Origin of the sequence: Paraburkholderia phosphatilytica (assembly GCF_003443895.1) — a bacterium.
Classification (GTDB): domain Bacteria; phylum Pseudomonadota; class Gammaproteobacteria; order Burkholderiales; family Burkholderiaceae; genus Paraburkholderia; species Paraburkholderia phosphatilytica.
In genome coordinates this window covers 1-114198 of record NZ_QQOA01000009.1, presented here as the reverse complement: position 1 = coordinate 114198, position 114198 = coordinate 1, and the positions used below count along the sequence as shown (strand labels likewise).

The window sequence follows — 114198 nt, the reverse complement described above, 5'->3', positions numbered from 1 at the left end:
GCTCGCGCGGCGGCGTATAGGGCGCGCTCGCGGCGCTCGCCGCGTCGAGCACGAGGCCGCGGCACGGCATGCGGTTCTCGCGCAGCGCGTCGAGCTGCGGCATGCCGAGCTGCAGCGCGTGATAGCCGAACACGTCCGACACGACGCGGTCGAGCTGCGCCTGCTCCCACTGGAGGATGTAGCGCCCCGGTGGCGAATCGCTCCAGGCGGGCCAGTCTATAATCGATCGTTCGGACATAGTGACAATGCGTCGCCCATGAATGCGCCAACTAATGATCCAGCTGAAGAGCGTGATCTCGAATACGTGCCTGTTCCGGCCTTCGATGACAACTACATCTGGGTGGTGTCGGACGGCCGCGACGCGGTCGTCGTCGATCCGGGCGAAGCCGCGCCGGTCCAGCGCTATCTCGCGAAACGCGGCTGGCGACTGAGCGCTATTTTACTCACGCACCATCATGCCGACCACGTCGGCGGCGTCGCCGATCTGCTGAAAGGCCAGCTTGTGCCGGTCTACGGTCCCGCCGGCGAAGCGATTGCGCAGGTTACACAACCGCTGCGGGACGGCGATCGGGTGCACCTCGACTCGCCCGCGCTCGATTTCACGGTACTCGACGTGCCGGGTCACACGAGCGGACACATCGCGTACTACCAATCGGCCGACCCCTCGGGCGCCGCGCCGCGCACCCCGCACGTGTTCTGCGGCGACACGCTGTTCGCGTGCGGCTGTGGGCGTCTGTTCGAAGGCACGCCGGCGCAGATGCTGAAGTCGCTCGATGCGCTGGCCGCGCTGCCCGGCGCAACCGAGGTGCACTGCGCGCACGAGTACACACTGTCCAACATCCGCTTCGCGCTCGCGTGCGAGCCCGGCAACGCCGAACTGCAGGCCTGGCGCGACCGCGCGCAGGCGCTGCGCGAGCGCCGGGAGCCCACGCTGCCCACCACAATCGCCCACGAACGGGCGGTGAATCCGTTCCTGCGTGCCGACAGCGCGGCGATCCACGCCACCCTCGAAAGCGAGCTGCACGAAACGGTGACGGATCGGCTTGCCGCGTTCACGTTGATGCGGGAGTGGAAGAACCGCTTCCGCTAAGGGTTCCCCCGACCCGACCGCCAGCGGGGGCAAGTTCACGGAAATACTAAGAAGCTGATCCAAACCCGCGATTTGGCTAGCTTTTTCTTACCTATTTCCGATTGACGCGAAAGGTTCGCTTACGTACTATCGGCTGCAAATTCCAGCCCTCGTGGCAACCGGGTACGTACATGCGATTTCTATTCAGTGCGCTACTGGTTCTGCTACTTGCCGCCTGTGCGAGCCAGCAGCCAGCAGCGAATCTTCCTAATGCTTCATCGCCTGCCACCCAGCAGGCCGTTGCCGACACCATCCGCAAGACCGCCTCCTCCAACGAAACCATCAACGTTGACAAGGGCTCAGTCGAGCAGCTGACCACCCCGGACACCGATCTGTGGGGGCGAATCCGTCGCGGCTTCCAGATTCCCGATCTCCAGAGCGACCTCGTCGACATGCAGGTCAACTGGTACGTTCAGCGTCCGGACTACGTCCAGCGCATGACCGAGCGGTCGCAGAAGTACCTGTATCACATCGTCGAAGAGCTCGAGGCGCGTCACATGCCGACCGAGCTCGCGCTGCTGCCGTTCGTCGAATCCGCGTACAACCCGCAGGCGCTGTCGGTTGCGAAGGCGGCGGGCATGTGGCAGTTCGTGCCCGATACCGGCCGTACGTACAACCTGAAGCAGAACATGTGGCAGGACGAGCGCCGCGACGTGCTCGCGTCCACCAGCGCCGCGCTGGATTACCTTTCGCGCCTGCACGACATGTTCGGCGACTGGTATCTCGCGCTCGCCGCGTACAACTGGGGCGAGGGCAACGTGCAGCGCGCGATCGCGCGCAACCAGGCGGCCGGTCTGCCGACCGACTACCAGAGCCTGCGCATGCCGATGGAGACGCGCAATTACGTGCCGAAGCTCCAGGCGGTCAAGAACATCATCATGAACCCGCAGCAGTACGGGCTCACGCTGCCGGCAATCCCGAACCACCCGTATTTCGTCACCGTCACCACGTCGCACGACATCGACGTCGACATCGCCGCGAAGCTCGCGAACATGACGACGGACGAATTCCGCTCGCTGAACCCGTCGTTCAAGAAGCCGGTGATTCTCGGTGCGACCGATCCGCAGATCCTGTTGCCGTTCGACAACGCCAGCGCGTTCGAGCGCAACCTGAAGTCGTATCAGGGGCAGCTGTCGTCGTGGACCACCTATACGACGACCGAGCGCGCGGCGCCGGCGGCGATCGCGCAGAAGATCGGCGTCGACGAAGAGACGCTGATGAGCGTCAACAAGATTCCGGCCGGCATGCGCCTGAAGGCGGGCTCGACGCTCGTCGTGCCGCGTACCGACAATGACGACGACGAAGACATCAGCGCCGACGTCGCCGAAAGCGCGGTACTCGCGATGGAGCCGGACGTCCCGGATACGCGCAAGATGCTGATCCGCGTGCGCCGCAAGCAGTCGATGGAAGCGATCGCGAGCCGCTATGGCGTATCCGTCGGCCAGCTGAAGGGCTGGAACCGTACGCACCGTGATCTCGTGACGCCGGGCCAGGTGATCGTGCTGCACGTGCCGGTCGGCAAGACGATGCCGAGCGAGCCGGGCCCCGAGCGGCTCGCCACCGATACGCGCGGCGCGCGGGCCGAGCGCATCGGCACCCGCGTCGCAGACACGAAGGGCGATTCGCGCTACGATAAAAGTCGAGGTCGCGGCCACATCGAGAAGGTGGCCGACAGCACGGGCAGCAACGCTTCGTCGAAAGGCAGCGCTCCGTCGAAGGGCAAGACTTCTTCGAAGGCCGCGAACACGTCAACGTCCAGTTCGAAATCGGCCAGCTCGTCCGGCAAGACCAGCAAGGCGTCAAAGGCCGCGGCAGTCAGCCGCCCGAAGACCGTGGCTCACACGCAGAAGCAGAAGTAGCAGAACAAGCGGCTTTGCGGGAGTGACACATGCGTTGCGGGGGCAACGCATGAAACGCGCTCCGATCACTCCGCGTTTTTCGACGCCGTCACCTGTGGTGACGGCGTTTTTCATTGCGGGCCGCACAAGCTACGTACGGCGGGGTGGCGTACGAGGGCGGCGATTGACCGCACCGGCCTGCGGGTTTCGGTGCATCGGCGCTCCGATTCCTTTATCGTCTGCAGGTTGCCTGAAAGGCTGTGCCGTTCGTTGCCATGTCCCTGATCCGCTTGCGCGTCTTCGCGCTGTTTTCCCTCGGCTACTTCGTGTCGTACGTGTTCCGCGGCGTCAATCTGGGCTTCGCGCCGTTCATCACGCGCGATCTGGGCCTGAGCGCCGCCGACCTCGGTCTGCTGACGAGCCTCTATTTCCTCGGCTTCGCGGGCGCGCAGGTGCCGGCGGGCGTGCTGCTCGACCACTTCGGCGCGCGCCGCGTGACGGCGGCGATGCTGCTGTTCGCGGCGGCCGGCGCGTGGGTGTTCGGCGCGGCGCACGGCATCGGCGCGATGATGCTGGGGCGGCTCCTGGTCGGCATCGGCGTGTCGGTGTGTCTCGGCGGCGCGTTCAAGGCGCTCGCGCAGCATTTCCCGACGGCCCGCCTGCCGTTCGTCAACGGCCTTGTGATGGCAGTGGGCGGTTTCGGCGGCGTGATGGTCGGTTCGCCGCTCACGTGGGTGCTTGGCTTTTCGGGCTGGCGGACCGTGTGCGTCTGGCTCGGCGTGCTGACGGTGGCGGTGTCCGCCGCGCTCTGGGTATTCGGACCGAAGGGCGCGGAGCAGCGCGGCCACGCGACGGTGACAAGCCAGTTCAAGGGTACGTGGCACATCCTGAGCAGCGCGGCGTTCTGGAAGATCGCGTCGTTCTCGGTCGTCACGCAGGGCGTGTTCTACGCGATGCAGTCGCTGTGGGTCGGCGCATGGCTGCGCGATGTGATGCACCTGGCGCCGCGGCCGGCCGCGACGCTCGTGTCCGTGCTGGGCTTCGCGATGATGGCGGGCTCCGTCGGTTTCGGCGCCGCGGCGCGCTCGCTCGAGCAGCGCGGCGTGTCGCTCTACGCGTTCTGCGGGATCGGCATGGCGCTGTACGTGGTCACGCAACTGCTGATCATGTTCCATGCGCCGCTGCCGGCGGCCCTGCTGTGGGCGTCGTACGGCTTTTTCGGCGGCACCGGCATCCTGAGCTACGCGATCGCCGCGCGCCACTTCCCGCCGCAGATGACGGGCCGCGTGAACACCACGCTCACGCTCGTGATCTTCCTGCTGATCTTCGGGTTCCAGCTGGGTGTGGGCGCGATCGTCTCGCACTGGAGCCCCGACGCGGACGGCCACTATCCGCAGGCGGCGCACCTGACCGCGTGGGGCATCCTCGTCGCGCTGCAGATCGCGAGCGCGATCTGGTACGTATTGCCGGGCCGCGCGCTCGAGCGGCCGGAGGCGCTGCGGGCGAATCCGCAGGTTTGATCCGCGAGGCTGCGGCGCTCATCTCGAAATTGCCGCCCGTTGCCGGCACGCGCCAGCGACGCGTCGCGCAAACCCTCGCCGGTGCTCGATCCGCGCGATTTTCGTGCGATCGTGCGGCAGCGCGCCCCGTTCCCGTCTGTCCCGGAATTTGAAGGGAGGGGTGTTTTCGAGCTATAATTTCAAGGTTTGAGCTTACCAACCCACACCCTAGCGCCTACCGCTCCTAACCGTCTATCCCCGCGTTCATCCGCCGCGCTTGATCCGGTTGTCCCCGCAAATCCGCGAATCCGCCGCCCACACAATGGGCCGATGTCCGCGAGCAGGACGCCTACCGCAAAGCAAGCGCGCGCGAGTCCGCGCACGCATCCGGGCAGTTCACGATGCCGTTCGCCGCGGGCCCGCACGGTCGGATAGACAGGTCGGCACAGGGTGTTCCGCCAAGGAGTCTCCCGTGTTGCCGTCTTTTTCTCCCGCTCTGCTCGCACTTGCCGACGGCACGGTCTTTCGTGGGTACTCGATCGGCGCGCCCGGCCACACGATCGGCGAGGTCGTCTTCAATACGGCGATCACCGGCTACCAGGAAATCCTGACGGACCCGAGCTACGCGCGCCAGATCGTCACGCTGACGTATCCGCACATCGGCAACGTCGGCGTGAACGCCGAAGACGTCGAAGCCACGAAAGTCCATGCCGCCGGTCTGATCATCCGCGACCTGCCGGTCCTCGCATCGAACTTCCGCATGCAGCGCACGCTGTCCGATTATCTGAAGGACGAAGGCGTCGTCGCGATCGCCGGCCTCGACACGCGCAAGCTCACGCGAGTGCTGCGCGACAAGGGCGCGCAGAACGGCGCGATTCTCGCAGGCTCGGATGACGAAGCGAAGGCACTCGAGTTCGCGCGCTCGTTCCCGGGTCTCTCGGGCATGGACCTCGCGAAGGTCGTGTCGGCCGAAGCGCCGTACGAGTGGGCCGAGACCGAATGGCGTCTCGGCGAAGGCTACGGCGAGCAGAAGGCGCCGAAGTACCGCGTCGTCGCGTTCGACTACGGCGTGAAGCGCAACATCCTGCGCATGCTCGCGGAACGCGGCTGCCACGTCACGGTGCTGCCGGCCCAGGCAAGCGCGGCCGATGCGCTCGCGCTCAATCCGGACGGCGTGTTCCTGTCGAACGGCCCCGGCGATCCGGAACCGTGCGACTACGCGATCAACGCCACGCGCGAGTTCATCGAGCGCGGCATTCCGACCTTCGGTATCTGCCTCGGCCATCAGATCATGGGCCTCGCGGTCGGGGCGAAGACGATGAAGATGAAGACCGGCCACCACGGCGCGAACCATCCGGTGAAGGACCTCGGCGACGGCCGCGTGGTGATCACGTCGCAGAACCACGGTTTCGCGGTGGATGCCGACACGCTGCCCGCGAACGCGAAGGTCACGCACGTCTCGCTGTTCGACGGCACGCTGCAGGGTTTCGAGCTGACGGACAAGCCCGCGTTCTGCTTCCAGGGTCACCCGGAAGCGTCGCCTGGCCCGCACGACATCGGCTATCTGTTCGACCGCTTCACGGGGCTGATGGCCGCGCGCAAGGGCGAACGCAGCGCCGCGGCTTAAGCGGTCAGCGCTTGAGCATGAGCGCCGCGGCGCACGCAGGCGACGCAGCCTGACGCCGCGCGAAAGCGGGCGCAAGCGGGCGCAAGCAGCAAAGAATTCAGGAATACATTACCGAGAGCGTTATGCCCAAGCGGACAGACATCAAGAGCATCCTCATCATCGGCGCGGGTCCGATCATCATCGGCCAGGCGTGCGAGTTCGACTATTCGGGCGCGCAGGCGTGCAAGGCGCTGCGGGAGGAGGGCTACAAGGTCATTCTCGTCAACAGCAATCCGGCGACGATCATGACCGACCCGAACACGGCCGACGTGACCTACATCGAGCCGATCACGTGGGAAGTGGTGGAGCGCATCATCGCGAAGGAGCGCCCCGACGCGATCCTGCCGACGATGGGTGGCCAGACCGCGCTCAACTGCGCGCTGGATCTCCATCACCACGGCGTGCTCGCGAAGTACAGCGTGGAGCTGATCGGCGCGTCGCCGGAAGCGATCGACAAGGCCGAGGACCGTCAGAAGTTCAAGGACGCGATGACGAAGATCGGCCTCGGTTCGGCCAAGTCGGGCACCGCGCATTCGATGGACGAAGCGCTGAAGGTGCAGAACGAGATCGCGGCGGCGATCGGCACGAGCGGCTACCCGATCGTGATTCGCCCGTCGTTCACGCTCGGCGGTTCGGGCGGCGGCATCGCGTACAACCGTGAGGAATTCGAAGAGATCTGCAAGCGTGGTCTGGATCTGTCGCCTACGCGCGAACTGCTGATCGAAGAGTCGCTGCTCGGCTGGAAAGAGTACGAGATGGAAGTGGTCCGCGACAGGGCGGACAACTGCATCATCGTGTGCTCGATCGAGAACCTCGACCCGATGGGCATCCACACCGGCGACTCGATCACCGTCGCGCCCGCGCAGACGCTCACCGACAAGGAATACCAGATCCTGCGCAACGCGTCGCTCGCGGTGCTGCGCGAGATCGGCGTGGATACGGGCGGCTCGAACGTGCAGTTCTCGATCAACCCGGTCGACGGCCGCATGATCGTGATCGAGATGAACCCGCGCGTGTCGCGTTCGTCCGCGCTCGCATCGAAGGCCACGGGCTTCCCGATCGCGAAGGTCGCGGCGAAGCTGGCGGTCGGCTACACGCTCGATGAACTCAAGAACGAAATCACCGGCGGCCAGACCCCGGCGTCGTTCGAGCCGACGATCGACTACGTCGTCACGAAGATCCCGCGCTTCGCGTTCGAGAAGTTCCGCGAAGCCGATCCGCGCCTGACCACGCAGATGAAGTCGGTCGGCGAAGTGATGGCCATCGGTCGCACGTTCCAGGAGTCGTTCCAGAAGGCGCTGCGCGGCCTCGAAGTCGGCGTCGACGGTCTCGATGAAAAGACCACGAGCCGCGACGAGATCATCCGCGAGATCGGCGAGGCCGGTCCGGATCGCATCTGGTATGTCGGCGACGCGTTCCGCGCGGGCATGACGCAGCAGGAAATCTTCCAGGAAACCTCGATCGATCCGTGGTTCCTCGCGCAGATCGAACAGATCGTGCTGAAGGAAAAGGCGCTGGCTGGCCGCACGCTCGCGAGCCTGACGAAGGACGAGTTGCGCTACCTGAAGCAGAGCGGCTTCTCGGACCGGCGTCTCGCGAAGCTCGTCGGCGCGACGCAGACGGATGTGCGCAAGCGCCGCATCGAGCTGAACGTGCGTCCGGTGTACAAGCGCGTCGACACCTGCGCGGCGGAGTTCGCGACGAAAACCGCGTACATGTACTCGACCTACGAGGACGAGTGCGAAGCGAATCCGACCAGCAACAGGAAGATCATGGTGCTGGGCGGCGGCCCGAACCGGATCGGCCAGGGTATCGAGTTCGACTACTGCTGCGTGCATGCCGCGCTCGCGATGCGCGAGGACGGCTATGAGACGATCATGGTCAACTGCAACCCGGAAACGGTCTCGACCGACTACGACACGTCGGATCGTCTGTACTTCGAACCGCTGACGCTCGAAGACGTGCTCGAGATCGTCGACAAGGAAAAGCCGCTCGGCGTGATCGTGCAGTACGGCGGCCAGACGCCGCTGAAGCTCGCGCTCGATCTCGAAGCGAACGGCGTGCCGATCGTCGGTACGTCGCCGGACATGATCGATGCCGCCGAAGACCGCGAGCGCTTCCAGAAGCTGCTGCAGGACCTGAATCTGCGTCAGCCGCCCAACCGCACCGCGCGCGCCGAAGACGAAGCGCTGAAGCTTGCCGACGAAATCGGCTATCCGCTCGTCGTGCGTCCGTCGTATGTGCTGGGCGGCCGCGCGATGGAAATCGTGCACGAGCCGCGCGATCTCGAACGCTATATGCGCGAGGCCGTGAAGGTGTCGAACGATTCGCCGGTGCTGCTCGACCGCTTCCTGAACGACGCGATCGAATGCGACGTGGACTGCATCTCGGATGGCGACGCGGTGTTCATCGGCGGCGTGATGGAGCACATCGAGCAGGCGGGTGTGCACTCGGGCGATTCGGCGTGCTCGTTGCCGCCGTATTCGCTGTCGAAGGAAACTGTCGCGGAACTCAAGCGTCAGACCGGTGCGATGGCGAAGGCGCTGAACGTGGTCGGCCTGATGAACGTGCAGTTCGCGATTCAGCAGGTACCGCAGGATGACGGCTCGAAGAAGGACGTCATCTACGTGCTCGAAGTGAATCCGCGCGCATCGCGCACGGTGCCGTACGTTTCGAAGGCCACGAGCCTGCCGCTCGCGAAAATCGCGGCGCGCGCAATGGTGGGTCAGAAGCTTGAAGCACAGGGCGTGACGAAGGAAGTCGAACCGCCGTACTTCAGCGTGAAGGAAGCGGTGTTCCCGTTCGTCAAATTCCCGACCGTCGACCCGGTCCTTGGACCGGAAATGCGTTCTACGGGTGAAGTGATGGGCGTCGGCCAGACGTTCGGCGAGGCGCTCTTCAAGTCGCAGCTCGCGGCGGGTTCGCGTCTGCCGGAGTCCGGCACCGTGCTGCTCACGGTGATGGATGCGGACAAGCCGAAGGCCGTGGAAGTCGCGCGCATGCTGCACGAACTCGGCTATCCGATCGTGGCGACGCGCGGCACGGCCGCCGCGATCGAAGCGGCCGGCGTGCCGGTGAAGGTCGTGAACAAGGTGAAGGACGGCCGTCCGCACATCGTCGACATGATCAAGAACGGCGAGATCGCGCTCGTGTTCACGACGGTCGACGAAACCCGCGCGGCCATCGCCGATTCGCGCTCCATCCGCATGAGCGCGCAGGCGAACAAGGTCACGTACTACACGACCATGTCCGGCGCGCGTGCCGCGGTTGAAGGGCTACGCTATCTGCGGAACCTGGAAGTCTATGATTTACAAGGCCTCCATGCTCGCCTAAACTAAGGTTCAGACATCACGTCCGAATCAGTACATGCCGCGGTTAGGCGGCGTCCCACGGAGCAAAGGCCCAACCAGCCCCACGCTTCAGCGGGATGCACTTAACCGCGGTGATTTTTTTTATGGCTGTTTTTTGCCACCAGAGTTGTTTATGAGCACTATTCCATTGACGAAGCGCGGCGCGGATCAGCTCCGCGACGAGCTGCAACGCCTGAAGTCCGTCGAACGCCCCTCCGTGATCAATTCGATCGCGGAAGCCCGCGCGCAAGGCGATCTCTCGGAAAACGCGGAGTACGACGCCGCGAAGGAAAAGCAGGGCTTCATCGAAGGCCGTATTGCCGAAATCGAATCGAAGCTGGCCGCGGCGCAGGTCATCGACCCGGCCGCGCTGGATGCGGATGGCCGCGTCGTGTTTGCCGCCACGGTCGAACTCGAAGACCTCGATTCGGGTGACACGGTCACCTATCAGATTGTCGGCGATGACGAAGCCGATCTCGAACACGGGCTGATCTCGGTCAGCTCGCCGATCTCGCGCGCGCTGATCGGCAAGTCGGAAGGCGACGTCGCCGCGGTGCAGGCACCGGGCGGTGTGCGCGAGTACGAAATCATCTCGGTCCGCTACGTTTAACGCGGAGCGCCTGACGTGTCGCCCATGCCGCATCGTGTGTTCCGGCTGTTGACCGTGGTCTGGGTCGGCAGTCTGCTCACCATCGGGTATATCGTTGCGCCGGTGCTGTTCGCGTCGCTCGACCGCATTTCGGCGGGGGCCACGGCTGCGCAACTGTTCCGTATCGAAGCGATCACGGGCGTGGTGTGCGGCGTGCTGCTGCTCGCGCTCGGCAACGTGCTGGTCCGCCGTGGCGACGACGGTTACAAGCGGCTGCGCTGGCTGATTGCCGGCATGCTGCTGTGCGTGCTGGTCGGCTACTTCGCGCTGGAGCCGTTCATGAACGCGCTGCGGCTCGCCGCGCTGAACGAGGGCACCGACGTCGGCCACTCTGCCTACGCGATGCGCTTCGGCGTGCTGCATGGCGTGTCGAGCCTGTTCTATCTGATCGAGAGTCTGCTGGGCGTGATGCTGGTGTGGAAGCTGCCCACCGGCGTGCGTCAAGTCCTGAGCGCGACAGGCGTTGCCTGAGAGAGTTGCCCGCGAAGACATCCGCTAACGCTGCCTGAAAAGCAGAAGGGCGCCGATGGCGCCCTTCGCGAAAACAGCATGCGGCTGCCCCGAAGCTTACTTCGACGACTGATGCTGGCGCTTCGCGCTGGTTTGACGCTTCTTCGCGCGCTTGACGTTGCCGCCGGCGGTGACGCGTTCGTTGCCGCGTACCACCACTTTTTGCGGCTTCGGACGGCGCATCGGATTCTCGCTCGGCTTGACGACCTTCACGACGCGCGGAGCGGCGCCTTTCTTCGGTGCTTCGGCAGCGGCTTCGCGAACGCTCGGGATCGCCGTGCGCGATTTCGCGCCACGTGCCGACGGTTTGCGCACTTCCTCCACTTCGGGCTTCCAGATCACGAGCAGCTTGCCGATATGCTGGATCGGCGCGGCGTCCAGCCGGTCGCAGATTTCGTCGTAGACGGCGATGCGCTCGTCGCGCTCGTCGCCGAACACGCGGATCTTGATGAGCTGGTGCGCGCTCAGGTGCACTTCGATTTCCTTCAGCACCGCGTCGGTGAGCCCCTCGGCGCCGACGATCACGACGGGTTTGAGCGCATGGGCATCGGCGCGCAGCGCGGCACGTTGGTCGGACTTGATCTGGAGGGCGGGCATGGGGACGGAAAGACTCGACTAAAATAGCGGCGCTGCTTCACGGCCTCACGGCCCGGCCTTGCGGATGCAACAGGCGGACGGCGCGACCGGCGGTGCGCCGGAACAACAGGAATCGCGGCTCGCCTATGGCGTGGCCGCGCGGATCAAACGCGTATTATCCGCTAAAAGAGCGGTATCACGCAGCAAGAGTTCAACGTTTCATGGCAAAAAACCGCTTCAACCAGTCGTGGCTGCACGACCACATCAACGACCCGTACGTCAAGATGGCGCAGCGGGAGGGCTATCGCGCCCGCGCTGCTTACAAGCTGAAGGAAATCGACGAGCAGGACAGGCTGATCCGGCCCGGTCAGGTGATCGTCGATCTCGGCGCCGCGCCCGGCAGCTGGAGCCAGTACGTGCGCAACAAGCTCGCGCAGGGCACGCGCCGCGACGACCAGCGGCAGGGGGGCATCGACGGCACCGTCATCGCGCTCGACCTGCTGCCGATGGAGCCGATCGCCGACGTCCACTTCATCCAGGGCGACTTCCGCGAAGACAGCGTGCTCGCGCAGCTCGAAGAAGTTGTCGGCGAGCGCGAGGTGGACCTTGTAATTTCGGATATGGCGCCCAACCTGTCGGGAGTGGCAGTCGCGGACGCCGCGCGGATCGAACACGTGTGCGATCTCGCGCTGGAATTCTCGCAGAACCACCTGAAGCCGGATGGCGCCCTTCTGGTGAAGTGTTTTCACGGCAGCGGCTACAGCCAGATCGTCGAGAAGTTCAAACAGCAGTTCAAAACGGTTGCGGCCCGCAAACCGAAAGCATCGCGGGACAAATCGTCCGAGACGTTTATTCTGGGGAAAGTCCTCAAACGTCCGAAGTGAAGGAAAGGATTATTGGCGCGCCGTATCTCGCCGTGGACATATGCCCCGCTGGCCGCCTGAAGTGCCCGCTGTTGCGTGATCCGGGGGCTATTCAGCCGGTAGCGAATGATTATGGCAGGGGTCTTCGGACTGGATTAGAATGCTTTAGTGGTGCCGCAAGGTAAATGTAGGCGCCCGTCTATGAGGAAGGAGTGGTGCTTTGAACAACAATATGTTTTCGAAGGCAGCAGTGTGGCTGGTTATCGCACTGGTGCTGTTTACGGTGTTCAAGCAGTTCGACAAGCCCCATGTCCAGGAAGGCGTTTCGTATTCGCAGTTCATGGACGACGCGAAGGCTGGCAAGGTCAAGAGCGTCATCGTTCAGGGGCGGAACCTCACGGTCACTCCAGCGGACGGCCAGAAATACCAGATCGTGTCGCCGGGCGACATCTGGATGGTCGGCGATCTGATGAAGTATGGCGTGCAGGTCAGCGGCAAGGCCGATGAAGAACCGAACGCCCTCGTGTCCGCACTGTACTACCTCGGGCCCACCATCCTGATCATCGTGTTCTGGTTCTACATGATGAGGCAGATGCAGGGGGGCGGCAAAGGCGGGGCATTCTCGTTCGGGAAGTCGCGCGCGCGGCTGATCGACGAAAACAACAACGCAATCAATTTCTCCGACGTCGCGGGCTGCGACGAAGCCAAGGAAGAAGTCTCCGAACTCGTCGACTTCCTGCGCGATCCTCAAAAATTCCAGAAGCTCGGCGGGCGCATTCCGCGTGGCGTGCTGCTCGTCGGCCCTCCGGGTACCGGTAAGACGCTGCTCGCGCGCGCTATCGCCGGTGAAGCGAAAGTGCCGTTCTTCAGCATCTCGGGCTCGGACTTCGTCGAAATGTTCGTCGGCGTCGGCGCGGCCCGTGTGCGCGACATGTTCGAACAGGCGAAGAAGCACGCGCCCTGCATCGTGTTCATCGACGAAATCGACGCGGTCGGGCGCCATCGTGGCGCCGGCATGGGCGGCGGCAACGACGAGCGCGAGCAGACGCTGAACCAGATGCTCGTCGAGATGGACGGCTTCGAAGCGAACTCGGGCGTCATCGTGATCGCGGCCACCAACCGTTCGGATGTGCTCGACAAGGCGCTGCTGCGCCCGGGCCGTTTCGACCGTCAGGTGTACGTCGGTCTGCCGGACATCCGCGGCCGCGAGCACATCATGAAGGTGCACCTGCGCAAGGTGCCGATCGCGAACGACGTCGACGCGGGAGTCATCGCACGCGGCACGCCGGGCTTCTCGGGCGCTGATCTCGCGAACCTCGTGAACGAGGCGGCGCTGTTCGCCGCGCGTCGCGGCAAGCGCATCGTCGAAATGCAGGACTTCGAAGACGCGAAGGACAAGATCTTCATGGGTCCGGAGCGCAAGTCCGCCGTGATCCGCGAAGACGCGAAGCGCGCCACGGCGTATCACGAGTCGGGCCACGCGGTGATCGCGAAGCTGCTGCCGAAGGCCGATCCGGTGCACAAGGTCACGATCATCCCGCGCGGTCGCGCGCTGGGCGTCACGTGGCAGTTGCCGGAGCATGACAACGAGACCTACTCGAAAGATTACCTGCTCGACCGTCTCGCGATCCTGTTCGGCGGCCGTGTCGCGGAAGAACTGTTCCTGAGCCTGATCAGCACTGGCGCTTCGGACGACTTCAACAAGGCCACGTCCACCGCCCGCGCAATGGTCGCGCGCTTCGGCATGACCGACGCGTTGGGACCGATGGTCTATGTCGACGACGAGAACGATCAGTCGCCGTTCGGCCGCGGCTTCACGCGCTCGATTTCGGAAGCGACGCAGCAGAAGGTCGACGCGGAAATCCGCCGCGTGCTGGACGAGCAATACCAGCTCGCTCGCCGTCTGCTGGACGAAAATCGCGACAAGGTCGAAGCGATGACCGCCGCGCTGATGGAGTGGGAAACGATCGACGCCGATCAGATCAACGACATCATGGCGGGCCGTCCGCCGCGCTCGCCGAAGAGTGCGCCGCCGCCGGCCGGCGATGCGCCTTCGGGCGGCAGCAGTGCCGGCAACGAAGTGAAGCCGGGTGCGACGCAACCGGCGTAATCGGATGACGCGTTAAACTACGGGCCGGTGTGGATTCGCACCGGCCCGTTTGTCATTCAGCGCGTCGCTTCAGTGCTTTCCAATACACGCCAGACCGGCGCACACCGCGGCACGCGAACCCGAGCGTACGCCCCAGCATCCAATCACTCCGTGAACATCAACTCCCCTTCGATTTCAACGCCGTTGCAGTGCGGCCGCTTCCTGCTGACGTTCGAGCGTCCATTGGTGATGGGTATCCTGAACGTCACGCCCGATTCGTTCTCGGACGGCGGCAGCTACATCGATCGCGGCGAAGCGTTGCGGCAGGCCGAGCGGATGATGGTCGACGGCGCGGATCTGATCGACATCGGTGGCGAGTCGACGCGTCCTGGTGCGCCGCCCGTTCCGCTCGACGAAGAGCTGGAGCGCGTGTTGCCGCTGATCGAAGCGCTGCGCGGCGCCAATGTGCCGCTGTCGGTCGACACGTACAAACCCGCGGTGATGCGTCGTGCGCTCGACGCCGGCGCGGACATGATCAACGACATCTGGGGCTTCCGCATGCCCGGAGCGATCGACGCCGTACGAGACAGCGCATGCGGCCTGTGCGCGATGCACATGCTCGGCGAGCCGCAGACGATGCAGGTGGGCGAGCCACGCTATGACGACGTCGTCGCGGAAGTGCGCGCGTTTCTCGACGAGCGCGTGAGCGCGCTGACGCAGGCCGGCATCGTGCGCAACCGCATCAGCGTCGATCCGGGCTTTGGCTTCGGCAAGAGCGTCGTCGAACACAACTACACTTTGCTCGCGCATCTGCCGGACACCGCGCCGCGCGTCGACGGCGAACCGCTGCCGGTTCTCGCGGGCATGTCGCGCAAATCGATGCTGGGCGCCGTCACTGGCCGCGCCGCGTCGGAACGCGTCGCCGCAAGCGTTGCCGCAGCCGTGTGTGCGGCGGAGCGCGGGGCTGCTATCGTGAGAGTGCACGACGTCGCGCAAACGGTCGATGCACTGAAGGTCTGGTCGGCGATGCGCGACGCATCGCGCGGCCGCTGACACCGCAACGAACACTCACAGCCGGCATTCAAGTTCTTCATGGAGATCGTCAACGATGGGGCGTCGCTATTTCGGTACCGATGGGGTTCGCGGCAAGGTGGGCGAGAGCCCGATCACGCCGGATTTCGTGCTGCGGCTCGGCTATGCCGCGGGCAAGGTGCTGGCCGGCACCGATGGCTGGGCGTCGAGCAACGCGCGGCCGACCGTGCTGATCGGCAAGGACACGCGCGTGTCGGGCTACATGCTCGAAGCCGCGCTGGAGTCGGGCTTTTCGGCGGCGGGCGTCGACGTGATGCTCGCCGGCCCGATGCCGACACCCGGCGTCGCGTATCTGACGCGCGCGCTGCGGCTCGCCGCGGGCGTCGTGATCAGCGCGTCGCACAACCCGTACTACGACAACGGCATCAAGTTCTTCTCGGCCGACGGCAACAAGCTGCCCGATGAAGTCGAGATGAAAATCGAGGCGCATCTGGAGCGTCCGCTCGACTGCGCGCCGTCCGAGCAGCTCGGCAAGGCGAAGCGCCTCGATGACGCAGCGGGCCGCTACATCGAGTTCTGCAAGAGCACGTTCCCGCAGGCGTTCGATCTGCGCGGCATGAAGCTCGTCGTCGACTGCGCGCATGGCGCCGCGTACGACGTCGCGCCGCACGTGTTCCACGAGCTGGGCGCCGATGTGATCACGATCGGCGTCGCGCCGAACGGCTTCAACATCAACGATGGTGTCGGCGCGACCGCGCCCGACGCGCTGGTGCGCGCGGTGCGGGCCAATCACGCGCACCTCGGCATCGCGCTGGATGGCGACGCGGACCGCCTGCAGGTGGTCGACGCCGCCGGGCGCCTCTACAACGGCGACGAACTGCTGTACGTGCTGGTGCAGGACCGCATCCTGACCGACGGCAAGGTGGAAGGCGCGGTCGGCACGTTGATGACGAACATGGCGGTCGAAGTCGCGCTGCAGCGGCTCGGCGTCAAGTTCGTGCGCGCGGCAGTCGGCGACCGCTACGTGCTCGAGCAGTTGCGCGAACATAACTGGCAGCTCGGCGCGGAAGGTTCGGGCCACATCCTGTCGCTCGACCGGCACTCCACAGGCGACGGCATCGTGTCCGCGCTGCTCGTGCTCGCCGCGATGAAGCGCAGCGGCAAGGCGCTTGCGCAGTTGCTGGACGGCGTGACGCTGTTCCCGCAGAAGCTGATCAACGTCCGCATGAAGCCGGACGCCGACTGGAAAAGCAGCGACGCGATCCGCACCGCGATCCGCCACGCCGAGGAGACGCTCGGCAACACCGGCCGGGTGCTGATCCGCGCATCGGGCACGGAGCCCGTGCTGCGCGTGATGGTCGAGGCTGCGCGCGAGCAGGATGCGCTGCAGCACGCCGAGACGATCGCCGAGACGGTCCGGCAGGCGACTGCCTGACGAGCAACAGGGAGCACCGGCAGGGCCAGCCGCGCCGCGTGGCTGCGCCCTGCCGCCGGCCGGACTATCCTTCAACCGATCGTCCGGCATCGCCACGTTCACCACCCGCTGCGGCACCAGAGACAAATCGTCGCACCCCAACGACGCCCGGTGACCCCGTTCCGCTGACAAACGAGGGCGCCGCAAACGTTGCCGATACCCCGCGTCACGATCTACGCATTTCGCATTCTTCAGCTTTTTCGCCGATCGCCGCTGCAACTGCGCCGAAACCGGTGCCAAAGCGGCCTTGCGGCAACGCTGCACCGGCTTTCATCGCGTAATGCAATTGACACATGACGTTCATCGTAAGTCACATTACTGTCACATGGAGACCCTAAGCTTCGCGGTGTTCGCTTCATCCGCTCACACCACTGGAGGTCCCATGAAATTGATGCAAACCGTGTTCGCTGGCGTGGCTGGCGCGCTCTTCGCGATCGCCGCACAAGCCGCTGACGTCACCGGCGCGGGCAGCACCTTCGCAGCTCCGATCTACACGAAGTGGGCCGACGCCTACCAGAAGACGGGCGGTGGCAAGATCAACTATCAAGGCATCGGTTCGTCGGGCGGCATCAAGCAGATCGTCGCGAAGACGGTCGATTTCGCCGGTTCGGACGCTCCGCTGAAGGACGACGAGCTCGCGAAGGACGGCCTGTTCCAGTTCCCGACGGTGGTGGGCGGCGTGGTGCCGGCGATCAACGTGCCGGGCGTGCAGGCTGGCCAGCTGGTGCTGTCGGGTCAAGTGCTCGGCGACATCTACCTGGGCAAGATCAAGAAGTGGAACGACCCGGCGATCGTCGCGCTGAACCCGAAGATCAAGCTGCCGGATCTGGACATCGCCGTGGTGCGCCGTGCTGACGGTTCGGGCACCAGCTTCATCTGGACCGACTACCTGTCGAAGGTCAACGCCGACTGGAAGGCGAAGGTTGGCGAAGGCACGACGGTTGCATGGCCGACGGGCACGGGCGGCAAGGGTAACGACGGCGTCGCGGCATTCGTGCAGCGCCTGCCGGGTTCGATCGGCTACGTCGAGTGGGCGTACGCGAAGCAGAACCACATGGTCTACACGTCGATGAAGAATGCGTCGGGCGCGGTCGTCGAGCCGAAGACGGAAACCTTCAAGGCCGCCGCTGCGGGCGCAGACTGGAGCAAGACGTTCTACCAGATCCTGACGAACGAGCCGGGCAAGGATGCATGGCCGGTCGTCGGCGCGACGTTCGTGCTCGTGCACACGACGCAGGACAAGCCGGCGCAGGGCGAAGAAACGCTGAAGTTCTTCGACTGGGCGTTCAAGAACGGCGGCCAGGCTGCCAGCGACCTCGACTACATCTCGCTGCCGGATTCGGTCGTGTCGGAAATCAAGACGCAATGGAAGTCGAAGGTGAAGGACGCGTCGGGCAAGCCGCTCGCCGAGTAAGCTTCTCGCGACACCCGTAGTCGAAAGAGCCGCCCGGTCTCGCCAAGAGGCCGGGCGGTTTGCGGCATCCGGCGGCATGACATGTGTCATGCGCCAACTGGAACAGATCACCATGTCCGACATTTCAGTCGTGTCGAACCCGTCCGGCAGCGCGGCGCAGCAGAAAGCGCCCAGTCGCGCCGGCGACATCATTTTCGGCGGTCTCACGCGCTTCTCGGCGGTCATCACGCTGCTGCTGCTCGGCGGCATCATCGTGTCGCTGGTCGTCGCGTCGATGCCGTCCATCAAGCAGTTCGGATTCGCCTTCCTGTGGACCGCGGACTGGGATCCACCGTCGAAGCAGTTCGGCGCGCTGGTGCCGATCTACGGCACGATCGCGACGTCGCTCATCGCGCTCATCATCGCGGTGCCGGTCAGCTTCGGCATCGCACTCTTCCTCACCGAACTCTCGCCTGCCTGGCTGCGCCGGCCGCTCGGCATCGCGATCGAGCTGCTCGCCGCGATCCCTTCGATCGTGTACGGCATGTGGGGCCTGCTCGTGTTCGCGCCGATCTTCGCGCAGTGGTTCGAGAAGCCGCTCGGCGCGGTGCTCGGCGGCATTCCGTTCGTGGGCGCGCTGTTCCAGGGCGCGCCGATCGGCATCGGCATCCTGTGCGCGGGCGTGATTCTCGCGATCATGATCATCCCGTACATCGCTTCGGTGATGCGCGACGTGTTCGAAGTCACGCCGGTGCTGCTGAAGGAATCGGCGTACGGCATCGGCTGCACGACGTGGGAAGTGATGTGGCGCATCGTGCTGCCCTTCACGAAGACCGGCGTGATCGGCGGCATCATGCTGGGTCTCGGCCGCGCGCTCGGCGAAACGATGGCGGTGACTTTCGTGATCGGCAACACGAACCTGCTCGACAACGTGTCGCTGTTCTCGCCGGGTAACAGCATCACGTCGGCGCTGGCGAACGAATTCGCCGAGGCCGATCCGGGGCTGCACGTGTCCGCGCTGATGGAGCTCGGCCTGATTCTCTTCGTGATTACCTTCATCGTGCTCGCGATCTCCAAGATCATGCTGCTGCGTCTCGAGAAAGGGGAGGGCGCGAAATGAGCACGCCTCGCCTGAACATTCCCGGCGGCGTCACGGGCGCCGCATTCGAATCGACCCGCGACAAGCTGCAAAGCCGCCGCCGCGTAACCAACGCGATCGCGCTGACGATGTCGCTGCTCGCGATGGCCTTCGGCCTGCTGTGGCTGGTCTGGATCCTGTACACGACGCTGCGTCTCGGCGTGGGTGGTCTGTCGGTCGAGCTCTTCACGCAGTCGACCCCGCCGCCGAACACCGACGGCGGCGGTCTCGCGAACGCGATCGTCGGCAGCCTGCTGATGGTCGTGGTGGCGACGCTGATCGGCACACCGATCGGCATTCTCGCGGGCGTGTATCTCGCCGAGTACGGCCAGAAGCGCTGGCTCGCGAGCATCACGCGCTTCATCAACGACATCCTGCTGTCCGCGCCGTCGATCGTCGTCGGTCTGTTCGTGTATGCGATCGTCGTCGCGAACACGGGGCACTTCAGCGGCTGGTCCGGTGTCGTGTCGCTCGCGCTGCTGCAGATCCCGATCGTCATCCGCACGACCGAGAACATGCTGAAGCTCGTGCCGAACGCGCTGCGCGAAGCGGCATTCGCGCTCGGCACGCCGAAGTGGAAGATGGTGCTGTCGATCACGCTGAAGGCATCGATCCCGGGCATCACCACGGGCGTGCTGCTCGCGGTCGCGCGGATCGCCGGCGAAACGGCGCCGCTGCTCTTCACGGCGCTGTCGAACCAGTTCTTCTCGCTCAACATGAACCAGCCGCTCGCGAACCTGCCCGTCACGATCTACAAGTTCGCGATGAGCCCGTTTGCGCAATGGCAGTCGCTGGCGTGGGCCGGCGTGTTCCTGATCACGCTCGGCGTGCTGGGATTGAACATCCTCGCGCGTTCGATCTTTTCGAAAAAGTAAGGGCGGAGTGTCCCGATGAATATGGCAGAAAGTCACCTCAGCACCGCCAGCCGCGCTCCGGCGCCGGCAGGCTCCGGTCCCGCCCAGGGCAACAACGGCGGGCCCGCCGCGCAGCCGAAGATCCACGTGAAGGATCTGAACTTCTTCTACGGCAAGTACCACGCGCTGAAGAACATCAACCTGCAGATTCCCGAAGGCAAGGTGACCGCGTTCATCGGCCCGTCGGGCTGCGGCAAGTCCACGCTGCTGCGCACCTTCAACAAGATGTACGCGCTGTATCCGGAGCAGCGCGCCGAAGGCGAGATCGTGATGGACGGCGAGAACCTGCTCACGTCGAAGCGCGACATCTCGCTGCTGCGCGCGCGCATCGGCATGGTGTTCCAGAAGCCGACCCCGTTCCCGATGTCGATCTACGACAACATCGCGTTCGGCGTGAAGATGTTCGAGTCGCTGTCGCGCTCGGAGATGGACGACCGCGTCGAGTGGGCGCTCACGAAGGCCGCGTTGTGGAACGAAGTGAAGGACAAGCTGGCGCAGAGCGGCTATGGTCTGTCCGGCGGCCAGCAGCAGCGTCTGTGTATCGCGCGCGGCATCGCGATCCGTCCGGAAGTGCTGCTCCTCGACGAACCGTGCTCGGCGCTCGATCCGATTTCGACGGGCCGCATCGAAGAGCTGATCGCCGAGCTGAAGAGCGATTACACGGTGGTGATCGTCACGCACAACATGCAACAGGCCGCGCGTTGCTCGGACTACACTGCGTACATGTATCTCGGCGAACTGATCGAGTTCGGCGATACGGAAAAGATCTTCATCAAGCCGGTCCGCAAGGAAACGGAAGACTACATCACCGGCCGCTTCGGCTGAGCGCCAGTCCGGCACGCCGTGTTCGCGACGCTTTGATTGCGCGACGCGGCGCCCGGAAGATTCCAGGGAGTACGACATGTCCGACAAACACCTCTCCAGCCAGTTCGATGCCGATCTGAATCTGGTTTCGTCGAAAGTGCTCGAAATGGGCGGCCTCGTCGAATCGCAGATCGTGAACGCGATGCAGGCGCTGAACGAGTTCGACGGCGCGATCGCCGACCAGGTGATCGCCACCGAAGACCGTCTGAACTCGATGGAAGTCGAGATCGACGAAGAGTGCAGCAACATCATCGCGCGCCGCCAGCCGGCCGCGCGCGATCTGCGCCTGCTGATCGCGATCTCGAAGACGATCACGAACCTGGAGCGCGCCGGCGACGAAGCCGAGAAGATCGCGAAGCGCACGAAGCGCCTGATGGAAGAAGGCTCGTCGCGCACCATCAACATCGCCGAGATCAAGCTGTCCGGCGAGATGGCGGTGTCGATCCTGCGCCGCGCGCTCGACGCATTCGCGCGTCTCGATACGGTGGCGGCCGCGCAGATCGTGCGCGACGACAAGGCGATCGACGAGGAATTCCGCGCGTTCGTGCGCAAGCTCGTGTCGTACATGACGGAAGATCCGCGCTCGATCTCCGCGGGCCTCGACTTCCTGTTCATCGCGAAGGCGATCGAGCGGATCGGCGACCACGCGAAGAACATCGCGGAGTTCATCATCTACATCGTGAAGGGCACCGACGTGCGGCACAAGTCGCGCGACGCGCTCGAACGCGAAGCACTCAGCTAACCTGTCGACTCAAGAGGCGCCGATGCCCAGTAGCATTCTCGTCATCGAAGACGAACCCGCCATCTCCGAGCTGATCTCGGTCAACCTGCAGCACGCCGGTCACTGCCCGATCCGCGCGTACAACGCGGAGCAGGCGCAGAACCTGATCAGCGACGTGCTGCCTGACCTCGTACTGCTCGACTGGATGCTGCCGGGCAAGTCGGGTATCGCATTCGCGCGGGATCTGCGCAACAACGAGCGCACCAAGCACATCCCGATCATCATGCTCACCGCCCGTGGCGACGAGCAGGACAAGGTGCTCGGCCTCGAGATCGGCGCGGACGACTACGTGACGAAGCCGTTCTCACCGAAGGAGCTGATGGCGCGTATCAAGGCCGTGCTGCGCCGCCGCGCGCCGCAGCTGACCGAAGACGTGGTCGCGATCAACGGCCTCAAGCTCGACCCGGCCACGCACCGGGTCGCGGCCCACGCGGAAGGCAGCGAGATCAAGCTCGATCTCGGTCCGACCGAATTCCGCCTGCTGCACTTCTTCATGACCCATCCGGAGCGCGTGCACAGCCGCACGCAACTGCTCGACCAGGTGTGGGGCGACCACGTGTTCGTCGAAGAACGCACGGTCGACGTGCACATCAAGCGTCTGCGCGCCGCGCTCAAACCCGCCGGATGCGATGCTATGATCGAAACGGTCCGCGGCAGCGGCTATCGGCTCGCGAAGAGCGCCTGACGTCAGCGAACATGCGGCATGCCTGTCGTCAGGCTGCCGTCATCCGATCGCGCCTGCGCGATCCGCTTTGCCGCCCGGTGTGCGCGATGCGCCGTTGGCCCGACGTTCGGCCTTCGGTGTGGTGCATGGTGCGTAATTCACTTCTTCATCCTGGAACATGAACGTCATCTGGGCGCGCGCGATCGTATCGATTGTGCTGCTCGCCATCCTGTGCGCGGCGGTAGGCGCTTTCCTCGGGCTGAAGGTCGCGCTGGGGCTTGCCGTCGTGCTGCTGATCGTGCAGAGCTTCTTCGGCACGTTTCACAAGCAGCGGCTGTGGCGCCTGCTCGATGCGCCCGTCTACGGCGAAGTGCCGAGCGCGCCCGGCATCTGGGGCGAAATCTATTACCGCCTGCACAAGCTCGCGAAGCGCTGGCACGCACAGGTGCGCCAGGTCGAGCAGCAGCATTCGCGGTTCATCCAGGCGATCCAGGCGTCGCCGAACGGCGTCGCGATGCTCGACGATCACGACCAGATCGAATGGTGCAACGCGATCTCGGAAGTGCACTTCGGGCTCGACGCGAAGCGCGACCTGCGCCAGCACATCACCCATCTCGTCCGTCAGCCGGATTTCGTCCGCTACCTGAACTCGCACAACTACGAGCAGATGCTGATCATGCGCGGGATGGGCGTGAAGCGGCAGAACGTGCTGTCCGTGCAGGTGTTTCCGTACGGCGAGAACCGCAAGCTCGTGCTGTCGCAGGACATCACCGAACTCGAACGCACCGATGCGATGCGGCGGGACTTCGTCGCGAACGTGTCGCATGAACTGAAGACACCGCTCACCGTGCTGTCGGGATTTCTCGAGACGATGCGCGAGCTGCCGCTCGACGAGAGCGAGCGGCACCGCTACCTCGAGCTGATGTCGCAGCAGGCGACGCGGATGCAGCACATCGTGAGCGATCTGCTGGTGCTCGCGACGCTCGAAGGCGATAACCGGCCGCCGAGCGATCGTCTGATCGACATGCGCTCGGTGCTCGCCCATCTGCAGGAGGACGCGGACAACCTGTCGAGCGGCCGCCACACGATCACCTTCGACTCCGACGAACGTGTGACCGTGACGGGCGCCGAAACCGAGATCCTGAGCGCGCTCGGCAATCTCGTCACCAACGCGATCCGCTACACGCCGGACGGTGGCAGCATTCACGTGAGCTGGCACGACGTGAACGGACAGGCCACGTTCTCGGTCAAGGACAGCGGACTCGGCATTCCGGCCGCGGACATTCCCCGTCTGACCGAGCGCTTCTACCGGGTGGACCGCAGCCGTTCGCGTGACACCGGCGGCACGGGCCTCGGCCTCGCGATCGTCAAGCACGTGCTGCAACGGCACGATGCGCAGCTCGACGTGAAGAGCGAAGAAGGGCGCGGCAGCACGTTCACCGTGCGTTTTTCCGCGGCGCGCACTGCGCGGCGGCAGGCGGCGCCGGCCTGAGGCGGTCCGTTGCCTGTCTGCGGCCGCCGCCGTTTCTCTCGATGCGCGACCTCAGCGACCGTAGCGGTCGTTGAATCCCTCGCCGTTCCGGTCCACCATTCGCGCCATGACATGTGGTGCAGAACGATGTGCTTCGTGCCTGGAAGCAACTGTCCCGCCCATTGCTTCGATGCCGCGTAGCCGCTCTGAATCCGCATACTCGCCGGATCAGCCACATTCCCTTTGGTCATCACGCAAAACAGAGATCCGTGAGTGATGAACGTGGTGGTGTGCGTGAGCTCGTTGAAAGTCTGGTTGAACGCTCCGAAATTCATGTTTCGACACCGTGTCTGTCAATGCCGGGGAGTTGCCGCACGAATCAACGTCGGCAGGCGAGTGCACGCAATATAGCGACGCGCTGGTTGCCTGCACAGGCATGACGCAGGGCGGCCGGTCTGTCTTTCCGTGGCTGTTTTCTCAATCTTTGATCATCGGCTACGCACGATTGCGCCGTTTCCGCATGTGCTCTCGGAGCGATGGGGGCTCGATTTGAGCCGCGGATGCGGTGGGTGCGGATGAGCTTGCCGCTCCCGAGCGGCAAGCTTATCGCCTCAAGAACAGAACTTCGCCAGCAGACTCATCTGCGCATTGCGCGACGCCTTGCCGGGCCGCCGCCGCCGGTAGTGGCCGTCGCTTTGCATCAGCCACGCGTTCTGGTTGTCGCCGAGGAATGCCGACAGCCCCTCGGCGATCACCCGCCGCTTCAAACGCCGGTTCAGGATCGGGAACGCAACTTCGACTCGGCGGAAGAAGTTGCGGTCCATCCAGTCCGCGCTGGAGAGGAACACGTTCTCGTAGCCGTCCGCGTAGAAGTAGTAGATGCGATGGTGTTCGAGAAAGCGCCCGACGATCGAGCGCACGGTGATGTTCTCGGAGAGGCCCGGCACGCCCGGTTGCAGCGAACACACGCCACGGATGATCAGATCGATCTTCACGCCCGCCTGCGACGCTTCGTACAGCTCAGCGATCACCGTTGGTTCGAGCAGCGCATTCATCTTTGCGACGATGCGCGCTTTTTTGCCCGCGCGCGCGTTGTCCGCTTCGGCGCGAATCGCGTCGACGAGACGCGGGTGCAGCGTGAACGGCGACTGCCACAGGTCGTTCAATGCGATCTCGCCGCCGATGCCCGTCAACTGCTGGAACACGTGGTGCACGTCTTCGCAGATCTTCGGCTCGGACGTCATCAGGCCGAAGTCGGTGTAAAGGCGCGCGGTGCGCGGGTGATAGTTGCCGGTGCCAAGGTGCACGTAGCGCTTCAGCATCGCACGGCCGTCCTGCAGCACACGCCGCACGATCAGCATCATCTTCGCGTGGCACTTGTGGCCGACCACGCCGTACACCACGTGCGCACCTACGGCTTCGAGCTGCGATGCCCAGTTGATGTTGGTTTCCTCGTCGAAGCGCGCGAGCAGTTCGACGACGACCGTCACTTCCTTGCCGTTGCGCGCGGCCTGCATCAGCGCGTCCATCAGTGGCGAATCGGTGCCGGTGCGGTAGATGGTCTGCTTGATCGCGACCACGCTCGGATCTTTCGCGGCCTGCAGCAGCAGTTCCAGCACTGGCTGGAAGCTCTCGTACGGATGATGCAACAGCACGTCGCCCTGATCGATCGCATCGAAAAGGCTCGATGCGTTGGCGATCTGTGGCGGAATGGACGGAATATGTGGCACGAACTTCAGGTCCGGCCTGTCCACCATTTCCGGCAACTGCATCAGCCGCACCAGGTTCACGGGACCATCGACGTAATAGCAGTCCTTCTCCGACAGCCCGCTTTCGTCGAGCAGACGCTTGACGACATGCGCCGGCGTATCGGCATACGCCTCGAGGCGCACCGCGTTGCCGAGATGGCGCGCGGGCAGTTCGCCCTGCAGCGCGACACGCAGGTTCGTGATTTCGTCTTCGTCGACGAACAGTTCGCTGTTGCGGGTGATGCGGAACTGGTTGCAGCTGCGCACCACGAGGTTCGGGAACAGCTCGTACACGAAGTGCTCGAGCAGCGAGCTCAGCAGCACGAAGCCATGCTGATAGCCCGACAGCTCCTGCGGCATCCGCACGAGCCGCGGCAACGCGCGCGGCGCCTGCACGATGCCCATCAGCGCCTGGCGTCCGAACGCGTCCTTGCCTTCCAGTTCGACGACGAAGTTCAGGCTCTTGTTCAGCACGCGCGGGAACGGGTGCGCGGGGTCGAGACCGATCGGCGTCAGAACCGGCAGCAGTTCGTCGAAGAAGTACTGACGCGCCCACTCGGTCTGCGCGTCGTTCCACGTATCGGTGCCGTGGAAATAGATGCCTTCCTGTTCCAGCGCGGGGAAGACCGTCTCGTGCAGCATGCGGTACTGGCGGTTCACGAGCTTCTGCGCGCGCTCGACGACGAGGTCGTACACGTGCTGCAGCGACATGCCGTCCGGTGACAGTGCGCCGGGATTGTCGCGCATCTGCTCCTGCAGGCCCGCCATGCGGACCTCGAAGAATTCGTCGAGATTGCTGCTGGTGATGCAGATGAAGCGCAGGCGTTCGAGCAGCGGCACAGCGGGATCGGCGGCTTGCGCGAGCACGCGCTCGTTGAAACCCAGGATGCCCAGTTCGCGGTTCAGCAGGGGATGGCGGATGGACATCGGCAGCGAGAATGACAGGTCGGAGGAAGACTCGAAAGGACGCTCGGAAATTCTCACAGTATGATTGCGAATATATGACACACGAATTGTCATAAATTCTACGCTGGATTCGGATCGTGTCGTTAATTCGACGCACATGGATGTCATGATGTTGTGCCCGCTCATGCATGCTTCATGCTAGAGGTCAGTCACATCGTGAAATCCACTCCGCTTAGAATGGCGACTTTGAACCGCGACGCCGCCACCACGCGCGGCGCCGTGCTTGCCCGCATGGAGTCAGTACAACCGATGAGCGATACGCCCCACCTTCTTGCCGCCGTTGATCTCGGGTCGAACAGCTTTCGTCTGATCGTGGGCCGCGTCGAAGAGACCGATGCCGGCAGCCAGATCTACCAGGTGGACGCGCTGCGCGAGCCGGTACGACTGGCGGCGGGCCTGTCGAGCGACAAGCGGCTCGACCGCGCGTCGCAGATCCGCGGCTGGGACGCGTTGAAGCGCTTCGGCGAACGCCTGCGCGATTTTCATCCGGACCATGTGCGCGCCGTCGCCACCAACACGCTGCGCATCGCGAAGAACGCCGGCGAATTCCTCGGCGAGGCACAGGTTGCGCTCGGCTTCCCGATCGAGGTGATCGCGGGCCGAGAGGAAGCGCGGCTGATCTATGCGGGCGCCGCACATTCGGTGCCGGCGAGCGCCGGTAAACGGCTCGTCGTCGACATCGGCGGCGGCTCGACCGAATTCATCATCGGCTCGCACTACACGCCGATCAAGATGGAAAGCCTGTACATCGGCTGCGTGAGTCACAGCCGCACGTTCTTCCCGGCGGGCAACGTCGACGAATACACGATGCGCCAGGCGCAGCTCGCCGCCACGCGCGAAATCCAGATCATCTCAAGCGAATATCGCAAGACCGGCTGGGACCAGGCTGTCGGTTCGTCGGGCACGGCCCGCGCGCTTGCCGAACTGGTGGAAGCGAACGACTTCAACGACCCGGGCGTCACGCACGGTATCTCGCGCGGTGGCCTCGAGCGGCTGAAGCGCGCGCTCATCAAGGCGGAGAACGTCAACCGCCTGAAGCTCATCGCGCTGAAGCCGGACCGCATTCCGGTGCTCGCGGGCGGACTGTCGATCATGATCGCGGTGTTCGACGAGCTCGGCATCGATTACGTCGACACGACCGATGGCGCGCTGCGCCTCGGCGTGCTCTACGACCTGCTCGGCCGTTCGCAGCACGAAGACATGCGCACGGTGACGGTCGAAGGCTTCATGCGGCGCTATGGCGTCGATCGCGCGCAGGCGGCGCGAATCGGCGATCTGTCGGTGAACTTCTACACCCAGCTCGACGAGCCCGACGACGAAGCGCGCGCGGAGAACAGCGTGTTCCTCGGCTGGGCGGCGTCGCTGCACGAAATCGGTCTGTCGATCTCGCACAGCGCCTATCACAAGCACTCGGCCTATATCGCGAGCAACGCCGACATGCCTGGCTTCTCGCGCACCGATCAGGCGCGGCTCGCGGCGCTCGTCGTCGGTCATGCGGGCAAGCTCGGCAAGCTGTCGCAGACCCGCGACATCGAATGGCCGCTGCTGTTTTGCCTGCGTCTCGCGTCGTTGCTGTGCCGTCGCCGTGCGGACATCGGATTGCCCGAGATCAAGGTCGCGCAGGCGAACGGCGGGTACGAGGTGCGGCTGCCGAACGACTGGGTCGCGAACAACCCGCTCACCGACTACAGCTTGAGCCAGGAAGCGGCGGAATGGGAAAAGATCGGGATTCCTTATCGCGTCGTCTACACGGAAGATTGAGCTTGCTGCGGCGATGCTGAACAGCGTGTAGCATTCGCGCCGCTGGGCATGCTGCCCCTGATTCAAAACGAAACAGCCTGACCGACATTGCGTCGGTCAGGCTGTTTGCATTGATGCGGCAGTATTCGCACGCGAGACGCCGTTTGACGTCTCGCGTTCGTGCGTTGCCTCAGCGCGGCAGTGCGTCGCCGAGGAAGTGGCGTGCGTAGCGCGCGTTGATGTCCGACAGACGGAACAGCGTCAGGAAGTCGGCCGTATTGAAGTCCGGATCCCAGGCCGGCGCGCCGCAGATCTTCGCGCCGAGACGCAGATAACCCTTGACGAGCGGCGGCGGTGCGACGCGCGTGCCAGTCGCGAGTTCGTCGATCGGCAGCGGCGTGTGCGGGAACGCGCGGTATTCGGCCGGCGTCAGCGATTCGTCGCGCAGCGAGCAGTAGAGGTTCGCCGCGTAGTGGCCGCCGTCGGCCATCGCAACGCTCGCGCAGCCGAGCATCGTTTCGTAGCCGTTCTGCTGCATGTACGCGCCGAGACCGCCCCACAGCGACATGATGACCGAGCCGCTGCGATAGTCGGCGTGCACGCACGAGCGGCCCACTTCGACCATCTTCGTGCGCAGATGCGTGAGGCGCGACACGTCGAACTCGCTCTCCGCATACAGGCGGCCGATGCGCGCGGCCTGGTGCGGCGGCAGCACGCGGTACGTGCCGACCACCTTCAGCGTGTCGAGGTCGCGCACGATCAGGTGATCGCAGTACGCATCGAACGCATCCACATCGAGACCGACCGGCCCGTGCAGACGCGCGCCCATTTCTTCCGCGAAGACCTGGTAGCGCAGACGCTGCGCTTCGCGAAGCTCTTCGTCGGTGCGAGCCCACGCAACCTGCAGACGGTGCGTCGCGGTGACCGCTTCTTCGGTGCGGGGCAGGCGGCGGCGCGATTCGAACGGAAGGATCGAAGCGAATGGCAGGGTAGGCGTCGGCAGTTCTCGCATTGGCGCTCCTGTTCGAAAAATGGGAAAACTAAATTTTTGCCAATGTAGTAACGCCTGGTGACGCTCACGTGGCACGACGGTGACGGTTCAATGACTATTCGTAAGCTTGTCTTCGAAACGCCGCGCCAAGCCTCGCTTTCGCGCGTGTTGGGGTGTCGGTGTGGGTAAGGATCGATCTCGGGCTAGACGCGTCGGCTGTTGTAATCAGCCGACGGTGAGCCAGGTCGTGTCATGCGAGTTCGGGACTCAGCGCGGCGAGCAGTACCGCCTGGTCGTTGCCGCCACGTTCGTGGCTCGCGAGCCACCAGACGGCGCCTTTCTTGATCGAGATGCTGGCCTCGTTCGCGCCGAGCAGTCTCGCGACGACTTCGCCGAGCGTGGGCTGATGGCCGACCACCACCACGGTCGGTGCGATGCCCTGCGGCCAGCCTGCGGCTGCGAGGATGTCGTCGGCGCTCGCGCCCGGCGCAATCTCGCGGACGATGCGGTACTGGTCCGTCAGCGCCTCGACCGTTTGCACCGTGCGCGCGGCGGGGCTGACGAGCAGCACGGCGTTGTCTTCGAGCCGCCCGCGCAGCCATTTCGCGATGTTCTGCGCCTGCTTGCGTCCGCGTGGCGTGAGTTGCCGCGCGAGGTCGCTCGACGCCGTGTCTTCGGCTTCCGCGTGGCGCCAGAGGATCAGGTTCATGGTGTGTCTCCTGTGTGCAGTCATGAGCGGCTGTGCAATGGCCGTACCTTGCCGGACGGTTGTGTCGGCACGGTGTGTCGCGAGTTCGAATGGCGTGAGGGCGTCGGGCCGGATTGACGCTTGCGATCGTATGTTGCGCTACGATTGACGCGGGTGTGCACCAGCAAGTAGAATCGCAGATTCGTCGGAGCGTAGCGCAGCCTGGTAGCGCATCTGATTTGGGATCAGAGGGTCGAAGGTTCGAATCCTTTCGCTCCGACCAAAAGAATCAAAGGGTTACGCGATTTTCGCGTAACCCTTTTTTCTTTCGGGTATCGCGCAACCTCGGCACAAGCCGGCCTTGGCGCACCCTCAATCCGCTTCGTCCATCGTCACGCTGCTGCGCCTCATATACACGGCAAACCCGGCGATGATCACGGCGGCTGCGAGGTCGACAGCCAGCAGAACCGGCAGCGGGTTCTCCCATTTGTCCATGTTGACGGTCCGGCTATAGTACGGCGGTCCATCGCCATAGGCCTCGCTCAGATCAACCCAGTTGAAGGCGACAACCAGCAGCAGCATGACGACCAGTGCGAGACCGGTCAGAACGCGGGTGGTTTGGTTCATGGCTCGATATGCATCAGCCCGGTTTCAACAACCGCCGCAGTTTAACCGCATTCATCTGACTAAAGTTCATCGGATAATCGCTTCACGCAATATGCATGAACGAGTAATCGCCGATCGAATATCTCGCGCGAGGTTTTTGAAAACCGCGCAATTGAAAAATGAAAGCACCCTTACCGGATATATTCGGCGCGTCCGCCATCTGCGCCGGTATCCGGGTGTGACGCATCGAATGCCCATTTACCAGCGAATCGGTCGGATAATCGAAAATCCGGTTGCGCCGTCGTGCCTGCAATATCGACCCTCATTCTCCGTGGCACACAGGATGCGGCGCTAACGGAAACGTTTCGGGAGTTTCTTCATGCAGACACTCCGGGATGGGCTGAAAAAGCTCGAAGCGGCAGATCGGAGGATCGAACAGGCAACACGTGAGGTGGAGCGGCAGGCCCGCGAAGTCGCGGAAGTGCAGCGCCGCGGCGAGAACACGGCGAGCGCGTTGCACCTGCTTTCCGTGATGCAGGGCACGCTCGCGACGTGGTGTGCGCACCGGGTGCTGATCACGCAGGAGCTTGAACGGCTCGCCGGCGACGCGTTCGAACACAAGGCCGGGCCATCGCGGCCGGAACCCGGGCGACGCGACACGACTCGGCGCAACTCGCGGCCGTGAGCGCGATGACCGGCGCCACGCTTCATGCGCGCGGGCCCGCGGTTTGCTATCACAGCAGGCCCTTTCGCCCGTGCGCCGCCATGAACGCCTACCTGTCCGATCTGTTCCAGCAACTCAGCGCTGCCAATACGCAGATCCTGGCGATGACACTCGACGTTCAGTCGAAACGCGTCTACATCGAGCTGATGCGCCGGCTGGATACGGACGTCACGGTGGAGGTGAGCGCGCTGCTGCTGATGGTCGAGCAGCTGCTGCGCTGGCACGCGCTCCGCAGCCGTATCAAGCGCTCGATTGCGCGCGAAACGGGCAGAAACGGGCAGGGCGTGACGTAAAACGGACCAGAAAGGGACGGTAATACGCGTTGTGTGCGCCACCGCACGTATGGCGATGGACGATCACATTTTGCGTTGGAATACTGGGTTCCCGCGCTCGTCGTTAGTGTGCGTGTGGAGACCACAAGACCAGGACCGGGCACGGCGGTACGTTCCAGAGAGAACGGCCGCCGTTGCTTTTTTGGGGTCACCGGGCGGACGGCGTCAGGATTGATGGGCGCCCGGTAGTGCCGCGGGCCAGCGCTTCAGGCGCCGCAGAATGCCGCGGTCGCCGCCCAGCCGGTACACGGCGAGCAACAGCCCTTCGACGTTTTTCAGCACGACATAGACACTGCCTTCCAGCGTTTCCACCTGCGAGCGCAGCATGCACGGCGCACTCGCCACCCCTATTCTGCTGCGCTCGAATGCAGCCGCAGCGAGTTCCAGCAAACCCGATTTCACATGCACTTCCATGCATCAACCCTATAGTCGTTTGTTTTGGGCAAGTGTATCGCGAAAGGGTGAATGAATTTAGTAATGTTTCTTTCGATGCATGTCAGGATTTACGCTAACTGTGCGATTCGCAAAACAGGAAATCTATCGTCGTGAGAGGCGATTCGAAGCGGCGATTCCGCACGGCCGATAATCCGGAAAATCGCCCGCGCCGAATCGCTGCTTAATCCCCCGTGGAAAATCGCGCCTCTCAGCGATGCACATCGATCAGCATGACGAATCAATCGCTAGATTCGCCCGGTCAACAGCAGCACGATCACGATGATCAGCACGATGCCGAGCAGACCGGTCGGCTGGTAACCCCACGAGCGGCTGTGCGGCCACGCGGGAAACGCGCCGATCAGCAGCAGGATCAGTACGACGAGCAGGATGGTTCCAAGCATTCGATCTCTCCCTGATGTTCATGTTCGCGGGAGGAACGCACACGCCCGCGCATCGTCTGGACGGGTCCGCATCGAAGCCGCGGACCCTGTGCCGATGGCAGCAATCGATATGCCCAACGCGCGTTTCAAGCGGGTTCAAGCGGGGTTCAGGCGACCGGCGCCGTCGCTGCTTCATCGTCTCGCGCGTCATCGCAGCCGCAGTCCTGCATGGCGCGGATCGAGCGCGGCACGGACCGTTCGAGCCACACCGAGTCGCCGAATTCGTGCGTGCGGTAATCGTGCCGTTCAAGCGCGGCCGTGATGCGCGCAAGCGTCGCGCGGTCCGTGAACGCATGCAGCAGCTCGTAGTGGCTCGTGTCCGGTTCGTGCGTGCCGGACAGCAGCACGTCGACGACGCGCAGCGTCGTGCGCGGACCGATCCGCTGCGTCGCGATGCCGTGGCCGGCCCGCACGTGGCCATCGTTGCCATCGCGGCTCGCCGCGTGTTCGAGCGCGCGCACGACCGTCGTACCGACCGCAATCACTCGGCCGCGTCGCGCGTGCGTCGCTTCGATCAGCGCGGCGGTCGCGGCGGGAATCCGGTACGGTTCGTCGAGCGGCAGCAGGCGGTCGAGCGCCGCATCGCCCGTCGACGACAGGCCGGCTGCGTGCGTCAGCGTCGCGAACGCCACACCGCGTGCGCGCCACGCGTCGAGCATGCGCCAGTCGAGCGCGAAGCCCGCGGACGGCGGCTCGAACGCGACCGGCTGGGCCGCGAACGGCGTCCAGGTGTCCCACAGCGCGAGCGCGTCGGGCACGTGCTCGTACTGCACGGGTCTGCCGTGCGCGGCGATCGCCTGCCAGATGCGCGCGCTGTCGCCGTCGAAGCGCAGCTCGACGAAACGCGCATGGCCGTGCATGCGCACGACGGTTGCGCGCAGCGCCGTGCCGAACGCGAGCCGGTCGCCCATACGCAGCGCGGGCGGGGCCGCGCGCGCTTCGGTCGGCGTATGGAAATCGCCGGCGCCGAACACGAACGCGCTGAAGCACGACACGGCGTGCCCGTCGAGTGACGCGCGGCCGGCGAGCCGCACCTCGATCGGCGCATCGCTGCGCAGATGCACGCCGGCGAGGCTCGCCGGCAAAGTCGCGGCATCGTTGGCGATCACGCAATCGCCGCGGCGCGGCAGCATATCGAGCGTCGCGCGCGAACGATCGTCGATGCGGCCGCAACGATCGACGACCAGCAGGCGCGCATCGCGCGGACGCTCGGCAGGTGACGTGGCGGCGCGCATCAGCGGTCTCCATGCGTGGCGGCGGCGAGCGCCGTGGACTCAGCGATGGTTTCAGCAGCGAAGCCATCGCGCAGCATCAGCAGTTCGTCGGCGATCAGATCGACGCATTCGCGCGCCGCGTCGGCTGGCTGCCGCAGCGTCGAACGATCGGCGTCGGGGATGGCGAGCGCGTGCAGCGGCGTGTCCATGTCGCCGGGATCGAACGAACGCAGACGGATGCGTTCGCGCGCGAGCTCCGCGTCCCAGATGCGCGTCAGGTGCCGCAGCGCCGCCTTGCTCGCGCCATACGCGCCCCAGTCCGGATACGGTTCGACCGCGGCATCGCTCGTCACATTGACGACGAGCGCGCCGCCGCGTTCGCGCGCGCTCGACGCGAGCGAGCCGAGCAGCGCCTTCGTCAGCCGGAACGGCCCGACGAGGTTGGTCGCCAGCGTGGCCTCGAGATCTTCGGAGGCGGTGTCGGCGAGCGGCGCGAGCGGCACCGGCCCGAGCGACGATGCGTTGTTGATCAGCACGTCGAGGCCGCCCAGCAGCCCCGCGATCTGCAATGCGAGCGGATAGATCGCGTCCTTGTCCGCGATGTCGCCGACGATTCCGGCGACGTCCGCGCGCGTCGCGCTGACCTGCGCGACGCGCGCCGCGGTACGCGCGATGAACGCTACTTTCGCGCCGCGCTCGCGCAGCGCATCGACGAGCGCCAGTCCGAGTCCCGACGTGCCGCCGGTGATCGCGACGCGCACGCCGGACAGATCGCGCGCGCCGGGTGAGGGTGAATGCGTTGATGTGTGAGCCATCGAAAGTCTCCGTAGAGACCGCGTCGCGCCAAGGCTATGCGATGCGCCGCGGTCGATGGCCCGATAATAGGGATCGCCCCGCCGTCGCCTAAGCGCGATGTCCAACCTCTTGTCATAAGGTCGATACGATGGACGAGTCCGAGCAGGCCGCGCAGCATCTCGCCCGCAACCTGGTGTCGCTGCGGCATACGCGGTCGCTGACGCAGGAGGCGCTGGCCAAAGCGGCGGGCGTGCCGCGCTCGACGATCGCGAATCTGGAGTCGGGCGAGGGCAATCCGTCGCTGACGGTGCTGATGAAGGTGGCGGGCGCGCTCGGCGCTCCACTCGATGAACTGCTCGCGTCGCCGCGCGCGAAAGTGCGGCGCTGGACCGCCGAAGACGTACCCGCGCAGAGCCGCGGCAATGGCCTCACGATTCGTCCGCTGGTGCCGGAGCCGATGCCGGACGGCATTCTCGACACGATGCGTTTCGCGCCCGGCGGCTATATGCGCGGCACGCCGCATCTGCCTGGCACGCGCGAGTACTTCACCTGTCTGTCAGGCTCGGTGGCGGTGTTCGTCGCGGGCGAGCGGCATGGCCTGAGCGCGGGCGAAGTGCTTGCGTTTCCAGGGCACGTGCCGCATTCATATCGCAACGAAGACGCCGGCCGCGAAGCGTTCGGGGTATCGATCGTCGTGCTGGCGAAGTCGGGGGTTTGAGTGGGCACTGAGCGGGCACGCGCTCGCCGCCCGCCTGGCGCGAACAGGCGCGCACGCAGACGTTACCTGCGTTCCGCGCAGGCATCGTCGCGGCGCAGAGTCGTCCGCTAGTCGTTCGCTGGGTCAGTCGTGATGACGGAACCGGCGATCGAACACATGATGCGCAGCAAGCCAGTGATGGACCATGCCTTCACCGTCGTGCTCGCGTTTGTACAGCCGGGATTCGAATATCGTCAGGCCGATCAGCACCAGCAAGCCGACCGACAGTCCAATCAGTCCGGCGATAGTTTCAGCATCCATGGCAGCCTCCTTCGTCGATCGCAGCCACTGGTTACATAGTAGGCCAGGAATCGCGGCGGCGGAAAGCGCGGCTCGGGAGTCCGATACGCCGTAAGCGCCGGAAAGGGTGGGTTGTGTTGCGCTGCGGCGGTCGCGATTGCATTTCGCGCTTTACGGGTAGACTTTCGCGGCGGCGTGATGGTCACGCCGCCCGTTCCGAGAGCCTATGAAGTCCAAGAACCTGCTGCTTGCCCTGTCGTTCGCGCTTGGCGCGATCGCGCTGACCGGTTGCGCCGACGACCCGACGTATCACCCGCATCATCCGCCTCAGGATCCGCCCGATTATCACGGCGTGCCGACCGACACCCGCCCGCCGTCGATGCTCGACGATGCGCCGCCGGCTGCGGCACCGCAGCAGCCGCAGTGACCTGCGGGGGGATGCGGCCGCGGCGCCTAGCCGCCTAGCCGCGCTGCTGCACGCAGACCCAGGGCGACACGACGACCGCCCAGAGTTCGGGATCGCCCGCCGCCCAGCCGGCGGCGGTGTCCGCCTGCAGGCGTTCGACGAGACCCGCCGACAGCCATTGCGCGACCTGATTCTTTTCGTCGCTGGCGACTGCTTCGGCGACGCTCACGAGATCGAGGTCCCCAGCCACCCGCAGCAGCATGCCGCGCGCGAAAAAGCGTTCCAGCTCGGACCAGGCGATCTTCGCGGTTTCGCCGAGCAGTTTCTGGTAAAGCGCGCTGTGGGACGGGGTGTCGCTGGAACTCATCGCGTGGACTTCGGGCCGATGGCCGGCCCGGTGAATACATGAATCGGGTTGGGGCCGTTACTATAAACCATCGCGGCCGCGCACCCGTCCGCATGCGGCCACAGGCCGATGCGGTCCACGGTCCCGCCGCTGCCCACACCAGAACGAAGTCGATCATGCACAAGCCTTCCAACCCTCACCCCGCCCGCACGCTCGCAGCACAGACGGCCCTTCGCGACCAACCCCTCGATGTGATCAGCGATGCGGCGCTCGGACGCGACGACGTCGAGCGCCTGCTGGCAGGCGCGTCAGGCGGTGCGCTGCGTTTCGAACAATGCGACTTCGAGTTCACGGACCTGTCCCGGCTCGATCTGCGTGGCTGCGAGTTCTATCGCTGCGCGCTCGCGGAGACGTCGCTGTTCGGCGCGTCGCTTGCCGGAACGCGCTGGGTGAGGTGCCGCGCTCGGCAGGCCGACTTCGCGTCCGCAGATCTCGTCGACGCGGCGTTCGAAGCGTGCGATCTGAACAGCACGAACTGGCGCCGCGCGAAGCTCGCCTCGGCCGTGTACACCGGCTGCAAGCTGACCGGCGCGAACTTCGAGGAGAGCGCGACGCTCGGCTTGAGCTTCGTCGAAACGCTGCTGGTGGGTGCGCACCTGCGCGGCCTGTCGTTTCGCAACGCGACGCTGCGTCAACTCGATTTCTCCGACGCCGATCTCGAAGGCGCGGATTTCCGCGACGCGGTGTTCGATGGCGGCAGCCTGAAAGATGCGCATCTGAAACGCGCGCGCTTCGACGGCGCCGATCTGCGTTCGGTCGATCTGAGCGGTGTCCGGTTGAGCGACGCAACGCTATTTCGCGGCGCGACGATTTCGTACGAGCAGGCCGCGATGCTCGTCGCGGAGCTGGGGCTGAAGGTGATGTGAAGTCGTCCTGAGCGAATCACCACTGCCAAAATCGTCCGGGTTAATACCGGGATTTCTACGCATGCTATTTGCGCGAAATTGGTGTTTCTATATCTGCAATGCGCGCGGCCGTTTTTGTCTGGGTTAATGTCATTTTTGCGGTTGGCTGGAGGCGACCTGCGTGCTATGGTGCGTTGGCGCACGCTCGATTAAAAGAAAACTAAAGTCCGCAAAATGCGCTTTAAACGGTCGTAATGCCGTGCTGAAATGAAGATCCGGAATCGTTTGCGCGTGGTCGCGCTGCGCAGCGCAAGACGCGAACAGGCCGCATAAAGCCTTGTTCTCAAGGCAGAAAACCAGCGCCGGCGGCGCTCGCCACGCCGAATCCATCGCGCCGCATCAAGTCACTTGTTTCGGGTTGCTTAATGGCTGGATTCCGTTCACGGAATGCGGACTCCGTGCGCAATGTCACATTTGCGCTTCAATTAATCGATTGCAGTGCTTAGGGACGGTTGATAGATTTCGTCTCGGCGCATGGTGAACCGGTCCTTTGCCGATATGCGCCGAACCCCCGTTCGCCCGGCCACGAGCCGGGCATTTTTTTTATCCGCTTCGCGAATATCGCCGGGTGTCCGGATCCCATGCGCGGGTCGCACGCGCGGACGGCTTCGCTGCCATCTTGCCGTCAGGAACGTTTCCGTATGACAAGCAACGCGCTCAAAGCCGGCGTCATTGCTTGCACTGAACGACCATCGAGCGGTTCTTCACGTTCGCGCCGAAAATGCCGCCGAGCGTGCCGCCCGATGTCGCGCCCTTGTCGACGTCCTTCGAAATCACGTCGTAGCCGTAGTTGCCGCAGACCTCGCCCGCGCGCTTGTAGCACTCGGCCCAGCTTTCGCTCGCGTCGCTGCCGCTGCAGTTGATCGCGAAGCCGGTCTGTCCGTTCGGCAGGTAGGTCATCGTCGTCGTGCTGGAGCAGCCGGCCAGGCTGCCGGCCGCGAGCGCGGTGGCGAGGAGGGCGCCGCGGACAAGCGCGGAGGCGAAAACGGGTTTCATCGATGGTGTCCTGTGATTGAAGCCGCGAGCGAGGCTCGCGGCGGATGACAGATGGAGCCCGGCGGATGGCGCCAGGTTCCCGGTGAGGGGCCGTTCGCCGTCCCGCGGGATTACCGCGGCGGCAGCGCGCGCGCCGGATCGATCGACTTGCCCGCGTAACGCAGCTCGAAGTGCAGCATCACGCGGTCGCTGTCCGTGTCGCCGACTTCCGCGATCTTCTGCCCCTGCGCGACGCTCTGGCCTTCCTTCACGAGCAGCGCGCTGTTGTGCGCGTAGGCGGTCAGGTAGTCGGCGTTGTGCTTGATGATCAGCAGATTGCCGTAACCGCGCAGCCCGTTGCCAGCATAAACGACCGTGCCCGCTGCTGCCGCGACGACAGGCGCGCCTGCGTTGCCTGCGATGTCGATGCCTTTCGAACTGGTGCCGTTGAAGCCGCGGATCACCGGGCCGCCGGTCGGCCAGATCAGGGTGATCGGTGCGGCCGGCGCCGCCGGCGTGTCCGCCGTGCCGCGCGACGCCTCCGGCGCGGGCGCGGCGCGCGGTGCGGCACTGTCGCCTCGACTCCCGGTCACGGTGCCCGCCGGCGGCGTCACGCGCAGCACCTGGCCGACTTCGATCGCATCCGCGTTCGACAGACTGTTCCAGCGCACGATGCTCTGCACCGACGTGCGGTTCGAGCGCGCGATCTTCGACAGCGTGTCGCCCCGCTCGACCCGGTAGAAGCCCGGCCCGACCGGCGCCGAGCCGCACGCGGCAAGCGCGGCGACGAGCGACAGCGCGACGAGCCGCGTCATTGTTGTTCCGAACATTGGACCTCGCAAAACCCCGCCGCGCACCGATCCCCGCCGATGCAGGCCGCGCGTCAGGTCAAACCCCGGATTCTAGCGGTTTTGCGAAGCGCATCCCGAAACCGGATCAGGCCAGGTCGCCCACGTGGATACGCAGCGTGGCCGTCTCGGTGGCCCCGGCGGCGAGCCAGCGCAGGCCGAGACCGTTGTGGATCGCGTCCGGCAGGCCGAGCCACGGCTCGATGCAGTAGAAGTCGGATTCGGGCGCTTCGGTCCACGTCGTGACGCAATACCAGGGCACCGAGTCGGGCCGCTGCAGGTCGATCGTGATCGCCCGGTTCAGTCCGGGCGCGACGAGTCGCACCGGCCGCTCGGGCGCGCCGTCCAGGCAGTGGAAGCGGTCGAGAATCCGGTCTTCGTCGAGCGTATAGGACGGCGAACCGGGCTCGGCCGGCGCGATCGCGCCGTCGGGCTGCTGGAAGCGCCGCTGCGTGCGCGGCAGCTCGAGCACCGTTTCCGCGCGCTGCGTGTGCGGCAGTGTGAAGTAGAAGTGGTGGCCAGCGTAGTAGGGTAATGCGGCGTCGCCGGTGTTGGCGGTGGTCAGCGTGACGTCCAGCGTCGCGTCGTCCGCGAGCCGGTAGTGCGCCTCGAAGCGGAAGCCGAACGGGTAGCCGGCGCGGGTGGTGTCGCTGTCGGCGAGCGTCATCCGCAGGCCCTGCTGGTCGGCGTCGATCGCGGTGGCGAACGGCAGATCCCGCGCGAAGCCGTGCATTGGCAGATCGCGCACCGTACCGTTCGCGTCGCGCCAGCGGCCGATTTCACCGTCCACCCGATGGCGGCCGAGGAACGGGAACAGCAGCGGATTGCCGCCGCGGATTCGGGCGGGATGGCTCCAGTCGGCGTGATCGGGCCAGTGGATCACCGATTGTCCGTCACGGTGCCAGGAGAGCAGTCGGCCGCCGGCTTGCGGCGCGAAGCGGAGCAGCGAGGCGCCGTGCGTGATCTCGATGACAGGCTGTTGCTGGAATTGCGGCATGGTGGGCGACAGGTTGGTCGAAGAACCGCCAGTTTAAACGCCGCCGTGCCACGGCCAGGCGAAATCCGCGCGGGCGCGGCGACCATCCTAAGGGGAAACCCTTTGGGGAAATTGCGGGTGTTACCGCACGGACAGGCGCAACGATAATCGACACTCGGTCCGGCCATCCCGCCGCCGGACGCAACGCATCCCGGAGGCGAAATGGATATCGCAATGGCTATGGGCGTATCGCTGTTCGGAATGTTCACCGTTAGCACGGTATATTTCTTTTACAAAGTCGCGCGCTGAGCTGATCGGCTGAGTCTGGCCGCCGGGTTCGATCGAGGTTTGGTTGGTCAACCGGCTGCGGCCGGCGTTCAGCATCGACCCGCGCATCGCTCTACGCCTTGTCACGGCGGCCCTGAGGGCGTCCGCACGCAGGGCGGTACAAGCGTATCGCCGGTTCCACACGGGCCGGCACAGGCGTCGCGGCGCCTGCTTCCCTCTCGCGCAACGTGGCCGCGGTCTGTTCGGCCGCGCATTGCGGCCTGCCCCTTTCGGTGATCTAATCCCCGCTGCCTTCATCATGATGCGGCGCGGCAAACCCTGCCCGCTCGTACGACTGCCGGTTCGTGGCGCGGCACGCGCGTCCCCGGCATAATCGTGCGCGATCCGCGCCGGCCGCTCGCATCCGGCGCATCCATCCATTCATCGAGAGGACCGACGCGTGAGCCTGTGGTTTCTGATCTTTCTGAGCGTCTTGCAAGGCGTCACTGAACTCTTCCCCGTGAGCAGCCTCGGGCACACGCTGCTCGTGCCCGGCGTGATGGGTATGCATATCGACAAGCACGCGCCGCAGCTGCTGCCGTTCCTCGTCGCGCTGCATCTCGGCACCGCGCTCGCGCTGCTCTGGTACTTCCGCGACCGCTGGGTCGCGCTGTTCCGTGGCTTCTTCGCGTCGCTCGGCGGTCGCCGCAACGACGATGGTCACATGATGTGGGCGCTGATCATCGGCACGATTCCGGCCGGCATCGTGGGTCTCGTGCTGGAGAAGCCGCTCGAGCGCCTCTTTCACGACCTGCGGATCGTCGCGATCGCGCTGATCGTGAACGGCGTGCTGCTGTGGTTCGGCGACCGGTTGCAGCGCTCGCGCGCGCATCGTCCTCCGGAGAAGCTGACGTTCGGGCAGGCGTTTCTGGTGGGAATCGCGCAGGTCGGCGCGCTGATCCCGGGCTTCTCGCGCAGCGGGCTGACGATGATCGCCGGGAATGCGGTGGGCCTGACGGCGGAACGTGCCGCGGAATTCGCGTTTCTGCTCGGTACGCCGATCATCTTCGCGGCGGGTCTGCTGGAACTGCCGAAGCTGCTGCATGCGCCGGGGCAACTGGGCGACGCGGTGCTGGGCGGCGTGCTGACCGCGATCGCGGCGTACCTGAGCGTGCGCTTCCTGATGCGCTATTTCGAAGGGCGCGGCCGTCTCGCGTCGTTCGGTGTCTACTGCGTGATCGCCGGGCTCGCGTTCCTCGGCTGGTTCGTGCTGCATCCGCAACCCGTATAGCCGGTGCGAGCGACGGCCGGCGCGCACCGGCCTTGCAAAGCACACGAAAGCGATCGGTTATAATCCGGGCCCGGCTTCGCTGGCGGGCCGCCTCCCCGTGCGATAGTCTGCGGTGGAGGCCCGGTGTAGCATCTTTTTCTCTTCGAATGCGGCAGTAGCTCAGCTGGATAGAGCATCGGCCTTCTAAGCCGAGGGTCGGGGGTTCGAGTCCCTCCTGCCGTGCCAATGTGGCAACACGCGTGGCAAGACGCTGGCAAGCCCGGCGCAGGATGCCGCGCCGTTACCGCCGGATCCCGAAATCCGCCGGCGTCAGCACGATCCTGTCGACGTGACGTTCGCCGCCCGAGGTCAGCAGCTTGCGCTCCGCGACGGCCGTGATCCGGCGTCGGCCGTCTTCGAAAATCTTCAGCACGCGGTTCTCCGCCGCGCCGCGTTGCAGCCAGAAATGTTCTTCGAGCGCCTTGCGGGTCACGGCACATTCGAATTCGCGTCCGCGCGCGGATACGGCGAATACCACCTCCTGTCCATCCGCCGACATGCTGGGCCTGACCTCGATCATTTCCATAGTGCACCTCGTTAAGGCTCAGAAAGCATCTTAATGACTATCGGTCCCTTCCATTGTGACCGGTAAGTGAAACGCTGGGCGATCGATTCGTTTATGCGCAATGCGGGTCGTCATGTGCGGAAGCGATCGATGCGGGCTGCACGACCGTCGCCGGAGGCGCAAGCGCTGCGGCGGACGCGGTTCCTCGCGGATGCCAGTGTCGGGGAAGGAGACGAGCGTGACCGGCACGTCCGCTACAAGACGCGTGGACACTGGTGATTTTGCAGAGAGCATAGCGTCGGATTGGTGCGCTGCGATTCGGTCGTCATTGGAGGATTTCATGCATCGCGCATTGTTTGTGTCTTGCACGATCGACGTCCGGCGAACTTCTGCAAATGCTGTGCCCGTTTCCCGCATACCCGATCAACACGGCGCTGCCGGCATCGTGACCCTTGAAGAAGCGCATGCCGCCTCGTTCTTCGCGGAGCGGACAGTCGATCCGCCGAAGCGTCGGCAGCGTACGACGAATGACGCTTTGCAAAAACTGCCGCGCGTCGTAGCAATCCGAGGGCCATTTCTGCAATCACGCGGGATCGCGGGTCGTCATACGGCCGTTTTTGTCTGACGATTTTTTACCGATTTGCGGATGCGAATTGGCGGTAAAAGCTGCCATTGTTCGAAGCATTGCCTTGACGGGCGGGGCGTAGACTTCGATCTGTCTCCACGTTCTCCGTGATTCCGGTTCATCGCAGCCGGATCGTCGGGACGTTCCACGCGCCGCGGGCAACTGTCCGCGGCGTTTTTCTAGAGAAACGACGGGAGACAGGGTTCGCGGCCGCCACGGCCACTGGAACGTTCGAATGCGTTCCGGTCGGGCTGGCGGACGCGCTGACCAGAACGACAAGCATATTGGCCATGAGATCGATACAGGACCTTGGTACTGACGACGCGGCCCAGGAGGCGCTGCTGTGCGCACTCGACGGCAAGCACACACTGGTCGCGATCTACGACTCGAGCGACCGGCTGGTCTTCGCGAATAGCGCGTTCCGGCATGCGTTCCAGCTGCGACGCGACGACAGCGAGATCACCTTCGTCGACCTGGTGATGCACGCCGCGCTGCATCGCTGCGGGACCCGCATCGAAGGGGAGGACGCGCTCGCGTTCATCGCCCGCGCGCAGGACCGTCGCCGCGCGAATCCGGGGCAGCGCAGCTTCGCCGCGGAACTCTTCGACGGCCGCTGGTTCTGGATGACGGAAACGCTGCTGGACAACGGCTGGCTCGCCGTCGTCGGCTCCGACGTGTCACAGCTCCGGTCCACCGACGAAGCGTGGATCGCGGCGCATGATCGCGTGATCCAGGAAGCGCGTCTCGACGTGCTGACGGGGCTCGCGAACCGGCGCCACACGATGGCGTCGCTCGGGCTCGCGATCACCGCCGCGCAAGGCGCCGAAACACCGCTGACGGTGGCGCTCGTCGACCTCGATCACTTCAAGCGTATCAACGACGTGCACGGCCACGCCGCCGGCGACGCGGTGCTGCGCGATTTCGGCGAGGTCTGCAAGCGCGCGACGCGGCAGTCGGACATCGCGGGCCGCATCGGCGGCGAAGAATTTCTCGTGGTGTTTCCGGGGACGTCGGTGGAGCACGGCGCGTCCGCGGTCGAGCGGATGCGCGTGCAGGTGCAGAACCGCCGCGTGTCGATTGCCGAAGACCACGTGATCAGCTATTCGTTTTCCGCGGGCGTGTGCCGCCTGGAGCAGGGCGAGGATCTGAACGCGACGCTCGCGCGCGCGGACCGGGCGCTGTATTCGGCGAAGCGGGGAGGACGGAACCGGACGGTGACCTGGAGCGCGCGGCTCGCGTGAGCGCGCGGCAGTACCGCCGCACGTCGACGGTGTTCAGGCCGTGAGCACGAGCTCGCAGACCGCCATCAGCACGACGAACGACAGCAGCAGGCAGACGACGCCCGCGCGTGTGAGCGCGGCGTGCCAGCGCGGCCGCGGCAGCACGCCGGCCGGCAGCGGCGACGGCGCGGCGATCGACGCATCGCGACGCGCGACGAGCGGGATCAGCGCGATGCTGATCAGCGTCAGCATCAGGGCGAAACAGCGAAGGGCGAACGAGTAGTCCATGGATGGCTGCGAGGGACGGGCGACGTGGGCAGGGGCCGCCGTTGACGGCCAATCCGTCGATCGTCGCCGGTTGCTTTCCCGCCGACCATCGGAGCGTTCCGAATCCGGAAACGAGATCGTCGATTCACACCCAACGATCCGTCCCTCATCGACGTGACGGTCACATCCCGCGTGCTATGCTTTTCGGAAGACCTGCCGCGGCAAGCTGTGCCGCGCCGCTAGCGGGCAATCGTCATCTTCCGAGAGATTCTTCATGCCGACGCTCATCCAACGTCCGTCGCCCACTCACGCGGGCGCCTTCGCCGCCGTCCTGCTGGTGCCTGCCGGCTCCGCGGCCTGGCAGCTGCGGAAGCGCTGATGGGTGAGCGCGTCATCTCGTGCGGGGTCGTGCTGCTCGACCCCGACGGTCGCGTGCTGCTCGCGCACGCCACCGAGACCTCCCATTGGGATATCCCGAAAGGGCACGGCGAACCCGACGAGCCACGCATCGTCACCGCGTTGCGCGAACTGGTCGAGGAAACCGGCATCATGCTCGACGAAGCGCGCCTCGTCGATCTCGGCCGCTTCGTCTACCGGCGCGACAAGGACCTGCATCTGTTCGCGGCGCGCGCGCAAGGCGACGAACTCGATCTGTCGAAGTGCGTGTGCGTGTCGATGTTCCCGCGCTACAGCGACGGCCAGATGATTCCCGAGATGGACGCGTGGCGCTGGGTCGCGCCGGCGGAAGTCGACCGTTTTGCGAGCCGCAGTCTCGCGAGGCTGTTCGGCACCACGCTGTCGCTGGCCGACGTGCACGCCCGCCTCACGCAGTGACGTAGGCGCGCCGCTCAATCCAGCGCGCGGTCGTTCGGGTGCGCGAACATATCGCGCATCTGCGGGGAGAGCGGGTAGTTGAGATTGGTGCCGTGCGGTGGAATCGGCTGCGTGAACCACGTGTCGTACAGCCGCGCGGCTTCGCCGGACGTCTCCATTGTGCCGACCACGTCGTTCACCAGCTTGCGGAACGGCGCGTCGCCCTTGCGGAACATGCATGCATACGCTTCCGTCGCGAGCGGCGAGCCGGTGACCTCGAACTCGTCGGGGTGCGGATCCGCGGCCCGTGTGCCGTACAGGATCGGTTCGTCCATCACGAACGCGACCGCGCGCCCGGACTTCACCATCGCGAACGCTTCCGGATGATCCTTCACCGCCGCGATCCGCATGTTCAGCTGCTTCGCGCTGTTGAGTTCGCGCAGCAGGCGCTCGTCGGACGTGCCGGCGGTCGTGACGACCGGTTTACCCGCGAGGTCCTGGAAGTCCTTGATATGCGAACTTTTTCGCACGAGCATCCGCACCGAGTACATGAAGAAGCTGTACGAAAACGCCGCCTGGTTCTCGCGGTCGCGGGTATGCGTGGTCGAGCCGCACTCGAGATCGATCTGGTTGTTCACGAGCAGCGACACCCGGTTCGACGAATTGACCGGCACCTCGCGCACCTTCAGGTCGGGAAGGTTCAACGTCTTGCGGATTTCGTCGATGATCCGTTGCGCGATCGCGTAGGAATAGCCGACCGTGTGCTGCCCGTTGGAGTACGCGAACGGAATCGACGCTTCGCGCACGCCGAGCAGCACGACGCGATCGTCATGGATCTTCTTGAGCGTGCCGGTGAGATCCTGTGCATGCGCCGCGAACGGCGCGCACAGCACGGCGGCGGCGAGCAGTGTCAGGCCGGCGAGCGGACGGCGGACAGCCAGGTGCATCGTTCCTCCCGGATCGTCGCGGGACGCGACGTCGCGCCCCTCAGCCACGGATACGGTCAATACGACATCGGTTTGTTCTGTACGGCTTCCATCCACGGCTGCGGCGGCTTTCTGGCGAAGCCGCGCTGGACGCACGGCACGCATGCACGCGTCCGGATCAGGCCGGCTTGCCCCAGGTATCGCGCAGACCCACGATCCGGTTGAAAACCGGCTTGCCCGGTTTTGAATCATAGCGGTCCGCGACGAAATAGCCATGTCGCTCGAACTGGAAACGCTGTTCGGGTTCGGCGTTTTCCGCGCCGGGTTCGAGATACGCGTTCATCACGCGCTTCGAATCCGGGTTGAGCGCCTCGAGGAAGTCGCGCCCGCCTGCATCGGGTTGCGGCTCGCGGAACAGCCGGTCGTACACGCGGACTTCGGCCGGCTTCGCGTGCGCGACGCTCAGCCAGTGAATGTTTCCCTTCACCTTGTAGTTGTTCGCGCCTTCCGTGCCCGAGCGGCTGTCCGGGAAGTAGTTGCAGTGGACCGCGATCACGTTGCCGTGCTCGTCCTTCTCCGCGCCGGTGCATTCGATCACGTAGCCGTAGCGCAGCCGCACCTTGTTGCCCGGGAACAGCCGGAAATAACCCTTCGGCGGCGTTTCCGTGAAGTCGTCGCGCTCGATCCACAGCTCGCGGGTCAGCGGGAACGTGCGATTGCCGCGCTCCGGATGATGCGGATGCACGGGCGCGCTGCACTCGTCGCTCTGGCCTTCCGGGTAGTTGTCGATGATCAGCTTGAGCGGGTCGAGCACGGCCGCCGTGCGCGGCGCCTTGTCGTCGAGGTCGTCGCGCAGCGCGCCTTCGAACACGCTCATGTCGATCCACGAATCGACCTTGGTGATGCCGATGCGCTCGCAGAAGAGCTTGATGCCTTCGGGTGTAAAACCGCGGCGACGCACGCCGACGATGGTCGGCATGCGCGGATCGTCCCAGCCGTCGACGTGGCCTTCGGTGACGAGCTGCAGCAGCTTGCGCTTGCTCGTGATCGCATAGGTCAGGTTCAGGCGCGAGAATTCGATCTGCTGCGGCAGCGGACGCGTGAAGATGCCGGCGCTCGCGAGTTCGTCGAGAATCCAGTCGTAGAGCGGCCGGTGATCTTCGAACTCCAGCGTGCACAGCGAATGCGTGATGTTCTCGAGCGCATCCGAAATGCAGTGCGTGTAGTCGTACATCGGGTACACGCACCACGTGTCGCCGGTGCGGTAGTGATGCGCGAAACGGATCCGGTAGATTACCGGGTCGCGCATGTTGAAGTTCGGCGACGCCATGTCGATCTTCGCGCGCAGCACGTGCTCGCCTTCCTTGAACTCGCCCGCCTTCATGCGGCGGAACAGGTCGAGGTTCTCGTCGACGCTGCGCTCGCGATAGCGCGACGGCGTGCCGGCTTCCGTGGCCGAGCCGCGGTTCGCGCGGATTTCTTCGGCCGTCTGGCTGTCCACGTAGGCCTTGCCGCGCGTGATCAGCAGTTCGGCGAATTCGTAGAGCTTGTCGTAGTAGTCGCTCGCGAAGTACAGGTGCTCTTCGTTTTCCTTCGTCCATTCGAAGCCGAGCCACTTCACGGCGTCGACGATCGATTCGACGTACTCGAAGCTTTCCTTTTCCGGATTCGTGTCGTCGAAGCGCAGATGGCACACGCCGCCATAGCTCTGCGCGATGCCGAAGTTCAGGCAGATGCTCTTCGCGTGGCCGATGTGCAGATAGCCGTTCGGCTCCGGCGGGAAACGCGTTTCGACGCGCGAGCCCCATTTGCCCGAGCGATTGTCGTCGTCGATGATGTTGCGGATGAAGTTGGAGGCCGTCGGCGCGTCGTTGCGGTCTGCGTCTTTGGTTTCGATATTCATGCGTGAAGGAGTAGGTCGTTCCGGAGCTTCGCGCTCCGCTGATCCGTCAATTCTACCTGAGCCACCCCATTGCAGCAGCCGTGCGGCATCGAGGTGAGCCCGGGCGTGTGGACGATGCGCTGTGCGGCCGGCCGTATTGCGCGAAATCCGCGGGTTGTGCAAGATGCGCGCTGGTTTAGAGGAGTCCCGTCGATGGCCGATCCGATGCACGACGCGCCGCGCGCGTCCATCACCGGGCGTGCGCTGCACGTCTTTGCTTTCCCCTCGCTGCTCATCGCCGCGTGCCTGACCGGCTTCCTGCCCGCCGCGCCCGCGTTCGCGAAGAAGCCCCCGCCGCCGGTACTGACGGCCGCGGCCGCCGCGGTGCCGGACAGCTACAGCGCAGCCGCCGCGAAGGAAATCTTCGCCGAAGGCGGCAATGCCGTCGATGCCGCGGTCGCGATCGCGTTCACGCTCGCCGTCACATATCCGGATGCCGGCAACATCGGCGGCGGCGGGTTCATGACGCTCTACGTGGACAACAAGCCGTATTTCCTCGACTACCGCGAGGTCGCGCCGCAAGGGGCGACGAAGGAGATGTACCTCGACGACAAAGGCAACGTCGAGCCCGACGCGAGCCTCGTCGGCTATCGCGCGGTGGGCGTGCCCGGCACCGTCGACGGGATGTGGGAAGCGCAGAAGCGCTTCGGCAAGCTCAAGTGGAAACAGGTGCTCGCGCCCGCGATCAAATACGCGTCCGACGGCTTCGTCGTGCAGCCCTGGCTGCAGAAGCGGCACGACTACGCCGCGCGCAGCTTCGCCGGCAAGACCAATTTCGACGTCTATTTTTCAGGCCTGAAAGCGGGCGCGACATTCCGTCAGCCGGAGCTTGCCGAAACGCTGAAGCGGATCGCGAGCGATGGCGGCCGCGAGTTCTACGAGGGCCGTACGGCCGATCTGATCTCGACCGCGATGTACGGCCACGGTCTCGTGTCGAAACAGGACCTGCAGCGCTATCACGCGGTGTGGCGCGATCCGCTGACGGCCGACTGGAACGGCTACCAGATCGTCACCGCGCCGCCGCCCAGTTCCGGCGGCGTGGGCCTGATCCAGCTGCTGAAGATGAAGGCGGACCTGAAGCCCGCATTCGACGGCGTGCAGCTCAATTCGGTGCCGTACATCCATCTGGTTTCGCAGATGGAAGACCGCGTGTTCGCGGATCGCCAGCAGTACCTGGGCGACCCCGATTCGTACAAGATTCCGGTCGCGAAACTGCTCGACGACAGCTACCTCGCGTCGCGCGCCGCCGAAGTGAAAGCGGACGCCGCGCCCGGTGCGACGGGCGTGAAGCCGGGCCTCGGCGACACGATGCCGGAGCGCGCGCAGACCACGCACTTCTCGGTCGTCGACCAGTGGGGCAACGCGGTGTCGAACACCTACACGCTGAACGGTCCGTTCGGCGCGGGCGTGGTGGTGGACGGCGCGGGCTTCCTGCTCAACGACGAGATGGACGACTTCGTGACGAAGCCGGGCACGACGAACCAGTTCGGCGTGACGGGCGACGAGGTCAACACGATCGCGCCGGGGCGCCGGCCGCTGTCGTCGATGGCGCCGACCATCCTGCTGAAAGACGGCAATGTCGCGCTCGTGATCGGCACGCCCGGCGGCTCGCGGATCTTCACGACGATCTTCCAGGTGATGACCGACCTGTTCGACTTCGGCATGGCGCCGCAGGACGCGCTCGCCGCGATGCGCTTCCACCACCAGCTGATTCCGCCGACCACGATCTTCTACGAGCCGTACGCGCCGATCACCGGCGACCTCGCGGACGCGCTGAAGGCGAAGGGCTACAAGCTGGAGGGCCAGCCCTTCAACGGCGACGTGCAAATGGTGCGGGTGAACGGCACGACGCCCGAAGCCGACTCGGATCCGCGCGGCGCGGGCGTCGGCGCGGTGTTTCCGCTGAGCCCTTCGAAGTGACCACGCCCGCGCAATCGCTGAATTCACCTACGTCACTTACGACACGAACCGCCATGAAGCAGCCCTCCGCCGCAAGCGACTACGACGTGCTGATCCTGCCGGGCTGGCAGAATTCCGGCCCGGGACACTGGCAATCGCGCTGGGAAGCGCGGCACGCGAGCTTCACGCGCGTGCCGATGACCGACTGGAACCAGGCTGACCGCGACGCGTGGTGCCGCACGCTCGATGCAACCGTGGCCGCAAAAGCCGCGGCGGGACGCGCGGTGCGCTTCGCCGCGCACAGCCTGGGCTGCCTGACGGTCGCGTTCTGGGCCGCGCGGTACGCGACGCCGGAGGTGCTGCGTCACGTGCAGGGCGCGCTGCTCGTGGCGGTGCCGGACCCTGCCGCGCCGGCGTTTCCGCATGAAGGTTCGAGCGGCTTTGCGTCGGCGCCGCTCGAGCTGTTGCCGTTTCCGAGCATCGTCGTGTCGAGCAGCGACGATCCGTTCGGCGGCGAGCGCTATTCGCTCGCGTGCGCCGATGCGTGGGGCAGCCGCTGGATCGGCATCGGTCCGCGCGGCCATATCAACGCCGACAGCGGCCTCGGCGACTGGGCCGAGGGGCTCGGCTGGCTAGGTGAGCTGCAGGAGCCGCAGGCGCCCTAGATCACCACTTTCGCGCGCAGCGCGGCGATCTGCGCGTCGTCGTAGCCGAGCACGTCGCGCAGGATCTCCGCGGTGTGCTCGCCGAGCGTCGGCGGATGGCGGAGCGCTTCGGGCGGCGTCGCGCTCATGTTGATCGGGTTGCGCACCAGCTTCACCGTGCCGCCCGACGGATGCGGCAGATTCACCTGCAGGCCGCGCGCGATCACCTGCTCGTTGTCGAACACTTCGGCGAGGTCGTTGATCGGCCCGCAGGGCACGCCGGACGCCTCGAGCGCCGCGATCCATTCGGCCTTGCTGCGCTTCCTGACCATCTCGGCCAGCAACGGCACCAGCGCCTCGCGGTTGCGCACGCGCGCCGGATTGGTGGCGAAGCGTTCGTCGTCGGCGAATTCGGGGCGCCCGCCCGCTTCGACGAACTTGCGGTACTGCCCGTCGTTGCCCACCGCGACGATGATCCAGCTGTCGCTCGTCTGGAACGTCTGGTAGGGCACGATGTTCTGGTGCGCGTTGCCCTGGCGCACCGGCGCCTTGCCGCTCGCCAGGTAGTTCGTGTTCATGTTCGCGAGCATCGCGACCTGCACGTCGAGCAACGCCATGTCGATGTACTGGCCTTCGCCCGTGCGATCCCGATGCGCGAGCGCCGACAGGATCGCGACCGTCGAGTACATGCCCGTCATCAGGTCCGCGATCGCGACGCCCGCCTTCTGCGGGCCGCCGCCCGGCAGCGCGTCGCGCTCGCCGGTGATGCTCATGAAGCCGCCGATGCCCTGGATGATGAAGTCGTAGCCCGCGCGCTGCGCGTACGGTCCGGTCTGCCCGAAACCCGTCACCGAGCAGTAGACGAGGTCCGGCTTCACCGCTTTCAGCGATGCGTAGTCGAGCCCGTATTTCTTCAGCTGCCCGACCTTGTAGTTCTCCATCACGACGTCGCTCTGCGCGGCCAGCTCGCGGACGATCCGCTGGCCCTCTGGCGTGGCGATATCCACCGTCACCGAGCGCTTGTTGCGGTTCGCCGAGAGGTAATACGCGGCTTCCGCGGTGTCTTCTCCCGCCGGCGTCTGCAGGTACGGCGGCCCCCAGTGACGCGTGTCGTCGCCGGCGCCGGGGCGCTCCACCTTGATCACGTCGGCGCCGAAATCGGCGAGGGTCTGCGCGCACCACGGCCCGGCGAGCACGCGGGTGAGATCGAGTACGCGGATGTGACTGAGAGCGCCCATGAGCTGTTCGTGTCTCCTGTAGATCGAGGCCGCGCGGTGCCACGGCCGATGTGACGCATCTTAAGCGATTCCTTCGTTCGAGCCACCCCGGCCGAACGGCCAACGTGCCGTCCGGCCAAGCCGTGGCGCCCGCCGGAGGCGTCCGATCCCGTATAATCGATCGTTCCGGTATCAACCGACTCACGAATCGCTGGCGTCTTCGTCGATGCCGCCAGACCCCACGAAAGACGCCATGAAAGCCGCCGAAATCCGCGAGAAATTCCTCAGGTTCTTCGAATCGAAGGGCCATACGATCGTCCGCTCGTCGAGCCTCGTGCCCGGCAACGACCCGACGCTGCTCTTCACCAATTCGGGAATGGTGCAGTTCAAGGACGTGTTCCTCGGCGCCGAGTCGCGCCCGTATGCGCGGGCCACGACCGCGCAGCGCAGCGTGCGCGCGGGCGGCAAGCACAACGACCTCGAAAACGTCGGCTACACCGCGCGCCACCACACGTTCTTCGAGATGCTCGGCAACTTCTCGTTCGGCGACTACTTCAAGCGCGATGCAATCCACTTCTGCTGGGAACTGCTGACGAAGGTCTACTCGCTGCCGGCCGAAAAACTCACGGTCACGGTCTACCAGGAAGACGACGAAGCCTTCGACATCTGGGCGAAGGAAATCGGCGTGCCGGTCGAGCGCATCATCCGCATCGGCGACAACAAGGGCGCGCGCTACGCGTCGGACAACTTCTGGCAGATGGCCGACACCGGCCCGTGCGGCCCGTGCTCGGAAGTGTTCTACGATCACGGCCCGGAAATCTGGGGCGGCCCGCCGGGATCGCCTGAGGAAGACGGCGACCGCTTCATCGAGATCTGGAATCTCGTGTTCATGCAGTTCAACCGCGACGCGCAGGGCAACATGACGCCGCTGCCCAAGCAGTGCGTCGATACCGGCATGGGCCTGGAACGTCTCGCCGCGGTGCTGCAGCACGTGCACAGCAACTACGAGATCGATCTGTTCCAGAATCTCATCAAGGCCGCCGCGCGTGAAACGAACACGCCCGACCTCACGAACAACTCGCTGAAGGTCATTGCCGACCATATCCGCGCGTGCTCGTTCCTGATCGTCGACGGCGTGATCCCGGGCAACGAAGGCCGCGGCTACGTGCTGCGTCGCATCGTGCGCCGCGCGATCCGTCATGGCTACAAGCTCGGCCGCAAGGGCGCGTTCTTCCACAAGCTGGTGGCCGATCTGGTCGCCGAAATGGGCGCTGCGTACCCGGAACTGAAGGATGCCGAACAGCGCGTGACCGACGTGCTGCGCCAGGAAGAGGAGCGCTTCTTCGAGACCATCGAGCACGGCATGTCGATCCTCGATGGCGCGCTGGCCGATCTGCAGCAGAAGGGCGGCAAGACGCTCGACGGCGAACTCGCGTTCAAGCTGCACGACACCTACGGCTTCCCGCTGGACCTCACAGCGGACGTGTGCCGCGAGCGCGGCGTGACGGTGGACGAACCCGCGTTCGACGAAGCGATGGCGCGCCAGCGCGAACAGGCGCGCGCGGCCGGCAAGTTCAGGATGGCGCAGGGCCTTGAATACTCGGGCGCGAAAACTACGTTCCACGGCTACGAAGAGATCGTCTTCGACGACGCGAAGGTGATCGCGCTGTACGTAGATGGCGCGTCGGTGAACGAAGCGCAGAAGGGCCAGCAGGCGGTGGTCGTGCTCGACCACACGCCGTTCTACGCGGAATCCGGCGGTCAGGTCGGCGACCAGGGCGTGCTCGGCAATGCCAGCGTGCGTTTCGCGGTGACGGATACGCAGAAGGTCCAGGCGGATGTAGTCGGTCATCACGGCACGCTGGAACAGGGCACGCTGAAGGTCGGCGACGTGGTGAAGGCGGAGATCGACGCGATCCGCCGCGCCCGCACCGCGCGCAACCACTCGGCCACGCACCTGATGCACAAGGCGCTGCGCGAAGTGCTCGGCTCGCACGTGCAGCAGAAGGGCTCGCTCGTCGACGCGGACAAGACCCGTTTCGACTTCGCGCACAACGCGCCGATGACGGACGACGAAATCCGCCGCGTCGAAGCGATCGTGAACCAGGAAGTGCTCGCGAACGCGCCGGGCATCGTCCGCGTGATGCCGTTCGACGAAGCGGTGAAGGGTGGCGCGATGGCGCTGTTCGGCGAGAAGTACGGCGACGAAGTGCGGGTGCTCGATCTCGGCTTCTCGCGCGAGCTGTGCGGCGGCACGCACGTGCATCGCACGGGCGACATCGGCTTCTTCAAGATCGTGATGGAAGGCGGCGTGGCAGCGGGTATCCGCCGCGTCGAAGCGATTACCGGCGACAACGCGGTGCGCTTCGTGCAGGAACTCGATGCGCGCATCAACGCGGCAGCCGCTGCGCTGAAGTCGCAGCCGTCGGAACTCACGCAGCGGATCGCGCAGGTGCAGGACCAGGTGAAGGCGCTGGAAAAGGAACTGGGCGCGCTGAAGTCGAAGGTCGCGTCGAGCCAGGGCGACGAACTGGCCGGTCAGGCAATCGAGGTTTCCGGCGTGCAGGTGCTCGCCGCGACGCTCGAAGGCGCGGACGTGAAGACGCTGCGCGAAACGGTCGACAAGCTCAAGGACAAGCTGAAGAGCGCGGCGATCGTGCTTGCGTCGGTGGAGGGCGGCAAGGTCAGCCTGATCGCCGGTGTGACGGCCGAAGCCAGCAAGAAGGTGAAGGCGGGCGAACTCGTGAACTTCGTCGCGCAGCAGATCGGCGGCAAGGGCGGCGGCCGTCCGGACATGGCGCAGGCCGGCGGCACCGAGCCCGCCAATCTGCCGGCAGCACTCGCCGGCGTGAAGGGCTGGGTCGAAGCGCAGCTGTAAGCGGCGGCGCGGAGGGCTCGGCAACCTTAGCCAGGTGACGGTGGTCGGTTGCCGGGTTCGCTAGTCAGGCCAGCCAACGCAGTCAAACGAATAAGGCCGCGAGTCCTCAGGGCTCGCGGCCTTTTTCTTGCAGGAAGCCTGTCCGGCTACGCTGGGGCATCGCGTCCGCGCCAGTCGTCAGCAGAATGACTACGCCGCCGTATCCAGCACCGCCTGCCGGTCTCGACGCCCAGCAGCCTCCGCCGACCGCCCGCGAGCCGACGTCGCCACCTTCGCCACCTTCGCTTCAACATCCGACTCGTCCGCCAGATTGCTGCCCGTCGCCAGCATCTCGCGCAGCGCGCCCAGTGCCGACGAATAGTGGCCACGCCGCCAGACCAGCAACGTATCGATCGAGCCGAGCGCGCCGATCGAATGCACGTCGATGTTGCTGGTATCCGGCTGCGCGTCGAACACCGAACGCGGCGCCACCGCGACCCCCGCGCCGGCCGCGACGCACGCAAACATCGCGTGATACGAGCCGAGTTCCAGCACGCGCGCCGGCCGCAGATTCTGCTCCATGTACCACTTCTCGACATACGCGCGATACGCGCAGCCGCGTTCGAACGCGACGAGCGTCGACAGCGCGATGTCGCGCGCGTCCCGCACCGGGCGATGGCCGCGCGGCGTCAACAGCAGCAGTTCCTCGCGAAACATCGGCACGCTGTCGCAGATGTCGTCGGGCAGCTTGCCGTCGACGGGCCTCGCGATCAGCGCCGCGTCGACCTCGAAGTCACGCACGCGCTGGATCAGGTGGTCCGTCGTGGCTGTCTGCAGTTCGAGCTCGACCTCCGGCCAGCGCTGGTGGTACTGCGCAAGCAGCCGCGGCAGCCGGCTCGCGACGGTGCTTTCCATCGTACCCAGCCGCAGCCTGCCGGTCGGCCGGCTCTGCTTCAGCGCATGACGGGCTTCGTCCGCGAGCGCGAGCAGCTTTTCCGCGTAGGGCAGGAGCGTTTCGCCGGCAGGCGTCAGCACGAGCCGCCGGCCTTCGCGCGTGAAGAGCTCGACGCCGAGCTGTTCTTCGAGCTGCTTGATGCGCGTCGTCACGTTGGACTGCACGCGATTAAGCTTGAGCGCGGCCCGTGTGACGCCGTTCTCCCGCACGACGGCACGAAAAATCGTCAACGCAGCCAGGTCCATGATTCTCTCCATGGGATGGATCAAATCATGATAATTCATTTTTCATGATTGACAACGGCGGTTACGATCGTAAGTGGGTTGTTGGGTCAGCCCGTTGCTTCACCGCACAGGATCCTTTCCATCTTCTTTCTGGATGATTCGATGAGTCAGACCGCGTCTTCGAAGAGCAGGCATCGCAGCCGGCCGGTGGAGCCCGGCGCGGCAGCGCACCGGGGCGCCGCGCGCGCCGCGCTCGGCTGTCTGGTGGTGCTGGCGGTCGCGCTCGGCGCGGGGCGCTTCGCGTTCACGCCGCTGCTGCCGCTGATGCTGCATGCGGGCGTCGTCGACCTTCGCGAAGGCGGCTGGCTCGCATCGGCGAACTACGCGGGCTACTTCGTCGGCGCGGTCAGTTGCGCGGCGCTGCGGGTCGATCCCGCGCGGATGATCCGCGTCGGCCTCGCGGCCACCGCGCTGCTGCTGCTCGCGATGGGCGCCACCAGTTCGTTCGCGCTGTGGATGGCGATCCGCTTCGCCGCGGGCGTCGTCAGCGCATGGACGTTCGTGTTCGCTTCGCAATGGGGACTGCGGCGGCTCGCGTCGCTCGACGCGCACGGCTGGAGCGGCGTCATCTACGCGGGGCCGGGCGTCGGGATCGTCGTGACCGGCGTGCTCGTCAGCGTGGCAGGCGGCTATGGCGCGCGCGTGGGCTGGCTCGGCTTCGGCGTCGTGTCGCTGCTGCTGGCCGTGTGCGTGTGGAAAGTTTTCGATGCCGCGCCGCATGCGTTTTCTGCCGGACCCTCGGCGCCTTCGAAGCAGCCAGCGCAAGCCGAACACCACAACCATCCGCACATTCGCCGCGACGCCATCCGGCTCATCCTCCTCTATGGCATTCCCGGTTTCGGCTACATCATCACCGCGACCTTCCTGCCGGTGATCGCGCGCGCCGCATTGCCGGGCTCGCACTGGCCGGACCTGTTCTGGCCGATGTTCGGCGTCGCGCAGATCGTCGGCGCGATCTGCGCGGCGCGGCTGCCCGTGCGCTGGGACAACCGGCTGCTGCTCGCGGGCAGCTACGTGCTGCAGGCCGTCGGGATCGCGATCGGCATCGTCGCGCCGACTGCCGCGGGCTTCTCCTGCGGCAGCGTGCTGATCGGCCTGCCGTTCACCGCGATCACGTTGTTCGCGATGCGCGAGGCGCGCCGTCTGCACGGCGAGCGCGCGGCCGGGCTGATGGGCTACGCGACCGCCGCGTATGGCATCGGGCAGATCGCCGGGCCGCTGATCGCCGCGCCCGTTGCTGCTCATACGGGCTCGTTCTCGCCAGCGCTGTGGCTGGCCGCAGTGGCGCTTACGACGGGCGCCGTCGCGCTCGTGCTGGTTACGCGCGGCGGCCGTGGCGCATCGCCTCGCGAGCACACCGCGTAGCGTTCCCGCAAGCGAGCGGCGCGCCGCCGCACTAGAATGTCCGCTTCCCGGTCAGCGGATCTGCGCACGTGTCCACACCCCTCCCCACCCAAAGCGATTACCAGTTCTGCCCACGCTGCTCGACGCCGCTCGTCGACCGTGCCGATGCGGCACACGAAGGCGGCCGGCTGCGCCGTGCGTGCCCCGACGAGACCTGCGGGTATGTGCACTGGAACAACCCGTTGCCGGTGGTCGCGGCGATCGTCGAGTACGAAGGCCGCATCCTGCTCGCGCGCAATGCCGCGTGGCCCGAGGGCATGTTCGCGCTGATCACCGGCTTCCTCGAAAACGGCGAGACGCCGGAGCAGGGCGTCGCGCGCGAGGTGCTCGAGGAGACCTCGCTGCACGCGGAGTCGGTCGAGCTGATCGGCGTGTACGAATTCATCCGCAAGAACGAGCTGATCATCGCGTACCACGTGCGCGCGCACGGCACGATCGCGCTGTCGCCCGAACTGCTCGAATACCGGCTCGTCGAACCCGCGAAGCTGCGGCCGTGGAAAGCCGGCACGGGCCAGGCGCTCGGCGAATGGATGCGCAGGCGCGGGTTGCCGTTCGAGTTTGTCGAACGGCCGGGGCAATGAAAATAGCGAGAGCGCAGCCAATCGAAGAGCAAAAACGCAACCGCGCGAACCGGCAACGCATGCACACGGAGACGGAGCATCGACATGGCCTATATCTACTACCTGACGCACACCCACCTCGGCTTCGACGCGCTCGCGCAATTGCCGTCGGAATGCGCGCGCGTCGGCATGCGCCGGCCACTCGTGATCACGGACAAGGGTGTCGTGGCCGCCGGACTCGCCGCGCGTGCTGTCGAGGCACTGAAGCTCGGCGACGTGCCGGTGTTCGACGACACGCCGTCGAATCCCACCGAGGCGATGGTGCTGGCCGCGGTCGAACGGTATCGACATGAAGGCTGCGATGGACTCGTCGCGGTGGGCGGCGGCTCGTCGATCGATCTCGCGAAAGGCGTCGCGATCGCGGCTACCCACCCAGGCGCGCTGACCCAGTACGCGACCATCGAAGGCGGCAGCGGCAAGATCACCGATGCGTGCGCGCCGCTGATCGCCGTGCCGACCACGTCCGGCACCGGCAGCGAAGTGGCGCGCGGCGCGATCGTGATCCTCAACGACGGTCGCAAGCTCGGCTTTCACTCGTGGCATCTGCTGCCGAAGTCGGCGATCTGCGACCCGGGCCTGACGCTCGGCCTGCCGCCGCAGCTCACCGCGGCTACCGGCATGGACGCGATCGCGCACTGCATCGAAACGTTTCTCGCGCCGGCCTTCAATCCGCCCGCGGACGGCATCGCGCTGGATGGCCTCGAACGCGCGTGGGCGAACATCGAACGCGCGACGCAGGACGGCAGCGACCGCGACGCGCGGCTCAACATGATGAGCGCATCGATGCAGGGCGCGATGGCGTTCCAGAAGGGCCTGGGCTGCGTGCATTCGCTGTCGCATCCGCTGGGTGGCGTGCCGGTGAATGGACGCACGTCGCTGCATCACGGCACGCTGAATGCCGTCGTGCTGCCCGCGGTACTGCGCTTCAACGCGAGCGCCGAAGCGGTGGTCGCGAACCGCCGCTATGCGCGGATGCGCCGCGTGATGAATCTGTCGGACAACGCGGACCTGCCGCAGGCGCTTTTCGACATGGCCGCGCGCCTTGGGTTGCCGACCGGCCTCAGGCAGATGGGCGTCGACGAAAGCGTGTTCGACAAGGTGATTCAGGGCGCGCTCGCCGATCACTGCCACAAGACGAACCCGCGCGAAGCCTCAGCCGACGACTACCGGCGCATGCTGACCGAATCGCTCTAAACAACCACCGAGCAACAACCGAAGCCCCGACGCCACCCACGCCCGCACGATGAACAAGCCGAACCTGATACCGCGCATGGCCTATCGCCACTTCCTGTCGATCACCACGCGCTGGATGGACAACGACGTCTACGGTCACGTGAACAACGTCGTGTACTACAGCTACTTCGATACGGTGGTGAACGAGTATCTGATCCGCTCGGGCGTGCTCGATTTCGAGCGCAGCGACACGATCGGGCTCGTGGTCGAGACGCAGTGCAACTACTTCGCGCCGCTGGTGTTTCCACAGGTCGTCGACGCGGGGCTGCGGGTCGCGAAGCTCGGCACGTCGAGCGTGCGCTACGAGATCGGTCTCTTCAGCGAAGGCGAAGCGGAGCCCGCGGCGCAGGGCCATTTCGTGCACGTGTACGTAGACCGCGCGACGCGCCGGCCGGTGCCGCTGCCCGAGCCGCTGCGCGCGGCGCTTGCGCCGATCGCCGTCGCCGGATGACGCGCGTCGCGGTCTAGCGGGGCGCCTTCACGATGCAGTCGTTCGTCATCAATCTGCTGAACGGCGTGAGCTACGGACTCCTGCTCTTCATGCTGTCCGCGGGGCTCACGCTGATCTTCAGCATGCTCGGCGTGCTCAACTTCGCGCATGCGAGCTTCTACATGCTCGGCGCGTACGTCGGCTATGCGGTCGCCGCGCGCGGCGGCTTCTGGGCGGCGCTCGTGATTGCACCTGTGCTGGTCGGGTTGCTGGGCGCTGCGCTCGAACGCGGGCTGTTGCGTCGCGTGCGTCCGCATGGCCATCTCGCGGAGCTGTTGCTGACCTTCGGCGCCGCGTACCTGATCGGCGAGGCGGTCAAGCTCGTGTGGGGCTTGAGTTCGCTCGGCGCCGCGATTCCGCCGCTGCTCGATGGCCCGCTCTTTACGGTCTACGGCGCGGCGTTTTCGCGCTATCGCGCGTTCGTGATGCTGGTGGCCGTCGCGATGCTCGCGCTGCTGTATCTCGTGCTGCGCACGTCGCGGACGGGCCTCATCGTGCGCGCGGCGCTCACGCATCCGGCGGCCGTCGAAGCGCTCGGGCATGACGTGCCGCGTGTGTTCACGCTGGTGTTCGCGATCGGCACAGGTCTCGCCGCGCTCGCCGGCGTGATCGGCGCGCCGCTCTTCGTGATCGAGCCCGCGATGGCGGAATCGGTCGGTCCGATCGTGTTCGTCGTGGTGGTGGTGGGTGGACTCGGCTCGCTCGGTGGCGCGCTCGCGGCTTCGCTGCTGGTGGGCTGCCTGCAGACCTTCGCGGTGGCGAGCGACGTATCGCTCGGCTCGTTTGCCGCGGCGCTCGGCGCCGATCTGCCCGACCGCTGGGCCGCGCTGACGCTCGCGCAACTGGCGCCGCTCGTGCCGTACGTGCTGCTGGTCGCGATGCTCGCGGCGCGGCCGCGCGGTCTCTTCGGTCACAGCGCGGATGGTGCGAATCGCGCGACGCCGATGCGCGAGCCGGGCGTGACCTTCGATGCAAACGCGCCTTCGCGCGCCCGGCTGCTGCTGCCGTGGCTCGCGCTCGTCGCGTTCCTGTTCGTGCCCGCTGTCGTATCGACGCACGGGTGGCTCCTCGCGTATCTCGCGCAGACCGCGTCGATGATCGTGTTCGCGCTGTCGTACAACCTGCTGCTCGGCGAAGCAGGGCTGCTGTCGTTCGGTCATGCCGCGCATGCGGGGCTCGGCGCGCTGATCGCGGCGCAGGTGTTCGCTCGCATCGGTTTGCCGCTGCCGTTGCTGCCGGTCATCGGCGGCGTGGGCGGGGCGCTGTCGGGCGCGTTGCTCGGCGCGATCGCAACCCGTCGCGCGGGCACTGCGTTCGCGATGATCACGCTCGGCATCGGCGAACTCGTTTCCGCGGCGGCGTGGTCGTTGCCGGACTGGTTCGGCGGCACGGCAGGCGTGCCGATCGACCGCACGTCCGGCGTCGCGATGAACGCGCTGTTCGGTTCGCCGCGCGCCGCGTACGGGCTGATCGCGGTGTGGTGCGTCGTGTCGACCGTAGCGCTGTACGCGTTGTCGCGCACGCCGTTCATCCGGCTCGCGAATGCCGTGCGCGACAACCCGGTGCGCGCGGCCGCGCTCGGCTGGCATCCGCGCCGCGTGCGGTATGCGGTGCTGGTGTGGGCGTCGGGTTTCGCGGGTGTGGCGGGCACGCTCGCGCTGATCAACGTCGAGCTCGTGTCGACCGATAGCGTCGGCATCGCGCGCTCGGGCGCCGTGCTGTTCGCGACGGTGATCGGCGGCACCGCGTCGTTCTTCGGACCGATTGCGGGCGCAATCGCATTCACGTTCTGCAGCGTCGCGGCGGCGAGTGTGACGACCGCATGGCCGTGCTATCTGGGGCTGCTGTTCATCGTCATCGTAGTGGGGGCACCGGATGGCATCGCGGGCTTCATGCGTCGCCATACACGTCGTATCGCGACGTATGGCGTGCGCGCGTGTAGTGGCCCGGTGCTGTGCGGCATGCTCGCGCTCGCGGCGTGGCTGCTCGCGACGGTGCTGGCCGTCGAGTGGCTCTATGCAATCCGCCTTGCGAGTGCGCAGGGCGTTGCGTCTCCGTTCAGCGAGTGGTTGCCGGTACTCGCCGCACCCGCGCTAACGGCCTGCGCGCCGCCTTTCGTTGCGGCGATGTTCGCAGCGGCGGGCTGGTACTCAGCGAAAGCGAGCGGCCGCGGCTGGGCGCGCATCGAAGTCGCTGCGGCGAGCCGCGCCGACGTGGACGTGAGCGCCCACGGAGCCGCACGATGACCGCCGCGATCGCACTGCGTGGCGTGCGCAAACACTTCGGCGCAACCGACGTGCTGCGCGGCGTCGATCTCGTCGTCGAGCCGGGCGAGCGGCATGCGCTGATCGGGCCGAACGGCGCGGGCAAGTCGACGCTCTTCAACCTGATCGCCGGCACGCTGCGCGCGAGCGCGGGCCGCATCGAAACCTATGGCGTCGACATCACGCGCGCTACGCCAACGGCGGTTGCGCGCCGCGGCATCGCGCGCAGCTTCCAGACGACCAGCGTGTTCACGCAACTGTCCGTGTTCGACAATCTGCGCTGCGCGGCGCTTGCAGGCCTCAGGCGCGATCTGCGCTGGTGGTGGCGCTGGCTCGGTTCGGATGCGGTCGATGCCCGCGCGCTCGACGTGCTCGATGCGATTGGTCTGTCCACAGAGCGCGATACGCGCGCGGACTCGCTGAGCTACGCGGGGCAACGCGCGCTCGACCTCGGCCTGGCGCTCGCGGGCGGTGCACATACGTTGCTGCTCGACGAGCCGACGGCCGGCATGAACCGCGCGGAAGCCGCGCGCGCAATCGAACTGATCCGCGAGGCGACGGCGGGCCGCACGCTGCTGATGGTCGAGCACGACATGGACGTGGTGTTCGCGCTCGCGGACCGCATCTCGGTGCTGGTGCGCGGCGAACTGATCGCGACCGGCACGCCCGCTGCGATCCGCGCGGACGCGCGGGTTCGCGAGGCGTACCTCGGCGAGGCGTTCGCATCATGACGCCGCCGCCGCTGCTCGAATTGCATGACCTGTGCGCGTGGTACGGCGCGAGCCAGGCGCTGCACGGCGTGAATCTCGCCATCCACGCGGGCGAAATCGTCGCGCTCGCGGGCCGCAACGGCTCGGGCCGCTCGACGCTCGCGAAAGCGGTGATGCGGCTGGTGCGCACCGAAGGCACGCTGCGTTTTGCGGGCCAGCCGATCGATGGAATGCGTACGTTCGAAGTGGCACGGCGCGGAATCGGTTACGTCGCGGAACATCGCGACGTGTTTCCAGCGCTGACGGTCCGGCAGAACCTGCAGCTCGGCGCAACCACGGCACGCGAGCACACGCCGCCGCGCGCATCCTTCACGTTCGACGACGCGTTCGCGTTGTTCCCCGCGCTGCGCGAGCGGCGCAACACACGCGCCGATGTGCTGTCAGGCGGCGAGCAGCAGATGCTCGCGCTCGCCCGCGCGCTGCTCGGCCAGCCCGATCTGCTGATCGTCGACGAACCCGCGGAAGGACTCGCGGGGCAGGTGATCGCCCAGCTCGCGCAGTCGCTGCGGACGCTGCGCGAACGCGGCGTCGCGGTGCTGCTGATCGAACAGCGCTTCGCGCTCGCGCAGGATCTCGCGGATCGCGTCGCGGTGATGGGACACGGCAGCATCGTGTTCGACGGCAGCTTCGCCGCGTTGCGGCAGCGCGGCGACATCGTCACGGAATGGCTGGGCGTCGGCTGACGCGCCGCGTTTTCACGAATTCCGCCGGGCCATCTCACGACCCCCGAAATTGTGCTGTTTGAAAAGCATCGCTCCGATGCCGCTCCACACAGGCGCATCGCGGCTCCGCACAGCAAGCGCGTGTTTCATTCAAACGCTTGCCTGTTTGGTAGGCGTCCTCCAGAAATGTTGTCGGCATCGCGGCCGCGAATGATGACAATCAGACTTGCCGCAACGGGTTTCAGGGAGGCGTTGCCGGCATGCGCGACGAACGGTTGGCCATCCTGTGCGCAAAGACGCGACGACATCAGGAGGAGACATGATGCACGACGAGCACCACGAGTGCGTTTCTCGCGATTCCGCGTGGGCGTCCGCTTCCGTTCCGGCGGAAGCGGACGCAGTGCGGATACGCGGCCGCCGTTCACGCGTGCGGGCGAACCGCGCAATCGCGCTGGTCGCCTCCGCGCTGCTGCTGTGCGGCTGCGTGAACGCGAGCTCCAGCAGCAACACCGACGCTGCTGCGCATCCGGATGCAGCCACGCCTGCGAGCGCGACGCCGCTCGCATCGGCTTCCGCGACAACAGCGCTGCCCGCGAGCGACGTCGGCGCACGCCCGAAAATAGAAGCCGACAAGGCGCAGCAACTCGCGGCCGAACAGCAGATCGCCGCGCGCATTCCGCAGTCGAGCGGCATGACGTTGCAGCGTACCCGCCCACTGACGTTGCGCGACTCGGGCTTGAACGGCTCGATGATGTTCGCGCGCGACGTCGATTTCCGCGTGACCGGCGACATCGGTTTCTATATTCACCGGATGGCGGCGACGCTCGTGCCGGTGAAGCCAGGCGACCCGGCGGTCTTCGACGATCCGACGAGCGTGACGATCGATGTGCATCGCGGCGAAGTGACGCTCGACGCCGCGAAGCTCACCGCGATCTTCAACCGCTATCTGTTCCAGTATGAAGGCTCGCCGCTGCGCAACATGCGCGTGACGCCGGGCGATGGCGTGGTGCGGATGACGGGCGAGATGCATCGCGGCACGTGGGTGCCGATCGTGCTGACCGGCACGCTCGCGATGCGCAATGCCGACGAACTCGTGTTCCATCCGACCCATACCGAAGTGGCGGGCGTCGACGCGGACAAGCTGATGCAGGCCGCGCACGTGAAAATGTCGGACCTGCTGAAGGTGGATACGCCGATCGCGAAGCTCGATGGCGACGACGTGGTGATGCAGGTCGCGAAGCTCACACCGCCGCCGGCGCTCAAGATGAGCATTACGCGCATCGACGTGACGCCGCAGGGCGTGAATTTCACGCTCGACGATCACACGCTCCCCGCGATTCATTGGCCGGTGACGATGCCCGAGCGCGGCATGCTGCTGCTGGGCGGCGACGTGAAATTCATGCGCTCGATTCCGATGAATGTCGATCTCGCGATCACGCCGCTCGATAGCGACAAGCCGGATGCGAGCAAAGCGAACACGCCGTTCGTGCTCGATCTGTATCACTACCGCGAGCAGATGGCCGCCGGCTACTTCACGTTCGACGAAGCGGGCGCGCTCGACGTGCATCTGCCGTCGTATGTGGCGCTTGCGGGTGACGGTGCCAACAGTGCCGCCACCGCACAGCGCATCGGCAGCGCATCAGCGCACTACAACGACAGCTTCCTGCGCGCGCAGCAGAGCGAACTCGCAGAGGCGCGCGACACGTGGCGGCACATTCCCGCGTCGTTGCACACCGCGAGCTTCGATCCGCGCGCGAGCGGCCTCGCCGCAATCGACGACGAGCGCCATTCATCGGGCCCCGCGCCGCTGATCCACGTGCAGAACGTCGACTTCTATGTGTCGGGCAACATCGGCTTTCACGTGCGTTCGCTCGATGCGCAGATGGTGCCGAAGCATCCCGGTCAACCGGTCGATCTCGACAACCCCGATGGCTACGACATCCGCATCCTGGGCGGCGAAGTGGTCGAACCATGGTCCGCGATGGCCGCGCTCTTCAACGACTATCTGCTCGACTACCAGCCGCGCTCGCTGAACGATCTGCATCTGAAGCCGGGAGACCGCGGCCTCACGGTGACAGGCGGCATCAAGCTGTGGAATCACTTCCCCGGCGTCTGGCTGCCGACGACGATGCACGGCACGCTCGGCGTGCGCGACGATCGCCACCTCGTCTACACGCCGACTTCGGTGAAGGTGCTCGGTGTGCCGCAGGCGGGACTGCTGCGCGCGCTCGACATTCCGCTGTCGTCGCTGACGCCGTTCGTGCGCAAAGGCGTCGCGCTCGAAGGCAACGATCTCGTGTTCGATCAGTACACGGTGTTTCCGCCGCCGGTGCTTCAAGGGCACCTGGCCAGCGCGAAAGTGACGGACGAGGGCCTCGTGCTGACGTTCAGGCGCCTGCCCGGCGCGAGCGTCGCGCATGCGCCGTCTAATGCGGGCAGCAGCTACGTGTGGATCGAGTCCGGCGACGTGAAGATGTTCAACGCGCTCGTCGTGAATGCGCGCACGCTGATCCGCAACAGCCGCGAACCGCAGTCGATGCATTTCGATCTGTACGGCTACCGGCGCGATGTGTCGAAGGGCAAGGTGATGATGGGCGAGGACGGCGTGCTGAATGTGGATCTGGCCACGCGTTGAGCCGCATCGACTGCGCATGGAAGCGCATGGAAATAAAAAGCGCGTTGCGCCGGGCACTCTACCGGCGTAACGCGCAAAGGAGATGCGAGGAGACCTGCAACAACAACCGCTCAGACCACAGAATTCGCTTCACTCGTCCTTGTTGATGATCCATTCGTGCTTCGGATCGTTCTTGAAGTGCCACACGCGCGTCGGTCCGGCCATCACGTTCAGATAGTACGAGTCGTAGCCATACGGCACGACGACCGGGTGATAGCCGCGCGGCACCATCACAACGTCGTGATCCTCGACCGCCATCGATTCGTCGATGTCGCGTTCGTCCGTGTAGACGCGCTGGAACGCGAAACCCTGCGACGGGCTCAGCCGGTGGTAATACGTCTCTTCGAGCGAGCTTTCGATCGGCAGGTTGTTCGTGTCGTGCTTGTGCGGCGGATAGCTCGATGCATGGCCCGACGGTGTCTTCACTTCGACCACGAGCAGCGATTCGGCCGCTTCCGTCTGCGGAAGAATGTCGCAGACGTAGCGCGTATTGAGGCCGCGGCCGCGTGCCGAACGCTTCATCTGCGCAGGCTCGATCAGGCGCGCGGGGAATTCGCCCTTCGCGGGCGCGCTCGCCACGCCGACTTCCGACGCGCGCTTGCCGCGCACGATCGCCGTGGTGCCCGGCGGCAGATACACCGCGTACGGCGAGGTCTCTTCGAACACGCTGTCGCGCGAGCCGATGTCGGCCCACGTGTGCTGCGGCGTGTCGATGTCCACCTTGCCCGACAGCACGACGATGCACACTTCGCGCGCCGGCTCGTTGATGTGCACGACTTCGTTCGTATCGAGCCGGTACGCGGCGAAGCCGACGTAACGCCACGCGGCCGTTTCCGGCGTGACACGCGCGATGGTCTGGCCTTCGCGCGATGCTTTTACCAAGAGACTCATGCCGCCTCCTTCGCTTGGTTCAGTAGCACCTCGACGGGCGTATCGACAAGCCGCCGCAGCGTCTGATAACCCTTCTGCGCATATTCATACGATTGCGCGATCACCGGGTCCTGCTCCGCTTCGACGACGAGCCAGCCCTGATACCCATGCTGCTTCAGCCGGCCGATGATGCCCGCGAAGTCGATCGCGCCGTCGCCCGGCACCGTGAACGCGCCTGCGATCACCGCGTCGAGGAAGCTCCAGTTGCGGTTGCGCGCGAGCTTCATCACCGTCGGGCGCACGTCCTTGCAGTGCACGTGGCACACGCGGCCGATATGACGCTCGAGCACCTCGATCGCATTGCCGCCCGCGAACGTGATATGCCCCGCATCGAACAGCAGCCCGACCGCATCGCTCGTGCGCGCCATCAGGTTGTCGACGTCCGCGGGCGTTTCGACGTATGCGCCCATATGGTGATGATAGGCGACGCGCACGCCGCGCGTGAGGGTATAGCGCGCGAATTCGTCGAGCTTCTTCGCGTACGCGTCCCACTGCTCGTTCGTGAAGAAGCGCGGGCGCTGATAGAGCGGCCGCGGCGAGCCCTGGATCGTGCCCGCCACTTCGCCGTACACCATCGCTTTCGCGCCGTTGTACGCGAGCAGTTCGAGGTGTTTATCCACCGCGGCGATTTCCTCTTCGACGCTGCGATGCGCGAGCTGGCCCGAGTACCAGCCCGACACCAGCGACAGCCCGTACTCCTTGAAGAGCGCTTCGAGCGCTTTCGGTTCGCGCGGAAATTTGTTGCCGAGTTCGAAGCCTTCGTAGCCGATCTCGCGGCCCTCGGTGAGCGCGGTCGCAAGCGGCGTTTCGCCGCCGAGCGAGGGCAGGTCGTCGTTCATCCACGACAGCGGGTTGATGCCGATCCGTACTTCGAAGTTGCTCATGCGGATGTCCTCTGCGATTGCTGCTCTAAGGTCATGCGTTGTCGATGTCGCCAGCGGATTCGTCGCGCGCGGCGAGATGGGCTTCGTAGTTCGCGCGCGCGTCGCGCACCGCCGCGCGGGCCGACACTTCCGGCACCGCGACTTCCCACCACCAGCCGCCTTCGTCGGTGGTGCGGGCCGGGTCGGTGTCGATGCTCACCACGTAAGTGCGGTCGGCGGAGCGCGCGCGCTGCATCGCGGCTTCGAGCTCGCCGACGTTCGCGACGTGCTCGGCCAGTGCGCCCAGCGAGCGCGCATGCGCGGCGAAATCGACATACGGCGCGCCGAGCGGGCCCTGCGCGCAGTCGTCGAACAGGTTGTTGAACGGCGCGCCGCCGCACGCCTGCTGCAGCCGGTTGATGCAACCATAGCCGCGGTTGTCGAGCACCACGATGACGAGCTTCGCGCCGAGCATCACGGAGGTCGCGATCTCGCTGTTCAGCATCAGGTAGCTGCCGTCGCCGACCATCACGATCACTTCGCGGTCCGGATGCGCGAGCTTCGCGCCGAGGCCGCCCGCGATCTCGTAGCCCATGCACGAGTAGCCGTATTCGACGTGATACGCGCCGGGCTGCCCCGCGCGCCACAGCTTGTGCAACTCGGCAGGCAGCGTGCCCGCCGCGCAGACGACGATGTCTTCGGTCGTCGACGTATCGCTCGAACGCTGCACGACGCCGATCACATCCGCGTCGTACGGCAGCACGCCTTCGCGCGGCTCGGCCTGGGTGATTTTGAGCACCGCGTCGCGCCACTGCTTCGACAGCGCTTCGCCGCGCGCGGTCCACGTTGCGTCCGCGCGCCAGCCTTCCAGCCGTTCGGTCAGCGCATCGAGCGCGAGCTTCGCGTCGGACTGCACGATCGTCGCGCGATGCTTGAGGCCATCGAACGCATTCGCGTTGATGCCGATCACGTCCGCCTGCGTGAAGAGTGTGTTCGAACCCGTCGTGAAGTCCTGCAGACGCGTGCCGACCGCGAGCACGCAGTCGGCGTCGTGCGCGAGCGCGTTCGCGGCGGGCGAACCCGTGACGCCGAGCGCGCCCGCGTTCAGCGGGTCGTCCCACGCGAGCGAGCCCTTGCCGGCCTGCGTCTCCGCAACCGGAATGCCGTGCGTGTGCGCGAAGCGCTTCAACGCATCCGTCGCGAGACCGTAGAGCACGCCGCCGCCCGCAACGATCATCGGCTTCTTCGCGCGTTTCAGATGGGCGAGGGCGGCTTGCAACTCGTCGATCACGGGCGCGGGCGAGTGGAAGTTCACCACGCGCGGCTCGAAGAATTCGATCGGGTAGTCGTACGCCATCGCCTGCACGTCCTGCGGCAGCGCGAGCGTGACGGGGCCGCACAGCGCGGCGTCGGTCAGCACGCGCATCGCGCGCGGCAGCGCGGTCAGCAGTTGCGCGGGGTGCACGATGCGGTCGAAGTAGCGCGACACCGGCTTGAACGCGTCGTTCGCGGAGATGCCGCCGTCGTGGAAGTCTTCGACCTGCTGCAGCACCGGGTCCGGCGCGCGCGACACGAAGATGTCGCCCGGCAGCAGCAGCACCGGCAGACGGTTCACGTGCGCGAGCGCGGCGGCGGTGACGAGGTTGGTCGCGCCCGGCCCGATCGACGTCGTGACGGCCATCATGCGGCGACGGAAATGCGCCTTCGCGTAAGCGATCGCGCTGTGCGCCATCGCCTGCTCGTTGTGTGCGCGCAGCGTCGGCAGTTCATGACGATGCTGGTACAGCGCCTCGCCGATACCCGCGACGTTGCCATGCCCGAAGATCGCGAACACGCCGCCGAAGAGCGGCTCGGTCTTGCCGCTGCCGTCTTCCACGAGCACGCGCTGCGCGGCGAGATAGCGGACGAGCGCCTGGGCGGCGGTCAGCCGCAGCGTGCCGCCGGGTTGCAGCGGGACATCCGTTTCGGCTGCTGGCGCTGACTCGTGTTGCAGAACGCTATGGTTCATGCTGCCTCCTGGCGGCGCGCTGCGGACGCTGCCGGCGCCGCACTCCCACGTGCCGTGCGCCATGCGCCGATCAGCGTTTCGAACGTGCGACGCACCCGCGCGATCAGCTCGTCGTCGCCGATCTGACCCGCGAGCCATGCATGGCTCGGCTCATGGAAGATGGTACGCCCGACCGTGAAGCCCTTGCACGCCTTCGACTCGGCCGCCGCGCGGAAGCCTTCCGACAGCTGCTCGACGCCTGCGGAAAGCCCCAGCAGCACGACGCCGCGGCAGTACGGATCGCGCTCCGCGATCAGCGCGTCGATCGCCTGCCATTGCGAGGCTTCCATCGGCTCGAGTTTCCACCATTCGGGAAACAGACCGATGTTGTAGAGACGCTTCAACGCGCGGTACACCGTGTCCGGCTTCGAAGGCAGCCCGGCGTTGCGCGGCGGAATCACTTCGAGCAGCAGCTCGTGGCCGCTCGCCTGCGTGGCGTCGTAGAGTGCGCGCAGTTGCGCTTCCTGTTCGAGCCGCTGTTCGATCGGCTCGTCGGGATGAAACTGCACGAGGCATTTGACGACATGTTCGCGCGGCCATGCGGTGAGCGCCGTGCCGATCGAGCGGCCATGATCGAACACGAGCGGCACCGAACCCGGCAGCTCGACCGGCCGGCCGATCCACCAGCCGCGGCCGGTCGCGGCGTTCAGCGCGTCCTGCCCATAGCGGTCGTCGCACAGCATGCCGATCCGGCCTTGCAGCCCGAGCGATTGCTCGGTCTGCGCAACCGCTTCCACGAACAGCTGCTTCAACTGCGAAACCTTCGCTTCGCTCGCGCCGGTCTGCTGCACGAGCTCGAAGAACTGGTTGCGGTGATCGAACGCGAAGCCGAGCACTTCGTCGCGCTTCGTGCGCGCGGGCGTCACGCGGTGCAGCCGCGCGAGCTTCGCGTCGAGATCGGGGCGGCGCATCCGCTGCGGGTCCGCGGCGGCTTCGGCCAGGAAATACTCGAGTTCGGTGGGCGTCGGCATCGCGGGTGCGCAGCCGTGCCGCGATACGACGAGCGCGCCGCACGCGTTCGCCGCGCGCGCGCACGCGTCGAGCGGCTGATCGCGCAGCCAGCCGGACAGGAAGCCGGATGCGAACGCATCGCCCGCACCGAGCACGTTCAGCACTTCGACGGTCACACCGCCCTGGATCGGCACGTCGTCGAGCGACGCGGGCACGTTGCCGTCGATAATCTGGCAGCCGAGCGGACCGCGCTTCACGACGAGCGTGGCCGGCGTCACCGCACGCACCATCGCGAGCGCGTCGATCAGCTCGTGCTTGCCGCCGGCAATGCGAAATTCCTCTTCGGTGCCGATTACGAGATCGAAGAGCGGCAGCATCCGCTGCAGGTGCGCGCTGACGTTTTCGCTTGCAACGAAGCGGGTCTCGCCGTCGGCTTTGCCCGTCAGGCCCCACAGCACCGGACGGTAGTCGATGTCGAGCACCGTGCGCACCTGATGGCGGCGCGCGAAGTCGAGCGCCTTGCGGCTCGCGCGGTTCACGCGCTCGGTGGACAGGTGCGTGCCGGTGATCAGCAGCGCCTTCGACGACGCGATAAATGCCTCGTTCACGTCGCTTTCGTCGAACGCCATGTCCGCGCAGTTCTCGCGATAGAAGATCAGCGGGAACGTGTCGCGATCCTTGAGGCCAAGCAGCACGAGCGCGGTGAGGCGCTCGCGGTCGATCGTCACGTTGCTGATGTCGCAGCCTTCGGCGGCAAGCGTCTCGGTGAGAAAGCGGCCCATGTGGTCGTCGCCGACGCGCGTCAGCATCGCCGAGCTCAAGCCGAGCCGCGCGCAGCCGAACGCGATGTTCGCGGAAGATCCGCCGAGGTACTTCGCGAAGCTCGTCACGTCCTCGAGGCGCGCGCCGACCTGCTGCGCGTAGAGGTCCGTCGCGAGCCGGCCGATGCAGATGATGTCGCGGCTGCGGCCCGCCGCGAAGCGGCTCGTCGCGCCCGTGGAGTTACTGGTGATCGCCATGTGTATTCCTGGATGTCTGGAGAAGGGCCGGGCGTTGCGCGCCGTCAGATCGTCGCGCCGTCGAGTTCGGCGATCATCTTCTGCATTTCCGCGCCGCCTGCCATCATGTCGAGCACTTCGTCCTTGCTGATCGTGTCCTTCGTATAGGTTCCGAGCGAGCGGCCACGATTGAGCAGCGTGAACGAGTCGCCGATCGGATACGCGTGGTGCACGTTGTGGGTGATGAAGATCACCGAGATGCCCTTTTCGCGCGCCTTGTGAATCAGCTTCAGCACGTTGAAGCTCTGCTTCACGCCGAGCGCGGCGGTCGGTTCGTCGAGAATCAGCACGCGCGCGCCGAAGTGGATTGCGCGGGCGATCGCGAGACACTGCCGCTCGCCGCCCGACATCGTGCCGATCGCCTGATGCGGGTCACGCACGTGAATGCCCATTTCGGCGAGCTTTTCGCGCGCGGTCACGGCGGCCGTCTCGAGATCCATCACGTTGACGAGGCCGAACAGCTTCTTCTGCGGCTCGCGACCCATGAAGAAGTTTCGCGCTACAGACAGTAGCGGTACCAGTGCGAGATCCTGATACACGGTCGCGATGCCGAGGTCGAGCGCGTCTTTCGGCGACTCGAACTGGACGGGCTTGCCATCCACCAGATATTCGCCGGAGGAGGGCTGATGCACGCCCGCGAGCGTCTTGATCAGCGTCGACTTGCCGGCGCCGTTGTCGCCGAGCAGGCAGTGCACTTCGCCGCGTTTGAGCCTCAGCGTGACGCCTGAAAGCGCGATCACCTTGCCGAAGAACTTGCTGACGTTTTCGAGCGCGAGAATCGTCTCGCCGCTCGTATCGGGCGCGACGACGGGCGTGCTTGCTTCGTCGGGGCCATTGAGAGTCGTGTCGGACATGGTCGTCTCCTCGGTCGATTACGATTGCGCGACGCGGCGGCGCACGTAGTGGTTGAACAGCACGGCGAACAGCAGCATTACGCCGAGGAACACGCGGAACCAGTCGGAACTGATGTTGGTATAGGTGATGCCGATCTGCACGACGCCGAAGATCAGCGCGCCGAACGATGCGCCGACGACCGAACCGTAGCCGCCCGTCAGCAGCGTGCCGCCGATCACCGCGGCAATGATCGCTTCGAATTCCTTCTGCAGACCGCGGTCGGCAGCGGCCGAACCGATGTCGCACACCTGCAGCACGGCGAACAGGCACGAGCAGAACGCGGTCAGCACGAACAGCCAGATCTTCACGCGGCGCACCGGCACACCGACATTCTTCGCGGCATTCGCATCGCCGCCTACCGCAAGAATCCAGTTGCCGTAGCGCGTTTTCGCGAGCACGAACGCGCCCACCGCGGCCATCGCGAACCACCACAGCAGCACTTTCGGAATGCCCGGCACGAGCGGGTGGCCGTTGTCGAGCATCTTGCCGATGCCCACATGCGCGAGCCAGCGGAACAGGTCGTGGAACGCGACGCCCTGGAACAGGAACTTCGACAGCGGGTCGGCCGCGGCGACGTCGCCGACGCCGGAGATGATCGTGCGGTCGGCGACCATGATCGACAGTGCGAGCGTGAGGCCGCGCAGGATGAACATGAACGCGAGCGTCACGATGAACGAGGGCAGTCTCGTGCGCATCACGAGATAGCCGTTGAGCGCGCCGATCAGCATCGATCCGATGAATGCGAACAGGATCGAAACCGAGATCGGCCAGTGGAAATACATCGTCGGGATCGCGACCATCATGCCGGCGAAACCGATCATCGAACCGATGGAGAGATCGAACTCGCCCGCGATCATCAGCAGGCACGCGCCGATCGCGAGAATGCCGAGATACGCGGACACCTGCGACCAGTTCATCACGCCATCGAGATTGAACATCCCGGAGTCGCCGGCGCCGATCGCGAACACGATGAACACCAGCACGGTGCCGGAAATCGCGGCGAATTCCGGGCGGCCCAGCAGATGCCCAAACCTGGATTCCTTGCGAACGCGTTCGTCGGAAGGCTGTGCGCCCGGTGCCGCGGCTTTGGCCGCGTCCGACGATTCGTTTGCGTGCGAGGGGAAGTGTTTACCGGCTACGCCCATGATGTCTCCTTGATTCCCGACGGCGGCGCGCGGCCGCACTCCGGCGCATGGCCGGCGTCGAGATTGATGCGCGGGTGAGGCGGGCGACGACGGACGGCTGCTGACGCGCCGCCGGTGTCGCCCGGTTGCCGATACCGCGAGTGACTGGCTGCTGCTGTCGAAACGGGATCAGCCGTTTGCGATCAGCGGTACTGACCTGCGTACTTCAGGACCTTGTCGATGTTGTCCTTCGTGATGAAGCCCGGGCCCGAGCGGATGTTCCGGCCTTCGTACAGCGGCTGCAGTGCATAGGTCTGCAGGCGTGCCTGGAACTTCGGGTTGGCCTTCAGGATCTGCTGGATCTTCATCGGATCGGTGGTGTGCTGCTGCTTCGCGATCGCGAGCACGGCGATCGGGATGTAGCCCTGCAGGTACGGCTGCTGGTCGATCGCGAACTGGATCGTGCCGGCCTGGATCGCCTTCGCGATGTCATCCGAGAAGTCGAACGTGCAGAAATAGATCTTGCCCGCGAGGCCCATCTGCTGCACCGCCTTCAGCGTGGCCGCCGCCGGCACCGGGCCGAGCGTCAGGATCGCGCCGGTGTCCGGATGGTTGCGCAGATACGCGCTGACCTTCGACTGGATTTCGGTCGGGTCCGTGCCGGAGTCGATCGTCGACGACTTGTAGTCGACGCCGAGCGCATCGGCGAAGCCCTTGCAGCGTTCGAACGACGCGGCGTTGGTCGCGTAGTGGTTCACGCACAGGAACGTCTTCACGCCCGCGGCTTTCGCCTTCAGTCCGGCGCCCTTACCGGCAACGTATTCAGGCTGGCCGACGTGCATGATCGCGCCCAGCTGCGCGCTCTGGTCTTCCGTGCCGGAATTGAGCGTGACGAGCGGGATCTTCTTCGCGGTGACCTTGCCGATGGAGCTCTTCAGCACGTCGAAGTCGGCGATCGTCACGGCCACGCCGTCGTAGTTGCGCGCGGCGGCCTGTTCGATCAGACGCGACATGTCGGCGATGTCGCCGTTCGGCGGGTTGCGATAGTCGGTCTGCACGCCGAAGTCTTCGTCGGCCTGCTTGATCGCGTTCTTGATGGTGTTCCACCACGAGTCGGAATCCGGCGCGTGGCTGATCAGCACGAAGTGCGGCTCGTCTGCCTGAGCCACGCTTGCGGCCCCGAAGCCGGTTGCGAGTGCGATCGCGGCAACCAGCATTCTGAGCGAAGCCTTGCCATTGCAAAGTCTCATGTCTCCACCTTTCTCGGTCTGTCGTTATTGAAGATGAACGTGACGCCGGGGTGCCTCGCTCGACACTTGCGCCGCGCTCACGACAAAGATTAGGCGATCTTTTCCAGCGTTGCAACGGAAATTTCAAACAAAATAAAAATGGAAAATACATTCCATTTGTCATGGCGGCTGCCTATAATCGGCAACGTCGGTGCATGCCGTGAGCGCCTTGTGGGGCGCGGTTTTGCGCTGCATCAATGCGGTATCGACGCGGTTTTTTACGCGTGCGGACAACAGGATGGTTGAAGGGAGGGGATGGCCATGGCGGATGAGGGCACAGAGGCGTTGCCGAGCGTCGAGGAATTGATGCAGCGCATCGCGGAAAACTACGACTCGCTGCCGCGTCAGCTGAAGAACGTCGCGACCTATATCGAGCAGAACCGCGGCAGCGTGATGGTGGACCGCACGAGCGATATCGCGACGAACTGCGGCGTGCATCCGTCGGCGGTGGTGCGCTTCGCGCAGCGGTTCGGCTTCTCCGGTTTCTCGGATCTGCAGGCCGTGTTCCGGCAGGCGTACACGGGTCAGGGCGCGTCGTCGCCGAGCTACCAGCAGCGCATCCGCAAGCTGATCGACGAGAAGCCGGGGCGGCTGTCGGGCGGGTCGGTGGCGCGCGAATTCGTGGCTGCGTGCCGCGGCGGTCTGGACGAACTGGAGGCGGGGCTCGACGACGCGCAGTTCGATTCCGCGGTGAAGATGCTGCAGCAGGCGGAGAACATCTACGTGATCGGCGTGCGCCGCTCGTTTCCGGTGGCGAGCTACATCGTCTACGCGCTGCAGCACACGCCGAAGCGCGTGCACCTCGTGTCCGGCTTCGGCGGCATGTACCGCGAGCAGATGCGCAGCGTGAAGAAGGGTGACGTGGTGATCGGCATCAGCTTCGCGCCGTACGGCAAGGAAACGCAGTACTGCCTGCGCATCGCGCACCATCATCAGGCGAAGACCATCGTCATTACCGACAGCCAGCTTTCGCCGCTCGCGCGCTACGCGAGCGCGCAGCTTTATGTGAAGGAGGGGAGCGCGTTCGCGTTCCGCTCGCTGACCAGCACGATCTGCCTGTGCCAGGCGCTCTTCATCGCGCTCGCGTACAAGCTCGAACTCAACGTTGAAGAAGTCAAGGACACTGGAGGATACGATGACTGAAGCAGCAAACGCGGCGCGCGCGCCGATCGACGTCGCGGTTTTCGGCGCGGGCCGCATCGGCCGCATTCATGCGGCGAACCTTGCGCGCCAGCCCGGCGTGCGTCTGAAGTACGTGGTCGACGTGAACCGCGACGCGGCGGCGTCGCTCGCGGCGCAGCACGGCGCCCAGGTGGCCGACATCGACGGCGCGATGGGCGATGCGTTGGTCGGCGCGACGGTGATCTGCTCCAGCACGGATACGCACGCGGACCTGATCCTGAAGTCGGCCGCGCAGAAGAAGCACGTGTTCTGCGAAAAGCCCGTCGACCTGACGATCGAGCGCGCGCGGGCCTGTGCCGATGCGGTCGCGGCGGCGGGCGTGGTGTGCATGATCGGCTTCCAGCGGCGCTTCGATCCGACCTTCTCGGCGGTGAAGGCGCGCATCGAGGCGGGCGAAATCGGCACGCCGGAAATGCTCGTCGTGACGAGTCGCGATCCGGGCGCGCCGCCGGTGGACTACATCAAGCACTCGGGCGGCATCTTCAAGGACATGTTGATCCACGACTTCGACATCTTCCGCTGGATTCTCGACGACGAAGCCGACACGCTGCACGCAACCGGCAGCTGCCTGTCCGATCCGGCCATCGCGGAAGCAGGCGACATCGATTCGACCGCGGTCACGATCCGCACGAAGCGCGGCCGGCTGTGCCAGATCAACACCGCGCGGCGCGCCGCGTACGGTTACGACCAGCGCTTCGAGGTGCTCGGCAGCGACGGCATGCTGCAGGCCGGCAATGTGCGCCCGACCGAAGTGACCGCGTATTCGAAGACGGCGGTGTCGAGCGACGTGCCGGAAGCGTTTTTCCTGGAACGCTATCGCGCGGCGTACGCGCTGGAGATCGCGCATTTCTTCGACGCCGTGACGCAGGGCAAGCCGGTGCGCACGACCGTCGCCGACGGGCTGAAGGCGCTCGAACTCGCCGAGGCCGCGACGCGTTCGTGGCGCGAGGGCCGCGCGATCAAGCTCGGCAACGCCGGAGAACACGCATGAGCGGGGCGCCGGTCAGGGTCGGCGTTGTCGGACTCGGACGCCTTGGGCGGCGGCATGCGCAGAACCTCGCGTACCGCGTACCGGGCGCGGTGCTCGCCGCCGCGTGCAGCCCGGTCGACGAAGAGCGCGCGTGGGCGCGCGACAGCTTTCCGGCCACGCGCCTCTATGCCGACTATGCCGAGCTGCTCGCGGACGCCGAGGTGGACGCCGTTTGGCTCGTCACGCCTTCCGCGCTGCACGCGCAGCAGATTATCGATGCGCTGCGCGCGGGCAAGCACGTGTTCTGCGAGAAGCCGCTGTCGCTCGACGTCGCGGAATGCGAGCGCGTCGTGGCGGAAGCGGCACGCCGTCCGCATCTGCAGGCGACGATCGGCTTCATGCGCCGCTTCGATCCGAGCTACCGCGACGCGTTCGAACGCGTGCAGCGCGGCGCGATCGGCCGGCCGTTCATGGTGCGCTCGCAGACCACCGACAAGAACGACCCGGACGGCTTTTTCGTGCGTTTCGCGCCGACCTCGGGCGGGATCTTCCTCGACTGCACGGTGCACGATATCGACGTCGCGCGCTGGCTGCTCGGCTTTCCGCGCGCGAAACGCGTGTATGCGGCCGGTACCATCGCGCTGCATCAAGGCCTGCGGGAGTCGGGCGATGTCGATAACGGCGTCGCGATCTGCGAATTCGAGGGTGGCTCGCTCGCGATGTTCTACGCGTCGCGGACCATGGCGCACGGCAACGACAGCGGCAGCGAAGTGATCGGCACGGCCGGCGCGATGACGATCGGCCGCACGCCGGCGCTGAACCGCGTCGAGATCTTCGACCAGCACGGCGCGCGCAGCGAGTGCACGCCGACCTTCTTCGACCGCTTCGAGGAGGCGTTCCTGCACGAGGCGCTGGCCTTCGTCGCGGCGGTGCAGGGCGGCGGCGAGAGCGGCGGCGCGACGCTTGCCGATGCGCTCGAGGCGACGCGGATCGGCAGCGCGCTCAGGGCTTCGCTCGAGAGCGGCTTGCCGGTGGTGCTGTGAGGGTTGTCGGGCGGGCGGGAGGCTGCTGCGGTAAAATCTGACCTCCCGTAAGTGCAGTATGGCGCCGTCGCGGCAGCACGCGAGCGGCGCCTCCCGCAAGGTCATCACCGATGCAGATCCAGATTCACAAGGAAGTGGACGCGCGCGGACTCAACTGTCCGCTGCCCATCCTGCGCGCGAAAAAGGCGCTCGCCGACATGACGAGCGGCCAGATCCTCAAGGTGCTCGCCACCGACCCCGGCTCGCAACGCGACTTCGCCGCGTTCGCGAAGCAGACGGGCAATGAGATCGTCGAGAGTTCGATGCAGGAGAAGGTGTTCGTGTTCCTGATGCGGCGGCGCTGACGGGCGAATGCACATGCGATAGCGCGTGTTCGCCATGTGCGTTGCCGGGTTGTCTGCCGGAAGCGACGGATCGATTACGAACCCCACGTTCGAAAGGACGTGGGGTTCGTGTTTTCTGGGGAGCGGATCTGTCTACGATCTGACTGGACGATCCTGCGTGCGGGCCGCTTCGTGCAATCGTATTCGGACAGGTTCGAGATAATGTTATAAATATATAACATTATCGTCTATATTCGACTTAATGTATCATAGGCATAACATTACGATATCTTCAATGTCTCGTATATGGTACATTAACACCATATTTCGCTTTAACGTTATGTATACGGAACATGAACCTTGCGCAACTCGGCGAGACGTTCAGGCGTGCTCGTCTCGCTGTCAATCTCACCCAGGATCAGGTCGCTGAGCTCAGCGGCGTGGCGAGGCCGCGCGTGAGTCAATTCGAAAACGGTTCCCTGCCGGAACTCGGCGCTGTGAAGCTGCTGAGCCTGTTCGATGCGGTGGGGCTCGAACTGTATGCGCGTCCGGCAGGTCACCAGCGCACGCTGGACGATGCTGCCGCTGAAACCGCGCACGTTGGGCCGCAACCGGCCGCGGACACGGACCGTCGCCGTGTGCGATCGAGCGCGGTTCAGCCGGGCTCGTCGAAAACTCCGCGGCGGCGCGAATGAGCAGCGACGCGTTCGATGTCTACGTCGACGAGCGGCTTGTCGGCACGCTCGTCGAGCAGGCCGGCGGCTGCGTGTTTACGTATCTGCCGGACGTGCCGGCAGACTGCTTCGTGTCGCTGCTGATGCCGGTCCGCGCGGAGTCCTACGTCTGGAAAACGCTGCATCCGTTCTTCCAGCAGAATCTGCCCGAAGGCTACAGAAAGGATCGGATCCGCGACCGGCTGGGGCCGCACGCAGACGTGTCCGACATCGGCCTGCTTGCGCTGACGGGCGCCAATGGCGTGGGCCGCGTGAGAGTCGTGCCGCGCGGGCAGTCTCCGTACGTCGTGCGCAATCGCGCCGACATGGCCGCGCTGCTGGCGTCCACCGATTCCCGCGAGAATCTGCTGCGTCTGCTCGAAGAGGGCATCGGCGAAGGGATTTCCGGCGTGATGCCGAAGACGCTTCTCCGTCCGCTCGATCGAGCTACCGCGATCACCGACGAATTCGTGCTGAAGACCGGCTTCGACGATTTGCCCTGGATCGCGGTCAACGAGTATCTGTGTCTCGAAGTCGCTCGTTATGCGGGCCTCGATGTGCCGGAGGCGATCCTTTCCGAAGACGGTCAGGTGCTGGCGTTGCGGCGCTTCGATCGCACGGAGGAGGGCGGCCGTCTCGCGGTGGAAGATTACTGCGCGCTGATGCCGCTCGATCCGGTCAACAAGTACAAGGGTACGCTCGAGGACCTGGCGAAACTGGGCGGAGCGTATATCGGCGGGCAACGTCGCAAGGAAGACGCGCGGCGACTCTACACGCTCCATCTGTTGAACTTCGCGCTACGCAACGCGGACGCTCACCTGAAAAACTTTGCCGTGATCTACACGAATGCGGCGGATGTGCGGCTTGCGCCGGTCTACGACGTGGTGACGGTCACCGCCTACGCGCGCTTCCAGCACGACCTGCCGGCTTTGCCGCTTGCCGGCAAGCGGGTATGGGCATCGGGCGCGCTGCTCGGCACGTACGGCGGTGCTCGGCTGAACCTGAGCAAGGCCGAGATGAATGAAAGCGTCGAACTGGTGACGAGTGCGGTGCAGGCCGTGGCGCCCCAGGTGAGCGCCTACGCGGACCGGTTCCCGGGCTTTCGCGAAATCGCGAAGCGGATGCTCGACGCGTGGGCGCAGGGAATCGAAGACATACGGCCCAACGCCGCGCCGGGCAGGCATGCGCCGAAGGCGCTTCGCGAGGACGTTGGACTCTCCGCCAGCCGGGGCAGGCGCGTGAAGGAGAAGAATCCGTACCTGAACCACGACGGCCCGTTCAATCACAAGTCGCGCTGACAGCACAAAAAAAGCGGGCCTGCCGAAGCAGACCCGCTTTTGCTTTCCTCGCTTTTTCCTTCTTTCTCCGCACCGCGTATCAACCGCGGCCGCGGAACCGCCCGCTCATCCCTCCAGCACCGGCGAACGCGTGCGCAGATACTCCTCGAACTCGGCCTTCACTTCCGGGTGGCGCAGCGCGAACTCCACCGTCGCCTTTAGATAACCCAGCTTGCTGCCGCAGTCGAAACGCGTGCCGTGATAGCGGTACGCGAGCACCTGTTCGTCGGCGAGCAGCGACTGGATCGCGTCCGTCAGTTGCAGTTCGCCGCCAGCGCCCGGCTTCAGCGCGCGGATATGGTCGAAGATGCGCGGCTTCAGCACGTAGCGGCCCACCACGCCGAGGTTCGACGGCGCCACGTCCGGCGCCGGCTTCTCGACGATGCCCGACATCTTGATGATCGCTTCTTCCCATTCCTTACCGTCGACGATACCGTACGACTTCGTCTCCGACGGCGGGATCTCTTCGACGCCGATCACCGAGCTGTGATAGTGGTCGAACACCTCGATCATCTGCTGCATCACGGGCGGCTTGCCGTACAGCAGGTCGTCCGCGAGGATCACGGCGAACGGGTTGTCGCCCACCAGCTTTTCCGCGCACAGCACCGCGTGCCCGAGGCCCAGCGCTTCCGGCTGGCGCACGTAGAAGCAGTCGACGTGCGACGGCTTGATGCCGCGTACCAGTTCGAGCAGCTTTTCCTTGCCGCGTGCTTCGAGCTCCGCTTCGATCTCATACGACTTGTCGAAGTGATCTTCGATCGCGCGCTTGCTGCGGCCCGTCACGAAGATCATTTCCGTGATGCCCGCGGCCATCGCTTCTTCGACCGCGTACTGGATCAGCGGCTTGTCGACGACCGGCAGCATCTCCTTCGGGCTCGCCTTGGTCGCGGGGAGGAACCGGGTGCCGAGACCTGCGACCGGAAAAACAGCTTTTGTAACTTTTAGCATGTGATTACCCTGGATTCCTCTGGTTACGGGCCAGCTTGCCGCTCGTGACGGAAAGCCGGCGGACGGTACGTGACCTCAGTTACGTGACTTCAGCTATGTAGCCCAGTTGCGTAACTCAGGCAGGCAGCCGCTCGAGCTGGGCGGACAGCTTGCCGATCGTAGCCTGATATTCTGCCAGCCTCTTCTGCTCCTGCTCAACCACCGCCGCGGGAGCCTTGGCGACGAAGCTTTCGTTCTGAAGTTTCGCGTTGCATTTTGCGACTTCGCCGGTCAGGCGGGCGATCTCCTTCGACAGACGTTCGCGTTCCGCGGCGACGTCGATCTCCACCTTCAGCACCAGCTTGTCGTTTCCAACGATAGCAATTGGCGCGCCATGCGCCTGTGCGTCGAGCGTCGCTTCGTCGGCAATGATCTGCACTTCCGACAGCCGCGCGAGCGCCTGCGCGTACGGCGCGTAGGTCTTCAGGCGTTCCGCGTCGCCGGTGGCGAGCAACGGCACCTTCGTGGCCGGCGACAGGTTCATCTCGCCGCGCAGGTTCCGGCATGCGTCGATCACTGCTTTCAGACCCGCTGCCCAGTGCTCGCTCGCCTCGTCGATTTTCGACGCATCCGCGAGCGGGTAGGGCTGCACCATGATCGACGCCGCACCCGGCGCCGCGTCTTTCGGATACTTGTCCGCGAGCGGCGCGACCTGCTGCCACAGCGCTTCGGTGATGAACGGAATCACCGGATGCGCGAGGCGCAGCACCACTTCCAGCACCCGCAGCAGCGTGCGGCGCGTGGCGCGCTGCTGCTCCGGCGTGCCGGTCTGCAACTGCACCTTCGCGAGCTCGAGGTACCAGTCACAGTATTCGTCCCAGACGAACTTGTACAGCGCGTTCGCGACGTTGTCGAAGCGGTAGTCGGCGAAGCCCTTCGCGACCTCGGCTTCGAGCCGCTGCAGGAGCGACACGATCCAGTAGTCGGCCTGCGAGAAGTGCGTGTAGCCGCCCGGGCCGCAGTCGCCCGGCTTGCACGCGCCGGGGTTGCTGAAGCCGCAATCGTGGCCTTCGCAGTTCATCAGCACGAAACGCGTGGCGTTCCACAGCTTGTTGCAGAAGTTGCGGTAGCCTTCGCAGCGCGCGAGATCAAAGTTGACGTTGCGGCCGAGCGTGGCCATCGACGCCATCGTGAAGCGCAGCGCGTCGGTGCCGAACGCGGGGATGCCGGCCGGAAACTCCTTGCGCGTCTTCTTCTCGATGCTGGCGGCCTGCTTCGGATTCATCAGCCCGCTCGTGCGCTTCGCGACGAGCGATTCGAGATCGATGCCGTCGACGATATCGATCGGGTCGAGCGTGTTGCCCTTGCTCTTCGACATCTTCTGGCCTTCCGCGTCGCGCACGAGGCCGTGCACGTAGACCGTGTCGAACGGCACCTTGCCGGTGAAGTGGGTGGTCATCATGACCATCCGCGCGACCCAGAAGAAGATGATGTCGAAGCCCGTCACGAGCACCGACGACGGCAGGAATGCCGCAAGCTCGGGCGTCTCCGCGGGCCAGCCGAGCGAAGAGAACGGCACGAGCGCCGACGAGAACCACGTGTCGAGCACGTCCTCGTCGCGCTTGAGCGCACCGGTGTAGCCCTGCGCCGCGGCCTGCGCACGCGCTTCGTCTTCGCTCTTCGCGACGAACAGCTCGCCGTTCTCGCCGTACCACGCGGGAATCTGGTGACCCCACCAGAGCTGGCGCGAGATGCACCAGTCCTGGATGTTTTCGAGCCACTGGTAGTACGTGGTGGTCCAGTTCTCCGGCACGAACCTGATCTGGCCGTTGCGCACCACGTCGAGCGCGGTTTCGGCGATCGACTTGCCGGGGTTGAACGTGCCTTCCGGCGCCGGCTTGCTCATCGCGACGAACCACTGGTCCGTCAGCATCGGCTCGAGCACGACGTTCGTGCGGTCGCCGCGCGGCACCATCAGCTTGTGATCCTTGACGGACTCCATCAGGCCGAGCACTTCGAGATCGGCCACCACCTGCCTGCGTGCCTCGAAGCGGTCGAGGCCGCGATATTTTTCCGGCGCGTTCGCGTTGATCTTCGCGTCGAGCGTGAGGATCTCGATCTGCGGCAGCTTGTGGCGCTGGCCCACCTGGTAGTCGTTGAAGTCGTGCGCGGGCGTGACCTTCACGACGCCGGTGCCGAACTCGCGGTCTACATAATCATCGGCGATGACGGGGATCTCGCGATCGGTGAGCGGCAGCTTCACGGTCTGGCCGATCAGCTTCGCGTAGCGCTCGTCTTCCGGATGCACCATCACGGCGACGTCGCCGAGCATGGTTTCAGGACGCGTGGTGGCCACCGTCAGATGACCCGAGCCATCGGACAGCGGATACTGGATGTGCCACAGCTTGCCGGCTTCTTCTTCGCTGGCCACTTCGAGATCGGACACCGCGGTCATCAGCACCGGGTCCCAGTTCACGAGCCGCTTGCCGCGATAGATGAGGCCCTGCTCGTAGAGACGCACGAACACGTCGCGCACGGCGGCGGACATCTTGTCGTCCATCGTGAAGTATTCGCGCGACCAGTCGATCGATGCGCCCAGGCGCCTCACCTGGCTCGTGATCGTCGAGCCGGACTGCTGCTTCCATTCCCACACGCGTTCGACGAACTGCTCGCGCCCGAGGTCGTGGCGCGACACCTTCTGCGCATCGAGCTGACGCTCGACGACGATCTGCGTGGCGATGCCGGCGTGATCGGTGCCGGGCACCCACAGCGTGTTCTCGCCGAGCATGCGGTGATAGCGCGTGAGACCGTCCATGATGGTCTGGTTGAACGCGTGGCCCATGTGCAGCGTGCCCGTGACGTTCGGCGGCGGCAGCTGGATCGAGAAGTTCTTCGCGCCTTCCACGAAGGCCGGTGCGGCGTAGCCGCGCTTTTCCCACTCGGGTCCCCAGTGGGACTCGATGTTCTGTGGCTCGAAACTCTTGGCTAGCGTGGATTGAGTATCGCTCGGGGTCTCGTTCATGTGTCGATCGGCGGGTAAATGCAGTGAACGTTCGATTATACGCGGCGCGGCGGCTATGCGATTCGTATAGCTATGCACCGCATCGACGCCTGCCCGCCGTGCTGCAATGGTCCGGCAGCGCGTGGCGTGTCCTTGTTCGCGCGCTATCCCGATCCACACGGAGCGCACGCTTATGACGACCTCAACGAGCAATTCGACGTCTCTGGCCGGGCAGGATGCCGGTTTCCCGGACGACGACGCGACCCAGCGGCCCGACGAAGCAGCGCCTCGCGAGGGCGCCATGTCTTTCAGCGGGAAGGCGGGACGAACCGTCGCCGTTCGCCCTGCTGCGATCGGCCGGCTGGCCGACAACCGCGCCACGACGGCAGCATCGCCGGAGCGCGCCGACGGCGCATCCGTGGACGTACTGCCTGGCGCCACGGTTGCGGAATTCACCGCGCTGAACAAGGACTTCGACACGCGTGACGGTTACGTCCATGAAAGCGGCTCCGGTAACGCCGAGATCGCACGGCGGATGGAAAACGCGCTGCCTCGGGAAATGACGGGCTATCCCCCTGAAGTGATCCGCTTCGAACAGGCGCAGCTTGGTGTGCAGGGCATGCTGGCCGAACTGCCGCTGAGCGAACGCGAGTTCTACGGCAGCACGCTCGCTACCTTGAGCGCGGCCTGGCAACTCGAAACGGACGCGGGCAGGCGCTTCGCGATACAGCAGAAATTCGACGGACTGGAACACGCCGTCCGCACCGAACACAACCGCGCGATCAACGACCCTGTCGATCGGGTGCTGGGCGTGTTCAGTCCACCGATGGGCGAGGGTTATCTGGGCAAGGGAGATCGGGAGCGCCTCGACGATCTCGAGCAGTTGCGCGAGGATTTTTTCGATGCCGGCGATTCGACCGAACGCCAGGCGATCTTTGCGGAGGCCTCGGAGCTCAAGGCGCTGATGCAGGAGAAAGTCAATCTCGCGCTGACCCAGCACGAGCGCGAGCAACAAACGGAATGGCACGAGGCCAACGGGGAAGTCGATCGCATTCTGAAGGAAGCGGAAGCGCAGACCGATCCGGCGAAGCGCTACGAACTGCCGGGCCGCCAGCTGTTTCAGCTCGACCCGGGGCACGACCGTCTGAAAGACAAGGTCGTGCTGGCCTTCACGCAACGCATGCGCGATTCGGAGGCGTTGCGGAACAAGCTCGACGCCTGGCATGGTCAGGTGAGCGGTCCATTGAACGCTCACTCTGTCGGCGGTCCGCTGAAGTACACGGATATTCTTAAGCAGCCGCCGCCTGTCGGAGCCGATTATCTGCGCGATCTGAGCGACCAGTACACCGACGTGCTGAGGGACGCCAGCCACAAGAATTATTCGATCACGCCCAAAGCGCGTGCGGAGAAACTGGCCACCCAGATCCTGGACGGTGTGATGCGCGTCATGGCCGCGACGTCGCCCGTCGGGTTTCTGGCGGATCTCGTGCCGTCGACGCTTCCCGACCATGTCCGAACGGGACTTGAAGTGGGCGGCTCGATACTCGACGTCCTGACAGGTGTCGGCGTTGGCAATGCGATCGGCCATGTGGCTAAAGCCATGGCCGCTTCGGCGAGAAAGGCCGAGCTCGACAACCTCGCCGGAGCGGGCATTCGCGGTGCCGCCAAGGGTCTCGTGGACGATGCCGGCGAACGCATCGTCAAGGAAGCGGCTGCTGAACAGGCATTGAGTCCGGATGCGAAGCTGGCCCTGCAGGCGCTCGAAAAGAAGATGCTTGCGGAGGCGGGCCCCGCGGTCGATCCGGTCAGCCAGATCGCGCATGAGGCCGTGGGTGCCCGACCTTATGGATCGCTTTCGACCTACGCCGATCAGGGTGTCAGCGTTGCCAGTCTGCGGCCAGGATCTCAGCCCGGCGTTCTCGAACGCGAAGGCGAGCGGTATACACCTTGACGACCAGCGATCTGGCGAGAGCCGCGAAACTGCCGGAATCGACGGTGGCGGTCGTCGAGCACGAATACCTGATGGGCTTCATCACGAAGCGCGCAGGTTTGCCGGTGGCGGGATCCTCCAGCAGTACGCAGGCGTTCGGGGACACCTACAGATGGGTTCGACCGCTGTCGCTGGAGCAGGAGGTGCGGGCGATGCGTGGAATGGATCGCGGGCAGGATCTGGCGGAAGTCGCGGGCGATCTCCACGTGGAGTTGCCGGCCGTCGCGCGTCTGTATGAAGAGGACGTCCCGCTGATGGCAGCCGCGGACGACCCGGTCATGTCATCTCCCGGACGCGCATCTACGCCCGTCTCCCGAACCTTGCACGAGGCGGACGTGGCGGAAATCCGAAGGCTCGCGAGCGAAAGCCAGTTGACCCCGGCATTCATTGCCGGCTTGCTCGACCTGTCGCCGGATGAAGTCATCAGAGTCCTGCAGTGACGTCGACGCACACCAGCCCGACAAACAAAACCATCTGGAGCAGCGGCATATAATGACGGACGAACTGCCGCCGCCTCCAGAACATGCCCGAACTCCTTGCGAACCTGAATCCCGAACAATACGCCGCCGTCACGCTGCCGAACGAGCCGGCGCTGATCCTCGCAGGGGCCGGCAGCGGCAAGACGCGCGTGCTGATCACGCGCATCGCGTGGCTGATCCAGCAGGGCTACGCATCGCCGATGACGGTGCTGGCCGTCACCTTCACGAACAAGGCCGCGCGCGAAATGATGGCGCGTCTTCAGGCATTGCTGCCGATCGACACGCGCGGCATGTGGATCGGTACCTTCCACGGGCTGTGCAACCGGATGCTGCGCGCGCATCACCGCGACGCGGGCCTGCCCTCGACGTTCCAGATTCTCGACACGGCGGATCAGCTGTCGGCCATCAAGCGGCTGATGAAGGGTCTGAATATCGACGACGAGAAGTTTCCGGCGAAGAACGTCCAGTACTTCATCAACAACGCGAAAGAGCAGGGGCTGCGCCCGGGCGCCGTCGACGTGACCGACAGCTACAACCGCAAGTTCGTCGAGCTTTACGAAGCCTACGACCAGCAGTGCCAGCGCGAAGGCGTCGTCGATTTTCCGGAGCTGCTGCTGCGCTGCCATGAACTGCTCGCGCACAACCCGCCGCTGCGCGCGCACTATCAGGCGCGTTTCCGTCACATTCTCGTCGACGAGTTCCAGGACACCAACAAGCTGCAGTACGCGTGGCTCAAGCAGCTCGCGGGCGAGCACAACGCGATCTTCGCGGTGGGCGACGACGACCAGTCGATCTACGCGTTCCGCGGCGCGAACGTCGGCAACATGCGCGACTTCGAGCACGAGTTCAAGGTGCGCAACCTGATCAAGCTCGAGCAGAACTATCGCTCGCACGGCTACATTCTCGACACAGCCAACACGCTGATCGCGCACAACGCGCGGCGCCTCGGCAAGAACCTGCGCACGGATGCGGGCCATGGCGAGCCGGTGCGCGTCTACGAGGCCGCGACGGATTCCCAGGAAGCAAGCTGGATCGTCGAGGAGATTCGCGCGCTGCTGAATACCGGCGCATCGCGCGGTGAAATCGCGGTGCTGTACCGGAGCAACGCGCAGTCGCGCTCGATCGAGCACACGCTCGTCAACGTCGGCATTCCGTATCGCGTGTATGGTGGCCTGCGCTTCTTCGAGCGGCAGGAAATCAAGCACGCGCTCGCGTATCTGCGCCTGATCGACAACCCGAACGACGACACCGCGTTCGCGCGCGTCGTCAATTTTCCGGCGCGCGGTATCGGCGCGCGTTCGGTCGAACAACTGACCGACGCGGCGCGCCTGTACAACTGCTCGATGGCCTCCGCGGTGCCGTACGTGACGGGCAAGGCAGGCTCGAGCCTCGCGTCGTTCGCGAGCCTGATCGGCAAGATGCGCGCGGAGACGCAGCAGCTGTCGCTGCCGGAGACGGTCGAATACGTGGTGCGCGCAAGCGGCCTGTCGGACTTCTACCAGAACGAGCGCGAAGGCCAGGACCGCCTCGAGAACCTGCAGGAACTTGTCAACGCGGCGGCCGCGTTCGTCGCGGAAGAGGGCTACGGGCGCGACACGCCCGCGCGCTCCATTCCGCTGCGCCCGGCTGCCACGTCCGCGCCGGAACTCGTCGCGTCGAACGAAAACGGCGTCGACGTGCTCGATCCCACGAACCCCGGTGACCCGGCGCAGAACCCCGACACGATGACGCCGCTCGCGGGCTTCCTGTCGCACGCATCGCTCGAAGCCGGCGACAACCAGGCGCAGGCGGGCCAGGACGCGGTCCAGCTGATGACGGTGCACGCGGCGAAGGGTCTCGAATTCACGGCGGTGTTCATCACCGGTCTCGAGGAGGGGCTGTTTCCGCACGAGAACAGCGCGATGGAGCTCGACGGTCTCGAGGAGGAACGCCGCCTGATGTACGTCGCGATCACGCGCGCGAAGGAGCGGCTCTATCTGTCGTTCGCGCAGAGCCGGCTGCTGCATGGCCAGACGCGCTACAACGTGCGCTCGCGCTTCTTCGACGAGTTGCCGCAGGAAACGCTCAAGTGGCTTACGCCGAAGGTCGAGGCGGGCGCGCGCTGGGGCGGCCGTTCCGACAACGCCGGCTGGGGCCGCGACTGGTTTGCGCGGCCGGGTCAGGGCGGCGCGTCGGCGGCCTTCACGGACGCCGCGGTGTCCGCGCCGCTGCCCGCGTTCGCGGACCGGCAGCGCGAAGCCGACAGCGGCTTCAAGGTCGGCCAGCAGGTGTTCCACACGAAATTCGGCGAAGGCACGATCACCGCGCTCGAAGGCGGCGGCACCGACGCGAAGGCGCAGGTGCGCTTCAAGCGCCACGGCGAGAAGTGGCTTGCGCTCGCGGTTGCCAAGCTGCAGGCGGTCGAATGAGCGCGCTCCATATCGAACATGCAGCGGGCGCGCGCCGGCCGCTCGGCGTGATGGCGGCGCTGCCGCAGGAACTCGGCGACCTGATCGACGCGATGCGCGCCGAGTCCGCGGTGCGCGCCGTATCGCACGGCTCGCGCGACTATCACGTGGGCACGATGTGCGGCACGCCGTGCGTCGCGACGCTCGCGCGCATCGGCAAGGTCGCGGCGGCCGCCACCGTCAGCGCGCTGATCCATGCATTCGATGTCGAAGCGGTGCTGTTCACGGGCGTCGCCGGCGGCGTCGGCGAGACGGTGCGGGTGGGCGACGTGGTGGTGGCCGACTCGTTCGTGCAGCACGATCTCGACGCGTCGCCGCTCTTTCCGCGCTTCGAGGTGCCATTGCTCGGCGTATCGCGCTTCGCGGCGGACCCGGCGTTGTCGGCGCGGCTCGCCGACGCGTGCGAGCGCTTCGTCACGGAAGAGGGCGCGGTGCTGGCCGCGCGCCTCGGCATCGAGCCGCCGCGCGTGCATCGCGGGCTCATCATCAGCGGCGACCAGTTCGTCGCGGGCGCGGCCGATGTTGAACTGCTGCGCGCGGCGTTGCCCGATGCGCTCGCGGTCGAAATGGAAGGCGCGGCGATCGCGCAGGTGTGTCATGAATACGGCGTGCCGTGCGCGGTGGTGCGCACGGTGTCCGATACGGCGGATGCCGAAGCGCCCGAATCGTTCGCGACGTTTCTCACCGAGCTGGCCGGCTCGTATTCGAGCGCGATCCTGCGGCGGTTCTTCGGCGCGGAAGTCTGACGTGCGTCACGCGTCGACTCCGTCGGCTACTCCTCCAGCGCGGCACGCACCTGCTGCAACGCCGACGGATCTTCGATGGTCGGCAGATCGCCGGGGTCGCGCCCTTCCGCCAGCGCGGCGATCGCGCGGCGCAGCAGCTTGCCGGAGCGCGTCTTCGGCAGCAGCGACACCACGTGCACGCGCGCCGGCCGCGCGATCGCGCCGAGCTGCCGATCGACCGTTGCCGTGAGTTCCTGTTCCAGCTTCGCGCGTGACGCCGGGTCTGCATAGCGGTCCGCTTCGCGCAGCACGACGAACGCGCGCGCCACCTGTCCCTTGATCGCATCGGTCACGCCGACCACCGCCACCTCCGCGACGGCCGCATGGCCCGACAGCGCTTCCTCGATCTCGCGCGTGCCGAGCCGGTGACCGGCGACGTTGATCACGTCGTCGGTGCGGCCGAGGATCGTCACGTAGCCGTCCTCGTCCTGCACGCCCCAGTCGAACGTCGAGTAGACCTGCACGCCTGGCACGCTCGACCAGTAGGTCTTCACGAAGCGCTCGTCGTCGCCCCACACAGTCTGCATGCAGCCCGGCGGCAGCGGATACGCGAGCGTGATCACGCCTTTCTCGCCGGGCGCGCACGGTTCGCCCGTCAGCTCGTTGCGTAGCGTCAGGTCGTAGCCGTAGACCGGCACGCCGGGCGAGCCGAGCTTCGGCGGCAACGCTTCGATGCCGCGCTGGATCGCGAGCATCGGCCAGCCGGTCTCGGTCTGCCAGTAGTTGTCGACGACCGGCTTGCCGAGCGCGCTGCCCACCCATTCAGCCGTGGGTTCGTCGAGCGGCTCGCCGGCGAGGAACAGCGTGCGCAGGCTTGATAGATCCGCGGCGCGCATCAGCGCCGGGTCCTGCTTCTTCAGCACGCGGATCGCGGTGGGCGCGGTGAACATCAGGTTGATCCGGTGCTGCTCGACGAGCCGCCACCAGATGCCGCCATCCGGACGCACCGGCGTGCCTTCGTACATCACCGTGGTAAGCCCGGCGATCAGCGGCGCATAGATGATGTAGCTGTGGCCGACCACCCAGCCGATGTCCGACGCGGTGAACATCGTGTCGCCTGCGCGGCCTTCGTAGATGTACGCCATCGACGCGGCGAGCGCGACCGCGTAGCCGCCCACGTCGCGCTGCACGCCCTTCGGCCGGCCCGTCGTGCCCGACGTGTACAGCACGTACGACGGCTCGTTCGATTCGAGCCATTCGCACGGCACGTGTGCGTCGAAGAACTGCTCGCGCAGCGGCTCGTACGCGACGAGATACGGTGCGCTGAGCCGCTCGGGCGCGAGATTGCGGTCGATCAGCAGCACCCGCGCCGGCTGGTGCTTCGAGCGCGCGAGCGCTTCGTCGACGAGCGGCGTGTAGTCGATCACCTTGCCGGCGCGCGCACCCGCATCGGCAGTGACGACGAGCACCGGCTTCGCGTCGTCGATGCGCGCGGCGAGATTCGGCGCGGCGAATCCGCCGAACACCACCGAATGGATCGCGCCGAGCCGCGCGCACGCGAGCACCGCGAATACCGCTTCGGGAATCATCGGCAGATAGATCAGCACGCGGTCGCCGCGCTTCACGCCGAGCGAACGCATCACGGCCGCCATGCGGTTCACTTCGGCATGCAGGTCGGCGTAGGTATAGCGCCGCTCGATGCCGGTTTCGGTCGACACATAGACGAGCGCGTTCTGCTGCGGGCGTTCTGCGAGATGCCGGTCCACCGCGTTGTGGCACAGGTTCGTGCGGCCGCCGGTGAACCAGCGCGCGAACGGCGGCCGCGAGCGGTCGAGCACGGTGTCGAACGGCGTTTCCCAATGAATGCGCCGCGCTTCGTCGCGCCAAAAACCTTCCGGGTCGCCGATCGAACGGCGGTGGAAGTCGGCGTAGCGGCTCTGCGGGTTGTGCCCCGGGTTGGACGATGATGTCATCGGCGGCGGTCCTTCGTCGGAAGTGGGTGAACGACGACGCTCGAACGGCGGACGCATCACGCTTCACGGATCGAGTGCAGGCGGCGCGTCATCCCGACAGGATAGGGCAGCGGGCAGGCGGCGACCACCAAGGGTTCACCATGAGAGCGCACCCTGAAAAAGCAGAAAAGCGCCCCGCGGGGCGCTTTTCACAGGCTGGCTGTTCGGATCGTCAGGCCGCTTTCGCTTTCTTGCCTTCCACATCCGGCAGGAACACTGTCAGCACGCCGAGCAGCGGCAGGAACGAGCAGACCTTGTAGACGAACGCGATGCTGGTTGCGTCCGCAAGCTGCCCGAGCACCGCGGCGCCGACGCCGCCCAGACCGAACGCGAAGCCGAAGAAGAGGCCCGCGACCATCCCGACCTTGCCCGGAATCAGCTCCTGCGCGTAGACGAGGATGGCCGAGAACGCGGATGCGAGCACCACGCCGATGACGATGGTCAGCACGGTGGTCCAGAACAGGTTCGCGTACGGCAGCAGCAGCGTGAACGGCGCGACGCCGAGGATCGATACCCAGATCACGTACTTGCGGCCGATCCGGTCGCCCACCGGGCCGCCGATGATCGTGCCCGCCGCGACCGCCGCGAGGAACACGAACAGATGGATCTGCGCGGCCTGAATGGGCAGATGGAAGCGGTCGATCAGATAGAACGTGAAATAGCTGTTGATGCTCGCGAGGTAGAAGTACTTCGAGAACACCAGCATCACCAGCACGCTCATCGCGAGCGCCACCCGGCCGCGCGACAGCGCCGCGCGCGGAGCCTGCGCGCTGCGCGCCTTCTTCGTGGCCGGATGCTGGCTGTACCAGCGGCTGATCTGCGCGAGCACGACGATGCCGACCAGCGCCGCCGCCGAGAACCACGCAATGCTGTGCTGGCCGTGCGGAATGATGATCGCGGCGGCGAGCAGCGGCCCAAGCGACGAGCCCGCGTTACCGCCCACCTGGAACAGCGACTGCGCGAGGCCGTGTCGGCCGCCCGAGGCCATCCGCGCGACCCGCGACGATTCCGGGTGGAACACCGACGAGCCGCAGCCGACCAGCGCCGCCGCGACGAGCAGCACGCCGAAGCTCGGCGCGACCGACATCAGCAGCAGTCCGCACAGCGTGAAACCCATGCCGACCGGCAGCGAGTACGGCTTCGGATGCTTGTCTGTATAGATGCCGACGAGCGGCTGCAGTAGCGACGCGGTGATCTGGTAAGTGAGCGTGATCAGCCCGATCTGCGTGAACGACAGCGAGAAATTGTCTTTCAGCATCGGGTAGATCGCGAGGATCAGCGACTGGATCATGTCGTTCAGCAGGTGCGAGAAGCTGATCGCACCCAGCACCGGGTACACGGTGCGCTGTACGGCTTTTGCGGCCTGCTGGACGGCGGCGGCTGCCGCCGGTCGCGCGGCGACGTTCTTGTCGAGACTCGATTCCATACGCGTGGCACGAGGCCTGATTGGGCTGATACGGGAAACCGGTGGGGCCGGCTGCGGCATCAGGTCGCAGCCGCCGGGGTATTGAAAGTGTAATTTGGCGCACTCGCATTGTCAGGCCAAGGTTTGTCGCGATCCGGACACCCATCCGGCCGCAAGGGTCTTCGGAAAACGTTTGCGCGCAGCCGGTCGCTGTCATCGCGCAACAGTCGGGTTAGCGATTAGCGCGGCGCGGATTTTTGTCTGGGTATAACAGCCGTCGCCGCGCAGCGATCCATGAAATCGTTTGCGCCGGAACAGCCGGAAAACACGGTTAAAGCTTGCGGCGAAATCTGCCGTAGACCGTAGACATCGGCAGGAGCGCCGGAACTGACCTTTTCGGCGGAACGACAAGCGGGGAAACCACATGAAAGCAGCGGTTGTATTGGGGAGGCGTTCGCGCGCGGCATTCGCGCCGGACGATGAGCAGTCGGGCGGCGGCGTGCCGTCGAAGAAAAAGCCCGCGATCCATCTCAAAGGCATGTCCGTGAAGACGATGCTGCGGCTCGCGTTCGCGCTGCTGCTGGTCGGCACGTTCGCGATCGGCGTGTTTTCGCTGACGCAGATCAGCCGTCTGAACGGCTCGACGCAGTCCATCTACGATCAGGGCCACGTCGCGAGTCTCGCGGCGGAAGACGCGCGCGCCGCGATGCTGCGCGCGAGCCGCGCGCAGAAGATGCTGCTCACCGCGACCACCGCGAAAGAGCGCACCGACCTCGGCAACGACATCGAAACGAATCTCACGCTGCTGTCGACGCAGATGAAGACGCTCGCGCAGTACATCGATCCGTCGGATGCGCCCGCCGTCGCGCAGGAAAAGAAGTTCAGCGCCGACATCAACACGTGGGCCGGCCATCTGCGCGACTTCGTCAAGCTCGTGCAGGCGCAGTCGCTCGATCTGTCGCAGATGAACTGGCAGGTCGGCATGCAGGACGTGTCGCTGCTGGTCGAAACCGGCAAGCTCGAGAAGACCATCGATACGCTCGTGCAGCAGCGCGGCGTCGCGTCGAAGGCGACGATCGAGCAGTCCGCGTTCATCTACCACTCGTCGTTCGTAATGATCGCCGTGATGACCGTCGCGCTGATCGTGCTCGCGTTCGTGATCAGCGAGGTCGTGGTGCGACGCCTGACCGCGCAGCTCGGCGGCGAGCCTGGCTACGCGAAGGAGATCGCGAGCCGCATTGCGTCGGGCGACCTGTCGGGCCAGATCAAGCTCGGCCGCAGCGACCGTTCGAGCATGCTGGTCGCGCTGCGCGACATGCAGAGCGATCTGTCGGGCACGGTCGGCGACATCGCGGCGAGCGCCGATGCGATCGCGCTCGCGTCCGGTGAAATCTCGATGGGCAACCTGGACCTGTCGCAGCGCACCGAGCAGCAGGCGATGGCGCTCGAACGCACCGCGACGAGCATGGAAGAGCTGACCTCGACCGTGCGCCAGAATGCGGACAACGCGAAGCAGGCGAGCACGCTCGCGGACAACGCGTCGGAGATCGCGGAGAAGGGCGGTTCGGTGGTGGGCCGCGTGGTGTCGACGATGTCGGAGATCAACGCGAGCGCGAAGAGCATCGGCGACATCATCGGCGTGATCGAAGGCATCGCATTCCAGACCAACATCCTCGCGCTGAACGCGGCTGTGGAAGCGGCGCGCGCGGGCGAGAACGGCCGCGGCTTCGCGGTGGTCGCGGGCGAAGTGCGCAGCCTCGCGCAACGCAGCGCGGCGGCGGCGAAGGAAATCAAGTCGCTGATCAGCACGTCGGTGGAGCGCGTGGGCAACGGCTCGCTGCTGGCCGAAGAAGCCGGCAAGACGATGGAAGAAGTCGTGAAGGCCGTGAAGCGCGTGACCGACATCATGGGCGAAATCTCGGCTGCGTCGACCGAGCAGAGCGCGGGCATCGAGGAAATCAATCACGCGGTCGCGCAGATGGACGCGGGCACGCAGCAGAACGCCGCGCTCGTCGAACAGGCCACTGCGGCGGCGCGTTCGCTCGACGATCAGGCGAAGTCGCTGAAGCGCATGGTCGGCAAGTTCGTGCTGCACTGACGCGTGCGGCTTCGCGTGCGCGCGAAGCCGCGACTACCGCTCATCCCCTGAGCGGCGCGGGCCGGCTGGCGGCCTGCGCCGCTCTTTTCGTTTCCGGCTGCACGACTACGGTACACGTGGTGCCCGCGGACAGCGTCACGTCGTTCGGCACCGAGTCGATATCGATGCGCACAGGCACGCGCTGCGCGAGACGCACCCAGTTGAAGGTTGGATTCACGTCGGCGAGCAGTTCGCGCGACTGCGGATTGTCGCGGTCGTAGATGCCGCGCGAAATGCTCTCCACGTGGCCCTTCAGCACGCCGCCGCTCATCAGCCGGATCTCGGCCTTGTCGCCGACCTGCACGTGCGGCAGCTTGGTTTCCTCGAAATAGCCGTAGACCCAGAACGAGTGGCTGTCGATCACCGCCATCTTCGGCGTGCCGGCTGTCGCGTAGTCGCCGCGGAACACGTTCAGGTTCGTCACGTAACCGTCGGTGGGCGCGACGACGCGCGTGCGTTCGAGATTGAGCTTTGCCGCGTCGAGCGCGGCAAACGCCTGCTGGTACTGCGCCTCGGCAGCGGTAGCCGAATGCGACGCGTTATCGCGGCTTTCCTTCGACACGACGAGGCTGTCCATGTCGGCGCGGCGCGCGGCATCGTCGCGGCGCATCTGCAGTTCGGCCTTGCGTGCGGCCACTGCGGCTTCGGCCTGCTCGACGGCGATCTGGTAGTGCGACGGATCGATCTGCATCAGCAGGTCGCCCTTCTTCACGAGCTGGTTGTCGTGCACCGGCAGATCGACGACCGAGCCCGACACGTCCGGCGCGATATTGACGACTTCGGCACGCACGCGGCCGTCGCGCGTCCAGGGGTCGTCCATGTAATGGACCCACAGCGCGCGGCCGATCAGCACGGCCACGACGAACACGACGAGCGTCGCGACGAAACCTACGGTATTTCGGATGATGGTCATGATTCGGAAATCTCAACGCGAGTTTTAGTGATAGGCGGCGAGGCTCAGTGCGCCGCAGACACAGACGAGCAGGCTCGCGCGGAACAGCGACGGATGCCAGACGACGCGATACAGGCCCGTCATCGCGACGACGCGATCGAGCACCCAGGTCAGCAGCGCGCCGGCGATGAACAGCAGCACGATCGCGGGCACGTACGCATCGAAGACGGCGATCTCACGAGGCATGGACGACTCCTTCGGATGTACCGCGCGCGGCGAGCGCGCCGAGCGGCGACTGCGGATCGAGCAGCGCGGTGCGGATGAAATGCAGATGGCTCAGGATGCGTTGCACGCGGTGGCGTTCGTCGCGCGATCGCGCGTCGGTTCCCTGCGCTGTGCTGTTTGTCAGCAGCGACGCGAGCAGGGCTTGCGCGGCGTCGATCGCATCGCGGGTGGCCTGCAACGCGTCGTTCAGGCGTGCGGCGTCGGGCGTATCGAACAGCGCGGCGAGTGCATCGCGCATCGCGCGCAGCTGTGTTCGCCACGGTGCGTGCTTCGCATAGCGCGGGTCGTTCGGCAGCGACGCGAGCTCGCCACGCAGATCGATCAGCGCGTTGCCGGTTTCCAGCACCGCGAACAGCCAGCGCAACGTATCGCGCTTCAGGGCCGGCGCATCGGCGGAGAGCGCGTCGATCTGGAACATCATGTCGCGCGCGCCGCTTTCGAAACGCGTGCGCAGGCTGAGCAGCTTGCCGCCCAGGCGCCCCTTGCATGCGAGCACCACCTGACGACGCAGGTCGGTGAGGAGCCGCTCGCGCAGCCACGGCGTGGCGGGCGGCAGCAGCACCGCGAACGCGATCGACGACACCAGCATCGACAGCACGAGCGCGAGCGCGTCGTTCATGAAGCTCGTCGGGTTGTACAGCATGAAGTTGTCCGGACCGGCGAGGAAGCAGAAGAAGATGCAGTAGCCGACGCCGTAGCCCGTGAGCGCCGGCCGCGTCGTCATCCAGATGCCGAGCAGCAGCGCTGGCGCGAGCACGACGCACAGCAGCGCGAAGCCGTCGATGTGCGGATACACGCCGAACGTCACGATCATGCCGGTGAGGGTTGCGAGCAGCGTGCCGCCCGCCATCTGGAACGCGGTGCGCGTCGGATTCGGCGACGACGACGCGAGTGCGCAGACGGCCGCCGCGTCCAGCGTCAGCGTCGTGCCGCTCGGCCATGCGGTGGCGATCCAGAATGCGCCGAGCACGATCATCACGATCGTCGCGCGCAGGCCGGCCACGCCAGCCGCGATCGCGTTCGTCTTCGGCTGGTAGCGCTCGATCCAGCGTTCGCGTTCGTGCGTATCCACCGCGAGCGACGCGTAGGTGGCGGCGTACGCATGCATGTCGTCGACGAAGCGGTACAGCAGCTCGGCGCCGGTATCGAAGTCGAGCAGCGGCGCGGCCGGATCGGCCGGATCGGCCTCAAGCGCGGCGCGCGTTGCGCGGATGCGGCGCGGTAGTTCGGTCTTCCACGTGTCGAGCTGCGCGGCCACGGTCACCGCATCGGCGGCCGTGAGCACCGGTTCGCCGGATTTGCTCAGGAGCGGCGACAGTTCGTGAAAATACGGTTCGAGCGCGGCGATGGCGGCGCTCGCGCCCGCTGCGTGCAGCCGGTTCATCAGCTGATGCAGCGCGTGAAAGCGCGTCGACGCGGTCATGAATTCGCCGTTCAGCCGCGCGAGACGCCCTTTGCGGCGGCGCGTTTCGGGTCCCTCGAAGAGCGCTGCGCTACGCGCTGCCTCGAAGCCGACGATATCGGCGACGAAGCGCGCGTTGGTCGCCTCGATCCCCGCGCGGTCGACGCGGCCCGACAGCGACGCGCTCACGTAGTCGACGAACCCGCTGAAGCGCGCGCGTACCGTGGTGCGCATCTGCTGGCCGGCGTGCCGCGGAAACACGAGCGCGCTGACCGCGCCCGAACACACGATGCCGAGCGTCACTTCGGCGACCCGCGTCAGCGCCGACAGCCACGCGGCATCCGGGTGCTGCGACGCGGGGATGCCGATCAGCGCGGCGGTGTAGCCCGCGAGCACGAAACCGTACGAGCGGAAGTTGCGGTTGCGCGCGGCGCCCGCGGTGCAGATGCCGACCCACAGCGCGGTCGCGACGATGAATAGTTCGGGCTGCTGCGCAAACAGCGCGATCAGCACCATCATCACGACGAGCCCGACGAGCGTGCCGCAGATCCGGTAGAAGCTCTTCGCGAACACCATGCCGCTTTGCGGCTGCATCACGATGAACACGGTCGTCATCGCGGTGCGCGGCTGCGGCAGTTCGAGCTTCATCGCAATGCCGAGCGCGAGGAACGCGGCGAGCAGCGCCTTCGCCATGTAGATCCACGTGAGGCCGTCGGTGCGGGCCCAGTCGGCGAGGACGGCGAGCCAGAGGGACGTCGGCGTGGCGCGTGAGGTTGGAGTGCTCATCGTGGCCGCCGGTTACTGCTGCGCCGTGGCGGCAGCGGTATGCACGCTCGCGGCGGCGACAGCCGATGCGCTATGTGTACCCGCCGCGGCCTTGCCGTGCTGGCCATGCGCGGGCAGCGTATCGGCATCGGCCGGGCCGTCGGACGGTTCGGCGAGACCGCCGCCCAGCGCCTCGACGAGCTGCGCGTGCACCGCGAGTTTTTCCGCCTGGATCTTCGCGACGCCTTCCTGCGACTTCAGCAACTGCGACTGCGCGGTGAGCACGTTCAGGTAATCGGTGAGGCCGCGCTTGTAGCCTTCCGTCGCGAGCTGATAGTTGCGCCGTGCCGCGGTCACCGAGCGTTCGGCGTCGGTTGTCTGGGTGGACAGCGAGCGCAGCTTCACGATGTCATCGGATACCTGGTGAAGCGCGTTGACGATGGTCTGGTCGTACTGCCCGACGGCGACGTCGTAGCCCGCCGACGCCGCGCCCAGTTGCGCGCGCAACCGGCCGCCGTCGAAGATCGGCAGCGACGCCGCCGGGCCCGCGGTCCAGCCGCCGTTCGACGCATGCAGGAACTGGAACAGCGGGCCAGCCGCGGCGAAACCGCCGAGCGACGCGAGCAGGTCGATGTTCGGATAGAAGTTCGCCTTCGCGACGTCGATGCCGCGCGCCTGTGCGGCCACCGTCCAGCGCGCCGCGACCACGTCCGGGCGATGGCCGAGCAGATCGGCGGGCAGCGTGGACGGCAGGCTCGCCTGCGCGGCGAGCGACAGCTGCGGCCGCGTCATCGCGTCGCCCGCGCCAGGACCCTTGCCCGCGAGCGCCGCGAGCTGGTTCTGGCCGAGCGCGATCGCTTCCTGCAGCGCTTCCACCTGGCGTTCGTATTCGGGGATCGGCGTGTCGGCCTGGCTCACTTCGAGCTGCGTGCCGAGGCCGCCTTTGAGCCGGTGTTCGGCGAGCGCGAGGATCTGGCGCTGCTGGTCGAGCGTCGACTCCGCGATGTCGAGCAGCGCGTAGTTCATCGACAGCCGGATGTACGCGCGCACCACGTTGGTCTCGAGTTCGAGCTGCGCGGCGCGCGCATCGGCGGCGCTCGCATGCGCGGCGTCGAGCGCGCGCTCCGCCGCGTTGCGGTCGCGACCCCACAGGTCGAGGTGATACGAGAGGCTCAGCGCGCCGGTGTTGTCCCACGTGTTCGAGTTCGCGAGCGAGCCCGGGCCGTAGTAGATGTTGTCGGGCCAGTGCTGACGCTCGATCGACAGATCGCCTTTCAGCTGCGGCGCGAGGTCGGCCTGCGCCACACCGGCAAGCGACTGCGCGCTGCGCACGCGCGCCTGCGCGATCGCGAGCGTCGGACTGTTCGCGAGCGCGGCGGCGACCCACGCGTCGAGCTGCGGATCGCCGTACGCGTGCCACCAGTCGCTCGCGGGCCATTGCGCGTCGAGATCGGCCGCGCGGATTGCGGCGCCCGCGTCGAGCGTCGCCGGGTTCGTGCCGCCGTCCGTCTGCGGCGCGACGCCGCCGGTGCTGGCGCAGCCCGCGATTATCAATGAGATCGTAAAGACGGCTGCGATGACGGTCCGTTTTGCCCCCGACGGCTGCACGATTGCTCCTCAAATGGCGATGGAAGTGGTGGAGCCAATTATATTTTTCGGGGGATTTTCGAATAACCGGTAAGAATGCAAGGGATTCTTACGCCTTCTGAACTAATCGATCTTGCAATCCGTGTAACAATCGGGTGGTCTTCAGAAGGATCAAACATGGATACCCTGCAAAACATGCGCGTATTCGTGCGCGTGGTCGAAGCGGGCAGCTTCACGGGCGCGGCGCAGCACCTGAATACGACGACCGCCTATGCGTCGCGCGCCGTGTCCGATCTCGAGGCGCATCTGCGCACGCGGCTGCTCAACCGCACCACGCGCCGTATCGCGCTGACCGAGGCCGGCGAGCGCTATCTGCAGCGCTGCGAGCAGATCCTCGCGTACGTCGACCAGGCCGAAGCCGAGGCGAGCGACGCGCACGCGCGGCCGTCCGGCCGCCTGCGCGTGCACGCGATGACGAGCTTCGGCCAGCACTACGTGGTGCCGGCCGTCGGCGGATACCAGCAGCGTTATCCGGACGTGAGCGTCGAGCTGACGCTCGCGCATCGCACGCCGGACCTGCTCGACGAGGGCTACGATGTCGCGCTGGTGCTCGCGGTGCAGCTGTCGGATTCGGGGCTCGTGTCGCAGCGCATCGGCAGCGCGTTCAGCATCGCGTGCGCGTCGCCCGCGTACCTGGAGCAGCGCGGTGTGCCGAAAACTCCGGCCGACCTGAAGCAGCACACCTGCCTGCAGATGGTCACGCCGGTATTCCCGGCGGACGTGTGGACGTTCGATGGCCCGAACGGTCAGGATACCTGCGAACTCGGCGCGGCCACTTTTCAGGTGAACGTCGCGGAAGCGCTCGCGGTGGCGGTGCGCGAGGGCATGGGTATCGGCCTGATTCCGATCTACTCGGCGATCAGCGGTCTGAAGAGCGGCGAACTGGTGTGGGTGCTGCCGGAATATATGTCGCAGGAGATGAGCATCTTCGCGTTGTATCCGTCGCGCCAGTATCTCGACGCGAAAATCCGCACGTGGGTCGAATACCTGCGCGAAACCCTGCCCGCAACGCTCTCGGCCGACCAGCACGAAGTGCGGCAGTACGCGAGAAAGTGAACTCGGGGGCTCTGTCGCGGCGCTCTGGAAATTGCGAGGCTCTGTTACAGAATGGCGTTGCGTCGCAACACTTGCTTACCGCTCGGGCAAGGACGATTTGTTAACGTATGACTCAGACGCAGTTAGCACGCAGTTAGCAAATCGACGGAACGGAAACGAGAGGAATTCCATGGATACGCATCTGATGATCGGCATCGCCGTGATGTTCGGACTGATCGGCATTGCCGCATCGCGCGACCTGCTGCGGTTCGTCCGCCAGCAGCAGCCGCAACCCGTTCCGGTGCGCGCCCGCGAACCTGGCGAGCGCGGTTGAGGTTCACACTTCCACGAGCCTGTCCCACGCGAACGACGGGTTCTCCATCACGCCGGTGCGCCGGTCCTTGTACCCACGCGGATTGCACACCACGCGCGTGCCGTTCACCGCATAGTCGAACGACGTGTGCGTGTGGCCGTGGATCCATAGCGCGACCGGCGCGCGCACCAGCGCATCCAGATCGCTGACGAAGCCCGCCGATGCCTTGTCCTCCGCGTATTGCGGCGCGAGGCTGAAGCGGTGCGGCGCATGGTGCGTGACGACGATCGTCGTGCCGGCGAACGGCTTCGCGAGTTCCGCTTCGAGCCACGCGCGCGCATGACGATGCAGCGCGATCGCATCGGCGGCGGTGAAATTGCGTGGGGCGTCGGGCATGTCGGCGGCCGCCGCGAGCGCAGCGTCGTGCGGCCAGGTCACCTGGATTACGCCACGGAAATCGAGCATCACGCGCTCGCCCGCGGCGATCGCTTCGGCGCGCGCTTCGTCGCTCGCGCCGAACAGGTCGAAATCCGTCCACAGCGCGGTACCGAGCACGCGCCACGCGCCGTCCGGATCGACGAGCGCCGTGTTGTTCAGGTAATGCACGTTGTCGACGCTCGCGGCTGCATCGTGCATCGCTGCCTCCAGTGCGCCGAATTCGCCGTCGTAGTACTCGTGATTGCCGGGCACGTAGACCACCGGCACCTGTGCGTCGAACGTTTCCGCGGCCCAGCGCAGGCCGGCCGCGTGGTTGTGGATGTCGCCGGCGAGCACGACGAGATCGGCTGCCGCGTGCGGCACGATGTCCGGCTCGTCATGCTCGAGATGCAGATCGGACAGCACGCGGATCTTCACGTCGGCGACTCCGGTTGTGCCTGCCGCACCACCTTGCCCGGATTCATCAGGTTGAGCGGATCGAGCGCCTGCTTGACCGCATGCATCAGACGTACTTCGACACCTTCCTTGTAGCGCTCCACGTCGTCGATCTTCAATTGGCCCACGCCGTGCTCGGCGCTGATCGTGCCGTGGTGCTGGTGCACGCTGTCGTAGACGATGCGGTTGATGCGCGCCTGGTATTCCTTCAGGAACTGCTTCGCGTCCTCGCCTTCGGGCGCCTGCACGTTGTAGTGCAGGTTGCCGTCGCCGAGGTGCCCGAAGGTCACCATTCGCGCGCCGGGCGCGGCTTCGGCCACCAGCCGGTCGGTCACGTCGATGAAGTCGCCGATGCGCGAGATCGGCACGCCGATGTCGTGCTTGATGTTGAGGCCTTCCTCCGCCTGTGCGAGCGGAATGTGTTCGCGCAGATCCCAGAACGCCTGCGACTGCGCGAGATTTTCCGCGACCACCGCATCTTCGACGAGCCCGCTCTCCAGCGCTTCTTCCATCATCCGTTCGAACACCTGGCGCGCGTGCGCTTCGCTCTCGCTGTCGGACAGTTCGAGCAGCACGGTCTGTGCGTGCACGTCCGCGAACGGATAGCGCAGCTGCGGAAAGTGCCGGCCGACGAGCCGCATGCAGAAGTCCGACATCAGCTCGAAGCCGGTCAGCGCCGCGGCGGCGTGACGTTGCGCGAGCGCGAGGAAATCGAGCGCCGCGTGCGGCGACGCGAGCGCGGCGAGCGCCGTCACGCGCGCGGCCGGTTGCGGGTGCAGCTTCATCACCGCGGCCGTGATGATGCCGAGCGTGCCTTCCGCACCGATGAAGAGGTCGCGCAGGTCGTAGCCGGTGTTGTCCTTGCGCAGTCCGCGCAGGCCGTGCCAGATCTCGCCTTGCGGCGTGACGACCTCGAGGCCGAGACACAGTTCGCGCGTGTTGCCGTAGCGCAGCACGCCGGTGCCGCCCGCGTTGGTCGACAGATTGCCGCCGATCGTGCAGCTGCCTTCGGCCGCGAGGCTCAGCGGGAACAGGCGGCCGGCTTCGTCCGCGTGGGCCTGCACGTCGGCGAGCACCACGCCGGCTTCCACCGTGATCGTGTTGTTGTGCGGATCGATCTCGCGCACGCGGTTCATGCGGCGCAGGCTGATCACCGCCTGTGCGCCGCTCGTGTCCGGCGTGGCGCCGCCCGCGAGGCCGGTGTTGCCGCCTTGCGGCACGAGTTCGATCCGATGTTCGATCGCGAGCTTCACGAGCGCGGCCACTTCCTCGGTGGTGGCCGGACATAGCACCGCGCACGCGGCGCCGCTGTAGCGGCGGCGCCAGTCGGTCAGATAGGCGGCAGTGTCGTGCTCAGCCGTGAGCACGTGATTCGCGCCGATCGCGTTCGCGCACGCAGCGACGAAGGCGGAAGAGCGTTCGGTGGTGGAGGTGGTCATCGGGTTGCTCATGATGGTGGGGCGCTTTCGTCAAGCACGCAAAGCTCGTGATGCACGTGATGCCGACTACGATACCCGCGCTGCGTGTCGCTTGCAGCGCGACGTTCACGCGTCGCTGCGTTCGCCGGCAGCGCGTTTCGCGGCGCGCGCCGCGCGCTTGAATGGCGCGACCGCGACCAGCGCCGCGACGAAAAACACCACGGATACCGCGACTTCGCTCCAACCCAGCGACGCGCTGAGCCCGCGGTCCGACATGCCGCGCACGATGCCTTCCATGAAGTACAGCAGCACGAGCATCGACGCCCATTGCAGCGTGTACAGCCGGCGCCGCGCGACGCCCGGCAACGCGAGCACGAGCGGCACCGCCTTCAGCACCAGCAGCGAGCCGCCGGGCCGCAGCGGCGCGAGCCGCCATTCCCACGCGATGCACAGCACGATCAGCGCGGCGAGCGCGAGCGTGGCGAGCTGCGTGACAAGGCCGCGCGGGGCGCTTCGAAGGCTGTTCGGCGCGCTTTGCTGCGCGCCGGGTTCCGATCCGGCGGCGGCCTGACCGCCTTCATTGTTGTCGACGCGCGATGCCGTCATCGCGCGCTGCCCAGTTGCGCGGCGGTGCGCGCAAGCCGCGCGCCCAGCGCGACGGCGAGCGTTTTCTCGTCCGCGGAGATGCCTTGCGCGGCGCTGTCGGCGCGCGCGTAGTGCGACGCGCCATACGGCGTGCCGCCGGTGAGCGTGGTGGTGAGCACGCTCTCGGTGTACGGGATGCCGAGCATCAGCATGCCGTGATGCAGGAGCGGCAGCATCATCGACAGCAGCGTCGATTCCTGGCCGCCGTGCAGGCTGCCCGTCGACGTGAACACGCAGGCCGGTTTGCCCGCGAGCGCGCCGGACAGCCACTGCGGCGTCGTGCCGTCGAGGAAGTATTTGAGCGACGCGGCCATGTTGCCGAAACGGGTGGGCGAGCCGAGCGCGAGGCCCGCGCATTCTTCGAGGTCGCGCAGCTCCGCGTAAGGCGGCCCGTCGGCCGGAATATCGGATTGCGTCGCTTCGCAGACCGTGGAGACGGGCGGCACGGTACGCACCCGCGCCTGCATGCCGGCAATGCTGTCGATGCCCTGCGCGATGGCCAGCGCGAGCTCGCGCGTGGCGCCGTGCCGGCTGTAGTAGAGGACCAGGATGTCGTTCATAGGCGTTCGAAATTGAACGAGTATTATAGTGAGCGGTTGCCTGTGGCGGGCTGTCGGCGCGATGTCGCGGGCCTGGCGCCAGCGGGCGTTCGATGTAGCAAGGAGGTGGTTCGTTGTCCAGGATGCGTTTCGATCTCGATGCGCTGAAACGTCTCGCGCAGTTCGCCGCGCAACGCAGCAGCGAAGACCGCATTCCGCAGGTGGCCGGCAGCCTCACGTTCACAACCATGTTGTCGCTCGTGCCGCTCGCCACCGTCGCGTTCGCGCTCTTCACCGCGTTTCCGATCTTCGCGAAGTTCCAGATGTCGCTGCAGTCGTTCCTTGCCGACCATCTGATGCCGATGCAGATCAACGATCAGATCTTCCACTGGCTGAACCAGTTCGCGTCGAAGGCTAAAGGCCTGACGACGATGGGCATGATCGTGCTGTTCGTCACGTCGGTGATGACGATGATGACGGTCGAATCCGCGTTCAACGTGATCTGGCGCGTGCGCAAGCCGCGGCCGTTCGCGCAGCGCGTGCTGGTGTACTGGGCGATCCTCACGCTCGGGCCGATCCTGATCGGCGTGAGTCTTTCGATCTCGTCGTACGTGTTTACACGATCGATGGCGTACAGCGCCGCGCAGCACATCACGCCGCTGATCGACTGGGCGCTGACGGGCGCGGCGCTGCCGCTCACCGCGCTCGCGTTCACGATGCTGTACGTGTTCCTGCCGAACTGCCGGGTCGAATGGCGCGACGCGGTGGTGGGCGGGGTGGGCGCGGCGATCGCGTTCGAACTCGCGAAGCGCGGCTTCGGCTTCTACATCAAGCGCATTCCCACTTACACGGCTGTCTACGGCGCGTTCGCGACGCTGCCGATGTTCCTGCTCTGGATGTACCTGAGCTGGTTCATCACGCTGGCGGGCGCGATGGTGTCGTCGGCGCTGCCGGCCATCCGCACCGGGCAGTTTCACCGGCCGCAGTTTCCCGGCAGCGATCTGCTCGATGCGCTCGGGCTGCTCGCGCGTCTCGCGAGCATGCGCGATGCGGGCGGCAAGGGGCACACCACGCACGAACTGGGGCGCATGCTGCGCCGCGACATCGATACGGTGATACGGCTCTTGCAGCCGCTCGAAGACCTCGAATGGGTGTCGCGTCTGGAAGATGACGTAAGCGGCGTCACGCGTTTCATCCTGCTCGCGAATCCGGAGCAGGTGACGGTCGAGCGGCTCTTCGACATCTTCGTGATCGATCGTTCGGAGCTCGAATATCAGCTGAAGCTGGAGTCGGCGCGCATCGACGGTCCGACGCTGCTCGGCGCGCTCGACAACGGCAAGATGACCGTGTCGCTCGCGGCCTTGCTGGCGGCGCGGGCGCGCCGCACCGTCACTGCCCGCAATGACGCGCCCGACGGCGAAGCGCTGCCGCACGCGGCGGGTTAGATAGCCGCCGAAGCGTTCAGATCGAGACCCTGCCGCGGCAGATGTCGCTGAACATCACCCAGTCGCCCATCAGGCTGTACACCGGATGGCGAAACGTGGCCGGGCGGTTCTTCTCGAAGAAGAAGTGACCGACCCACGCGAAGCCGTAACCGCAGATCACCGCGAGCGGCAGCCACCACCAGTCGGCCATTGCGATGGCCATCGCGACGCAGCCGATCACGCCCAGCGAACCGATGAAATGCAGACGCCGCGACGTCAGGTTGCGATGCTCTTCGAGGTAGAACGGATAGAACTCCGCGAAGCTCGCGAAGTGATCACGTTGAGCTGTATGTGCCATGTTCATCTCCCTGCAATCGGGCTGAGGGGCGCGTTGTGCGCGTCCGTCGATTCATTCTGCTGCGATTGTGGGGGCGGTGCAACCCGGTGGCTTTCGTTCGTCCTTCATCGCTGGACGAGCGTGCGTTGAGCGAAAGCGAATAGCGCATCGAGCGTCGCGTCGGGCTGCTCCGACATCAACGCATGCCCGGCGTCGAGCGTGACCGTATCGGCTTGCACGCCGGCTGCCGCGAACGCGTCCGCCAGCGCACGGGCGGCGCGCGGCGGCGTCATCACGTCGCGTTTTCCGACCAGCAGCCGGACCGGACAGCGCACGGCGGCCGCACGCACGAGCGCGTCGGTGTACGCGTTGCAGGCGGCGAAGTCGGTGTGGAACAGCTGTGGCTCGCCGGTGGCCGAGACGCGCTCCATCAGCCGCTGGTTCAGGCCGTGCAGCCAGAAACCGGGGCCGGGGCACGATGGCTTCGCGGCGTAAGTCGAATGCGACCACTCGTTGACCATGCCGATCGCATCGGGCTCGCGCTCGCGGGCGGCGTCGAGCAGCGCCTGCGCCACCGCCATCGGCGCGGCCGTCGCGAGCAGCGCCAGTGCGGTGGCGCGCGCCGGGTAGCGCGCGGCGAACTCCAGCGCGATCAGCGAACCCATGCTGTGTCCCGCGACGAACGCCTGCTGCACGCCGGCTGTGTCGAGCAGCGCGGCGAGCCAGTCGGCGAGCGCGCCGATGCTCGTCAGCGCGGGCCCCGCACTGCGGTGGTGGCCAGGCAGGTCGACGGCGAGCACGCTGAAGCCGTGGTGCGCGAAATAGCGCGTCTGCAGCGCCCAGACGCTGTGGTCGTGCTCGGCGCCGTGCAGGAACACGGCGGTCGGCAACGCGGGATCGAAGGGTTTGCCGCCGGTGTACGCGTACGCGGCGCGGCCGTTGACGGTGACGATCATGGCTGGCCTCGCGTCGCGGCCTTCAGCGCGCGTTTGAGGTCGTCGATCAGGTCGTCCGTGTCTTCGAGCCCGATCGACAGCCGGATCGTGCCTTCCGCGATGCCTGCCGCGGCGAGCGCGGCCGAGTCCATGCGGAAATGCGTGGTCGATGCGGGATGGATCACGAGCGAGCGTGCATCGCCGACGTTCGCGAGGTGCGAGAACACCTGCAGCGACTCGATGAAACGCCGGCCCGCGGCGCGGTCGCCACGCAGGTTGAAGCTGAACACGGCGCCCGCGCCACGCGGCAGCAGACGCTTCGCGAGCGCGTGGTCGGGATGCGAGTCGAGTTCCGGATATGCGACGGATTCGACCGACGGATGCGCGGCCAGAAACGCGACCACCTTGCGCGTATTCGCGACGTGGCGCTCCATTCTGAGCGGCAGCGTCTCGATGCCCTGCAGCAGCTGCCACGCAGCCTGCGGATGCAGGCACGCGCCGAAGTCGCGCAGCCCTTCGCGGCGCGCGCGCAAGAGGAACGGCGCGACCGTGCTCTCCTCGGCGAACACCATGCCGTGAAAGCCGTCGTACGGCTCGGTGAACTCGGGGAAGCGCCCGGACGCGGCGAAATCGAACGTGCCGCCGTCCACCAGCACGCCGCCGATCGTCGTGCCGTGGCCGCCGAGGAATTTCGTCGCGGAGTGGTAGACGAAGTCCGCGCCATGCTCGAACGGCTTCAGGAGCCACGGCGTCGTGAAGGTCGAATCGACGAGCAGCGGCACGCGGTGATCGTGCGCGATCTGCGCGACCGCGGCGATATCCAGCACGTCGAGCCCCGGGTTGCCGAGGGTTTCGCCGAACAGCAGGCGCGTGTTGGGCCGCAGCGCGGTGCGCCACGCGTCGTGGTCGCCGGGTTTGACGAAGGTCGTCTCGATGCCGAAGCGGCGCAGCGTGAAATGCAGCAGGTTGTGCGAGCCGCCGTAGAGCGCGCTCGACGCGACGATATGCGAGCCCGCGCCCATCAGCGTGGCAATGGCCAGGTGCAGCGCGGCCTGGCCGCTCGCCGTGCCGATCGCGCCGGCGCCGTTTTCGAGCGCGGCGACGCGTTCCTCGAACACCGCGACGGTCGGGTTCGAGATGCGCGAGTACACGTGGCCCGCGCGCTCCATGTTGAAGAGCGCGGCGGCGTGGTCGGCATCGCGGAACGAGAACGAGGTGGTCTGGTAGATCGGCGTGGCGCGCGCGCCGGTGGCGGGATCGGGCGCGGCGCCGGCGTGCAGCGCGAGCGTGTCGAAACGTTGGATGGACATCGTCACAGCGGAGCCGCGAGCCCCGCGAAGGGTCGAAGTGGGGGCCATCGTAACATCGGCGTCACGGAGCCAGCCCGCTTTTTTTGCCGCGAAGCCCTGTGCGGCGGGCCTCCGACGCGTCCGCCGCGCGCTTTCCTTTTATGGGCCTTTCCGCTAGCATCGAAAATAGATAGAGCTTTTCATCCAGCATCCCGGCAACAATTTTGCATCGGACCAGAGCACGCGCGAAGGCGCTGACCTGGGTCCCCAGGAGACAACTATGCGAGTCAGCGACATTCTGAAGGTCAAGGGCAACACCCTGTTCACCGTGACGCCCGATACGGCGTTGACCGAAGCTGTCGACGCGATGGCCGAGCACGACATCGGCTCGCTGGTGGTGATGGAGTACGGCGATCTCGTCGGCATGCTCACGTTCCGCGAGATCATCCTCACGCTGAGCCGCAACGGCGGCAGCGTCGGCACCTCGACGATCCGCAAGATCATGGACGACCATCCGCTCACCTGCACGCCGGAAACCGACGTGAACGAGGTGCGCCGGATGATGCTCGAGCATCACGTGCGTTATTTGCCGGTGCTGGAAAGCCGCACGCTGATGGGCGTGATCTCGTTCTACGACGTCGCGAAGGCCGTTGTGGAAGAGCAGGGCTTCGAAAACCGCATGCTGAAGGCGTATATCCGCGACTGGCCGGAAGAGCAGGAACCGCAGCAGCAATCGGGGCATTGAGCGATTGCGTGGCCGGGTGCCACGCGCGGTTCTTCCATTCGTCACGACGTGACGCGCGCCCGCGATGAGTCGCGGGCGCCGGCTCAGGGTTCTTACCTGGCCGTTCACCATTCGGCATGAGCATCGGCAGCGTGCTGACAGCGCGTCGCGAGCTGTCGCCGAAAATTCACATTTCTTCGCCCTTTCGTTCGCGCGTCGGTCACGGGCAGATTTGCGCCCGGCGCCGCGCCACGCGCGACAGCACAGGCCACCCCGGTAGCGCCGGCCGCGACTTGCCATCCACTGCGGCAATACGTAAAAAAATTCCGCAGCGGCACGTTTGAAAAGCAAGCACAATCAGCCCCAGCCGAAAACGGTCCAGGCGCCGCGATCGCCCAGGGCCGCCGCCGGACAAGAACCGGAGCCGCGGCGCACGTCGCGTATGACCGCGGCCAATACCTTCGAGACCACTGGACCGAGCCACCGCATGAGTGACCAGCCGCTTTCCACGCCGCGCCGTGCCGGGCGCGATGCCGCCCACGGCCATTCGCAGTTCGAGCTGCTGCGCGAGCGCCGCTTCGCGCCGTTCTTCTGGACGCAGTTCCTCGGCGCGATGAACGACAACGTTTTCAAGATCGGCTTCACGTCGCTCGTCACCTATCAGGCATCGCGCTTTTCCGGCGTCGATCCGAAGACGGCCGCGTTCCTGATCTCCGCGATCTTCATCCTGCCGTTCGTGCTGCTGTCGGCCACTTCCGGCCAGATCGCCGACAAGTACGACAAGGCGATGCTCACGCGCTTCGTGAAGACCTTCGAGATCGTGGTGATGCTGATCGGCGGTTCGGGTTTCGTGCTGCACTCGGCGCCGCTGCTGTACGCGTGCACGTTCCTTATGGGCGTGCATTCCACGCTGTTCGGCCCCGTCAAATACGCGTATCTGCCGCAGCATCTCGCGAAAGAGGAACTGGTGGGCGGCAATGGGCTCGTCGAGATGGGCACGTTCGTCGCGATCCTGATCGGCACGATTCTCGGCGGGGCGGCCGCGGGCTTCGTCGAGCATGGCGCGATCGTGCTGGCGGTGGCGTGCGTGTGCATCGCGCTCATCGGGCGCGGCGCGTCCGCGTTCGTGCCGCCTTCCACCCCGTCGCAGCCGGATCTCGCGATCAACTGGAATCCGTTCACCGAGACCTGGCGCAACCTGAAGCTCGCGCGCGAAAACCGCACGGTGTTTCTGAGCCTGCTCGGCATTTCGTGGCTGTGGTTTGTCGGCGCGACTTTCCTCGCGTCGTTCTTCAACTTCGCGAAGGACGTGCTGTCGGCGAATCCGGACGTCGTCACGGTGCTGCTCGCCACCTTCTCGATCGGCATCGGGCTCGGTTCGATCCTGTGCGAGCGGCTGTCGAAGCGGCGCATCGAAGTCGGCCTCGTGCCGCTCGGCTCGATCGGCATGAGCGTGTTCGCGATCGATCTGTTCTTCGCGAGCCACCGGCTGCCGGTCGAAGCGCATCTGCTCGCCGTCGGCGAATTCCTCGCGCGGCCGGCGCACTGGCGCGTGCTCGCGGACCTGTTCCTGCTCGCGATGTTCGGCGGCTTCTACAGCGTGCCGCTCTATGCGCTGATCCAGAGCCGCAGCCAGCCGAGCCATCGCGCGCGCATCATCGCGGCGAACAACATCCTCAACTCGCTGTTCATGATCGTGTCCTCGCTGATGGCGATGGCGCTGACCGCCGCGGGCGTCGGCATTCCGGGGCTGTTCCTGACCACGGCGCTGCTCAACATCGTCGTCGCGGTGTACATCTATTCGCTCGTGCCGGAGTTTCTGCTGCGCTTCATCGCGTGGATTCTCGTGCACACGGTCTACCGGATCCGCCTCGTGCACGCGGAACGCATTCCGGAAGAGGGCGCGGCGGTGCTGGTCTGCAATCACGTGAGCTTCGTCGATGCGATCGTTGTGATGGCAGAGAGCCCGCGGCCGCTCCGCTTCGTAATGGACCATCGCATTTTCCGCACGCCGTTCGTCGGCTGGCTGTTCCGGCATGCGAAGGCGATTCCGATCGCGCCGGCGCACGAAGACGCGGCGCTGCTGAAGCAGGCGTACGACCGCTGCGCCGACGCGCTGCGCGACGGCGAGATCGTCTGCATTTTTCCGGAGGGCAAGATCACCCGCACCGGCGACATGAATCCGTTTCGCCACGGCGTGACAGAGATCCTGCAGCGCACGCCGGTGCCGGTCGTGCCGGCGGCGCTGCGCGGACTGTGGGGCAGCGTGTTCTCGCGCCATACCGATGCGCGTTTTCCGCGGCCGTTACGGCGCGGCGTGACGAGCCGCCTGACGCTCGCGGTCGGCGAACCGCTTGCGCCCGCCGATGTGACGCCCGAGCGGCTGCAGGCGATCGTGCAGGAACTGCGCGGCGCGCGGAAGTAATGTCGATGCAAGGCGGCGCGCCGCACCGCCTGCAGTGCCTGAGCGGGCTGGCATAATAGCGGTCTTCCTGCCTTTCTTTGGACGACGCTCATGTCCGGCAATACCCTCGGTACGCTTTTCACAGTCACGACTTTCGGCGAATCGCACGGCCCGGCCATCGGCTGCGTGATCGACGGCTGCCCGCCGGGTATGGCGCTCTCCGAAGCCGACATCCAGCTCGAGCTCGACCGCCGCAGGCCCGGCACGTCGCGCCATGTGACGCAGCGCCAGGAGGCGGACCAGGTCGAGATCCTGTCGGGAGTGTTCGAAGGCGTGACGACCGGCGCGCCGATCGCGCTCCTGATCCGCAACACGGACCAGCGCAGCAAGGACTACGGCAACATCATGGACACCTTCCGTCCAGGCCATGCCGACTACACCTACTGGCACAAGTACGGCATTCGCGATTACCGCGGCGGCGGCCGCTCGTCGGCCCGGCTGACCGCGCCGACGGTCGCGGCGGGCGCGGTCGCGAAGAAGTGGCTGCGCGAGCATTTCGGCGCCGAAGTGCGCGGCTACATGAGCGCGCTCGGCGAGATCGACGTGCCGTTCGTCGACTGGTCGCACGTGCACGAGAATCCGTTCTTCGTGCCGAACGCGGACATCGTGCCGCAGCTCGAGGCGTACATGGACGCGCTGCGCAAGGACGGCGATTCGATCGGCGCGCGGATCGGCGTGGTGGCTTCGGGTATTCCGGTGGGTCTCGGCGAGCCGCTCTTCGACCGGCTCGATGCCGATATCGCGCACGCGATGATGGGCATCAACGCGGTGAAGGGCGTCGAGATCGGCGCGGGCTTCGCGAGCGTCGCGCAGCGCGGCTCTGTGCACGGTGACGAGCTGACGCCCAAGGGCTTCGTCGGCAATCACGCGGGCGGCGTGCTCGGCGGCATCTCGACGGGGCAGGACATCACCGTATCGATTGCGATCAAGCCGACTTCGAGCATCCGCACGGCGCGCCGCTCGATCGACAAGAACGGGCAGCCCACGGTGGTCGAAACGTTTGGGCGTCACGATCCGTGCGTCGGCATCCGCGCGACGCCGATCGCCGAAGCGATGCTCGCGCTCGTGCTGATCGATCACGCGCTGCGTCATCGCGCGCAGAACGGCGACGTGCTCGTCAGTACGCCGAAGATCGCCGCGAAAGCGCCCTGAGCGACAGCACGCCAGGCGACATTGAAAAAAAGCCCGCAAATTGCGGGCTTTTTTTATTCAATCGGCGTGTACCGTGCTAACGGCGAACAGCCGTCGTTGCATCACATATTCGGATAGTTCGGCCCACCACCACCTTCCGGCGTGACCCACACGATATTCTGCGTCGGGTCCTTGATGTCGCAGGTCTTGCAGTGCACGCAGTTCTGCGCGTTGATCTGCAGACGTTCGCTGCCGTCGTCGTTCTTCACGAAC

101 protein-coding genes, 2 tRNA genes and 1 pseudogene (1 of these 104 only partly in view) are annotated in these 114198 nt (G+C 65.8%); 59 read left to right on the top strand and 45 right to left on the bottom strand.

The window, feature by feature from the left end:
- Positions 1–238 carry the beginning of a class I SAM-dependent methyltransferase gene (locus tag DVS29_RS11965; protein ID WP_118180675.1) on the bottom strand. The gene continues 653 nt to the left of window position 1, outside the view, so the window shows 238 of its 891 coding nt (coding positions 1–238); its start codon is at positions 236–238; its stop codon lies off the left edge, out of view.
- An 18-nt stretch (positions 239–256) separates the two neighbouring features.
- Here DVS29_RS11965 and gloB point away from each other — a divergent pair, with 18 nt between their 5' ends.
- The 7 genes from gloB (at position 257) to DVS29_RS11930 (ending at position 10602) form a co-directional block, all read left to right on the top strand.
- Positions 257–1090, top strand: coding sequence for a hydroxyacylglutathione hydrolase (gene gloB / locus DVS29_RS11960; RefSeq protein WP_118180674.1), 834 nt, complete (start codon positions 257–259; stop codon positions 1088–1090).
- A 170-nt stretch (positions 1091–1260) separates the two neighbouring features.
- Positions 1261–2988: a transglycosylase SLT domain-containing protein gene (locus tag DVS29_RS11955; protein ID WP_118180673.1), complete on the top strand. Its 1728-nt coding sequence runs from the start codon at positions 1261–1263 to the stop codon at positions 2986–2988.
- A gap of 254 nt (positions 2989–3242) precedes the next feature.
- Complete coding sequence (locus DVS29_RS11950) at positions 3243–4487, top strand: MFS transporter (RefSeq protein ID WP_118180672.1); 1245 nt, start codon at positions 3243–3245, stop codon at positions 4485–4487.
- Between the two features lie 451 nt (positions 4488–4938).
- Positions 4939–6093, top strand: a complete 1155-nt coding sequence (gene carA / locus DVS29_RS11945; protein ID WP_118180671.1) for a glutamine-hydrolyzing carbamoyl-phosphate synthase small subunit — start codon at positions 4939–4941, stop codon at positions 6091–6093.
- Positions 6094–6215: 122 nt separating this feature from the next.
- Entirely contained in the window at positions 6216–9470 is a 3255-nt protein-coding gene (carB, locus tag DVS29_RS11940; protein WP_118180670.1) for a carbamoyl-phosphate synthase large subunit, read from the top strand.
- A 145-nt stretch (positions 9471–9615) separates the two neighbouring features.
- Entirely contained in the window at positions 9616–10092 is a 477-nt protein-coding gene (gene greA / locus DVS29_RS11935) for a transcription elongation factor GreA (RefSeq protein ID WP_118180669.1), read from the top strand.
- Positions 10093–10116: 24 nt separating this feature from the next.
- Positions 10117–10602, top strand: coding sequence for a DUF4149 domain-containing protein (locus DVS29_RS11930; protein WP_118180668.1), 486 nt, complete (start codon positions 10117–10119; stop codon positions 10600–10602).
- A gap of 96 nt (positions 10603–10698) precedes the next feature.
- Here DVS29_RS11930 and DVS29_RS11925 read toward each other — a convergent pair whose 3' ends face one another.
- The gene (locus tag DVS29_RS11925; protein ID WP_118180667.1) at positions 10699–11238 is read right to left on the bottom strand and encodes a YhbY family RNA-binding protein; all 540 of its coding nucleotides are present in this window, start codon (positions 11236–11238) and stop codon (positions 10699–10701) included.
- Between the two features lie 200 nt (positions 11239–11438).
- On the opposite strand from DVS29_RS11925, the gene DVS29_RS11920 reads away from it, so the two are divergent.
- The 11 genes from DVS29_RS11920 to phoR all read left to right on the top strand — a co-directional run bounded on the left by DVS29_RS11920 (position 11439) and on the right by phoR (position 23921).
- The gene (locus DVS29_RS11920) at positions 11439–12101 is read left to right on the top strand and encodes an RlmE family RNA methyltransferase (protein WP_118180666.1); all 663 of its coding nucleotides are present in this window, start codon (positions 11439–11441) and stop codon (positions 12099–12101) included.
- A gap of 199 nt (positions 12102–12300) precedes the next feature.
- Entirely contained in the window at positions 12301–14190 is a 1890-nt protein-coding gene (gene ftsH / locus DVS29_RS11915; RefSeq protein ID WP_118180665.1) for an ATP-dependent zinc metalloprotease FtsH, read from the top strand.
- Between the two features lie 150 nt (positions 14191–14340).
- Positions 14341–15222: a dihydropteroate synthase gene (folP, locus tag DVS29_RS11910; RefSeq protein WP_240655555.1), complete on the top strand. Its 882-nt coding sequence runs from the start codon at positions 14341–14343 to the stop codon at positions 15220–15222.
- Positions 15223–15277: 55 nt separating this feature from the next.
- Entirely contained in the window at positions 15278–16636 is a 1359-nt protein-coding gene (gene glmM / locus DVS29_RS11905; protein ID WP_118180664.1) for a phosphoglucosamine mutase, read from the top strand.
- Between the two features lie 421 nt (positions 16637–17057).
- On the top strand, positions 17058–18089 hold the full coding sequence (gene pstS, locus DVS29_RS11895) for a phosphate ABC transporter substrate-binding protein PstS (protein ID WP_118180663.1): 1032 nt from the start codon (positions 17058–17060) through the stop codon (positions 18087–18089).
- A 112-nt stretch (positions 18090–18201) separates the two neighbouring features.
- Entirely contained in the window at positions 18202–19188 is a 987-nt protein-coding gene (gene pstC, locus DVS29_RS11890) for a phosphate ABC transporter permease PstC (RefSeq protein ID WP_118180791.1), read from the top strand.
- On the top strand, positions 19185–20081 hold the full coding sequence (gene pstA, locus DVS29_RS11885) for a phosphate ABC transporter permease PstA (protein WP_118180662.1): 897 nt from the start codon (positions 19185–19187) through the stop codon (positions 20079–20081). Before pstC ends, pstA begins: the two co-directional genes overlap by 4 nt.
- Positions 20082–20096: 15 nt before the next feature.
- Positions 20097–20945 carry a phosphate ABC transporter ATP-binding protein PstB gene (pstB, locus tag DVS29_RS11880; RefSeq protein ID WP_118180661.1) on the top strand — a complete coding sequence of 283 codons (849 nt, stop codon included), beginning with the start codon at positions 20097–20099 and terminating at the stop codon, positions 20943–20945.
- A gap of 76 nt (positions 20946–21021) precedes the next feature.
- Positions 21022–21726, top strand: a complete 705-nt coding sequence (gene phoU / locus DVS29_RS11875) for a phosphate signaling complex protein PhoU (RefSeq protein WP_118180660.1) — start codon at positions 21022–21024, stop codon at positions 21724–21726.
- 22 nt (positions 21727–21748) lie between these two features.
- Positions 21749–22450 (top strand): phosphate regulon transcriptional regulator PhoB, encoded by a 702-nt coding sequence (gene phoB, locus DVS29_RS11870; RefSeq protein ID WP_006051991.1) that lies wholly within the window; start codon positions 21749–21751, stop codon positions 22448–22450.
- Positions 22451–22607: 157 nt separating this feature from the next.
- Positions 22608–23921, top strand: coding sequence for a phosphate regulon sensor histidine kinase PhoR (gene phoR, locus DVS29_RS11865; protein ID WP_118180659.1), 1314 nt, complete (start codon positions 22608–22610; stop codon positions 23919–23921).
- A gap of 590 nt (positions 23922–24511) precedes the next feature.
- Here the strand turns inward: phoR and ppk1 are convergent.
- Positions 24512–26575, bottom strand: a complete 2064-nt coding sequence (gene ppk1 / locus DVS29_RS11860) for a polyphosphate kinase 1 (protein ID WP_118180658.1) — start codon at positions 26573–26575, stop codon at positions 24512–24514.
- Positions 26576–26791: 216 nt separating this feature from the next.
- Between ppk1 and ppx the strand changes: the two genes are divergently transcribed.
- Complete coding sequence (gene ppx / locus DVS29_RS11855; RefSeq protein ID WP_420816098.1) at positions 26792–28375, top strand: exopolyphosphatase; 1584 nt, start codon at positions 26792–26794, stop codon at positions 28373–28375.
- Positions 28376–28544: 169 nt separating this feature from the next.
- On the opposite strand, the gene DVS29_RS11850 is transcribed toward ppx, so the two are convergent.
- Together DVS29_RS11850 and sixA are read right to left on the bottom strand one after the other, a co-directional pair.
- On the bottom strand, positions 28545–29366 hold the full coding sequence (locus DVS29_RS11850) for a GNAT family N-acetyltransferase (protein WP_118180656.1): 822 nt from the start codon (positions 29364–29366) through the stop codon (positions 28545–28547).
- A 229-nt stretch (positions 29367–29595) separates the two neighbouring features.
- Positions 29596–30054 (bottom strand): phosphohistidine phosphatase SixA, encoded by a 459-nt coding sequence (gene sixA, locus DVS29_RS11845; protein WP_118180655.1) that lies wholly within the window; start codon positions 30052–30054, stop codon positions 29596–29598.
- A gap of 185 nt (positions 30055–30239) precedes the next feature.
- Between sixA and DVS29_RS11840 the strand changes: the two genes are divergently transcribed.
- Positions 30240–30316: transfer RNA gene (locus DVS29_RS11840), tRNA-Pro, on the top strand.
- An 89-nt stretch (positions 30317–30405) separates the two neighbouring features.
- Here DVS29_RS11840 and DVS29_RS11835 read toward each other — a convergent pair.
- Positions 30406–30660, bottom strand: coding sequence for a hypothetical protein (locus DVS29_RS11835; RefSeq protein ID WP_118180654.1), 255 nt, complete (start codon positions 30658–30660; stop codon positions 30406–30408).
- A gap of 358 nt (positions 30661–31018) precedes the next feature.
- On the opposite strand from DVS29_RS11835, the gene DVS29_RS11830 reads away from it, so the two are divergent.
- Together DVS29_RS11830 and DVS29_RS11825 are read left to right on the top strand one after the other, a co-directional pair.
- Positions 31019–31324 carry a hypothetical protein gene (locus tag DVS29_RS11830; protein WP_124800631.1) on the top strand — a complete coding sequence of 102 codons (306 nt, stop codon included), beginning with the start codon at positions 31019–31021 and terminating at the stop codon, positions 31322–31324.
- Positions 31321–31656 (top strand): hypothetical protein, encoded by a 336-nt coding sequence (locus DVS29_RS11825; RefSeq protein WP_124800630.1) that lies wholly within the window; start codon positions 31321–31323, stop codon positions 31654–31656. The genes DVS29_RS11830 and DVS29_RS11825 overlap by 4 nt, the downstream gene beginning before the upstream one ends.
- Before the next feature lie 204 nt (positions 31657–31860).
- Here the strand turns inward: DVS29_RS11825 and DVS29_RS11820 are convergent, their stop codons facing one another.
- The 4 genes from DVS29_RS11820 to DVS29_RS11805 form a co-directional block, all read right to left on the bottom strand.
- On the bottom strand, positions 31861–32097 hold the full coding sequence (locus DVS29_RS11820; RefSeq protein WP_124800629.1) for a hypothetical protein: 237 nt from the start codon (positions 32095–32097) through the stop codon (positions 31861–31863).
- A 278-nt stretch (positions 32098–32375) separates the two neighbouring features.
- On the bottom strand, positions 32376–32531 hold the full coding sequence (locus DVS29_RS11815; protein ID WP_118180650.1) for a DUF3309 family protein: 156 nt from the start codon (positions 32529–32531) through the stop codon (positions 32376–32378).
- A gap of 146 nt (positions 32532–32677) precedes the next feature.
- Entirely contained in the window at positions 32678–33805 is a 1128-nt protein-coding gene (locus tag DVS29_RS11810) for an S-adenosylmethionine:tRNA ribosyltransferase-isomerase (RefSeq protein WP_118180649.1), read from the bottom strand.
- A complete protein-coding gene (locus DVS29_RS11805; RefSeq protein ID WP_118180648.1) occupies positions 33805–34599 on the bottom strand; it encodes an SDR family oxidoreductase in 795 nt (264 codons plus the stop codon). Before DVS29_RS11805 ends, DVS29_RS11810 begins: the two co-directional genes overlap by 1 nt.
- A gap of 128 nt (positions 34600–34727) precedes the next feature.
- Between DVS29_RS11805 and DVS29_RS11800 the strand changes: the two genes are divergently transcribed.
- The gene (locus DVS29_RS11800) at positions 34728–35297 is read left to right on the top strand and encodes a helix-turn-helix transcriptional regulator (RefSeq protein ID WP_118180647.1); all 570 of its coding nucleotides are present in this window, start codon (positions 34728–34730) and stop codon (positions 35295–35297) included.
- Between the two features lie 123 nt (positions 35298–35420).
- On the opposite strand, the gene DVS29_RS37285 is transcribed toward DVS29_RS11800, so the two are convergent.
- Positions 35421–35597 carry a hypothetical protein gene (locus DVS29_RS37285; protein ID WP_164707897.1) on the bottom strand — a complete coding sequence of 59 codons (177 nt, stop codon included), beginning with the start codon at positions 35595–35597 and terminating at the stop codon, positions 35421–35423.
- 205 nt (positions 35598–35802) lie between these two features.
- On the opposite strand from DVS29_RS37285, the gene DVS29_RS11795 reads away from it, so the two are divergent.
- The gene (locus DVS29_RS11795; RefSeq protein ID WP_118180646.1) at positions 35803–36003 is read left to right on the top strand and encodes a hypothetical protein; all 201 of its coding nucleotides are present in this window, start codon (positions 35803–35805) and stop codon (positions 36001–36003) included.
- A 34-nt stretch (positions 36004–36037) separates the two neighbouring features.
- Here DVS29_RS11795 and DVS29_RS11790 read toward each other — a convergent pair whose 3' ends face one another.
- Entirely contained in the window at positions 36038–36349 is a 312-nt protein-coding gene (locus tag DVS29_RS11790; protein WP_118180645.1) for a DUF2288 domain-containing protein, read from the bottom strand.
- A 155-nt stretch (positions 36350–36504) separates the two neighbouring features.
- Between DVS29_RS11790 and DVS29_RS11785 the strand changes: the two genes are divergently transcribed.
- Complete coding sequence (locus DVS29_RS11785; protein ID WP_118180644.1) at positions 36505–37254, top strand: pentapeptide repeat-containing protein; 750 nt, start codon at positions 36505–36507, stop codon at positions 37252–37254.
- A 129-nt stretch (positions 37255–37383) separates the two neighbouring features.
- Here DVS29_RS11785 and DVS29_RS36865 read toward each other — a convergent pair whose 3' ends face one another.
- From DVS29_RS36865 to DVS29_RS11770, 4 genes are all read right to left on the bottom strand, one after another.
- Positions 37384–37623 carry a hypothetical protein gene (locus tag DVS29_RS36865; protein WP_124800628.1) on the bottom strand — a complete coding sequence of 80 codons (240 nt, stop codon included), beginning with the start codon at positions 37621–37623 and terminating at the stop codon, positions 37384–37386.
- Between the two features lie 339 nt (positions 37624–37962).
- Positions 37963–38289, bottom strand: coding sequence for a hypothetical protein (locus DVS29_RS11780; protein WP_118180643.1), 327 nt, complete (start codon positions 38287–38289; stop codon positions 37963–37965).
- 110 nt (positions 38290–38399) lie between these two features.
- Positions 38400–39098: a peptidoglycan DD-metalloendopeptidase family protein gene (locus tag DVS29_RS11775; protein ID WP_118180642.1), complete on the bottom strand. Its 699-nt coding sequence runs from the start codon at positions 39096–39098 to the stop codon at positions 38400–38402.
- A gap of 106 nt (positions 39099–39204) precedes the next feature.
- Positions 39205–40113 carry an aldose epimerase family protein gene (locus tag DVS29_RS11770; protein ID WP_118180641.1) on the bottom strand — a complete coding sequence of 303 codons (909 nt, stop codon included), beginning with the start codon at positions 40111–40113 and terminating at the stop codon, positions 39205–39207.
- Between the two features lie 706 nt (positions 40114–40819).
- Between DVS29_RS11770 and DVS29_RS11765 the strand changes: the two genes are divergently transcribed.
- Together DVS29_RS11765 and DVS29_RS11760 are read left to right on the top strand one after the other, a co-directional pair.
- Entirely contained in the window at positions 40820–41650 is an 831-nt protein-coding gene (locus tag DVS29_RS11765) for an undecaprenyl-diphosphate phosphatase (protein WP_118180640.1), read from the top strand.
- A 148-nt stretch (positions 41651–41798) separates the two neighbouring features.
- A tRNA-Arg gene (locus DVS29_RS11760) sits at positions 41799–41875 on the top strand.
- A gap of 55 nt (positions 41876–41930) precedes the next feature.
- On the opposite strand, the gene DVS29_RS11755 is transcribed toward DVS29_RS11760, so the two are convergent.
- Positions 41931–42215, bottom strand: a complete 285-nt coding sequence (locus DVS29_RS11755) for a DUF1488 family protein (protein WP_118180639.1) — start codon at positions 42213–42215, stop codon at positions 41931–41933.
- Between the two features lie 217 nt (positions 42216–42432).
- Here DVS29_RS11755 and DVS29_RS36860 point away from each other — a divergent pair, with 217 nt between their 5' ends.
- A complete protein-coding gene (locus DVS29_RS36860) occupies positions 42433–42819 on the top strand; it encodes a hypothetical protein (protein WP_124800627.1) in 387 nt (128 codons plus the stop codon).
- Between the two features lie 290 nt (positions 42820–43109).
- Positions 43110–44060: a GGDEF domain-containing protein gene (locus DVS29_RS11750; RefSeq protein WP_118180638.1), complete on the top strand. Its 951-nt coding sequence runs from the start codon at positions 43110–43112 to the stop codon at positions 44058–44060.
- A gap of 33 nt (positions 44061–44093) precedes the next feature.
- On the opposite strand, the gene DVS29_RS11745 is transcribed toward DVS29_RS11750, so the two are convergent.
- Complete coding sequence (locus DVS29_RS11745) at positions 44094–44327, bottom strand: hypothetical protein (protein WP_118180637.1); 234 nt, start codon at positions 44325–44327, stop codon at positions 44094–44096.
- A 357-nt stretch (positions 44328–44684) separates the two neighbouring features.
- Here DVS29_RS11745 and DVS29_RS11740 point away from each other — a divergent pair, with 357 nt between their 5' ends.
- Entirely contained in the window at positions 44685–45140 is a 456-nt protein-coding gene (locus DVS29_RS11740; protein WP_118180636.1) for an NUDIX hydrolase, read from the top strand.
- A 14-nt stretch (positions 45141–45154) separates the two neighbouring features.
- On the opposite strand, the gene DVS29_RS11735 is transcribed toward DVS29_RS11740, so the two are convergent.
- Both DVS29_RS11735 and DVS29_RS11730 read right to left on the bottom strand, forming a co-directional pair.
- A complete protein-coding gene (locus DVS29_RS11735; RefSeq protein WP_118180635.1) occupies positions 45155–46066 on the bottom strand; it encodes a transporter substrate-binding domain-containing protein in 912 nt (303 codons plus the stop codon).
- Between the two features lie 157 nt (positions 46067–46223).
- Positions 46224–47948, bottom strand: coding sequence for a glutamine--tRNA ligase/YqeY domain fusion protein (locus tag DVS29_RS11730; RefSeq protein ID WP_118180634.1), 1725 nt, complete (start codon positions 47946–47948; stop codon positions 46224–46226).
- Between the two features lie 192 nt (positions 47949–48140).
- On the opposite strand from DVS29_RS11730, the gene ggt reads away from it, so the two are divergent.
- Together ggt and DVS29_RS11720 are read left to right on the top strand one after the other, a co-directional pair.
- On the top strand, positions 48141–49907 hold the full coding sequence (gene ggt / locus DVS29_RS11725) for a gamma-glutamyltransferase (protein WP_118180633.1): 1767 nt from the start codon (positions 48141–48143) through the stop codon (positions 49905–49907).
- A 53-nt stretch (positions 49908–49960) separates the two neighbouring features.
- Positions 49961–50551, top strand: a complete 591-nt coding sequence (locus tag DVS29_RS11720; protein ID WP_118180632.1) for an RBBP9/YdeN family alpha/beta hydrolase — start codon at positions 49961–49963, stop codon at positions 50549–50551.
- Here the strand turns inward: DVS29_RS11720 and DVS29_RS11715 are convergent.
- Complete coding sequence (locus tag DVS29_RS11715; protein WP_118180631.1) at positions 50548–51768, bottom strand: CaiB/BaiF CoA transferase family protein; 1221 nt, start codon at positions 51766–51768, stop codon at positions 50548–50550. The two genes, DVS29_RS11720 and DVS29_RS11715, sit on opposite strands and share 4 nt — an antisense overlap.
- Positions 51769–52000: 232 nt before the next feature.
- Between DVS29_RS11715 and alaS the strand changes: the two genes are divergently transcribed.
- Positions 52001–54625 carry an alanine--tRNA ligase gene (gene alaS, locus DVS29_RS11710; protein ID WP_118180630.1) on the top strand — a complete coding sequence of 875 codons (2625 nt, stop codon included), beginning with the start codon at positions 52001–52003 and terminating at the stop codon, positions 54623–54625.
- 189 nt (positions 54626–54814) lie between these two features.
- On the opposite strand, the gene DVS29_RS11705 is transcribed toward alaS, so the two are convergent.
- On the bottom strand, positions 54815–55804 hold the full coding sequence (locus DVS29_RS11705; RefSeq protein ID WP_118180629.1) for a LysR substrate-binding domain-containing protein: 990 nt from the start codon (positions 55802–55804) through the stop codon (positions 54815–54817).
- A gap of 141 nt (positions 55805–55945) precedes the next feature.
- Between DVS29_RS11705 and DVS29_RS11700 the strand changes: the two genes are divergently transcribed.
- The 9 genes and pseudogenes from DVS29_RS11700 (at position 55946) to DVS29_RS11660 (ending at position 65921) form a co-directional block, all read left to right on the top strand.
- Positions 55946–57208: a YbfB/YjiJ family MFS transporter gene (locus DVS29_RS11700; RefSeq protein WP_118180628.1), complete on the top strand. Its 1263-nt coding sequence runs from the start codon at positions 55946–55948 to the stop codon at positions 57206–57208.
- A gap of 68 nt (positions 57209–57276) precedes the next feature.
- Positions 57277–57828: an NUDIX domain-containing protein gene (locus DVS29_RS11695; protein ID WP_118180627.1), complete on the top strand. Its 552-nt coding sequence runs from the start codon at positions 57277–57279 to the stop codon at positions 57826–57828.
- 84 nt (positions 57829–57912) lie between these two features.
- Entirely contained in the window at positions 57913–59061 is a 1149-nt protein-coding gene (locus tag DVS29_RS11690) for an iron-containing alcohol dehydrogenase (protein ID WP_118180626.1), read from the top strand.
- A 49-nt stretch (positions 59062–59110) separates the two neighbouring features.
- Positions 59111–59551: an acyl-CoA thioesterase gene (locus DVS29_RS11685; RefSeq protein WP_118180625.1), complete on the top strand. Its 441-nt coding sequence runs from the start codon at positions 59111–59113 to the stop codon at positions 59549–59551.
- A 32-nt stretch (positions 59552–59583) separates the two neighbouring features.
- Positions 59584–60513 (top strand): annotated as a pseudogene (locus DVS29_RS11680) (branched-chain amino acid ABC transporter permease); the annotation flags it as partial.
- A gap of 21 nt (positions 60514–60534) precedes the next feature.
- Positions 60535–61836 carry a branched-chain amino acid ABC transporter permease gene (locus tag DVS29_RS11675; RefSeq protein WP_118180790.1) on the top strand — a complete coding sequence of 434 codons (1302 nt, stop codon included), beginning with the start codon at positions 60535–60537 and terminating at the stop codon, positions 61834–61836.
- Positions 61833–62585, top strand: a complete 753-nt coding sequence (locus tag DVS29_RS11670; protein WP_118180624.1) for an ABC transporter ATP-binding protein — start codon at positions 61833–61835, stop codon at positions 62583–62585. Before DVS29_RS11675 ends, DVS29_RS11670 begins: the two co-directional genes overlap by 4 nt.
- A complete protein-coding gene (locus tag DVS29_RS11665) occupies positions 62582–63307 on the top strand; it encodes an ABC transporter ATP-binding protein (protein ID WP_118180623.1) in 726 nt (241 codons plus the stop codon). Before DVS29_RS11670 ends, DVS29_RS11665 begins: the two co-directional genes overlap by 4 nt.
- 298 nt (positions 63308–63605) lie before the next feature.
- Positions 63606–65921: a hypothetical protein gene (locus tag DVS29_RS11660; RefSeq protein ID WP_240655554.1), complete on the top strand. Its 2316-nt coding sequence runs from the start codon at positions 63606–63608 to the stop codon at positions 65919–65921.
- Between the two features lie 129 nt (positions 65922–66050).
- Here the strand turns inward: DVS29_RS11660 and iolB are convergent, their stop codons facing one another.
- From iolB to DVS29_RS11625, 7 genes are all read right to left on the bottom strand, one after another.
- Positions 66051–66851, bottom strand: a complete 801-nt coding sequence (gene iolB, locus DVS29_RS11655; protein ID WP_118180622.1) for a 5-deoxy-glucuronate isomerase — start codon at positions 66849–66851, stop codon at positions 66051–66053.
- Positions 66848–67774, bottom strand: a complete 927-nt coding sequence (gene iolE, locus DVS29_RS11650) for a myo-inosose-2 dehydratase (RefSeq protein ID WP_118180621.1) — start codon at positions 67772–67774, stop codon at positions 66848–66850. Before iolE ends, iolB begins: the two co-directional genes overlap by 4 nt.
- A 31-nt stretch (positions 67775–67805) precedes the next feature.
- Positions 67806–69761, bottom strand: a complete 1956-nt coding sequence (gene iolD / locus DVS29_RS11645; protein WP_118180788.1) for a 3D-(3,5/4)-trihydroxycyclohexane-1,2-dione acylhydrolase (decyclizing) — start codon at positions 69759–69761, stop codon at positions 67806–67808.
- A complete protein-coding gene (locus tag DVS29_RS11640; protein ID WP_118180620.1) occupies positions 69758–71770 on the bottom strand; it encodes a bifunctional 5-dehydro-2-deoxygluconokinase/5-dehydro-2-deoxyphosphogluconate aldolase in 2013 nt (670 codons plus the stop codon). The genes iolD and DVS29_RS11640 overlap by 4 nt, the downstream gene beginning before the upstream one ends.
- 44 nt (positions 71771–71814) lie before the next feature.
- Complete coding sequence (locus tag DVS29_RS11635) at positions 71815–72663, bottom strand: ATP-binding cassette domain-containing protein (RefSeq protein WP_240655553.1); 849 nt, start codon at positions 72661–72663, stop codon at positions 71815–71817.
- Between the two features lie 18 nt (positions 72664–72681).
- A complete protein-coding gene (locus DVS29_RS11630; RefSeq protein ID WP_118180619.1) occupies positions 72682–73848 on the bottom strand; it encodes an ABC transporter permease in 1167 nt (388 codons plus the stop codon).
- 182 nt (positions 73849–74030) lie between these two features.
- Positions 74031–75077, bottom strand: a complete 1047-nt coding sequence (locus tag DVS29_RS11625) for a sugar ABC transporter substrate-binding protein (protein WP_118180618.1) — start codon at positions 75075–75077, stop codon at positions 74031–74033.
- A gap of 300 nt (positions 75078–75377) precedes the next feature.
- On the opposite strand from DVS29_RS11625, the gene DVS29_RS11620 reads away from it, so the two are divergent.
- The 6 genes from DVS29_RS11620 (at position 75378) to DVS29_RS11595 (ending at position 80645) form a co-directional block, all read left to right on the top strand.
- Positions 75378–76259 carry a MurR/RpiR family transcriptional regulator gene (locus tag DVS29_RS11620; RefSeq protein WP_118180617.1) on the top strand — a complete coding sequence of 294 codons (882 nt, stop codon included), beginning with the start codon at positions 75378–75380 and terminating at the stop codon, positions 76257–76259.
- Positions 76252–77289 carry an inositol 2-dehydrogenase gene (iolG, locus tag DVS29_RS11615; protein ID WP_118180616.1) on the top strand — a complete coding sequence of 346 codons (1038 nt, stop codon included), beginning with the start codon at positions 76252–76254 and terminating at the stop codon, positions 77287–77289. The genes DVS29_RS11620 and iolG overlap by 8 nt, the downstream gene beginning before the upstream one ends.
- Positions 77286–78311 carry a Gfo/Idh/MocA family oxidoreductase gene (locus DVS29_RS11610; RefSeq protein ID WP_118180615.1) on the top strand — a complete coding sequence of 342 codons (1026 nt, stop codon included), beginning with the start codon at positions 77286–77288 and terminating at the stop codon, positions 78309–78311. The genes iolG and DVS29_RS11610 overlap by 4 nt, the downstream gene beginning before the upstream one ends.
- Positions 78312–78427: 116 nt before the next feature.
- The gene (locus tag DVS29_RS11605; protein ID WP_118180786.1) at positions 78428–78655 is read left to right on the top strand and encodes a sulfurtransferase TusA family protein; all 228 of its coding nucleotides are present in this window, start codon (positions 78428–78430) and stop codon (positions 78653–78655) included.
- A gap of 332 nt (positions 78656–78987) precedes the next feature.
- Positions 78988–79329: a helix-turn-helix domain-containing protein gene (locus DVS29_RS11600; protein WP_118180614.1), complete on the top strand. Its 342-nt coding sequence runs from the start codon at positions 78988–78990 to the stop codon at positions 79327–79329.
- Entirely contained in the window at positions 79326–80645 is a 1320-nt protein-coding gene (locus DVS29_RS11595) for a type II toxin-antitoxin system HipA family toxin (protein ID WP_118180613.1), read from the top strand. The genes DVS29_RS11600 and DVS29_RS11595 overlap by 4 nt, the downstream gene beginning before the upstream one ends.
- Positions 80646–80750: 105 nt before the next feature.
- On the opposite strand, the gene galU is transcribed toward DVS29_RS11595, so the two are convergent.
- Both galU and DVS29_RS11585 read right to left on the bottom strand, forming a co-directional pair.
- Positions 80751–81632 (bottom strand): UTP--glucose-1-phosphate uridylyltransferase GalU, encoded by an 882-nt coding sequence (gene galU / locus DVS29_RS11590; RefSeq protein ID WP_118180612.1) that lies wholly within the window; start codon positions 81630–81632, stop codon positions 80751–80753.
- 115 nt (positions 81633–81747) lie between these two features.
- The gene (locus tag DVS29_RS11585) at positions 81748–84633 is read right to left on the bottom strand and encodes a valine--tRNA ligase (protein ID WP_118180611.1); all 2886 of its coding nucleotides are present in this window, start codon (positions 84631–84633) and stop codon (positions 81748–81750) included.
- 172 nt (positions 84634–84805) lie between these two features.
- Here DVS29_RS11585 and DVS29_RS11580 point away from each other — a divergent pair, with 172 nt between their 5' ends.
- From DVS29_RS11580 to DVS29_RS11565, 4 genes are all read left to right on the top strand, one after another.
- Positions 84806–86563: a hypothetical protein gene (locus DVS29_RS11580; RefSeq protein ID WP_118180610.1), complete on the top strand. Its 1758-nt coding sequence runs from the start codon at positions 84806–84808 to the stop codon at positions 86561–86563.
- Complete coding sequence (locus DVS29_RS11575) at positions 86560–87042, top strand: hypothetical protein (RefSeq protein WP_118180609.1); 483 nt, start codon at positions 86560–86562, stop codon at positions 87040–87042. Before DVS29_RS11580 ends, DVS29_RS11575 begins: the two co-directional genes overlap by 4 nt.
- Positions 87043–87125: 83 nt before the next feature.
- Complete coding sequence (locus DVS29_RS11570) at positions 87126–89489, top strand: UvrD-helicase domain-containing protein (RefSeq protein ID WP_118180608.1); 2364 nt, start codon at positions 87126–87128, stop codon at positions 89487–89489.
- A complete protein-coding gene (locus tag DVS29_RS11565; RefSeq protein WP_118180607.1) occupies positions 89486–90274 on the top strand; it encodes a 5'-methylthioadenosine/adenosylhomocysteine nucleosidase in 789 nt (262 codons plus the stop codon). Before DVS29_RS11570 ends, DVS29_RS11565 begins: the two co-directional genes overlap by 4 nt.
- 26 nt (positions 90275–90300) lie before the next feature.
- On the opposite strand, the gene DVS29_RS11560 is transcribed toward DVS29_RS11565, so the two are convergent.
- A complete protein-coding gene (locus tag DVS29_RS11560; RefSeq protein WP_118180785.1) occupies positions 90301–92226 on the bottom strand; it encodes a propionate--CoA ligase in 1926 nt (641 codons plus the stop codon).
- A 211-nt stretch (positions 92227–92437) separates the two neighbouring features.
- Positions 92438–93691 (bottom strand): MFS transporter, encoded by a 1254-nt coding sequence (locus tag DVS29_RS11555; RefSeq protein WP_118180606.1) that lies wholly within the window; start codon positions 93689–93691, stop codon positions 92438–92440.
- Positions 93692–94094: 403 nt separating this feature from the next.
- On the opposite strand from DVS29_RS11555, the gene DVS29_RS11550 reads away from it, so the two are divergent.
- Positions 94095–95768, top strand: coding sequence for a methyl-accepting chemotaxis protein (locus DVS29_RS11550; protein WP_118180605.1), 1674 nt, complete (start codon positions 94095–94097; stop codon positions 95766–95768).
- A 40-nt stretch (positions 95769–95808) separates the two neighbouring features.
- Here DVS29_RS11550 and DVS29_RS11545 read toward each other — a convergent pair whose 3' ends face one another.
- The 4 genes from DVS29_RS11545 to DVS29_RS11530 are packed head-to-tail and all read right to left on the bottom strand — an operon-like array spanning position 95809 to position 100759.
- Positions 95809–96720 (bottom strand): efflux RND transporter periplasmic adaptor subunit, encoded by a 912-nt coding sequence (locus tag DVS29_RS11545; protein ID WP_118180604.1) that lies wholly within the window; start codon positions 96718–96720, stop codon positions 95809–95811.
- 24 nt (positions 96721–96744) lie between these two features.
- Complete coding sequence (locus DVS29_RS11540) at positions 96745–96945, bottom strand: DUF1656 domain-containing protein (RefSeq protein ID WP_118180603.1); 201 nt, start codon at positions 96943–96945, stop codon at positions 96745–96747.
- The gene (locus DVS29_RS11535; RefSeq protein ID WP_118180602.1) at positions 96935–99172 is read right to left on the bottom strand and encodes an FUSC family protein; all 2238 of its coding nucleotides are present in this window, start codon (positions 99170–99172) and stop codon (positions 96935–96937) included. Before DVS29_RS11535 ends, DVS29_RS11540 begins: the two co-directional genes overlap by 11 nt.
- 12 nt (positions 99173–99184) lie before the next feature.
- Positions 99185–100759, bottom strand: coding sequence for an efflux transporter outer membrane subunit (locus DVS29_RS11530; RefSeq protein ID WP_118180601.1), 1575 nt, complete (start codon positions 100757–100759; stop codon positions 99185–99187).
- Positions 100760–100915: 156 nt separating this feature from the next.
- Here DVS29_RS11530 and DVS29_RS11525 point away from each other — a divergent pair, with 156 nt between their 5' ends.
- Both DVS29_RS11525 and DVS29_RS37280 read left to right on the top strand, forming a co-directional pair.
- Positions 100916–101854, top strand: a complete 939-nt coding sequence (locus tag DVS29_RS11525) for a LysR family transcriptional regulator (protein ID WP_118180600.1) — start codon at positions 100916–100918, stop codon at positions 101852–101854.
- 169 nt (positions 101855–102023) lie between these two features.
- Entirely contained in the window at positions 102024–102167 is a 144-nt protein-coding gene (locus DVS29_RS37280) for a hypothetical protein (RefSeq protein ID WP_164707896.1), read from the top strand.
- 3 nt (positions 102168–102170) lie between these two features.
- Here the strand turns inward: DVS29_RS37280 and DVS29_RS11520 are convergent, their stop codons facing one another.
- The 4 genes from DVS29_RS11520 to wrbA form a co-directional block, all read right to left on the bottom strand.
- A complete protein-coding gene (locus tag DVS29_RS11520) occupies positions 102171–103001 on the bottom strand; it encodes a metallophosphoesterase (RefSeq protein WP_118180599.1) in 831 nt (276 codons plus the stop codon).
- On the bottom strand, positions 102998–104458 hold the full coding sequence (locus DVS29_RS11515; protein WP_118180784.1) for an FAD-binding oxidoreductase: 1461 nt from the start codon (positions 104456–104458) through the stop codon (positions 102998–103000). Before DVS29_RS11515 ends, DVS29_RS11520 begins: the two co-directional genes overlap by 4 nt.
- Positions 104459–104563: 105 nt before the next feature.
- A complete protein-coding gene (locus DVS29_RS11510) occupies positions 104564–105043 on the bottom strand; it encodes a DUF2069 domain-containing protein (RefSeq protein ID WP_118180598.1) in 480 nt (159 codons plus the stop codon).
- Complete coding sequence (gene wrbA / locus DVS29_RS11505; RefSeq protein ID WP_118180597.1) at positions 105040–105642, bottom strand: NAD(P)H:quinone oxidoreductase; 603 nt, start codon at positions 105640–105642, stop codon at positions 105040–105042. Before wrbA ends, DVS29_RS11510 begins: the two co-directional genes overlap by 4 nt.
- Positions 105643–105764: 122 nt before the next feature.
- Between wrbA and DVS29_RS11500 the strand changes: the two genes are divergently transcribed.
- Complete coding sequence (locus tag DVS29_RS11500) at positions 105765–107066, top strand: YihY family inner membrane protein (RefSeq protein WP_205962438.1); 1302 nt, start codon at positions 105765–105767, stop codon at positions 107064–107066.
- A 16-nt stretch (positions 107067–107082) separates the two neighbouring features.
- Here DVS29_RS11500 and DVS29_RS11495 read toward each other — a convergent pair whose 3' ends face one another.
- The 3 genes from DVS29_RS11495 to DVS29_RS11485 form a co-directional block, all read right to left on the bottom strand.
- Entirely contained in the window at positions 107083–107403 is a 321-nt protein-coding gene (locus DVS29_RS11495) for an Mpo1-like protein (protein ID WP_118180783.1), read from the bottom strand.
- A 104-nt stretch (positions 107404–107507) separates the two neighbouring features.
- Entirely contained in the window at positions 107508–108338 is an 831-nt protein-coding gene (locus tag DVS29_RS11490; RefSeq protein WP_118180595.1) for an alpha/beta fold hydrolase, read from the bottom strand.
- Positions 108335–109627, bottom strand: coding sequence for an O-acetylhomoserine aminocarboxypropyltransferase (locus DVS29_RS11485; protein ID WP_118180782.1), 1293 nt, complete (start codon positions 109625–109627; stop codon positions 108335–108337). Before DVS29_RS11485 ends, DVS29_RS11490 begins: the two co-directional genes overlap by 4 nt.
- Before the next feature lie 259 nt (positions 109628–109886).
- On the opposite strand from DVS29_RS11485, the gene DVS29_RS11480 reads away from it, so the two are divergent.
- The 3 genes from DVS29_RS11480 to aroC all read left to right on the top strand — a co-directional run bounded on the left by DVS29_RS11480 (position 109887) and on the right by aroC (position 113946).
- Complete coding sequence (locus tag DVS29_RS11480; protein ID WP_118180594.1) at positions 109887–110351, top strand: CBS domain-containing protein; 465 nt, start codon at positions 109887–109889, stop codon at positions 110349–110351.
- 466 nt (positions 110352–110817) lie between these two features.
- The gene (locus DVS29_RS11475; protein WP_118180593.1) at positions 110818–112755 is read left to right on the top strand and encodes an MFS transporter; all 1938 of its coding nucleotides are present in this window, start codon (positions 110818–110820) and stop codon (positions 112753–112755) included.
- Positions 112756–112845: 90 nt separating this feature from the next.
- Positions 112846–113946: a chorismate synthase gene (aroC, locus tag DVS29_RS11470; protein ID WP_118180592.1), complete on the top strand. Its 1101-nt coding sequence runs from the start codon at positions 112846–112848 to the stop codon at positions 113944–113946.
- A gap of 101 nt (positions 113947–114047) precedes the next feature.
- On the opposite strand, the gene DVS29_RS11465 is transcribed toward aroC, so the two are convergent.
- Positions 114048–114198, bottom strand: a 151-nt coding sequence (locus DVS29_RS11465) for a 4Fe-4S dicluster domain-containing protein (RefSeq protein ID WP_164707895.1), incomplete at its 5' end; no start/stop codon positions are given.

Bases quoted from the DNA above. Each gene is read 5' to 3' on its own strand.
- gloB (WP_118180674.1), top strand. From the start codon at position 257: ATGAATGCGCCAACTAATGATCCAGCTGAAGAGCGTGATCTCGAATAC.
- DVS29_RS11955 (WP_118180673.1), top strand. From the start codon at position 1,261: ATGCGATTTCTATTCAGTGCGCTACTGGTTCTGCTACTTGCCGCCTGT.
- DVS29_RS11950 (WP_118180672.1), top strand. From the start codon at position 3,243: ATGTCCCTGATCCGCTTGCGCGTCTTCGCGCTGTTTTCCCTCGGCTAC.
- carB (WP_118180670.1), top strand. From the start codon at position 6,216: ATGCCCAAGCGGACAGACATCAAGAGCATCCTCATCATCGGCGCGGGT.
- greA (WP_118180669.1), top strand. From the start codon at position 9,616: ATGAGCACTATTCCATTGACGAAGCGCGGCGCGGATCAGCTCCGCGAC.
- DVS29_RS11930 (WP_118180668.1), top strand. From the start codon at position 10,117: ATGCCGCATCGTGTGTTCCGGCTGTTGACCGTGGTCTGGGTCGGCAGT.
- DVS29_RS11925 (WP_118180667.1), bottom strand. From the start codon at position 11,238: ATGCCCGCCCTCCAGATCAAGTCCGACCAACGTGCCGCGCTGCGCGCC.
- DVS29_RS11920 (WP_118180666.1), top strand. From the start codon at position 11,439: ATGGCAAAAAACCGCTTCAACCAGTCGTGGCTGCACGACCACATCAAC.
- glmM (WP_118180664.1), top strand. From the start codon at position 15,278: ATGGGGCGTCGCTATTTCGGTACCGATGGGGTTCGCGGCAAGGTGGGC.
- pstS (WP_118180663.1), top strand. From the start codon at position 17,058: ATGAAATTGATGCAAACCGTGTTCGCTGGCGTGGCTGGCGCGCTCTTC.
- pstC (WP_118180791.1), top strand. From the start codon at position 18,202: ATGTCCGACATTTCAGTCGTGTCGAACCCGTCCGGCAGCGCGGCGCAG.
- pstA (WP_118180662.1), top strand. From the start codon at position 19,185: ATGAGCACGCCTCGCCTGAACATTCCCGGCGGCGTCACGGGCGCCGCA.
- pstB (WP_118180661.1), top strand. From the start codon at position 20,097: ATGAATATGGCAGAAAGTCACCTCAGCACCGCCAGCCGCGCTCCGGCG.
- phoU (WP_118180660.1), top strand. From the start codon at position 21,022: ATGTCCGACAAACACCTCTCCAGCCAGTTCGATGCCGATCTGAATCTG.
- phoB (WP_006051991.1), top strand. From the start codon at position 21,749: ATGCCCAGTAGCATTCTCGTCATCGAAGACGAACCCGCCATCTCCGAG.
- phoR (WP_118180659.1), top strand. From the start codon at position 22,608: ATGAACGTCATCTGGGCGCGCGCGATCGTATCGATTGTGCTGCTCGCC.
- ppk1 (WP_118180658.1), bottom strand. From the start codon at position 26,575: ATGTCCATCCGCCATCCCCTGCTGAACCGCGAACTGGGCATCCTGGGT.
- ppx (WP_420816098.1), top strand. From the start codon at position 26,792: ATGGCGACTTTGAACCGCGACGCCGCCACCACGCGCGGCGCCGTGCTT.
- DVS29_RS11850 (WP_118180656.1), bottom strand. From the start codon at position 29,366: ATGCGAGAACTGCCGACGCCTACCCTGCCATTCGCTTCGATCCTTCCG.
- sixA (WP_118180655.1), bottom strand. From the start codon at position 30,054: ATGAACCTGATCCTCTGGCGCCACGCGGAAGCCGAAGACACGGCGTCG.
- DVS29_RS11835 (WP_118180654.1), bottom strand. From the start codon at position 30,660: ATGAACCAAACCACCCGCGTTCTGACCGGTCTCGCACTGGTCGTCATG.
- DVS29_RS11830 (WP_124800631.1), top strand. From the start codon at position 31,019: ATGCAGACACTCCGGGATGGGCTGAAAAAGCTCGAAGCGGCAGATCGG.
- DVS29_RS11815 (WP_118180650.1), bottom strand. From the start codon at position 32,531: ATGCTTGGAACCATCCTGCTCGTCGTACTGATCCTGCTGCTGATCGGC.
- DVS29_RS11810 (WP_118180649.1), bottom strand. From the start codon at position 33,805: ATGCGCGCCGCCACGTCACCTGCCGAGCGTCCGCGCGATGCGCGCCTG.
- DVS29_RS11805 (WP_118180648.1), bottom strand. From the start codon at position 34,599: ATGGCTCACACATCAACGCATTCACCCTCACCCGGCGCGCGCGATCTG.
- DVS29_RS11800 (WP_118180647.1), top strand. From the start codon at position 34,728: ATGGACGAGTCCGAGCAGGCCGCGCAGCATCTCGCCCGCAACCTGGTG.
- DVS29_RS37285 (WP_164707897.1), bottom strand. From the start codon at position 35,597: ATGGATGCTGAAACTATCGCCGGACTGATTGGACTGTCGGTCGGCTTG.
- DVS29_RS11795 (WP_118180646.1), top strand. From the start codon at position 35,803: ATGAAGTCCAAGAACCTGCTGCTTGCCCTGTCGTTCGCGCTTGGCGCG.
- DVS29_RS11790 (WP_118180645.1), bottom strand. From the start codon at position 36,349: ATGAGTTCCAGCGACACCCCGTCCCACAGCGCGCTTTACCAGAAACTG.
- DVS29_RS11785 (WP_118180644.1), top strand. From the start codon at position 36,505: ATGCACAAGCCTTCCAACCCTCACCCCGCCCGCACGCTCGCAGCACAG.
- DVS29_RS36865 (WP_124800628.1), bottom strand. From the start codon at position 37,623: ATGGATTCGGCGTGGCGAGCGCCGCCGGCGCTGGTTTTCTGCCTTGAG.
- DVS29_RS11780 (WP_118180643.1), bottom strand. From the start codon at position 38,289: ATGAAACCCGTTTTCGCCTCCGCGCTTGTCCGCGGCGCCCTCCTCGCC.
- DVS29_RS11775 (WP_118180642.1), bottom strand. From the start codon at position 39,098: ATGTTCGGAACAACAATGACGCGGCTCGTCGCGCTGTCGCTCGTCGCC.
- DVS29_RS11770 (WP_118180641.1), bottom strand. From the start codon at position 40,113: ATGCCGCAATTCCAGCAACAGCCTGTCATCGAGATCACGCACGGCGCC.
- DVS29_RS11755 (WP_118180639.1), bottom strand. From the start codon at position 42,215: ATGGAAATGATCGAGGTCAGGCCCAGCATGTCGGCGGATGGACAGGAG.
- DVS29_RS11750 (WP_118180638.1), top strand. From the start codon at position 43,110: ATGAGATCGATACAGGACCTTGGTACTGACGACGCGGCCCAGGAGGCG.
- DVS29_RS11745 (WP_118180637.1), bottom strand. From the start codon at position 44,327: ATGGACTACTCGTTCGCCCTTCGCTGTTTCGCCCTGATGCTGACGCTG.
- DVS29_RS11740 (WP_118180636.1), top strand. From the start codon at position 44,685: ATGGGTGAGCGCGTCATCTCGTGCGGGGTCGTGCTGCTCGACCCCGAC.
- DVS29_RS11735 (WP_118180635.1), bottom strand. From the start codon at position 46,066: ATGCACCTGGCTGTCCGCCGTCCGCTCGCCGGCCTGACACTGCTCGCC.
- DVS29_RS11730 (WP_118180634.1), bottom strand. From the start codon at position 47,948: ATGAATATCGAAACCAAAGACGCAGACCGCAACGACGCGCCGACGGCC.
- ggt (WP_118180633.1), top strand. From the start codon at position 48,141: ATGGCCGATCCGATGCACGACGCGCCGCGCGCGTCCATCACCGGGCGT.
- DVS29_RS11720 (WP_118180632.1), top strand. From the start codon at position 49,961: ATGAAGCAGCCCTCCGCCGCAAGCGACTACGACGTGCTGATCCTGCCG.
- DVS29_RS11715 (WP_118180631.1), bottom strand. From the start codon at position 51,768: ATGGGCGCTCTCAGTCACATCCGCGTACTCGATCTCACCCGCGTGCTC.
- alaS (WP_118180630.1), top strand. From the start codon at position 52,001: ATGAAAGCCGCCGAAATCCGCGAGAAATTCCTCAGGTTCTTCGAATCG.
- DVS29_RS11705 (WP_118180629.1), bottom strand. From the start codon at position 55,804: ATGGACCTGGCTGCGTTGACGATTTTTCGTGCCGTCGTGCGGGAGAAC.
- DVS29_RS11700 (WP_118180628.1), top strand. From the start codon at position 55,946: ATGAGTCAGACCGCGTCTTCGAAGAGCAGGCATCGCAGCCGGCCGGTG.
- DVS29_RS11690 (WP_118180626.1), top strand. From the start codon at position 57,913: ATGGCCTATATCTACTACCTGACGCACACCCACCTCGGCTTCGACGCG.
- DVS29_RS11685 (WP_118180625.1), top strand. From the start codon at position 59,111: ATGAACAAGCCGAACCTGATACCGCGCATGGCCTATCGCCACTTCCTG.
- DVS29_RS11675 (WP_118180790.1), top strand. From the start codon at position 60,535: ATGCGCGAGCCGGGCGTGACCTTCGATGCAAACGCGCCTTCGCGCGCC.
- DVS29_RS11670 (WP_118180624.1), top strand. From the start codon at position 61,833: ATGACCGCCGCGATCGCACTGCGTGGCGTGCGCAAACACTTCGGCGCA.
- DVS29_RS11665 (WP_118180623.1), top strand. From the start codon at position 62,582: ATGACGCCGCCGCCGCTGCTCGAATTGCATGACCTGTGCGCGTGGTAC.
- DVS29_RS11660 (WP_240655554.1), top strand. From the start codon at position 63,606: ATGATGCACGACGAGCACCACGAGTGCGTTTCTCGCGATTCCGCGTGG.
- iolB (WP_118180622.1), bottom strand. From the start codon at position 66,851: ATGAGTCTCTTGGTAAAAGCATCGCGCGAAGGCCAGACCATCGCGCGT.
- iolE (WP_118180621.1), bottom strand. From the start codon at position 67,774: ATGAGCAACTTCGAAGTACGGATCGGCATCAACCCGCTGTCGTGGATG.
- iolD (WP_118180788.1), bottom strand. From the start codon at position 69,761: ATGAACCATAGCGTTCTGCAACACGAGTCAGCGCCAGCAGCCGAAACG.
- DVS29_RS11640 (WP_118180620.1), bottom strand. From the start codon at position 71,770: ATGGCGATCACCAGTAACTCCACGGGCGCGACGAGCCGCTTCGCGGCG.
- DVS29_RS11635 (WP_240655553.1), bottom strand. From the start codon at position 72,663: ATGTCCGACACGACTCTCAATGGCCCCGACGAAGCAAGCACGCCCGTC.
- DVS29_RS11630 (WP_118180619.1), bottom strand. From the start codon at position 73,848: ATGGGCGTAGCCGGTAAACACTTCCCCTCGCACGCAAACGAATCGTCG.
- DVS29_RS11625 (WP_118180618.1), bottom strand. From the start codon at position 75,077: ATGAGACTTTGCAATGGCAAGGCTTCGCTCAGAATGCTGGTTGCCGCG.
- DVS29_RS11620 (WP_118180617.1), top strand. From the start codon at position 75,378: ATGGCGGATGAGGGCACAGAGGCGTTGCCGAGCGTCGAGGAATTGATG.
- iolG (WP_118180616.1), top strand. From the start codon at position 76,252: ATGACTGAAGCAGCAAACGCGGCGCGCGCGCCGATCGACGTCGCGGTT.
- DVS29_RS11610 (WP_118180615.1), top strand. From the start codon at position 77,286: ATGAGCGGGGCGCCGGTCAGGGTCGGCGTTGTCGGACTCGGACGCCTT.
- DVS29_RS11600 (WP_118180614.1), top strand. From the start codon at position 78,988: ATGAACCTTGCGCAACTCGGCGAGACGTTCAGGCGTGCTCGTCTCGCT.
- DVS29_RS11595 (WP_118180613.1), top strand. From the start codon at position 79,326: ATGAGCAGCGACGCGTTCGATGTCTACGTCGACGAGCGGCTTGTCGGC.
- galU (WP_118180612.1), bottom strand. From the start codon at position 81,632: ATGCTAAAAGTTACAAAAGCTGTTTTTCCGGTCGCAGGTCTCGGCACC.
- DVS29_RS11585 (WP_118180611.1), bottom strand. From the start codon at position 84,633: ATGAACGAGACCCCGAGCGATACTCAATCCACGCTAGCCAAGAGTTTC.
- DVS29_RS11580 (WP_118180610.1), top strand. From the start codon at position 84,806: ATGACGACCTCAACGAGCAATTCGACGTCTCTGGCCGGGCAGGATGCC.
- DVS29_RS11570 (WP_118180608.1), top strand. From the start codon at position 87,126: ATGCCCGAACTCCTTGCGAACCTGAATCCCGAACAATACGCCGCCGTC.
- DVS29_RS11565 (WP_118180607.1), top strand. From the start codon at position 89,486: ATGAGCGCGCTCCATATCGAACATGCAGCGGGCGCGCGCCGGCCGCTC.
- DVS29_RS11560 (WP_118180785.1), bottom strand. From the start codon at position 92,226: ATGACATCATCGTCCAACCCGGGGCACAACCCGCAGAGCCGCTACGCC.
- DVS29_RS11555 (WP_118180606.1), bottom strand. From the start codon at position 93,691: ATGGAATCGAGTCTCGACAAGAACGTCGCCGCGCGACCGGCGGCAGCC.
- DVS29_RS11550 (WP_118180605.1), top strand. From the start codon at position 94,095: ATGAAAGCAGCGGTTGTATTGGGGAGGCGTTCGCGCGCGGCATTCGCG.
- DVS29_RS11545 (WP_118180604.1), bottom strand. From the start codon at position 96,720: ATGACCATCATCCGAAATACCGTAGGTTTCGTCGCGACGCTCGTCGTG.
- DVS29_RS11540 (WP_118180603.1), bottom strand. From the start codon at position 96,945: ATGCCTCGTGAGATCGCCGTCTTCGATGCGTACGTGCCCGCGATCGTG.
- DVS29_RS11535 (WP_118180602.1), bottom strand. From the start codon at position 99,172: ATGAGCACTCCAACCTCACGCGCCACGCCGACGTCCCTCTGGCTCGCC.
- DVS29_RS11525 (WP_118180600.1), top strand. From the start codon at position 100,916: ATGGATACCCTGCAAAACATGCGCGTATTCGTGCGCGTGGTCGAAGCG.
- DVS29_RS37280 (WP_164707896.1), top strand. From the start codon at position 102,024: ATGGATACGCATCTGATGATCGGCATCGCCGTGATGTTCGGACTGATC.
- DVS29_RS11515 (WP_118180784.1), bottom strand. From the start codon at position 104,458: ATGACCACCTCCACCACCGAACGCTCTTCCGCCTTCGTCGCTGCGTGC.
- DVS29_RS11510 (WP_118180598.1), bottom strand. From the start codon at position 105,043: ATGACGGCATCGCGCGTCGACAACAATGAAGGCGGTCAGGCCGCCGCC.
- wrbA (WP_118180597.1), bottom strand. From the start codon at position 105,642: ATGAACGACATCCTGGTCCTCTACTACAGCCGGCACGGCGCCACGCGC.
- DVS29_RS11500 (WP_205962438.1), top strand. From the start codon at position 105,765: ATGCGTTTCGATCTCGATGCGCTGAAACGTCTCGCGCAGTTCGCCGCG.
- DVS29_RS11495 (WP_118180783.1), bottom strand. From the start codon at position 107,403: ATGGCACATACAGCTCAACGTGATCACTTCGCGAGCTTCGCGGAGTTC.
- DVS29_RS11490 (WP_118180595.1), bottom strand. From the start codon at position 108,338: ATGATCGTCACCGTCAACGGCCGCGCCGCGTACGCGTACACCGGCGGC.
- DVS29_RS11485 (WP_118180782.1), bottom strand. From the start codon at position 109,627: ATGTCCATCCAACGTTTCGACACGCTCGCGCTGCACGCCGGCGCCGCG.
- DVS29_RS11480 (WP_118180594.1), top strand. From the start codon at position 109,887: ATGCGAGTCAGCGACATTCTGAAGGTCAAGGGCAACACCCTGTTCACC.
- DVS29_RS11475 (WP_118180593.1), top strand. From the start codon at position 110,818: ATGAGTGACCAGCCGCTTTCCACGCCGCGCCGTGCCGGGCGCGATGCC.
- aroC (WP_118180592.1), top strand. From the start codon at position 112,846: ATGTCCGGCAATACCCTCGGTACGCTTTTCACAGTCACGACTTTCGGC.